The sequence below is a fragment of the Pseudomonas sp. NFACC56-3 genome (assembly GCF_900100025.1).
Taxonomy (GTDB): domain Bacteria; phylum Pseudomonadota; class Gammaproteobacteria; order Pseudomonadales; family Pseudomonadaceae; genus Aquipseudomonas; species Aquipseudomonas fluorescens_AA.
In genome coordinates this window covers 1-114,120 of sequence record NZ_FMTK01000014.1, presented here as the reverse complement: position 1 = coordinate 114,120, position 114,120 = coordinate 1, and the positions used below count along the sequence as shown (strand labels likewise).

Here is a 114,120-nt window from a genome sequence, read left to right as displayed (position 1 = left end):
ACGGCCGGATGCGATACATCCAGGTACGCCGCGCTTCGCTGCGGGCCATGGTGAACGCCGTGCCAGAGAACAACTCGGCGTAGAGACCGTACGGGGCTTTCTGCGGAGAGTTCTGGCCGATGGGCAAGGCGCCGGGCAAGGCTTCGCTGGCAAATTCGTTGCCAAAGCCTGACTGGTAAGCCAGGTCCGACGCTGTGGAATCGAGGTTCATGGAGCCTCCTGGGACTGCGGCCTGTCACTCAACGGAGTGGTTGAGGCGCACCGGGTTATTTTTATCGTAATTCAATTACGCATAACGTAATTTGCTCGACGACGACCGTCAAGCTATAAAGACGCCCATTCGCCTCTGGACCCTGCGCCTCCATGGAAACCCCGCTCAGCAACGGTAAACAGAAAGTCCGCTCGGCCGAAGTCGGCACCGACATTCTCAAGGCCCTGGCCGAACTCTCCCCCTCCACGTCACTGTCGCGCCTGGCCGAGCACGTGCAGATGCCGGCGAGCAAGGTCCATCGCTACTTGCAGGCCTTGATCGCCAGCGGGTTCGCCGAGCAGAACGCCGCCACCAACCACTACGGCCTGGGCCGCGAAGCCCTGCGCGTGGGCCTGGCCGCGTTGAACGGCATGGACGTGCTGCAAGTGGCCGCCCTGCCCCTGGCCGAACTGCGCGATGACTTGAACGAAACCTGCTTCCTGGCGGTGTGGGGCAACCATGGCGCGACCGTGGTGCGTATCGAACCCGCCGTGCGGGCCGTGACCGTGGTGACGCAACTGGGCTCGGTGTTGCCGCTGCTCAGTTCGTCCACGGGGCTGGTGTTCAGCGCTTATCTGCCAGCGCGCGAGACGATCGGCCTGCGCGAGCAGGAAGTGCAAGGCACCGAGCACCACGCCCTGGCCGATGATCGTGCCTATGCCAGCCTGTGCGAGCAGATTCGCAGCCGTGGCCTGCACCATGTGCATGGCTTGCTGATGCCGGGCGTGGACGCCTTGTCCGCCCCGGTCTTCAATGCGGTCGGCGAGGTCAAGGCCGTGATGACCATCGTCGGCCCGACCTCGCTGTTCCACGCCGACGAAAATGGCCCGGCGGCGCAACGACTGTTGGCGGCGACCCGGGCCGTGAGTTGGCGGATGGGGTATGAGGCCGGTCCAGGCTCAGCCCAGGAAATCCGGGACAATCTTGATCACTAGATCATTGAGATGCGGGGTGATCAGTTGCGGATGGAGGTGGCGCTCTTCGCCGCTGAAGCCGACGGTATAAATGCCTTGCTGGCTGCCCTTCGAATGGAAGGGAATCACGTCGTTCTTGAAATGACCCAATAGATACTCAACCAGCCGCTCGGAAGACAACACCATGCGCCTGCCGAGGCCATGGTCAATAAAACTGGTCACGTACACACCCTCTGGATAGATGTTGGGCGCATGAACTTTCAAGGCGCCGTGCACATCCTCGGCGGCCAATGGCCTGAGGGAACGCGGGGATAAATCGATTGCAGGTTTCTCCATCAAACTTGCAACGACGTCTATGACGATTTTTTCAAATGCGATCAAGTCCAGCGTCTTTATCCGATCTTCGGCAGCAAAGGAATAACGCCTGTTGAACACATTACTGATTCCTTGCGTATAGGTGGGCAGGCTTTGCTTTTCAACCCAGGCCAGCGTTTCCTCGAACAACGTTCGGGAAGTTGCTGTTTCGAGCTTGGGGAAGTCCACCAACGTGTTCACATAGGCGGTGAATGGGTTGACATCCAATGGCTCCAGGTAATGATCCAATAGCACCTGCACGGCAAAATCCACACGCGTGTTTTTCAGTGCTTGAAGTCTTTCGGAGTGAGAAGAAAACAACGGGGTATTCATAAGACATCCTTGTCATTTCATAAGCTCGAACTTCCTGTTCGAGCTGTTATGGGGTGTGCGCCTGATGCAGCAACATGGCATCCGGTCAACTGAAGCGGCAACTTGAGACTTGAACTTCAGCCAGGCCGTTATACACAGGCCAGCGCCCGACTGTAAAAAAGGCAAGTGTAAGCGTGCGTGAAGTTTCGAATCATTGCAGCTAACCCATCACCCCCATGCCCTTGGCTTTTGCCACCGCCTGGGTACGTCGCTGCACACCCAACTTGCTGTGGATGCGACGCGCATGGGTTTTCACCGTGTGCAACGAGATGAACAACTGTTCGGCAATCTGTTGGTTTGAATGCCCTTGGGCAATCAGCTCCAGGACCTCCAGCTCGCGATGACTGAGCAACGTCTCCTCGGCGGTGACGGGCGACTCGGCCTGTTCTGCCGATTGCCCCCAGCGCAACAACTCGGGCTGGCGCAAGCGCAGTTCGCACAACGCTTGCTGGGCCCGCCAGCACGCGACTCGCTTGAGCCCCTCTTGCAGCAGTGACCGGGCCTGGGCACGATCGCCGGACAACCAGACGACCTCGGTCAGCACCAGGTGCAGTTCGGTTTCCAAACTGTGCATTTCAGCGTGCTGCGCCTGGGCGATCATGGCCTGCAGGCGCGCCTGTGGCGCCTGTGCCCGCTGCAAGTAGACCTCGGCCAGCACCAGCAGGTATTCAAGTCGCGCAATCAGCTCCAGGGTCGCGGGAGGCGCGTGCTTGGCCTGGGGTCCGCGAAAATGCCGCAAGACGCGGGTCAAGGCTTCATGGGCCAGTTCCGCCCGCCCCTGTTGCAACCAGAACTGGCAGCTGGTTTGCAACAACACGCCACGGTAAACGGTGTCGGGGATGTGCCGCTGCTGCATGATCCGCTCGGCATCGCGCAGGTGCATGAAGGCCTCGCCGTAGTCGCCCTGGTTGGCAGCCAGGCAGGCCTTGCCGAGAAAGCCATAGAGCACCTGTTTGTCCTGGCTGTGCAGGCCCGTTTCCAAGCCCGTTTGAAAGTGCTCGGCGGCCCGTTCCTCAAACCCCATGCGCAACGCCAGGCGCCCGCGCCGCAAGGCAATCCGTCCCAACAACGCTGAAAAGTCCTGGCCCGGTTTATCCAGCAGTGCCTGGACGGCGGCCAGCAAATGATCGGCCCGATGCGGCGCGCCGCGTTGCTCCAGGACCTGGGCGTGGTCCAGTTCCAGCAATCCTTCAAAGACCAGCGAACCCTGCGCTCGCGCCAGGCATAACGCCTGGCGGTTGATCCATTGCGCCGAGGCCAGTTCGCCAGCCAGCAGCGCCTGCTGCGTCAGCCCCCCCAGGCACAGCACCCGTTGGGACCAGGCCTCGGGCTCCAGGCTGGCCTGGGCCTGGAGGAAATGTTCGCGCGCCGGTTCGCCATCGCCCGAGAGGTGCAGCAACCAGCCGCGCAAGACCAGCCACCTGGCCAGCACCTGCCGCTGCCGACAGGCCGAAGGTTGCGGCAGGAACCTGGCCAGTTGCTCAATGCACGTCGACGCTTCATCGAAGCGTCCGGCGAACAACAGCGCAGCGGTGACCAGCCCCACCGACTGCGGCGTATCAAGGGTCAGCGCTTCGCCTTGTTGATCGTGCAAGCTCAGCAACAGCACCACGTTACGGCGCTGCAAGACGTGCTCGAAATTCAAATGCTGCAAGAAACTGACGGCGGTCTCGAACTCCTCGGCCAACATGGCTTGCTCGAACGCCATTTGCCAGTCCTGCTCGGCGGCAAACCACTGGCAGGCCCGGCGGTGCCAGGAGCGCCCCTGGGACCAGGGCTCTTCACGCACCAACCGGGCCAGGGCCGGGAAGATCTGCAACCAATCCGAGGTCTGCTCCCACGGCTCGATGAAGCACCCCAACGCCAGCAACAACGGCAGGCATTGGGCGCCCACCGTGTCGCCGAACAAGTGCTCGCACAGCCGGGCATTGAACCGCGGCAGATGCGCCAGCACGCGCCAGGCCTGTGCCAGGTCCGGGGTCAGCGTGCTGAACAGTTCGTACTCCAGGTAGTCGAGCAAGGTCCCCGGCCGCCCCGGTGTCGCATGACTGCGCGCCCATTCGCAACGCTCGAGCAGGGTGATGCGCACCCCGGCACACCAGCCACCATTGCGCTGAATCACCTCGCGAGCCGTGCGGGCAGCCTGGGGGCCGGGCAGATGGCGAAGCAGTGGCTGGATATCATCAGGGGTGAAGAACAACGCCTGCGGGTCAAACTCGTGCAGTTCGTCATCAAGCAACAGTCGCGGCCAGTTGCAGTGGGGGCGGCGGCGGCCATTCAACCACAGGTGCAATGCCGGGCTGCTGGTGTTCAACAAACGGTCGAGCAGTTGGTCCAGCTCGGGGTTCGGCACCCGGCAATAGTCGTCCAGGAATAACCAGGTGGGTGTTTGCAAACGCGCCAGGTGGGCCAACAAACCCGTTTCATCCAGCACCGGCAGCCCGAGGGTCTGCGCCAGGCGCTCGCACATTTGCACCGCGCTCAACGCCGCGCCCCCCAAGGGCAACCAATGCAGCCGACAGTCGCTGGGAGCCTGCAGGAAACACTCGGCGAACAATGCACTCTTGCCGCTGCCCGCCGGCGCGCAGAGCAGTTTGACCCGCGCCTCGGAAGCCAGCAGCGGCTCGCTCAGGGACCGCCGCGGCAGATGTGTCGAGGACAGGCGAGGCAGCAATCCTGGACGGTCCGGACACGGGGTCATGGCGGTCATGTGGGTGATCCTGTTTATTGTTATCTCACCACCCTAGCCCTGTGTCGCCGACCTTTGGAGAAGTATTCAGCGCGCTGATTGGCGCCCATAAAAAAACGACCGGCAGGTTTGCTGCCGGTCGTCATGTCGGGTTCAAATCAGACTCGGTCCCGTGGCGAGGGAGCTTGCTCCCGCTGGGTTGCGCAGCAGCCCCAAAACGGTCCACTCAATGCACCTGATACATCGAGCCATCTGGTTTCAGGGCCGCTGCGCGCCCCAGCGGGAGCAAGCTCCCTCGCCACAGATGCGGTGTCCGTCCGAAGGGTTATCGAACCCCGGTCGAGCGCAGCGCCGCCGGCGTGTAGTCGGCTGCCCGGGCTTCGAAGCCGTACTCGTAGCTGTGTTTCTCTTCGTTCTTCATCCCCAGCGCGATGTAGCGGCCGGCGATGATGTCGTAGAGCGCCTCCAGGGTGTAGCCCGGGTTCTGATGGTCGTAGTAGAACTGGGCATGACCTTCGGCCACCCGCCACAGTTGACCGCGACCGTCGTAGTGGTCCACCAGCGCGGCCTGCCAGCTGTCCTCGTCGAAGTACATGTGGCGTTTGGCGTAGATGTGCCGCTCGCTGGGCTTGACCGTCCCGACCACTTCCCAGACCCGGTGCAGTTCATAGCGGGTCAGGTCCTGGTTGATGTGGCCGGCCTTGATCACGTCGTCGTACTTGAGGCTGGGCGAGTCGAGCTTGTAGCTGTTGTACGGGATGTACATTTCCTTCTTGCCGATCAGTTTCCAGTCGTAGCGGTCCGGCGCGCCGGAAAACAGGTCGAAGTTGTCGGAGGTGCGCAACCCGTCGGCGGCGGTGCCCGGGCCGTCGTAGGCCACTTGCGGGGCACGACGCACACGGCGCTGGCCGGCGTTGTAGATCCAGGCCAGGCGTGGCTCCTTCACTTGGTCCAGGGTTTCGTGCACCAACAGCACATTACCGGCCAGGCGTGCCGGGGCGGTGACCTCCTGCTTGAAATAGGTCAGCACGTTACTGGCCTTTTCCGGGTCGGCATCCTTGATCAGGAACGGCACGGCGATTTCTTCTTCGAAGCGGATCGGCGTGAAACTGCCATTGGTCTGTGGCGTGGCCTGAGTAATGATGCGTCGCAGGTTGCCACCGTGATAACGGGTGATGTGGTTCCATATGACTTCCACGCCGTTCTTGGGGATCGGGAAGGCGTAGTAGCGATTGCCGGTGAAGTTGGACAAGCCGTTACCGTCGTTGATGGACGTCACGTTGAGCGCACTGCGCTTGGCCGACTCGTAGATTTCCGGCGGCAGGGAAACGCTGCGATGGGTCGGATAGACCGGGATCTTGTAGGTCTCCGGGTAGCGCTTGAACATCGCCACCTGCCCTTCGGACAGCTTGTCCTTGTACTTGTCCACCGTCGCGGCGGTGATGGTGAACAGTGGTTTTTCATTGGCGAACGGGTCGGCCAAAAAGCCCTTGCTGTCCACGGCCCCGGCGTTTTTCGCAATACCACCGGTCCAGGCCGGGATCGAGCCATCGGCGTTACCCGCCTTTTCCGCACCAATGGGGGTGAGACTGGTGCCCAGCTTGTTCGCTTCCTCCGGCGAAACCGCCGCCATCACGTTCGCCGCCAGCAGGCTCAAGGCCAGGGCACCGCATTGCAGGATCATCTTGCGCATTGGGTTTTCCTTGTCAGCCAGATCAGAAGTTCACGCCGAAGCTCAACGCGAGGAAATCGCGGTCTTCGAGAACGTTGTAATCGCCGCCAAAAAAGTCGGTGTAGCTCAAGCTGGCGGTGTAGGTGTTGCGGTAATCGGCATCGACACCAACGCTGATGGCCTTGGCGCCTTCGTTGAACAGACCGTTGGGGCCATAGCCGGCCACGTCGTGGGACCAGGACACGTTGGGCTTGAAGTTCACCCCGCCGATCACGTTGGAGTAATCGAGGATCGCCCGGGCGCGATAACCCCAGGACGTCGAGGTGACGAAACCATCGGTGTCGCCCTGGAAGCCGTATTGGCCATAGACCGAGTCACGGCCATAACGCAGCTTGTCCTTGGACTCCAGGCCACCGACGTGCACCACCGCCGCTTCGCCAACCACGGTCAGGCGATCAGCCCCCAGCACCTGATCGAAGAAGTGCGTCAGGGTGCTCTGGACCTGGGTCACTTCCTTGCGCCGGTAACCGGTGTTGTCGGCACCCGGTGCGGTCGCGATAGGCGATGCCGCGCCACCGGCAATCGGGTTGACCAGGGCCAGGGTCAGGTCGTTGGTATTGACCTGCACCGGCGCGTTGGGACGGTAGCTGATTTCCCCGGTCCAGGCGGTGCCGGTGGGCAACGTCGTGGAGAAACTGGCGCCGTACAGGCGGATGTCTTCCGGGTATTCAAGGTAGTACCCACCACGGCCCAGCATCACGCTTTGCGCCAGACCCGCACCGCTGCCAGGGGCCAAGCCGTTGGCGATCGCGACCATTCCCGGCAACGCCGCCAGCGTCGAACGCCCCGCCGTGGTGGTCCCGACGGTAGGTGTACGGCTGTGGTAATTCATGAAGTACAGGCCGTACTCGGTGTCATCGCCGAGCCAGCGCAACGCCGTGCCCCACTGGCCGGAGTCGCGGGCGTCGCGGTCGCCGCCACGGGGAATGATCACCCCTTCCCTGGACACCTGGATCTCCTGGCCAAATGCCCGGGTCAAGGGCACGAACGGCGCAATCGCCGGGCTGCCCACGGTGTAGCCACTGGTGCAACCATCGGCCACCACGTCGTTGCCGAAGAACGTGCCGCAGTTATCCACCACGGTCTGATCCCACTCCAACTGGTAGAAACCTTCGATGGTGAGCTTGTCGGTCAGGCCCTGGGAGGCGAACAGCATGTTCACCGGGATCAGGCCTTCCTTGATCTCCGCACCGGGGCGACGGAACGCGGACACGTCCACCGGGTTGATGCTGTTGATGGAGTTGCCGATGAAGGTGCTTTCCCCCCAGCTGACCACCTGCTTGCCGGCGCGCACGGTGCCTGGCAAATCGGCGATGGAATAGTTGTGGTAGACGAAGGCATCGAGAATCTGTGCCCCTGAGGACTTGGCGCCTTCCTTGCGATTGCTGTCGCTGATGTCCTTGAACTCGCGGCCCTCATCCTTGAGCTCGAAGTCGTACCAGTACTTGCCACGCACGAACACACCGGTATCGCCGTACTTGAGCTCGAGGTCGTGCAGGCCCTTGAAGATTTTGGAAAAGGTTTCGCCTTTCTTGAAATTCAGCCGTCCGTCATCACCGGTGGAGGATTGGCCCCGCCCGCCGTTGACCGTGCCGACCAGGTCTTTGTCCGCATCGCGCATGCCCCAGCTCGCGCCCACGGACAGCGACGAATCGAACTGACCCTCGATCTCGCCAATGTTGAATGAAACGGCCTGCGCCTGGGCAGAGCAACCCAAGGCCACCGCGACGGCCAGCGCCTGCGGTTTGAAGATGGCGCGCATTGTTATTGTTGTCATGCGTCTTCCCCGGTGAGTGACAGAGGCTTCACCCTACTGCCGCACGCCATGGGCGATAAGCGCACCAAGGAGGTATTCGCGCTGTACCTCAAAAGGATTACAGCCCCTGCGGGACGGGCGTTTGCGCGCCCCATGAACGGACTGGATGATGGGCCATCAGCGCCACGCATATTCCTGCCCCACCTGCGACTGTTACGCGCCCTGCAACGGTGCATGTCCGGATCCGGGCTGTTTCCCGTCGGGCTCGATCTCTATGCTGGCCGGGCTTGCAGGGCAACGGGCCTGCAGGCGCAAGTCGCCACGGCATCCTTCCCGCCTGGCGCACCGTCATTCGGATGGATTGGCGCATCGGTCCATCATCCCGTGTTTATCGACGTTGGTTTGTAGCTCCTTTGCAACGTCACGCTTAGGCCGCTGCTTTTTGCAGCGGCCTTTTTTATGTGCGGTTATTTCCGAGTTAAAACGTCTTGTTCCTACGTTGCAGTAGGAAATCCCCGCCGCGCGCTTTGCCTGGATGTTGAGCCATGCGGGATAGCTCTGTGCCCTATCGAGACCACCGCGAGCCTGGCGACCCGGGTGAACAATATTGTCCATGAGCACGCTTGCCGCGCCTGGCGGCAACCGGCCCGGGCAGTGGGATTTAGATAGCGTGGCGTTGCAGATTCGCCATCATTTCCTTCAACGCTTCAAGGTTGTCGTTCGGGTGCACCGCGTCCTCGAAGTCGCAGATCTGCTGCCAATGGGCGGCGACGTCTTCGGGCGAAAACCCTTTGCGCGGGTCGAAGCCCGCACCCAGGCTGCGTTCCCAGCGCACCTTGCCCATCCAACCGCCGCCCACTTCGAACAAGCCGGAGGTTTCCTGGCAGGCCTCACTGGCCAGGTACACCACCAGCGGGCTGACGAGTTCGGGCTTGAGTTGTTCGAACACCTGCGGCGGGATCAGGCCTTCGGTCATGCGGGTGCCGCCAGTGGGGGCGATGGCATTGACCAGGATGTTGTTCTTGCGGCCTTCGATGGCCAGGGTTCGCGTCAGGCCATAAAGGCCGAGCTTGGCCATGCCGTAGTTGGATTGGCCGAAGTTGCCGTAGATGCCCGAGGTGGACGCGGTGAAGATCACCCGCCCGTAGTTTTGCTCACGCAGGTGCGGCCATGCGGCCCGGGTCACCTTGTAGGCACCCTCGACGTGGACGCGGTAGACCAGGTCCCAATCGGCGTCGTCCATTTTGTGGAATGTCTTGTCCCGCAGGATCCCGGCATTGTTGACCACCACATCGACGCGACCGAACGCATCGAGCGCGTTTTGTACCAGCTTGTCGCCATCGGTGACCGAGTCGTGGTTGGCCTCGGCGATGCCGCCTGCCTCGCGGATTTCGGCGACCACCCGATCCGCTGCCGAGGCATTGGCCCCTTCCCCTTGCGCCGAGCCGCCAAGATCGTTGACCAGCACTTTCGCGCCTTGTCTGGCGAACAGCAACGCATGGGCGCGTCCCAGGCCACCGCCGGCTCCCGTGACGATCACGACTTTATCTTCGAAGCGCACAGACTCACTCATGGCAGAACTCCAGCAGGCGGATAGGACAATGACCACGAGTGTCCGGCACCCGTCGGCCGGTCACAATCAACACGATTGCCAGTGAATGGTGGCCGATAAGGCGGGGGGATGATGCAGGCCCGAGCCACGGCGGCGCATTCGATTTTCCGGCTGGCAGGAGGACCGCTATCGCGAGCTAGCTCGCTCCCACAAGGGATTTGCAGTGGAACGCAATCTTGTAAACGCCCGAAAGCTGTGGGAGCGGGCTTGCTCGCGAAAGCGGTCTTCCAGTCAGAATGGATGTTGGCTGTGCTGGCGCCTTCGCGAGCAAGCCCGCTCCCACACAGGTTCGCTTCTCAATGCCAAGTCGTCAGGTACAGGCCATTTGTCTGCGCGGCGCGGCGATGGCTTCGCGAAACGCCAGGTAATGCTTGAGCACCTGCACCGGTGCCTCGGTGTGCGGGTAATGACCGATGTCGGGCAACAACACCGTGTCCGGGTTCGGGATCAGGGCCTCGTAGCGCGCCACCATGTGTTCACCGGAAATCGGATCGACTGCGCCGTCGATCACCCGCAATGGCACTTCGCCGCGCTGCATCGCCAGTACCCAGCGATCACGCTGCACACGACGTTCGGGAATATAGCCGATGAGTTTGTGCATGATCCGCGGACCGTGATGAGCCGCCACCAGGCTCCAGAAGTCATCCAGTTCGCTTTCGGTAGGGCCGGTCCTGGGGCCGAAAATCTGCCGAAAGTTGCAGGCCAGGCTTTCCCGGGAGAACATCCGCCCCAGCAGCCAGCCCAGGGGGCTCAACAAGAGTTTCTGGGCCCATACCGGGCGGTGGGTTTCGGGGAACAGGCCGCCATTGAGAAAGACACAACTCTCAAGGTGGATGCGTGCTTCGTAATGCCGAGCGAGCAGTTCCTGGGCCACGCTGTCACCGTAATCGTGGGCCAGCACATGCACCGCCCCCTTCACATTCAGGTGCGCCAGCAAGGCCTGTTGCAGATCGGCTTGCTCCAGCAGGCTGTAGACGTGATCCATCGGTTTGGCGGAATCGCCGAAACCGAGCATGTCGCACGCGATCACCCGGTAGCGTTGCGCCAAGGGTTGCCACAGGTAATGCCAATCCCAACTGGCGGTGGGAAAACCATGGATCAACAGCAGCGGCTCGCCCTGGCCCGCCACCCAATAACGGATGGCGTGGCCACGGAACAGGAAAGTCTGGCTGCGCTGGCGCCAAATACGCAGGGGAATCTGGGCCAAGGCCATCAGCTTCTGTACCCGGTGTCTTGTTGATCGAGCTTACGCAGCAACGCCGGCCAGGCCAACGCGCCGCCCATGCCTTGGGCGCTTTTGGTCACTCCGGCGATCATGGCGCGGGCGCCGGCCAGAATCTGCGGCTCGATGGCAATCAATTCAGCCCCACCGTTCTGAGCCAGGACCTGGATGTCACAGGCTCGTTGAAAGGTGAACATCATCAGGAAGGTATCGGCGACGGTGCCGCCGCATGTCAGCAAGCCATGGTTGTGCAGCATCAGGAAATTGCTTTCGCCCAGGTCGGCCTGCAGGCGTGCCTTTTCTTCGTGGTTCAAAGCCACCCCCTCGTAAGCGTGATAGGCCAGGCTCGACAGCACGAACAGTGCTTGCTGGCTGATCGGCAACACGCCTTGCTTCTGCGCCGATACCGCGACACCGGCGGCGGTGTGAGTATGCAGCACACAAGCCACATCATGGCGCACCTCATGCACCGCGCTGTGGATGGTGTACCCGGCCGGATTGATCTCGTAGGGGCTGTCCATCAACTTGTTGCCGGCCTGGTCAACCTTGACCAGGCTCGAAGCGGTGACTTCATGGAACATCAACCCGAACGGGTTGATCAAAAAATCCTCGGTGCCAGGGACCTTCGCTGAAATATGGGTGAAGATCAGGTCATCCCAGCCATGCAGCGCGACAAGCCGATAACAGGCGGCAAGGTCCACCCGGGTTTGCCATTCGGCCGCACTGACCTGTTCCTTGATACTGAGTGTCGTTTGGACGGGCGCTACGCTCACGGTTCTTACCTCTGGTTTCTTGTTATAGGAGTCTTGTCATCAAAACGTCGAACACAAGAAAATTCAGTCTAGTCAGGTCTTCCAGAGGCGGTAGTTGCATTGGCAGCCAGCTTACTGGCCAAACGAGTCAGCGCATCCGCTTCAAAGCCGCAACGTCTCGATCAACTCAGCTAGCCATGGCTCGGCGTCAGTTTCCGGCGTGACGCTTTCGCTGGCATCCAGACGCAGCATCGGCAGCAGCTCGCGAACGCCCAGTTCGGCGAACAGTTCGCGCATCTGCTCGCCACCGGCGCAGAAGGTATCCCCGTAGCTGGCGTCGCCCAGGCCAATCACCGCGCCAGGCAAGCCGCGAAAGAACCCTGGCAATTGATCGCGGATGGTCGAATACAACGGCATCAGACTGTCTGGCAGCTCGCCCATGCCGGTCGTAGAGGTCACCGCCAGCAAGGCTTCTGGCGCGAATGCCTGGACATCCGCCAGGGTCGCACGAGGGTCGTGCCAGGCGTCGAAGCCCGCGTCGCGAAGCAGTTTGGCGGCGTGCCGGGCGACTTCTTCGGCGGTGCCATACACTGAGCCGGAAAGAATGGCGACTTTCATCAATCTGATCCTGATCCTGAAAAAAGAGCCGGGATAGTAACAGTTGCACCCACAAGGCTGCGAATGGCTCTCAACGGCAGTAATGGCCAGTAGACAGCCTTGCGATTTCTTCTAAAATGCCGATTCAACACGGATGTTCAAAAGGGCTCCTCCAATGATCAACGCTCAATTGATGCAATTGGTCATCAATGCTTCCAACGACGGGATTGTCATCGCCGAAAAAGAAGGCGAAGACAATATCCTGATCTACGTAAACCCGGCTTTCGAACGCTTGACCGGCTATGACCGCGACGAAATCCTTTACCAGGATTGCCGGTTCCTGCAGTCGGGTGATCGCGACCAACCGTCCCTGGAGACGATTCGCCAAGCCTTGCGGGAGGGCGGCGCCTGTCGAGAGGTGCTGCGCAACTACCGCAAGGACGGCACACCGTTCTGGAATGAGCTGTCATTGTCCACGGTAAAAAACCAGGCTGACGGGTATACCTATTTCGTCGGTGTGCAAAAAGACGTCACGACCCAGGTCAAGGCTCAACAACGCGTCGCCCAGCTGGAAAAGGAGCTGGCCGAAGCCCGGGAAACGATTGCCCGGCTTGAAGCGACGAATGGTGCAAACAAAACCACGAATTAATGGTCAGTCACTACAATCACCAGTGAAAATGTAAATTCTCATTTAGAGTCGACCATGCAGCGCGATGCCCTCCTGACGCAGGATGAACTGGATTTCATCCGGACCATGCAACACAACCCGCAGTTGAACGAGCGGGACGTCACGTCGAGCTTGCTGGTCAACGGTGGGTCGCAGATCCGTGACTTGTTGACGCGCCTGGCGGCGAATGAGCAGGTCACCCTGCAAGCCAATTTCGAAAACCAGCAAATGACGTTTCCATTGCACCTGGTGGAAGACGAATTCCATGCGATGCACCTGCGCCTGGGTGTGCCGAGCATCTACGAAGACGGACCGAAGATACGCCCGTGGCGCCTGACGCTCGACGAGCCGGTGGCGCTGGAAAATATCAAGGGCCAGCCGGGACCACTCTGGGTCCACGAAGTGTCCTGCAAGGGCGTATTGCTGGAAAACCGCGGCCGGACCAAGCCACCGAAGCAGTTTGCCTTGTGGTTCAGCCCCTCAGGCTACGAAAGAATTTCGTTGCGTGGTGGCTTTGAACGGGAAACCGATCGAGGTTTGCTGGCCTATCACCTGAACCAGAATGACCAGGACGAGACCGAGCGCCTGCGCCAGTACATCCTGCAACAGCATCGCCTGACCCATCCCTCCATGCACCTCTAGGTGTCGAGGTTGCCTGCCAGAAATTGACGCAGGCGCTGACGCATCACTACACCTTCGTTACCCAGGCAACCGATCGACGAGCCCGCCAGGCTTTCCTGCCCCAGATCGGATGCCTCACCGGCCAGCATCAACGGACAATCCAGGCTCATCGCCAATTTGCCCAGGCGCTTGGGCAAGTCCGGGACCGGCGCATGATTGGAAACCAGCACCAAGGCCAGCGGCTGGATCTTCTGGCACACCAAGACCAGTTCGTTGAAGGGCACGCCGATCGACAGCGCCCTGACGCCCACGTCCGCGCTGGACAGGAACAGCGCCGTGACCAGCAATTCCAGCTCACGGCACTGGCCGGCCAGGGCGCAGACCAGGACCCGCGGCGACCGGCCTTCGCGCTTGAACAAAAGCCGCTGGATGATGCGCGAACGCAGGAACCCGTCGAAAAACACCCATTCACTGATTTGCCCGAATTCTGGCTGGCGATACAGCATTTGTCGCCAAAGCGGCATCAGGATGTCCTGGAAGACGACCGGCACGGTGTAGGTGGAAAAGACCTGCCCGTAGACGCGATCCAATTCCACATCGTCAAAGTTGCCAACCGCGTTCGCCACCTGTTGCTGCCACCGGGCGTGATCAGCCTTGACCAGGTCGGATGAAAGCAGCGTGGAGACCGGTTGCACCGCCTCGGTCTTGGCCAGGATCTTGCCCACTTTGCTGACGGCCACGCCGCGCTCGATCCACGCCAGGATGCTGCGAACCTTCTCGACATCGCTCAACGAGTACAGGCGATGCCCGCTTTCGGTGCGGGTGGGCTGGATCAAACCGTAGCGCCGCTCCCATGCGCGCAGGGTCACAGGATTCACGCCGGTCATGCGCGCGACTTCGCGAATGGGGAACAGGTCTTCCCTTTTCAAGGCTGATGCCTGGAAAATAAAGCTATCCTCTGTGATTACGCTCATTTTGGCGGACAATTCCGGCTGGAAAATTGGATCCTATCTTCTCCTTCAAGTCACGTCATGACAAGGACAACGTATTCAGGAGTGCGGTTTTGTTGTTTTACCCGCCATCAGGAATAATCCTTGCCTGTTTTTTGGCGACCAGACGCAACCCACCACCCCGGGGGCGTCCCCCGCAAACCTCCTATCCGGAGCGTTGCGCCTGTCTTAAGGAGATACATAATGTCGACCTCCCCCGTCACGTTGATGGTGGCCCGCCGCGTCGCCAATGGACGCTATCAGGATCTGATCGCCTGGTTGCGCGAAGGCGAACAATTGGCCACCGATTTCCCTGGTTACCTGGGGTCCGGCGTGCTCGCGCCACCGCCCCAGGACAATGAATTCCAGATCATTTTCCGTTTTGCCGACGAACAGACGCTGCACGCCTGGGAACACTCCGCCTCGCGCACGGCCTGGCTGGGACGCGGCAGCGATCTGTTTGCCCATCCCTCCGAACATCGGGTGCGTGGCATCGATGGCTGGTTCGGCTCGGTCGGCCAGCGTCCCCCACGCTGGAAACAGGCCGTGGCCATCTGGCTTGCGTTCTTTCCCGTGTCGCTGTTGTTCAATTTCCTGCTGGGACCGCTGCTGGGCGAACTGGGCCTGTTGAGCCGCGTGCTCATCAGCACCGTCATCCTGACACCGCTGATGGTCTACCTGTTTATCCCGATGTCGACCCATCTGCTGGCGAACTGGCTCAACGGCGCGCCGCAGCGGGCGGTGCCGGCTACACGCAATCATTGATGCCACCTGCCTCGACAGTCACCCTGTGGGAGCGAGCTTGCTCGCGATGACGGCCTGACCTTCAATATCCTCATTGACTGTCGCACCGCTATCGCGAGCAAGCTCGCTCCCACAGTGGGCAACTGGTCGCGACCGGATTGACCTTTGTACATAGGACGCGCCCCGCGTCGCTGTTATAGTTTTGCTCTTGCCGTGAACCGAGCCGCCCCATGTCCAGCCCCCCCGCTCCGATCCTGATCACTGGTGCAGCCCAGCGCGTCGGCCTGCATTGCGCCCGGCGCTTGCTGGAGGAGGGGCAACCGGTGATCGCGACCTATCGCACCGAGCGCCCCGGCGTGCAAACGTTACGGGACCTGGGGGCGGTGGTACTGTTCGCCGACTTCTCCAGCGAAACGGGGATCCAGGCCTTTATCGAACAACTCAAGCAGCACACCGACCAGCTGCGGGCCATCGTGCACAACGCCTCGGCCTGGATGACCGAGGCGCCCGGCAGCGAAGCAGCGGCCTTCAGCGCCATGTTCGGCGTGCACATGCTCGCGCCTTACCTGATCAACCTGCATTGCGCCGAGTTGCTGCGGCGTTCAACGCCAGCGGATATCGTGCATATCAGCGATGACGTGACCCGCAAGGGCAGCGCCCGACATATCGCCTATTGCGCCACCAAGGCCGGCCTGGAAAGCCTGACCCTGTCGTTCGCGGCCAAGTTCGCCCCGGCGATCAAGGTCAACGGCATCGCCCCGGCCCTGCTACTGTTCAACCCCGAAGACGACGCGGCTTACCGCGCCAAGGCCCTGGCCAAGTCCGCACTGGGTATCGAACCCGGCAGCGAAGTGATCTACCAGAGCCTGCGTTATCTGCTGGACAACCCTTATGTCACCGGCACGACCCTGACCGTTAACGGCGGGCGACACGTCAAATAGCCTTGTTTCGAGGATGCACCATGACGCTATCCCTGCCCCAGAACTACCGCGAGATCCTCATCGGCCTGGGGGAAAACCCCGAGCGCGAGGGTTTGCTCGATACCCCGATGCGTGCCGCCAAGGCCATGCAGTACCTTTGCCATGGCTATGAACAAAGCGTCGAGCAGATCGTCAACGGCGCGCTGTTTGCCTCTGACAGCGATGAAATGGTGATCGTCGCCGACATCGAACTCTATTCCCTGTGCGAACATCACCTGTTGCCCTTCATCGGCAAGGCCCATGTGGCTTATATTCCTACCGGCAAGGTCCTGGGGCTGTCGAAGATCGCCCGGTTGGTGGACATGTTCGCCCGCCGCCTGCAGATCCAGGAGAACCTGACCCGGCAAATCGCTGACGCGGTGCAGCAGGTCACCCAGGCCGCTGGCGTGGCGGTGGTGATCGAGGCCCAGCACATGTGCATGATGATGCGCGGTGTCGAAAAACAGAACTCGACCATGAACACCTCGGTGATGCTCGGCGCCTTTCGCGACTCCAGCACCACGCGCCAGGAGTTCCTGCAATTGATTCGACGGAGCAAGTAAATGCCACAACTTCAGCCAGCCATGGCACGCATCAAGGTCAAGGACCTGCGCCTGCGCACCTTCATTGGCATCAACGAGGATGAAATCCTCAACAAGCAGGATGTGTTGATCAACCTGACCATCCTCTATGCCGCCCAGGAGGCAGTGCGCGACAACGACATCGACCACGCGCTGAACTACCGCACCATCACCAAGGCGATCATCGCCCACGTGGAAGGCAACCGCTTCGCCCTGCTCGAACGCCTGACCCAGGAATTGCTCGACCTGGTCATGGCCAACGAGTCGGTGCTGTACGCCGAAGTCGAAGTCGACAAGCCCCACGCCTTGCGATTCGCCGAATCAGTGTCGATTACGCTCGCAGCAAGTCGGGCCACTTCGTAGCAGCTGCAAGCCTCAAGCTGTAAACTTCAAGCCTGACCACCGCAAATCCACTCTTGCAGCTTGAAGCTTGCCCCTTGAAGCTGCCTCGCAGAGACCTCCATGAACGACCAACAACGCCTCGAACTCGAAGCCGCCGCTTTCCGTCGGCTGGTTGCCCACCTGGACAGCCGCAAGGATGTGCAGAACATCGACCTGATGAACCTCGCCGGTTTCTGCCGCAACTGCCTGTCCAAGTGGTACAAGGCCGCCGCCGACGAGCGCCAGGTCGAGGTCAGCCTCGACGACGCCCGCGAAGTGGTCTACGGCATGCCGTACGCCGAATGGAAAGCCCAATACCAGAAAGAAGCCAGCGCCGAACAACAGGCGGCGTTCGCCAAAGGAAAACCCGATGCCTGATCTCAATACCCTGCGTAGCTGCCTCAAGAGCGGCGAACATGCCTTCGCCGACACCCTGGCCTTTATCGCCGCCGGCTACGATTACCAGCCCCGGGCCTTCAATAACGGCGGCGTGCAAAACGCCGCCGGGCAGAACGAAGGTTCGTGCAAGACCCTGGGCCTGGCGCTGCTTGAAGGCTTGAGCGATGAAGAAGCGTTGTTGGCGTTTGGCGAGCACTATCGTTCGGTACTGGCCACCCCCGAAGGCAGTGATCACGGCAATATCCGGGCGCTGATGGTCCATGGGCTGGCAGGTGTGACGTTCGAGGCACCGCCGCTGCAACGGCGCTGATCGATTCTTCTTGTGTGGCGAGGCCCGCTTTTGTGGCGAGGGAGCTTGCTCCCGCTGGGCTGCGCAGCAGCCCCAGGCAGTCAAACTCAATTTGCCTGGCACACCGGGTTGCCAGGTTTCGGGGCCGCTTCGCGCCCCAGCGGGAGCAAGCTCCCTCGCCACAGGTTCAGTCCAAGTGAGCGGCGCCTCACCACATCCCGACTTTTAAGATTGACCCGGCAACTTTATTTCGTTTGCCGGGCCCCTCTGCTCGCGGCTTAGATAACGGAAATTTCTCCTTCGTCCGGGCCGTCATCCATGAGCAGCGAAACCATCAGCCAATCGATCTCCACCGTGCATCCCGTCAGCCTCAGCCACGGCAGGAACGCCGAGGTCTGGGACACCGACGGCAAACGCTACATCGACTTTGTCGGGGGCATTGGTGTGTTGAACCTCGGCCATTGTCATCCGCGCATTGTCGAGGCGATCCGCGAACAGGCGACGCGGCTGACTCACTACGCATTCAACGCCGCCCCTCACGCTCCCTACATTGAATTGATGGAACGCCTGGCGGCGTTTGTTCCGGTGGATTACCCGGTCAGCGGCATGCTCACCAACAGCGGCGCCGAGGCGGCGGAGAACGCCTTGAAGATCGTGCGGGGCGCCACGGGCCGTACCGCCGTGATCGCGTTTGACGGTGCCTTTCATGGCCGCACCCTGGCGACCCTCAACCTCAACGGCAAGGTCGCGCCTTACAAACAGAAAGTCGGTGTCCTGCCCGGGCCGGTGTATCACCTGCCGTACCCCAGCCAGGACAACGGCGTCACCTGCGCCGAAGCCTTGAAGGCCATGGAGCGGCTGTTCAGCGTCGAGATCGATGTGAATGACGTGGCCTGTTTCATTGTCGAACCGGTGCAGGGCGAAGCCGGCTTCCTGGCGATGGACGTGCCCTTCGCCCAGGCCCTGCGGCAGTTCTGTGATGACAAGGGCATTGTGCTGATCATCGATGAGATCCAGTCCGGCTTCGGCCGCACCGGCCAGCGCTTTGCCTTCTCCCGATTGGGCATCGAACCGGACCTGATCCTGCTAGGCAAAAGCATTGCCGGCGGCGTGCCCCTCGGTGCGGTGGTGGGACGTAAGGCGCTGCTGGACAACCTGCCCAAGGGTGGCCTGGGCGGCACCTACTCGGGTAACCCCATCGCCTGCGCCGCCGCACTGGCGACTCTGGACGAAATGACCGACGCCAACCTGCACGCCTGGGGCGTGCAACAGGAAGAGGCGATCGTCAGCCGCTACGAATCCTGGCGCAGCCGCGGGCTAAGCCCTTACCTGGGCCGCCTGACCGGCATCGGCGCCATGCGCGGCATCGAGCTGAGCCACGCCGACGGCACCCCGGCTTCGGCACAATTGACGCAACTGCTGGCCCTGGCACGGGAATCGGGCCTGCTGCTGATGCCCAGTGGCAAATCGCGACACATCGTGCGGCTGCTGGCGCCATTGACGACCGAACCGGCAGTGCTGGAAGAAGGGCTGGATATTCTGGAGGCGTGCCTGGCGAAGCTGGCCTGAGTATTGTCATCTGACGGCACTAGAAACCCTGTGGGAGCGAGCTTGCTCGCGATAGCTTCACGTCTGCCGACATCGATGTTGATCGATACACCGCCATCGCGAGCAAGCTCGCTCCCACAAGGGTTCACCGCCAGGTATTCGGGCATAAAAAAACCGGCCGAAGCCGGTTTTTTTATGCCCGATGAATCAGAACGAAGCGTTCTGCAGGCCATCCAGGTAACGCTCGGTATCCAGGGCTGCCATGCAACCGGCACCGGCCGAGGTGATCGCCTGGCGGTAGACGTGGTCGGCCACGTCGCCAGCCGCGAAGATACCTTCGACACTGGTGGCGGTGGCGTTGCCGTCACGGCCGCCCTTGACCACCAGGTAGCCGTCCTTGAGCTCCAGCTGGCCTTCGAACAGCGAGGTGTTCGGCGTGTGGCCGATGGCGATGAAGACGCCGTCGACCTTGATCTCGTCAAAGCTGCCGTCGTTGTTCTTCAGGCGGGCACCGGTCACGCCCATGTTGTCGCCCAGCACTTCGTCCAGGGTCGCGTTGAGCTTGAGGATGATCTTGCCTTCGGCGACGCGGGCGTTGAGCTTGTCGATCAGGATTTTCTCGGCGCGGAAGGTTTCGCGACGGTGGATCAGGGTGACCGTGCTGGCGATGTTGGCCAGGTACAGCGCTTCCTCGACCGCGGTGTTGCCGCCACCGACCACCGCCACTGGCTTGTTGCGGTAGAAGAAACCGTCGCAGGTGGCGCAAGCCGACACACCTTTGCCCATGAAGGCTTCTTCCGACGGCAGGCCCAGGTAACGCGCGCTGGCACCGGTGGCGATGATCAGGGCATCGCAGGTGTAGGTCGCGCTGTCACCGGTCAGGGTGTACGGCTTGGCGGCGAAGTCCACGGCATTGATGTGGTCGAAAACGATCTCGGTCTCGAAGCGCTCGGCGTGTTCCTTCATGCGCTCCATCAAGGCCGGGCCGGTCAGGCCGTGGACATCGCCCGGCCAGTTGTCGACTTCGGTGGTGGTGGTCAATTGACCGCCGGCCTGCATGCCGGTGATCAGCAGCGGCTTGAGGTTGGCACGGGCCGCATAAACCGCAGCGCTGTAACCGGCAGGGCCGGAACCAAGGATAATCACTCGCGAATGACGCACTTCAGACATGACCTGCTCCTGTTGACCGGACCTTGCGGGCCGGAACGCCGGGTGAGCGGCGTGAATAAAAAAGGACCGTTGACGCACTTGGGGAAGGCTTGGGTTCGACAGTCCTGGAAAAGAATGGGTGCAGCGTATCGAGGGAGCGAAGATTAAGGAAATACGGTTTAACAATCCAGCTCATAGGTGAGCTCTATCCCCTGCGCCCCTTTTAATAGGCGCATTCGCTGTAATAAAGGTTGTTACGCGCCATGTCGCCGCTTTCCCGCGCAGGGTAAAGCCGGTAAGGTCGGCGCGTTCACCTTCGCTCGGAGTCATTTATGCCCGCCCCCGTCCTGTCCGGCCCGCAATATTTGCGAGAAGGCCTCACGCTGGTCCTGAGCCCGGGCCTGCGTCTGTTCGTACTCTTGCCCCTGGCGATCAACCTGGTGCTGTTCGTCGGATTGATTTACCTGGCCGGCCATCAATTCAGCCTGTGGGTCGATACGCTGATGCCGTCGCTGCCAGAGTGGCTGAGTTTCCTCAGCTATGTGCTCTGGCCACTGTTCGTGGTGCTCGTCGTGCTGATGGTGTTCTTTACCTTCACCATGCTCGCCAACATCATCGCCGCGCCGTTCAACGGTTTTCTCGCGGAAAAAGTCGAAGTGGTCATCCGTGGCACCGACGACTTCCCGGCCTTCAGCTGGGCCGAATTGATTGCCATGATCCCCCGGACCCTCGGTCGGGAAGCGCGCAAGCTCGGCTATTTCCTGCCCCGTGCCCTGGGGTTGTTCGTGCTGTCGTTCATCCCCGTGGTCAATCTGGTGGCGGCACCGCTGTGGCTGCTGTTCGGCGTGTGGATGATGGCGATCCAGTACATCGACTACCCGGCGGACAACCACAAGCTGGGCTGGAACGAAATGCTCGCCTGGCTGCGGGAAAAACGCTGGCAGAGCCTGGGTTTTGGCGGCAGCGTGTACCTGGTGCTGCTGATCCCGGTGGTGAACATCCTGATGATGCCGGCGGCGGTGGCCGGGGCGACCTTGTTCTGGGTGCGCGAGCAAGGCGCCGAGACCGCTTTGGCCCGTCAGGGCTGAGCCGTCACAAATCCATCATCCTGGCGTCACAATGACGAAATGACCCCGGTCGACACTGGGGTCATGACCACACCCCTGCACATTACCCTGATCACCGAAACCTTCCCGCCGGAAATCAATGGCGTGGCCAATACCTTGGGCCGCCTGTACGACGGCTTGCGCGCCCGCGGGCATCAGGTCGAGTTGATACGGCCTCGCCAGGCCGGCGACTTACGCCAGGCCAGTGACGAGCAGTTGCTGCTGTGCCGGGGCTGGCCGTTGCCGGGTTATCCGGGTTTGCAGTGGGGCCAGGCGTCGATGCACAAGCTGCTCAGGCGCTGGAAACGGCATCGTCCGGACGTGCTCTACATCGCCACGGAAGGGCCGCTGGGTTTGTCGGCGCTGCGGGCGGCACGGCGCCTGGGCATCTCGGTGGTCAGTGGTTTCCACACCAATTTCCAGCAATACACCCAACAGTACGGCCTCGGGCTGTTGAGTCGCGTGCTCACCCATTACCTGCGCTGGTTTCACAACCGCTCCAGCCTGACCCTGGTGCCCAGTCTCAGCCAGCGCCTGGAACTGGAACGACGGCATTTCGAGCGCGTGGCGTTGTTGTCCCGTGGCGTGGACAGCCAACTGTTCCATCCGGTCAAGCGCTCGCCGAGCCTGCGCGAAGCGTGGGGCCTGGGCGACGACGACATCGCCGTGCTCCATGTCGGACGCCTGGCACCGGAAAAAAACCTGGGGCTGCTCAAGCGCAGTTTCGAGACGCTGTGCAGCGCTTTTGCGGGGCGACGGATGAAACTGGTGGTGGTCGGTGACGGCCCGCAGCGGTCCGAGCTGGAACAGGCATTACCCGAGGCGATCTTTTGCGGCTCGCAACGCGGTGAGGCGCTGGCCAGCCACTATGCGTCCGGGGATGTGTTTGTCTTTCCGAGCCTGACCGAAACCTTCGGCAACGTGGTGTTGGAGGCGCTGGCGTCCGGGCTGGGTGTGGTGGCCTACGACCAGGCTGCGGCTGCGCAACACATTCGCCACGGCTATAACGGCGTGCTGGCGATGCCGGGGGATGAAGAGGCGTTCTGCGATGCCGCCCGTTGGCTGCTGGAGGAGCGCGAGACCTTGCGTTGCGTGCGGCTCAATGCTCGCCAGCATGCCAGTCGCCAGGGTTGGGCGGCGGTGATCGAGCAATTTGAAGCGCAACTGCGAGGGGTTTGCGTGGGTGAGCAGGTGATGCCTGTTGCGCCGACTGTGCGCTGATTGTTCGGTGATGTTCAGGCCGCCATCGCGAGCAAGCTCGCTCCCACAAGGGATCTCGGTCTCACACAAGATGTGTCCACTGAAGATCCAATGTGGGAGCGAGCTTGCTCGCGATGGCGTCAGATCGGGCGCCGCTTAAACCAGCGTCATCAAGGCTTCGCGACTGAACGGCAAGATTTCCTGCTCCCGCCCTTCACGGACTTTTTGCGCCCAGTCCGGATCCACCAACAGCGCACGCCCCACCGCCACCAGGTCGAACTCATCGTTGTTCAAGCGCTCCAGCAGCTTTTCCAGACTGGCCGGTTGCGCGACTTTGTCGGTGTTGACCATGAACTGCAGGAACTCGCCATCCAGGCCGACGCTGCCGACGGTGATGGTGGGCTTGCCGGTGAGCTTGCGGGTCCAGCCGGCCAGGTTCAGCTCGGAGCCTTCGAACTCCGGCTCCCAGAAGCGCCGTGTCGAGCAGTGGAAAATGTCGACGCCCGCCTCGGACAACGGCTTGAGGAATTCGCCCAAGGCTTCGGGGGTCTGCACCAGGCGCGCGGCGTAATCCTGCTGCTTCCATTGGGAAAAGCGCAAAATGATCGGGAAACCCTCGCCTACCGCCGCCCGGACGGCACGGATCAATTCGATCGCGAAGCGCGAGCGGTTGGCCAGGCTACCGCCATAACCGTCAGTGCGCTGGTTGCTGCCTTCCCAGAAGAACTGGTCCACCAGGTAGCCATGGGCGCCGTGGATTTCCACCCCGTCCATGCCGATGCTCTGGGCGTCTTTCGCCGCCTGGGCAAACGCAGCGATAACCTCGTCGATATCGGCCTGGGTCATGCCGTGGACCACCACCTGGCCGTCCTTGAGTTTTTCGCTCGGACCATAGCCGGGCACGCTGGCGTCCGGCTCGGTGCCGATGCGTCGCACACTGCCCACGTGCCACAGCTGCGGAACGATCTTGCCGCCTTCGGCATGCACCGCATCGACCACCTGCTTCCAACCGGCCAGCGCGGCGTCGCCGTAGAAATGCGGCACATTCGGATAACCATTGGACGCCTTATGCCCGACCGTCGTGCCCTCGGTGATGATCAGGCCGACCCCGGCCGCCGCGCGGCGACGGTAGTACTCGACCACCTTGGCGTTCGGCACGCCGCCCGGAGAAAAGGAACGGGTCATCGGCGCCATCACCACCCGGGTTGGCAACTCGAACGCGCCGAGGCGGAAGGGTTTGAACAAGGCTTTTGCAGGCATGGGGCACTCCACGGGACGAAGTCACAGGTCGGATATGACGACGATAATATGGAGCATGGAAGGCGCTGGGTAGCACTATTGATTTGAATGATTAAGGATCAGAAGAAAGCGCAGAGGGGGGGCTCAACCAGAACCCCCGTGGCGAGGGAGGACATCATCATGGCTGCAATGTCTTGAGAATCAACCCAGCGCTTTTTCGATCGCCTGGATCACCGTGGGGTCATCCGGCGCCGTACGCGGCGAGAAGCGCGCCAGCACCCGGCCGTCCTTGCCGAGCAGGAATTTTTCGAAGTTCCAGGTAATGTCCCCGGGAAACTCGGCACCCTCGCCCGCCAGCAGGCGGTACAACTGATGACGGTCAGGGCCGTTCACGTCCAGCTTGCCGGACAGCGGGAACGTCACGCCGTAGTTGAGGCTGCAGAATTCCTGGATCTCCTGCTCGGTCCCCGGCTCTTGCCCGGCGAACTGATTGCAGGGCAGGCCCAGCACGCTGAACCCCTTGTCCTTGTATTGCTGATAAAGATTTTCCAGCGCCGCGTACTGAGGCGTCAGGCCACATTTGGAGGCGACGTTGACCACCAGCACGACTTGCCCCTTGAACGGCGCCAGAGCAAGCTCCTGACCATCCAGGGCTTTGAGTTTAAGGTCGTGGAAAGCACTCATACGAACTCCAGGTTTGCGGATCTTTTCGAAACAGCCATGGGTGATGCTAACAGCAAGCGACTAAAAAGGCGCCATAGGGCGCCTCTCCAGTCAACTTGAGCGTAGCGCACAAATCAATGGTGATGACCACCTTCGCCATGGACGTGACCATGGGCGATCTCTTCCTGGCTGGCATCACGGATGTCGACGATCTTGACCTTGAAGTTCAAGCGCTGGCCGGCCAACGGGTGGTTGCCGTCAACGGTGACGTCATCGCCTTCCAAGTCGCGGATGGTGACGATCTGCATCTGGCCATCGGGCGCCGAGGCGTGGAACTGCATGCCCACTTCCAGCTCATCCACGCCTTCGAACATGCTGCGGCTCAGGGTGCTGACCAGTTCGGCGGAGTATTCACCGTAAGCGTCTTCCGGCTCGACGGCAACGTTCAGGTCGTCACCGACTGCTTTACCTTCCAGGGCTTTTTCCAGGCCCGGGATGATGTTGCCTGCGCCATGCAGGTAGACCAGCGGAGCGCCGCCGGCAGAGCTGTCGATGACCTCACCAGCGTCGTTGGTCAGGGTATAGTCAATGGAGACAGCCTTATTGGCGGCGATCAGCATGGGGCGAGACCTTTTGCATAAGAATGAAGAACGGACAAGTCTAAACAAGGATTTGCCCGAAAGCGAACGGAACCCGGACAAACGGGCCTGCTCGAACAGACCGACGGTCACCGGTTTCCATCAGGATGAGGACGGGCACTGGGTGGCCGAGCTGTCCTGCGGCCATACCCAGCACTTGCGCCACCAGCCCCCCTGGCAGTCCCGCGCCTGGGTGCTGGACCCTGTGCAACGTATTGAAAAAATAGGCCAGCCCTTTGCTTGCGGCTGGTGCGCTCAAGGCCCGGTTAGCGATAACCTTGGCGACTGAATTGTGGGTAGACGGCCAGTCATAGGCCGCGCCATTGCCATGCTCCTTTAGAGAATCCGCATGCAAACTTTTTTTATCGCACCCACCGATTTTGGTGTGGGCCTGACCTCCATCAGCCTCGGGCTGGTGCGTACCCTCGAACGGGCCGGGCTGAAAGTCGGCTTTTTCAAACCCATTGCCCAGCCGCATCCCGGCGACACCGGGCCGGAGCGTTCCACCGAGCTGGTGGCCCGCACCCATGGCCTCAAGCCGCCGCAACCCCTGGGCCTGGCGCACGTCGAGCGCATGCTCGGCGACGGCCAGCTCGATGAACTGCTGGAAGAAATCATCACCCTTTACCAGCAAGCGGCCATCGGCAAGGACGTGCTGGTCGTCGAAGGCATGGTCCCGACCCGCAATGCCAGCTACGCCGCCCGGGTCAACCTGCACCTGGCCAAGAGCCTCGACGCCGAGGTCATCCTGGTGTCGGCACCGGAGAACGAAGTGCTGACCGAGCTTTCCGGGCGGGTGGAGTTGCAGGCGCAGCTGTTCGGAGGGCCGAAGGATCCGAAAGTCCTCGGGGTGATCCTGAACAAGGTGCGCACCGAGGAAAGCATGGAGGCGTTTTCCGCACGCCTCAAGGAGCACTCGCCCTTGCTGCGCAGCGGCGATTTCCGCCTGCTCGGTTGCATCCCGTTTCGCCCCGAACTCAATGCACCACGCACCCGCGACGTGGCCGACCTGATGGGCGCCCAAGTGCTCAATGCCGGCGACTACGAAACCCGGCGCATGAGCAACATCATCATTTGCGCCCGCACCATGCGCAACACGGTGGAACTGCTCAAGCCCGGCGTGCTGGTGGTGACCCCCGGCGATCGCGACGACATCATCCTCGCCGTGAGCCTGGCGGCGATCAACGGCGTGCCACTGGCCGGCCTGCTGCTGACCAGCGACACCCTGCCCGACCCACGCATCATGGACCTGTGCCGCGGCGCCTTGCAGGCAGGGTTACCGGTGCTGTCGGTGAGCACCGGCTCCTATGATACCGCCAACCTGCTTAACGGCCTGAACAAGGAAATTCCCATCGATGACCGCGAACGTGCGGAGATCATCACCGATTTCGTCGCCAGCCACCTGGACGCCAAATGGCTGCACCAGCGCTGCGGCACACCGCGGGAAATGCGCTTGTCGCCGGCGGTGTTCCGCTATCAGTTGATCCAGCGCGCCCAAGCCGCCAACAAACGCATCGTGCTGCCCGAAGGCAGCGAACCGCTGACTGTGCAGGCTGCCGCCATTTGCCAAGCCCGGGGCATTGCCCGCTGCGTGTTGCTGGCAAAACCGGCCGACGTCGAAGCGGTGGCCCGCGCCCAAGGCATCGAGTTGCCGCCGGGACTGGAGATTCTCGACCCGGATTCGATTCGCGAACGTTATGTCGAACCGATGGTGAGGCTGCGCAAGAGCAAGAGCCTGAACGCGCCGATGGCCGAGCAGCAACTGGAAGACACCGTGGTCATCGGCACCATGATGCTGGCCCTGGATGAAGTGGACGGGCTGGTATCCGGGGTCATCCACTCCACCGCCAACACCATCCGTCCGGCGTTGCAACTGATCAAGACGGCGCCGGGTTGCTCCCTGGTGTCCTCGGTGTTTTTCATGCTCTTCCCCGAAGAAGTGCTGGTCTACGGCGACTGCGTGATGAACCCGCACCCCAGCGCTGCGGAACTGGCGGAAATCGCCCTGCAAAGCGCCGACTCGGCCGCCGCGTTCGGCATCGTGCCGCGGGTGGCGATGCTCAGTTATTCCAGCGGCGAGTCGGCCAGTGGTGAAGAAGTGGAAAAAGTCCGTGAAGCCACCCTGCTGGCCCACGAAGCCCAGCATGGCCTGCTGATCGACGGTCCGCTGCAATACGACGCCGCCGCCAACGAAGCCGTGGCACGGCAATTGGCGCCTAACAGCCAGGTGGCCGGCCGGGCGACGGTGTTCATCTTCCCCGACCTCAACACCGGCAACACCACCCACAAGGCCGTACAGCGCAGCGCCGATTGCGTCAGCCTCGGGCCGATGCTGCAAGGCCTGCGCAAACCGGTGAACGACTTGCCCCGCGGCGCCCAGGTCGACGACATCGTGTACACCATCGCCCTGACCGCGATCCAAGCCGCCAACCGACCTCTGGATATTTAAATGCTGGACTTCCTGCCTCCCCCTTTGCGCGGCGTCATTGCCTCGCTGCTGTTGGCGCTGAACACCATCGCCTGCTGTACGCCGCTGTTCATCGTGGCAATTTTCAAGCTGTTGCTGCCCTTCCCCACCGCCCAGCGCTTCACCGACTGGTTGATGGGCCATATCCACGAGGCCTGGATCAGCAACAACAAGGCCTGGATGAACCTGCTGCGCCGTACCCGCTGGCACCTCAGTGGCCTGGAGGGCCTGGACTACCAGCATTCGTACCTGATCACCAGCAACCACCAGAGCTGGGTCGACATCATGGTGTTGCAGTACGTGCTGAACCGGCGCATCCGGCCATTGAAGTTCTTTCTCAAGCAGGAGCTGATCTGGGTGCCGGTGATCGGCCTGGCCTGGTGGGCCTTGGGCTTTCCGTTCATGAAGCGCTACTCCAAGGCGTACCTGGAAAAACACCCGGAAAAGAAAGGCAAGGACCTGGAAACCACTCGCAAGACTTGCGCGAAGTTTCGCAACAACCCCGTGGGCATTTTCAACTTCGTCGAAGGCACGCGTTTCACCGACAGCAAGCATGCCCAGCAGCAGTCACCGTTTCGTTACCTGCTCAAGCCCAAGGCTGGTGGCATCGCGTTCGTGCTCGATGCCATGGGTGAACAACTGGAATCGATCATCAACGTGACCATCCATTATCCCGGCGGGCGTCCGGGGTACTGGGATTTGCTCTGCGGCAACGTTGGGGAAGTGGTGGTGCATTTCCAGGAACTGAAGATCCCGCCGCAGTTCATCGGCAGGAACTACGACCAGGACGGCGTGTATCGCCTGGAGTTCCAAGGCTGGATCAACCAGCTGTGGCAGGACAAGGATGCGTTGCTGGAGCAGATGCACCGCGAATACCCAGACCACCGTTAATCCCTGTGGGAGCGGGCTTGCCCGCGAAAGCGGTGGATCAGCCCATGGAGATGTTGGATGTTCCACCGTCTTCGCGGGCAAGCCCGCTCCCACAGTTGATCGAATTACCCTGAGGAAATGAAAAAGCCCGCGGATGATCACTCATCCGCGGGCTTTTTATTTACAGCGGCGCTCCTTAGATCGCCCCACGCTTGCGCAGCAGATCCAGCACCTGCTTGACACTCTCTTCCAGGGTCAGCGCCTGGGTGTCGATGACCAGGTCGGCATCCAGCGGCACGTCATACGGGAAGGACTCGCCCGGGATGTTGTCGCCGGCGGCGGCATACAGCCCTTGCGGATCACGCTGGGCACATACCGTTGGCGAGGCCTGGACGTAGACCGTCAGCAGACGCTCACGTCCGATCAGGTCCTTGGCCTGCTCACGCCCTTCGGCACTCGGCGCAACGAACGCGGCGAGGGTCAGCAGGCCGGCTTCGTTGAACTGACGAGCGACATGCGCCGCACGGCGCCAGTTCTCGGTCCGCCCGGCACGATCCTGGGGCAGGCCCTTGTTCAGGTCATGGCGCAGGTTCTGGCCATCGAGGACAAAGACCGCACGACCCGAGTCGAACAACTTGCGCTCGACCGCATAGGCCAGCGTGCTTTTACCCGCGCCCGACAAGCCACTGAACAAGACCGTGGCCGGTTGCTGGCCGAAGCGCTGGGCGCGTTCTTCCACCGACACATGGGCCTGTTTGCCGTGGTGCGTGCTGCTGCCGTGGGTCAGCGGCTGGGCGACGATCATACCGGCGCCGACCGTGCCGTTGGTCAGGCGATCGATGACGATGAAGGCGCCGGTGGTGCGGTTGCTTTCGTAACCGTCCAGGGCGATCGGCGCATCCAGGGCGATCTTCACCTTGCCGATTTCGTTGAGCTGCAGCGCGCTGGCCGGGCCCTCTTCAAGGGTGTTCACATCCACCTTGTTGACGATGCTGGCAATGGAGCCCGGCACGTAGCTGGTGGCGCGCTTGATGTCGTATTTCTTGCCCGGCAGCATCGGCTCTTCAGCCATCCACACCAGCATCGCTTCGAAGCTGTCGGTGACCGGCGGGACGTTGTCGGCATGCACCAACAGGTCGCCACGGGAGATGTCGATCTCGTCTTCCATGGTCAGCGTGACCGCCTGGCCTGGACCGGCATGCTCCAGCTCGCCTTCGAAGGTGACGATGGATTTCACGCGGCTGCTCTTGCCCGACGGCAGCACCACCACTTCGTCGCCCTTGTGCACGATGCCGCTGGCGAGGGTGCCGGCGAAACCGCGGAAGTTCAGGTTCGGACGGTTGACGTACTGCACCGGGAAACGCAGGTCGGTGAAGTTGCGGTCGCCCGCCACTTCCACGGTCTCGAGGATTTCCATCAGCGACTGACCGGTGTACCACGGCGAACGCTCGGACTTGTTCACCACGTTGTCGCCCTTGAGGGCGGACATCGGCACGAAGTGCATGCTGGTGGGCTTCATCTTCAAGCCTTCGGCGAACTTCAGGTAGTCGGCCTTGATCGACTCGAACACGCCCTGGTCGAAGTCCTTGAGGTCCATCTTGTTGATGGCCACGACGATGTGCTTGATGCCCAGCAACGAGGCGATGAAGCTGTGGCGACGGGTCTGGGTCTGCACGCCGTAGCGGGCGTCCACCAGGATGATCGCCAGGTCACAGGTGGAGGCACCGGTGGCCATGTTGCGGGTGTACTGCTCATGGCCGGGGGTATCGGCGATGATGAACTTGCGCTTGGCGGTGGAGAAGTAGCGGTAGGCGACATCGATGGTGATGCCCTGCTCGCGCTCGGCCTGCAGGCCGTCGACCAGCAACGCCAGGTCGATATCGTCCCCGGTGGTGCCGACTTTCTTCGAATCGCGGGTGATGGCTTCCAGGTGATCTTCGTAGATCATCTTGGAGTCGTGCAGCAGGCGCCCGATCAGGGTGCTCTTGCCGTCGTCGACGTTACCGCAGGTCAGGAAGCGCAGCAGCTCTTTACGCTCGTGCTGGCCCAGGTAGGCGAGGATGTCCTCGCTGATCAAATCAGATTGGTGCGACATGACAACCCCTTAGAAATAACCCTGACGTTTCTTATCTTCCATCGAGCCTGCGCCATCGTGGTCGATGACCCGGCCCTGGCGCTCGGAAGTTCGCGTCAGGAGCATTTCCTGAATGATGTCCGTCAGGCTCTCGGCCTCGGACTCCACCGCGCCCGTCAACGGGTAGCAGCCAAGGGTACGGAAACGCACTTTCTTCTTGACGATACGGGCTTTCTCTTCGTCAGACAGGTGCTCGAGGATGCGCTCGTCGTCGATCATGATCAGCGTGCCGTTCTTCTCGATCACCTCGCGCTCGGCGGCGAAGTACAGCGGCACGATCGGGATACCTTCGAGGTAGATGTACTGCCAGATGTCCAGCTCGGTCCAGTTCGACAGCGGGAATACGCGGATCGACTCGCCTTTGTTGACCTTGCCGTTGTAGACGTTCCACAGTTCCGGACGCTGGTTCTTCGGGTCCCAGCGGTGCTTGCTGTCACGGAACGAGTACACGCGCTCCTTGGCGCGGGATTTCTCTTCATCGCGACGGGCACCGCCGAACGCGGCGTCGAAACCATATTTGTCCAAGGCCTGCTTGAGGCCTTCGGTCTTCATGATGTCGGTGTGCTTGGCACTGCCGTGGGTGAACGGGTTGATGCCCTGCGCCACGCCGTCCGGGTTCACATGGGTGATCAGGTCCAGGCCCAGTTCCTCGACCATGCGGTCGCGGAACTTGTACATTTCCTGGAATTTCCAGCGGGTGTCGACGTGCATCACCGGAAACGGCAGCTTGCCCGGGAAGAACGCCTTGCGTGCCAGGTGCAGCATCACGGCGGAGTCTTTACCGATGGAGTACAGCATCACCGGGTTATCGAACTCGGCGGCCACCTCGCGGATGATGTGGATGCTTTCCGCCTCCAGCTGTTTCAGATGCGTCAGTTTGTCGACCATGGCTACTCACGAAAACTTTCTTATGAACGGCCAGCGGGCCGTGTTCGAGCGGGGAATCCTAGCACAGCGACCTCTTCTAATCAGGGCGCCAACTAGATCGAAACAGCATATGGATATGCCTGGGGGTTCGGGTATTGCACCGACCTTTGTGGGAGCGGGCTTGCTCGCGAATGCGGTGGTTCAGTTGCATAACTGTTGACTGACCCACCGCATTCGCGAGCAAGCCCGCTCCCACAGGTTCGGTTACCGTCAGATGGGATTCGGGCAATCGATGAAGATGTGCTCCAGGGCAAACCGTCGCGCCAGGTAGTCACCCAGTGCCTGGACACCGTAGCGTTCGGTCGCATGATGCCCGGCGGCGATGAAGCTGATGCCGTTTTCCCGCGCGCTGTGGAAGGTCTGTTCCGACGCCTCGCCACTGAGGTACAGGTCGACCCCGGCCAGCACCGCCTGATCGATATAACCCTGGCCGCCACCGGTGCACCAGCCGACCCGGCGGATCATCTGCCCGCCCTCGATCAGCAAGGGCTCGCGCCCCAGGGCATCCTGGACCTTGCGTGCGAAATCCCGCGCCGTCATTGGTTCGGACAGGGAACCGACCAGACCGACAATCTTGGGGTTATCCGGGTCCAGTGGGCCCTCGACGGTGATGTCCAACTGGCGGGCCAGTTGCACGTTATTGCCCACCTCGGGGTGCAGGTCCAGGGGCAAGTGATAGGCCAGCAGGCTGATGTCATGCTTGAGCAATGTCTTGAGGCGACGCTGTTTCATGCCGGTGATGCAAGGGTTCTCGCCCTTCCAGAAATAACCGTGATGCACCAGCACCAGGTCGGCCTCGGCCTCGACGGCGGCATCGAGCAGCGCCTGGCTGGCGGTGACACCGCTGACGATGCGCATCACCTGGGGCGCGCCTTCGACCTGCAGGCCGTTGGGGCAATAATCGGCAATCCGGCTGCTGGCCAGGTAACGGTCCGCTTCTTCAACCAGGGTGTTCAGGGCTACGGCCATAAAAGACTCCTAAATATCCCGTTCAGAGGCGCGCGCGGCCTCGTATAATGCGCGACATTATGGGCGGTCTCATACCGCCTGCAACCTTTGTAGGACGTGCTTAATGCTCAAGGCGCTGCGTTTTTCCGGCTGGCCGCTGTTGGCCGGCGTGCTTGTCGCTCTACTGATTATCCAGCGCTACCCGGAATGGGTCGGCCTGCCGAGCCTCGACGTCAACCTGCAGCAGGCGCCGCAAACCAAGGCGGTGCAGCAGGGGCCGGTGTCCTATGCCGACGCCGTGACCATCGCCGCGCCGGCCGTGGTGAACCTGTACACCACCAAGGTCATCAACAAACCCAGCCATCCGCTGTTCGAAGACCCGCAATTCCGGCGCTTCTTCGGCGACAACTCGCCCAAGCAGAAACGCATGGAGTCGAGCCTGGGGTCGGGCGTGATCATGAGCCCGGAAGGCTACATCCTGACCAACAACCACGTCACCAGCGGTGCCGACCAGATCGTGGTGGCCCTCAAGGACGGCCGTGAAACCCTGGCCCGGGTGATCGGCAGCGACCCGGAAACCGACCTCGCGGTGCTGAAGATCGACCTCAAGAACCTGCCGGCCATCACCATCGGTCGCTCCGACAGCATCCGCATCGGTGACGTCGCCCTGGCCATCGGCAACCCGTTCGGCGTCGGCCAGACCGTGACCATGGGCATCATCAGCGCCACCGGGCGCAATCAGTTGGGCCTGAACAACTACGAGGATTTCATCCAGACCGACGCCGCGATCAACCCCGGCAACTCCGGCGGCGCGCTGGTGGATGCCAACGGCAACCTCACCGGGATCAACACGGCGATCTTTTCCAAGTCCGGCGGCAGCCAGGGCATCGGTTTCGCCATTCCGGTGAAGCTGGCGATGGAGGTGATGAAGTCGATCATCGAACACGGCCAGGTGATCCGTGGCTGGCTGGGCATTGAAGTCCAGCCGCTGACCCAGGAACTGGCGGAGTCCTTCGGCTTGTCCGGGCGGCCCGGCATCGTGGTGGCGGGGATTTTCCGCGACGGTCCGGCGCAGAAGGCCGGCCTGCAACTGGGCGATGTGATCCTGAGCATCGATGGTGAACCGGCCGGCGATGGCCGCCGCTCGATGAACCAGGTGGCGCGGATCAAGCCCACCGACAAGGTGACGATCCAGGTCATGCGCAACGGCAAGGAGCTCAAGCTCACCGCTGAAATCGGCCTGCGCCCACCGCCAGCGCCGATGGTGCTCAAGGAAGAGCAGTAGCTGCGGAGCATATCCTGTGGCCTGGCAAAACCCTGTGGCGAGGGGATGTATCCCCGCTGGGTTGCGCAGCAACCCCAAAATCAGACACCGCGGTCCATCGGATGAACCGCACCAACTGGTCTACGGCTGCTGCGCAGCCGAACGGGGATAAATCCCCTCGCCACAAAGATTCCTACCTGCAACTCCAATGTGATCCCTCCTGGCAAACCTATCCAGATTCCACTTGAAAATACAGATAGCATAAATTCTCATTGGTAGTGTTATATTGTTTCAATAGTAAAAATTGGAACAACATAACATGTCATCCCTAAAACGGATTTCAGCGGCCAGCCTCGCCCTCGGCCTACTGGGCGATCCGGCCTACGCCGAGGAAATCCAGCCTCTGGAACTGGACGCCATCACCGTGACGTCCGACTACGAATCCGCCACCGGACCTGTCACGGGTTACCGCGCCACCCGCTCGGCCAGCGCCACCAAAACCGACACCGCCCTGCGCGACATCCCGCAATCGATCAGCGTGATTCCCGCCAGCGTGCTCAAGGACCTGGGCAGCACCAGCGTCGAGCGGGCCTTGGAATATGCCGGCGGCGTGTCGAAGCAGAACAACTTCGGCGGCCTGACGCTCTACGAATACAGTGTGCGCGGCTTCACCACTTCGGAGTTCTACAAGGACGGCTTCAGCGCCAACCGCGGTTATCCGAGCACGCCGGACACCGCGAACATCGAACGCATCGAAGTGCTCAAGGGCCCAGCCGCCAGCCTGTATGGCCGGGGCGATCCCGGCGGTACGGTGAACATTGTCACCAAGAAACCTCAGCCCGAAGCCTTCACCACCTTGCAAACCAGCGCCGGCAGCTGGGACCACTACCGCACCGCACTGGACGTCAACACGCCACTGGATACCGAAGGCAACCTGTTATCGCGGGTCAACCTGGCGGTCGAGGACAACCACAGCTTTCGCGATCACGTCGACAGCAAGCGTGTTTTCGTCGCGCCTTCCATCAGTTGGCAGTTGAACCCCGACACGCGGTTGCGGGTGGAAAGCGAAATCGTGCGCCACAGCTCGACGTTCGACCGTGGCATCGTCGCCCCGAACAATCGCTGGAGCGGCGTTTCCCGTTCGACCTTTCTGGGCGAACCCAACGACGGCGACATCGACAATCACAACAACATGCTCCAGGCCGCCCTCGAACATCAGCTCAACGACACCTGGCAATTGCGCCTGGCCAGCCACTACAAACAAGGTGAACTCTGGGGCTTCGCCTCCGAAGCGCGCCCGCTGAACGCCGACGGCCGCACGGTGAATCGCCGCTACCGCGAGCGCGACAACAATTGGCACGACAGCATCACCCAGCTCGAATTGCGCGGCCTGTTCGACCTCGGCCCCTGGCAGCACGAACTGCTGGTGGGCAGCGAATACGAGGACTACCGCAAGAACGAACGCGTGACCACCATCGGTGGCAGCCCCTACCCCATCGACATCTATCAGCCGATCTACGGCCAGCCGAAACCCAATGGTGCCCGGACCGGCACAGACTTCTTCGAACATGTGCAAAGCCGCGCACTGAACCTGCAGGACCAGATCGTCTTCACCGACAAGCTGCGGGGCATGCTCGGCGTGCGTTATGAGCATTTCGAGCAGAGCATCGACGACCACACCCGCAGCAACACCAGCCGCCAGCGCCACGACACCCTGACGCAGCGGGTCGGCCTGCTGTATCAACTGACGCCCGAAGTCGGGCTGTTCGCCAACGCCTCCACCTCGTTCAAGCCCAACAACGGCCTGGACGCCAGCGGCAAGACTTTCGATCCCGAGGAAGGGGTCGGCTATGAAGTGGGGATCAAGAGCGAACTGTTCGACGATCGCCTGAGCACCACCCTGGCGGCCTTCCATATAGAGAAGGAAAACGTCCTGAGCCCCGTCGCCGGGACCGACTTCAGTCGCGCCATCGGCAAGGCCCGCAGCCAGGGCATCGACCTGCAAGTGACTGGGCAGGTGACCGACGCCGTGCGCGTGATCGGCGCCTATGCCTACATCGATGCCGAAGTGACCCGGGGCGACCGGGACAATCCCACCGGCAGCCGGATCCTCGGCGTCGCCAAACACAGCGGCAGCGTGCTGGGGGTCTACGAATTCCAGGACGGGCACCTGCGCGGTTCGGACCTCGGCGCGGCGTTCACGTATGTCGGCGATCGCTCGGGCGAAGCCGGCAAGGATTTCGAATTGCCGGCCTACCACACCGTGGACCTGCTGGCCCATTACAAGGCCAGCGACGACGTCACCGTGGGCCTGAACCTGAACAACGTCTTCGACGAAAAGTACTACGAACGCGCCTACAGCAACTACTGGGTCACCCCCGGCGAGCCGCGCAACTTCACCGTCAGCCTCACCCTCGCTCTGTAAAAGGAAAAACGCCATGAAACACCCCAAGACCTTCGCCCTGCTCGGCCTGCTCCTGGCCACACAGGCCTCGGCCCATGGCCTGTGGACCGAACAGCGTCGCGGCAACATCGAAGTGATCTATGGCCACGGCGCCGAAGACAATGCCTTCAAGGCGCAGAAAATCAGCGGTGCCTGGGCTTATGACCTGGGCGGCAAGATGATTCCGGTCACCGTAGAGCGCCTGCCGGACCACGCCCGCCTGCAACCGCTCAAGCCGCCAGCGGTGCTGGCCGTGGCGCTGGACAACGGCATGTGGTCCCAGACGGCCGACAAGAAGTGGATCAACGAAGGCCGCAGCAAAGTGCCCGGGGCGATCGAATCGACCCATACGTTCAAATACAGCCTGGCGATCTATGAACCGGGGGCGAAACTGCCGACGCTTGCACCGATCAAGTTCGTGATCCTGCCGGAAGTCGACCCGCTGACCGTTGGCCCGGGCCAGTCATTGCCGGTACGGGTGCTGCTGGACGGCAAACCGGCGGCTGGCGTGAAACTGGTGGGCGACTACCGCAGCGCGCCGAACACCGTATCGACTGAAACCGACGCAGAAGGCCGGGCCAAGGTGCTGGTGCGCAACGAAGGCCTGAATGTGATCGCGGCGCAGATGGAAATAGCGCTCAAGGACAACAAGGACGTGGCCACCCGCGGCGTGTTCACCTCGCTGACCTTCCTGGGCGAACCGCATCACGAGTAGGTTGATTGACACGACGCCATCGCGAGCAAGCTCGCTCCCACAGTGGGTTACTGGGGTGTTCACAAAAAATGTGTTCACCGCCTAACCCCTGTGGGAGCGAGCTTGCTCGCGATGAGGCCGGCACAATCACCGCAAAGCTCAAGCCGGGGTCAAGCACTCCGGCCCATTGAGCTTCGGATCATTGACCATATTGGCCAATACCCGCTCACGCAGTGGCGCCGGCTCGCTTGCCAGCAGCCCTTGCAAAGCATGCAGCGGTGTCTGCGGGTCGAGCCACAGGCGCTGGCCTTCTTCATCCAGGATCAGCGGCCGGCGTTGGCCGGCCGCTGGCTGGGTGATGACCGCCGTGCTCAGCCATACCTGTTCCTGCACCGGATACGCTTCCCAGATCGCAGCAAAAAACAGCGACGAGCCCTCCCCTGGCGTCAGCCAGTACGGACGCTTGCGCGTACCGCCGCGCCATTCATAAAAGCCGTTGGCCGGCAGCAGGCAGCGGCGCAGGCGCAAGGCCTCGCGAAACATCGGCTGCTCGGCCACGGTTTCGGCCCGGGCATGGGCCGGGGTGCGGGACAGGTCGGTCAGCCACGGCGGCGTCAGGCCCCAGCGCGCCCGAGCCAGCTCGCGCTGGCCCTCGGCGCCGGCCCGCAGTATCAGCACCGAATCGTTGGGCGAAATATTCCACTGGGCCTTCTGATCGGCGGGAAAACCGGGCAGGGCCGCAAAGGTGGGGTTCCAGCGAAACAGGGCATAACGTCCACACATGGGGCAACACGACTCTTGATCGAACGAACGACCGCCAGCCTAACAGACCAGCGTGCCGGGGTAGCTGTCCGGTTCATCGCCGGGCAGCGGCAGCGCGGCATTGTACGCGGCGATCAACTCACGGGCGTATTGCGCCTGCTCGTCCTCCACCGCCAGCCCCAGCAGGCCCTGCATGGGCAACTCCCCCGCGCCGCCCAGCAAATCGCGCCCCACCAGATGCGCCGTGATGCCTTCGCTCGCAAGCATCCCTTGCAACAACTCGCCTTCCATCAGGTTTTCCAGTTCGTAGATTCGCTGCATGGGCGCCCCATCATTCGTTTTCGCTGAAGACTTCCAGATGCCATTCCTCGCCATGGACCTGCAGCACAAAGGTGATCGGTCGACAGCACACCTGACAGTCCTCGATGTAGGTCTGGTCGCCGCCGGACAAGTCCACAGTTGTCTCCACATTCTCCCCGCAATAGGGACAATCATAATGAGCCTGCTCCAGCATCGCGGTCTCCCAAGTGACTTGTGCGTATAATCGCCGGTCTATTTGCAGGGCTATTTTCGTCTGGCTTATCTTCCAGGCCATGCCCCGTCGTTTTTTCGATCGAACCTTTACTTACCCTAGCCGTTTCCAACAAGAGAGCATGATGGGCGAATTCGATGCCATCCGACCTTACGACGACAGCGAAGTCCCAGCGGTGCTGGCACGGCTGCTCGGCGACAAGGCGTTTCTAGATATCCTCACCCACTTCCGCTTCCCACGCCTGGCCGGCGCCTTCGGCTGGATGCTCAAACCCCTTATAGCGCAAAGATTGCGCCGTGAGTTCGCCGGTGTGACGTCGGTCGCCACTTTGCAGGACAAGGTGGAGTTCTACGTCGACCACACCATCGAGCGCGCCACCGATGGCGTGACCTACACCGGCGTGGAGCAATTCAAGTCCGGCAGCGCGTACCTGTTCATCGCCAACCACCGCGATATCGTGATGGACCCGGCCTTCGTCAACTACGCCGTGTACCACGCCGGCCTGCCGACGCCGCGCATCGCCATTGGCGACAACCTGCTGCAAAAGCCTTTTGTCAGCGACCTGATGCGCCTGAACAAGAGCTTCATCGTGCACCGCTCCATCACCGGACGGCGGGAAAAAATGGCGGCGTATCAGTTGTTGTCGGCGTACATCAATCACTCGATCCGCAACGACTGCGCCTCGATCTGGATCGCCCAGGCCGAAGGGCGGGCCAAGGACGGTGACGACCGGACCGAATCGGCGATCCTCAAGATGTTCCACATGAGCCGCAAGGACGAACCGTTCGGCGAGGTGATCCAGTCGCTGAACCTCACGCCGGTGTCGATCAGCTATGAATACGACCCGTGCGACCAGGCCAAGGCCCGCGAGTTGTACATCCGCGCCACCACCGGCACCTACACCAAGGCACCGGGCGAGGACGACGTGAGCATCGCCAAGGGCATCACCGGCTACAAGGGCCGGGTCCACGTGAACTTCGCCGCGCCCATCACCGAGCTGTTCGAGGACACCAAGCAATTGGCCCTGGAAATGGACCGGCAGATTCTCGGCGGCTATCGCCTGTTCCCGGTGCATTACCTGGCTTACGCCCAATGGGCCGACGCCGACCCGCAGTTGCAGGTGCCGACGGCGGCCGAGGTGTTTGGTGCCGATGAACTGGCCAAGGCCCAGGAAGAATGGCAGCGCCGGCTGGACGCTTGCCCGCCGGAACACCGGCCGTTCCTGGTGCTGCAATATGCGACACCGGTGCGTAATCAGTATCGGGTCAAGGCGGGGTTGGCGCTTTAAGCGATGGACACGGGTTTCCTGTGGCGAGGGAGCTTGCTCCCGCTCGATTGCGCAGCAATCGCAAAACGGGCTTGCGGTTAGTCAGAACCTTGGGGTTGACCGTTCAAGAGGGGGCTGCTTCGCAGCCCAGCGGGAGCAAGCTCCCTCGCCACAAAAGCACGTTTGCCTGGCGGCCCTCGCTTGCGCTGCTAGCGCCCTCGCCACGGCTACGCAGTCAGAACTGCGTACTGATCCACGACACCAGCAACGCCAGCGCCAGGCAGCCAAAGCCGAACCGATAGAAAAACCGGTTCATGCGCTGGGTGGCCAGGTCCAGCAAGGCTTCGAAGCGCTCCTCGCCATTGCCATCGCCATTGCGTGCTTGCAGGCAGGCTCGCGCCCGTTGTTCACGGCGACGCGTCGCGTGCAGTACCCAGCCGCCCGGGCAGGCAAACAGCAACGCGAGCAGGTTGATCAGTTTGGCGGGGTGGGCGGCGAACAACGAAAACAGATGCAGCGACATCACGAACCTCAAGCGAAAAACGGACAGGGCAGACACGCCCATGGCCTACGAACAGGGCGCGGATTCTACCGAAAGCCTGCCGCCCTGCACCGTTTTTTCCGACCAGTAACGAACGGCTGGGATAATAGCCTGGTGAATTCGTGGCGAGGGAGCTTGCTCCCGCTGGACTGCGCAGCAGTCCCAAAAAAAGCTTGCACGATTAACCTGACACACCGAGACGCTAGTCGGGGGCTGCTGCGCAGCCCAGCGGGAGCAAGCTTCCTCGCCACAGGCTTTGCAATCAAGCCTTGGGGTTAATTTCCCCCGTCACGGTTTCGTCATCTGATTAGGCCACTCTGTCGCCCTTCAAACCCGCACGGAACCCGTCATGCTGCACGCCGAAAACCAGGATCGCCTCTATCTCATCAGCCCAAGCGACGAACAACAGAACCTCGTCGGCAGCCTGTCCTTCAACGTGCAGGACCGCCATTGGCTGGTGTACTGCGCCCTCGGCGGCCATCAACATGCCGACCTGCCTGAGACAGACCTGCTGACCGGGATCAGCGTGCTGGAATTCTATTCCCAGGCCGCCTAAAAACTGAGGGAGCGAGCTTGCTCGCGATGGCTGAGTGTCAGCCATCTCGATGTTGGCTGATCCACCGCTATCGCGAGCATGCTCGCTCCCACAGGGGTTACAGGACTTGATGCTTACTCAGCCAGCACCTGGCCAATGGTCGGGTCCTTGAACAGCCGGGTCAGGGCATCGCTCAACACGTCGCTGACCAGCTTGGTGTTGGTGTCCTGGTTAGGCGCCATGCCGAAACGCTGGTCCAGGGACGCCCCGTAACGCCCACTGTAGCGGCGGTTGGCGTTCTGCACGTCGGAGCGGAAGGTCGCGCCGATGGTGGCTTCGGTCACGTACATGCCTTCCTTGGGCGACTGGTACTTGAGCTCGGCCAGGGTCACGGTCAGTTGCGGTGCATTCAAGGCATTGGCGGTCGGCGTGAAGCCCAGCAAACGCACCGCCGCTTCAGCCTGGGCCTGCAGCTTGGGCAGGATCTGCGCACCCTGCACCGTGATCACGCTGGTTTCCGGGTACAGCCCACCACGGGTGCCGAGCGTCGGCGACGGACGACCGTCCACGACCCGCACCACCACTGGCTGGCCACGCCCCACGGGCGCCAGTTGGGCATTGAGCTTGGGCTCCGGGTTAAGTTGTTGCGGGCTGTGGGCGCAGCCGACGAGGGTCAGACTGGTCACGGCGATCAAACCGAACAACAGGCGTTGCAACATGCTCTTCTCTCCAGAATCGGGCACAAACAGGCCGGCAGTATAGCGGTGCGCCATCGCCGTGAACTAGCGCCTTGCGATGAATACTGAAATGTCTGACACAGGCCGTGATTGCCGGTTCCTGTCACCCCATTGTCACGGTCCTTACACCGGCATGTCATGGCCCGCTGTCAGGCTTGCTCCAAGCTCCCTGACCCGGTATCCGCTCATGCGCTTCCTCATTTCCCTGTTCACCCCGCGTCCCCATCACCGCAGCTTCGCCCTGCTCGATCGCAACGGCCGTTGCCAGGCCTTCAAGCAGTGCAGCCTGCAACCCATGGGCGAGGGCTGGGTGGAAATCGACGAAATCCGCCTCAACTGGTTGCACCAGCCATTGCCCGCCAGCGCCCGCGTACAACCGCTTCGTGCCCGCGCACGCAACCGGCAACTGTTGACCATCTGACCGGACGGCTAATAAAAGTCATTAAACACGACCATTTCCCTGCGTTTCTTCGATACAATCTCCCCCCGATTATAAGGACGTCTCCTGATCGGGCCTCGCAACACCGCTGATGCGCTGGTATTGGCACCCCGCACCGCCCACAGAGAGCCGCCCACACAGATCGAGTGAAGCTGGCGCGCTTGCTGTTCTCCAGGCAAATCACCACTTTTCGCGAATCTGCAGAGCTGTCATTACGCTCGGTCACTGAGCTGTCTGCCTGTTTTGCCTGTCATGTACTACATGGGGGCAACCAAACCGGGCACGGTGCCAGGCTGGGACAGCCCTTTTTTGAGGTTCACGTCTTCAAAAGAGCGTGAAAAAACGGGTTTTCACAACTTCACGAGAGTGTGGCGAGCAAATGAAGAGTTTTGCGTCTGAACAAGCACCATTAGCGTCTGGAACAGCCCAACGACACAGGACCGGATATCGCTCAAGAACTGGCGCCTGAAGCCTGTCCGCTACGGATTTGGTTGCACGAACGGATGTCTCGGCCATAAGTCGAATTGCCCGCCCGGCGCTTAAATGAGTTCATGTGACTCTTGAAGCCAGGCTGCATGCATCCGCAGTAGGTGCGAAAAATTGCGAAGATTCGGACATGGCGATCCTGGCCATGGATAACTGGGGCTCAACTGACCTGCCCCGCCACTCCTGGCCGCTATGCCGACAATTTGGTGCTGCAGATTTTGGAGACGCGTTAAATGGCGCATAACGAAGCAGTCGATGTAGTTCTGGTAGGGGCCGGCATCATGAGTGCCACCCTGGCCGTGCTGCTCAAGGAGCTCGACCCCGCGATCTCGCTGGAAGTCGTCGAGCTGATGGACTCCGGTGCCGCGGAGAGTTCCAACCCGTGGAACAACGCCGGTACCGGTCACGCCGGGCTGTGTGAGCTCAACTACACACCCCAGGCGGCCGACGGCACGGTCGACATCAAGAAAGCCGTGCACATCAACACCCAGTTCGAAGTGTCGAAGCAGTTCTGGACGTACCTGACCCGCAAAGGCACGTTCGGCTCCTCCAAGTCCTTCATCGCCCCGGTGCCACACCTGAGTTTCGTACAGGGTGAGAAAGGCGTGGCGTTCCTGAAGAAGCGCTTCGAGCTGATGCGCCAGCATCACGCCTTCGCCGACATGGAATACACCGAAGACAAAGGCCAGATGGCCGAGTGGATGCCGTTGATGATGCCTGGCCGGCCGGACGATGAAGTCATCGCCGCCACCCGCGTCATGAACGGGACCGACGTCAACTTCGGCGCCCTGACCAATCAGTTGCTCAAGCACCTGACCAGCGCCCCGGACACCCAGGTCAAATACTGCAAGCGCGTCACCGGTCTCAAGCGCAACGGCAGCGGCTGGACCGTGAGCATCAAGGACGTCAATTCCGGCAGCACCCGCGAAGTCGACGCCAAGTTCGTGTTCCTCGGTGCCGGCGGCGCGGCCTTGCCGCTGCTGCAAGCCTCGGGCATCGAGGAAAGCAAGGGCTTCGGTGGCTTCCCGGTCAGCGGCCAGTGGCTGCGTTGCGACAACCCGGAAGTGGTCAAGCACCATCAGGCCAAGGTCTACAGCCAGGCCGCCGTGGGCTCGCCGCCAATGTCGGTGCCACACTTGGACACCCGCGTGGTCGACGGCAAGAAATCCCTGCTGTTCGGGCCATACGCCGGTTTCACCACCAAGTTCCTCAAGCACGGTTCGATCATGGACCTGCCGCTGTCGGTACGCGCCGGCAACATCGGCCCGATGCTGGCCGTGGCCCGGGACAACATGGACCTGACCAAGTACCTGATCAGCGAAGTCATGCAGTCCATGGAGCAGCGCCTGGAATCCCTGCGTCGCTTCTACCCCGAGGCGAAAGCCGAAGACTGGCGCCTGGAAGTGGCCGGCCAGCGGGTGCAGATCATCAAGAAAGACCCGAAGAAAGGTGGCGTCCTGCAGTTCGGTACCGAACTGGTGGCGGCCAAGGACGGCACCCTCGCCGCCCTGCTTGGCGCATCGCCGGGTGCTTCGGTGACCGTATCGATCATGCTGGAACTGATCGAGCGCTGCTTCCCGGACAAGGCCAAGGGCGAGTGGGCTGGCAAGCTCGCAGAGATATTCCCGGCCCGGGAAAAAGTGTTGGAAGCCGACGCGGCGCTGTATCGCAAGATCAACGCGCAGAACAACATTGCGCTGGAGTTGGTTGAAGACAGCAAGGCTCAAAGTTACGCCTGACGCCTTGCCACTCATATAAAAAGCCTCCCGTGCAGACGGGAGGCTTTTTTATTTCCTCGGTGTTAGTTCATGCTGAATTTGATGCGTGTTCCACCGTGACTGACATAGTCGTCATCATCTTCAACATAAAACAATTCCGCGACACAGAAACCCGCCGGTTCCGCCTTGACCCAGCGATGATAAGGCATTGCCTCTTTATCATTGCCCGGTGCCCTTGGGACATGTCCAAAGCTGAAATGACAGGTTCGGCTGCCTTGCCTATAGCTGAAGGCCTCTCGCTCGGCGCGCGACTGGGGCAGGTAGTAGGTTAATTCCTGGCTCTCGCCCGGGTTTATCACAAAGCTGTGGCCTGCATTGGCCGGATTCTGCGTCCAGGTAAAATCGCTGCCGGGAACAATGACGGCGGCGGTTGCGTTATAGACTTCGACATTGACAATTTCATCCCGCGCACTGGAAGCTGAACTTGCCAGACACGCCGCCAGGGACAACAACACCCCGGCGATGCACTTCTTTTGATCTTCCATGATGAATACAACTCCATTTAAACGATGACATCAAAGCCACTTGGCTTCGACGCAAAAGTAATGGAAATTCAAACAAAACAAAACAGCCCGAATAGTGACATAACCTTTCGGAGCAACTTGCAGAAGAAGAATTAGTTGCATCGCCCCGAACGATTCAACGCTCCGAAGAGCGTTGACAGGGGTTCAATTCAGCGGCGCGCCTTGTTGATCAATTCGATGTATTCCTCGGCATTGCGCTGGTCCTGGATCAGCGCAACGAAATCGTTGCCGTGCTCATCCTTGCCGTCGAGGTCATGGCCGGCCTCGACGAAGAACGTCAGGAAACGCTCGAAATCATCGACCCGCAGGCCACGGTAGGCCTTGATCAGTTTGTGCAACGACGGCGAAGTGGCATCGACCGGTTCGAAATTGAGGAACAGCTTGATCTGCTCGTCGCCAATCTCGTCGCCAATCACTTGTTTCTTGTCTTTACGCATTGCCGGCTCCAACTCGCACATTTCACGGGGGGCGGGCAGTTTACCCCCGGCAGGCCTCGGGGCTCAACGCGGGCGTTCGATGCCGGTGTGCAGGTCGGCCCAGATATGGCCGTTGGCGTAGGTGAGGAACTGCACGTAGACCGTGTTGTTGCGCAACAGATCGATGACCACCCGGTACTGGGCCTGTGGATAAGACAGAGTCAGGGTCTTGCTCGCCTCGTCGAAGACCGGTTTCTTCAAGCTTTTGCTTTCGCCGTCGAAGTTGAGGATCACCTGGCTGATGGTCGCCCCCTTGTTCAAGGACTTGCCCTTGAGACGAACCAGCAAGGGCGAAGTGACCGGGATCGGTTGCTGGTTGGACTGGCGCTGGTTCCCCAGCACCACCGAATACTCGGTCACTTGCAGCAACTGCTGCTGTTCGGGCTGTTCCTGGCGCACCACCAGGTCATCCGGCGGCAGGAACTGGCTGTGCATCGGCGCGGCCACGGCCGTCAAGGGCAGGCTGGCGATCAGCAGTGAAGTGGCGCAGCGGCGGATCGATACACGCATGACAACCTCCAGAATCTTGACCGGGCACTCTAGCATGAGCACGAACAGTAAAAATAAGCGATCCGGATCAATACATTCGGACAGCGGGCGCGGCATACTCAAAGAGGCCACCAGCGTCGATCTCACTGGCGCCTGCCTTTGTGGCGAGGGAGCTTGCTCCCGCTGGGTGGCGCAACCGCCCCAGGATATTGCGAGCGCTACGCACTCGAGCGGGAGCAAGCTCCCTCGCCACGGCCAGTGCCTGCCCCCCCTTGCGAGGAGTATTCATGGCTTTCTCCGCCCCACCGCTATTCGCCGCCTGGCGCCAGGCCTGGCGTGCCGGCTACACCCTGGAACGCCTGCGCGGCGATCTGGTGGCCGGGCTGACCGTCGGCATTATCGCCATCCCCCTGGCCATGGCCCTGGCGATTGCCGTCGGCGTGCCGCCGCAGAACGGCCTGTACACGGTGTTGGTGGCGGCACCGCTGATCGCCCTCACCGGCGGCTCGCGTTTCAACGTGAGCGGCCCGACAGCGGCGTTCGTGGTGATCCTGCTGCCCATCACCCAACAATACGGCCTGGGCGGCCTGCTGCTGTGCACCATGCTCGCCGGCCTGATCCTGATCGCCCTGGGCCTGTTACGCGCCGGCCGCTTGATCCAGTACATTCCCTATCCGGTCATCCTCGGCTTCACTGCGGGCATCGGCGTGGTCATCGCCACGTTGCAACTGAAGGATCTGCTGGGGCTGACCACCGCAGGCCATGCCAGACACTACATCGAACAGCTGGGCGAATTGATCGTGGCGCTGCCCGGCGCCCGTCTCGGCGATGGGGTCATCGGGGCCGTGTGCCTGGCGGTGCTGATTGCCTGGCCGCGCTGGGTGCCACGGGTGCCCGGACATCTGGTGGCGTTGCTGGTGGGCACGTTGCTGGGGCTGGCGATGGAGCATGGCGGATGGCCGATCGCGACGCTGGGCGAACGTTTCAGCTATGTCGTCGATGGCATCGCTCATCCGGGCATCCCGCCCTTCCTACCCAGCTTCGACTGGCCCTGGAACCTGCCGGACAGCCAGGGTCATCCGTTGATCCTGTCCTATGACCTGATCCGCCAATTGCTGGCACCCGCCTTTGCCATCGCCATGCTCGGTGCCATCGAATCACTGTTGTGCGCGGTGGTGGCGGACGGCATGACCGGCAGCAAGCACGATCCCAATGCCGAGCTGATGGGCCAGGGCCTGGGCAACCTGGTGGCGCCGCTGTTCGGTGGCATCACCGCCACCGCCGCCATTGCCCGCAGCGCTACCAATGTGCGCAGCGGTGCCTTTTCACCGCTGGCCGCGATCATCCACAGCCTCGTGGTGCTGGTGGCGATTGTGCTGCTGGCGCCGCTGTTCAGTTACTTGCCGATGGCCGCACTGGCCGCGCTACTGGTGATGGTCGCCTGGAACATGAGCGAAGCCGGGCATGTGCTACACACCCTGCGCATCGCCCCGCGCAGCGACGTGCTGGTGCTGCTGACCTGCCTGGGCCTGACGGTGCTGTTCGACATGGTCCTGGCCGTCGCCGTCGGCCTGCTGCTGGCCGCCGGGCTGTTCATCAAGCGCATGAGCGAATTGACCGACAGCGCCGAGTTGCCGCGCCATTTTCACCAGGCCCTGCTGGACATGCCCGAGCACGTTCGCTGCTACGCCATTCGTGGACCGTTGTTCTTTGGCGCGGCGGAAAAAGCCTTGGATGTGTTGCGCCGGTTCGACCCGGGCGTTCGGGTGGTGGTCGTGGAAATGAGTGCCGTGCCCATGCTGGACATGACGGCGCTGGCTGCGTTTGAAAATATCCTGAAGGATTACCGCAAGCACGGCATCGGCCTGATCCTGGTGGCGACCGCGCCCAGGGTGCGCCTGAAACTGCGCCGCGCCGGCATTCATCGCGAACAGCGGCAATTGGCGTATGTGCAGACCCTGGAGCAGGCGCGGGTCAAGAGCGAGCAATGGTTGGCCGGCGGCAGCACCGCTCATCCAAGACTTGCTTGAACTGTGGCGAGGGAGCTTGCTCCCGCTGGGCTGCGCAGCAGCCCCAATTGCAGGTGGGTGCTACGCACCCAAACGGGAGCAAGCTCCCTCGCCACAAAACCTCCGCTGCCGGTGATTCGGTGCTCAGTCGAACTGAGCACGCATCCAGGCCTGGTACTCGGCCACGCCCGCCTCGCCTTCACGGGGCGCCCAGTGAGCCAGTTCGCCCTCGCCCACGGGCCGGTAGGGACCGGCCTTGCATTCGAACATCAGGCTGTCGGCTTCCAGCACCACCAACCCGTGATACACGCCAGAGGGCAGGTCGACACCGAGGCAATCGCCACCGGCCTGCAGGATGCGCTTGTCCACCACCGCACCGGCCTCGTCGAAAATCAACACCCCCAACCGCCCCTTGAGCACCAGCAAGGTTTCCGCCTTATCGGCGCTCAGGTGGCGGTGCGGCGGGATGTAGGTGCAAGGCTGCAAGCCAACCGCCATGCGGTGGCACGGCTCATCCATCTCATGGAAGTTATGGTGCTGTCGTCCGCGAGGACTGGCCGCGGCTTTCTCGGCCAACTCATCGAACAACGCTTGGTCCAGAAAACTTGAGCGAGTCATCGATTACATCCCCTTGACGGCGAAAATGCCATTGGCGTTGCGCCAGTAACCTTTGTAGTCCATGCCATAGCCGAAAATGTAGCGGTCGATACACGGCAGGCCGACGAAATCGGCTTTCAAGTCCGGCCGCGCCTTGCGGTCGTGGTCCTTGTCGATCAGCACGGCGGTGTGCACGGCGCGGGCGCCAGCGTGTTTGCAGAAGTCGATGATCGCGCCCAGGGTGTGACCTTCGTCGAGGATGTCGTCGATGATCAGCACGTCGCGGTCGATGAACGAGACTTCCGGCTTGGCTTTCCAGAACAGGTCGCCACCGCTGGTTTCGTTGCGATAACGCGTCGCGTGCAGGTAGGACGCTTCCAGGGGGAAGTTCAGATAGGTCAGCAGTTTGCCGGAGAAAATCAGCCCGCCGTTCATGACGCAGAACACCACCGGATTGGCATCGGCCAGTTGCTCGTTGATTTGCGCACCGACACGGGCGATGGCCGCTTCGACTTCGGCTTCGGTGTACAGGCAGTCAGCCTCTCGCATGATTTGACGGATATGCTCGAGATCAGCGGACATGGCGCTCTCCAGGGGTGGCAGGGTTCGGAAAAGCCGGCAAAGGTACGCATCCCGCCCGGCCAGATCAAGCGTTTGTGGACTAACGTTCTGTATTGTCTATAGGACAACACCCTCGGATAGATTAATCTAGGCCGGTTTTTTTGCCCGCCGCCGGAGCCTTCCCCATGCCCATCCTCGAGATCCGCCATCCGCTGATCAGACACAAACTCGGCCTGATGCGCCGCGCCGATATCAGCACGAAGAACTTCCGTGAACTGGCCCAGGAAGTCGGTGCCCTGCTCACCTACGAAGCCACCAAGGACCTGCCGCTGGAGTCCTACGAAATCGATGGCTGGGCCGGTACGGTCCAGGTCGAGAAAATCGCCGGCAAGAAAATCACCGTGGTGCCGATCCTGCGCGCCGGCATCGGCATGCTCGAAGGCGTACTGAGCCTGATCCCGGGGGCCAAGGTCAGCGCCGTGGGCGTGGCTCGCAACGAGCAGACCCTGCAAGCCCACACCTATCTGGAAAAACTGGTGCCGGAAATCGACGAGCGCCTGGCGATGATCATCGACCCGATGCTCGCCACCGGCAGCTCCATGGTCGCCACCATCGACCTGTTGAAAAAGGCCGGTTGCCGGGACATCCGCGCCATGGTGCTGGTCGCCGCTCCCGAAGGCATCAAGGCCGTGCAGGACGCCCACCCGGATGTGACCATCTACACCGCGTCCATCGACCAGAAACTCAACGAGCATGGCTACATCATCCCGGGCCTGGGCGATGCCGGCGACAAGATCTTCGGCACCAAGCAGAAGGACGCTTGAGCATGCAGGATGAGTTCAACGATCCGCTCTGGCGCCAGATCCTGTCCGGCGCGCAGATGCTGTTCGTGGCCTTCGGCGCGCTGGTATTGATGCCGCTGATCACCGGGCTGGACCCTAACGTGGCGCTGTTCACCGCCGGCCTGGGAACGATCCTGTTCCAGCTCGTCACCGGGCGCCAGGTACCGGTGTTCCTGGCCTCGAGCTTTGCCTTCATCACCCCGATCATCCTCGCCAAGGGCCAGTTCGGCCTGGCCGCGACCATGGGTGGGGTGATGGCGGCGGGTTTCGTCTACACCTTCCTGGGCCTGGCGGTGAAGATCAAGGGCACCGGGTTCATCGACCGACTGCTGCCGCCAGTGGTCATCGGTCCGGTGATCATTTCCATCGGCCTGGCCATGGCGCCGATTGCCGCCAACATGGCAATGGGCAAGGCCGGCGACGGCACCGAGCTGATTCATTATCAGACCGCGATGATGATCTCGATGCCGGCCCTGCTCACCACCCTGATCGTGGCGGTGTTCGGCAAGGGCATTTTCCGCCTGGTGCCGATCATTTCCGGCGTGCTGGTGGGCTTTGCCATGGCGTTTTTCTTCGGGGTCGTGGACACCGCGAAAATCGCCGCCGCCCCCTGGTTCGCCCTGCCAGCCTTCACCGCACCGGAGTTCAATTGGCAGGCGATCCTGTTCATCGTGCCGGTCGCCCTGGCGCCGGCCATCGAACACATCGGCGGCGTGATTGCCGTGGGCAGCGTGACCGGTCGCGACTACCTGAAGAAACCCGGCCTGCACCGCACCCTGCTCGGTGACGGCATTGCCACCACCGCCGCCGGCCTGTTCGGTGGCCCGCCCAACACCACCTACGCCGAAGTGACTGGCGCGGTGATGCTGACCAAGAACTACAACCCGAAGATCATGACCTGGGCGGCGATCTTTGCCATCAGCCTGGCGTTCATCAGCAAGTTCGGCGCGCTGCTGCAAAGCATCCCGGTGCCGGTGATGGGCGGGATCCTGTGCCTGTTGTTCGGTTCGATTGCGGCGGTGGGCATGAACACGCTGATCCGCCACAAGATCGACCTGGGCGAGGCGCGCAACCTGGTGATCGTTTCGGTGACGCTGGTGTTCGGCATCGGCGGCGTGCTGGTGGGCACCGGCACCGGCCCGGACGACTTCGGCCTCAAAGGCATCGCGTTGTGCGCGGTGGTGGCGATCGCGCTGAACCTGCTGCTGCCGGGCAATGACGGCTGGAAGCAGAAGAAGGCGGATGAGCCGCTGATCTGACTCAAGCTTGAAGGCTTTGTTGTCAGCCTGATAGCCATCGCGAGCAAGCTCGCTCCCACAGTGGATCTTGAGTGGTCACAACATTTGTGTACACCGCAGATTCCATGTGGGAGCGAGCTTGCTCGCGATGAGGCCCTTGAACCTCACAACGCTATCGGAGCCCGTTCGCAGAGAGTACTCAACGCCTGTGCCCACTGCGGCTCATCATTGAGGCAAGGCACCAGCACCAACTCCTCCCCCCCTGCCGCGCGGAATTGCTCGCGCCCGCGATCGCCGATTTCCTCCAGGGTTTCAATGCAGTCGGCCACGAACGCCGGGCACATCACCAGCACTTTCTTCACGCCGCTTTTGGCCAGCTCCTCCAGGCGCGCCTCGGTGTAGGGCTCGATCCACTTGGCACGCCCCAAGCGCGACTGGAACGACACCGACCATTTGCCATCTGCCAGCCCCATGCGTTGGGCAAACAGTTCGGCAGTGCGGATGCATTGCGCGCGGTAACAGGTCGCCATGACCTCCGGCGGCGCATTCTTGCAGCAGTCGGCATCCTTGAAGCAATGAAATCCCGTCGGGTCGAGCTTGGTCAGGTGCCGTTCCGGCAAGCCGTGGAAACTCAACAACAGATGATCGTGTTCCTGCATCAGGTACGGCTTGGCGCTGGTCACCAGGGCGTCGAGGTATTCGGGCTGATCGTAGAACGGTTGGAGGATCGAAAACTGCACATTGAGTTTCTTTTCCCGCACGACCCGCTTGGCCTCCTCGATCACTGTGGTCACGGTGCTGTCGGCGAACTGCGGATACAACGGCGCCAACGTGATCTTCTTGTGCCCCTGACTCGCCAGCCGCACCAGCGCCGACTCAATGGACGGCTCGCCATAACGCATCGCCAGTTCCACCGGGCCCTGGGCCCATTGTGCGGTCATGGCCTGTTGCAGCCGGCGACTGAGCACCACCAACGGCGACCCCTCTTCCCACCAGATCGAGGCGTAGGCGTGGGCCGACTGCTCGGGGCGCTTGATCAGGATCAGCGACACCAGCAAGCGCCGCACCGGCCATGGCAGGTCGATGACATACGGGTCCATCAGGAATTGATTGAGGTAGCGGCGCACATCGGCCACCGAGGTGGAGGCAGGCGAACCCAGATTCACCAGAAGCAACGCGTGATCGGTCATGCAACGTCCTATTTCAAAGGCGGCTGGACAAGTCTTCCAGGGCCGCAGGCAAATCAGTGAACCGGAATGTGTAACCCGCCGCCTGCAATCGGGCCGGCGTGGCGCGCTGGCCGCCGAGCAACAGCAAGGACAATTCCCCCAGCGCGACCTTCAGCGCAAGCTCCGGCATTGGCACCACGGCCGGCCGATGCAATACACGCCCCAGGGCCTTGGCAAAATCGCGGTTGCGCACCGGGTTCGGCGCGCACGCATTATAAGGACCGCTGGCATCGGTGCGGTGCAGAAGAAAATCAATCAGGGCGATTTGATCGTCGATGTGAACCCACGGCATCCACTGCCGACCATTGCCGATACGCCCGCCCAGGGCGAGCTTGAATGGCAACAGCAGCCGCGACAAAAAGCCGCCCTCGGCGGACAGGACCAGACCGGTACGCACCAGCACCACGCGCAGGCCCAAGGCCTCGGCCCGTTGCGCGGTTTCTTCCCAGGCGATGCACAACTGGCTGGCGAAATCTTCACTCACCGGTCCCGATTCCTCGGTCAATTCACGCTCGCCACCGTCGCCGTACCAGCCCACCGCGGAACCGGAAATCAGCACCTGCGGTTTCTGCTCGCAACGCTCCAGCCACGCCAGCAAGACTTCCGTCAACGTGACACGACTGCTCCACAACAACATCTTGCGTTTGTGGCTCCAGGGGCGGTCGGCGATGGGGGCGCCGGCGAGGTTGACCACCGCGTCCACCGGCTCATGGATTTCGTCGAGCCTCGCCACGCCACGCACCGATGTCCCGCAGATTTTCGCCACTTCTTCGGGTCGGCGACTCCATACCGTCAGGCGATGCCCCTGCTGCAACCAGAGGCGGCAGAGCTGACGTCCGATCAAACCAGTACCGCCGGTCAGCAATATGTGCATGAGATGTTCCTCGCATCGCGTTTTACCCGGCCCATTAGTCTATTTTTATAGGCAGGGATTTTTCGTATCGGACAGGGTCTGTGTTTAACAATAGGACAAGCTGTCCAAACGCGAACGGTAAAACTTATACCAAAAACCCAAATTGTACAGGTTTAAACGACGGCGTAGTCTGTACAGAAAGGTAAACGAGGCCCTCATGACTGTACCTATCGCGATCATCGGCACCGGCATCGCCGGACTTTCAGCCGCCCAGGCCCTGACGGAGGCCGGGCATAACGTTCAACTCTTCGATAAAAGCCACGGCAGTGGCGGACGCATGTCGAGCAAGCGCAGCGACGCCGGCGCACTGGACATGGGCGCGCAGTATTTCACTGCCCGCGATCGCCGCTTTGTCACAGAGGTCCAGCGCTGGCAAGCCAACGGCTGGGCCGCGGAATGGAACCCGCAGCTCTACAACTTCCAGAATGGGCAACTGAGCCCATCGCCGGACGAACAGACTCGCTGGGTCGGCACCCCGCGCATGAGCGCCATCACCCGCGCCTTGCTCGACAAACTGCAGGTGCAGTTTTCCTGCCGGATCACCGAGGTGTATCGCGGCCAGGAGCATTGGCATCTGCAGGACGCGGAAGGTTTCACCCATGGCCCCTTCGGCCACGTGGTGATCGCCACGCCCGCGCCCCAGGCCACCGCCTTGCTGGCGGCCGTACCGAAGCTGGCCGCCGTGGCCGCCGGCGTGAAGATGGACCCGACCTGGGCTGTGGCCCTGGCCTTCGAAGCACCGCTGGATACGTCCATGGAAGGCTGCTTCGTACAGGACAGCCCCCTGGACTGGCTGGCGCGCAACCGCAGCAAACCGGGACGCGACAGCAAGCTCGACACCTGGGTACTGCACGCCACCAGCGACTGGAGCCGGCAGCACATCGACCTGTCCAAGGAAGCGGTGATCGAACACCTGCACGGTGCATTCGCCGAACTGCTGCACAGCGCGATGCCCGCACCAAGCTTCAGCGTGGCCCATCGTTGGCTCTATGCCCGCCCCGCCGGCAGCCATGAATGGGGCGCCCTGGCCGATGCCGACCTGGGGCTGTACGTGTGTGGTGACTGGTGCCTGTCCGGCCGGGTCGAAGGTGCATGGCTCAGCGGCCAGGAGGCTGCACGCCGCCTGCATGCAAGCCTGCAGTAGATCGCGTCCCCCCCATTCCATCGCTCTTCGCTGCTGTCGAAAGAGACAGCAGCCTGCCCGCGGCACCCACTGACATCGCCCAGCCCCTCTATGAATCCGGTTGACTTGTGTACATAGGGGCCTATGATGAAAATATTGTACATAAATATAAATTTGTACAAGATTAGCCATCAGAGGTCGCCCATGCCCAGCGCAGCCATCGCCAAACCCAGAATCGCCATCAGCGCCTGCCTGATGGGTGACGAAGTTCGCTTCAACGGCGGGCACAAGCAATCGCTGTTGTGCAGCCGCACCCTCATCGATTACTTCGATTTCGTGCCGGTGTGTCCCGAAGTCGCCATCGGCCTGGGCATTCCCCGGGAGCCGATTCGCCTGGTGGGCAATCCTGAACACCCCGAGGCGCTCGGTACGGTGAATCGCGACCTCAACGTGACCCGGCCATTGGCCGACTATGGGCAGCAGATGGCCGGGGAACTGGATGACCTCTGCGGCTACATCTTCATGCAGAAATCGCCATCCTGCGGACTGGAGCGGGTCAAGGTCTATGACCACAACGGTGTTCCCCAGGAGGGCGGCGGGCGCGGTATCTATGCCCAGGCCTTTTGCGAACGTCACCCCGATCTGCCGGTGGAGGAAGACGGTCGCCTCAACGACCCGGTCCTGCGGGAGAACTTCCTGACCCGGGTGTTTGCCTATGCCGCCTGGCAATCCTTGCGCCGCCAGGGCCTGACCCGGCGCGACCTGATCGAATTCCACTCGCGCTACAAATACCTGCTCATGGCTCACAACCCCGAGCAGTACAAGGCCCTGGGCAAATTGCTGGGCGACATGGGCAAGGCCGATCCCAATGAACTGGGTCCACGCTATTTCAGTGCCTTGATGGCCGCTTTGAAGAAATGCGCCACCCGCCGCACCCACACCAATGTGCTGCAACACCTGAGCGGTTACCTCAAGCGCGCCATCGACGCCGACGACAAGCAGGAGGTACAGCACCTCATCGGGCAGTACCGCCTCGGCATCGTGCCCCTGGTGGTGCCGCTGACGTTGCTCAAGCATCACCTGCGCCAGCACCCCGACCCTTACCTGGCGCAGCAGGTCTACCTGCAACCGCACCCGGAAAACCTCAGTTTGCGAAACGCCATTTGATGAACAACGATCCCGATTCCAGCGCCCGCGAAGACCTGGGGGCCGACTTTGCCAAGGCCTTGGCGCAAGGCTGGCTGCCCATACGCGAAGTCGCCCGGCAGACCGGTGTCAACGCCGTCACGTTGCGGGCCTGGGAGCGCCGGTACGGCCTGATCGTGCCGCACCGCACGCCCAAGGGACATCGACTGTTCAATGCCGACCACGTGCAACGGATCCGCAGCATCCTCACTTGGATCGATCGTGGCGTCGCGGTGAGCAAGATCAAGCCGTTGCTGGACACACCGCCGCTGTCTACAGCACCCACGCCGCCACCGGAGAACGATTGGCAGCGTCAGCGCAACACCCTGGCGCTGGCGGTGACGCAACTGGCCGAGCGTCAGATCGATGACCTGATCAACCAAGCGATGGCGCTGTATCCGCCCTGGACCGTGTGCGAGCAATTGCTCTTGCCGTTGCTGGCCGAGCTGCACTCGCGCTGGCAAGGCCAGTTTGGCGCGCAACTGGAACGGGTCTTCCTGTACTCGTGGCTGCGCAGCAAGTTTGGCAGCCGGATCTACCACAACAACCGTCAGTTGCGCGGTGCGCCACTGTTGCTGGTCAATCATTCGGACTTGCCCCAGGAACCGCACCTGTGGCTCACCGCCTGGCTGGCCAGCAGCGCCGATTGCCCGGTGGAGGTGTTCGACAGCCCGCTACCGGCAGGCGAACTGGCCCTGGCGGTCGAACGCCTCAAGGCTCGCGGCGTCCTGTTGTATTCCAGTCACGCCATCAATCTGTCCCAACTGCCCAGGCTGCTGGGTGGAATCGATTGCCCGATCATCATTGCCGGCCCGGCCGCGTCGATCCACCACGCCCGGTTATCCACAGGCGTTTCGATGATTGACCTGTCCTGGGCCGAAGACCCGCTATCGGCTCACCGCGAACTGAGCCGCAGAGAACTCCTTTAGATGGAAAACAGCCTGCAACTGATCTGGCTGCGCAGCGACTTGCGCCTGCACGACAACACCGCCCTCGCGGCGGCCGCAGCCCAAGGGCCCTGCGTGGCGGTGTACCTGACCAGCCCCGAACAATGGCGTGCCCATGACGACGCAGCGTGCAAGATCGATTTCTGGCTGCGCAACCTCGGCGTATTGAGCGCGGCCCTGGATGAATTGAACATCCCGCTCTTGATTCGCGAGGCAACGCATTGGCACCAGGCGCCGCACGTGCTGCTCAAGCTATGTCGCGAACTGAACGTTGGGGCCGTGCATGTCAACGAAGAGTACGGCCTGAATGAAACGCAACGCGACAGCGAAGTCGCCCGTGCATTGAATGATCAGGGCATCGAGCTTCACCGTCACCTCGATCAACTGTTGTTCAGGCCTGGCAGCGTACTGACCAAGAGCGGCAATTATTTCCAGGTGTTCAGTCAGTTCCGCAAGGTCTGCTACAACCGTCTGCATGTTTCGCTGCCGAGCCTGGTCGCCACACCGCGCCAGCAGGCCCGCACCGGCATTGCCCGCGATCCGGTGCCGACGCAGGTCGCTGGATTCGCCCCGCCCAGCGAAGCACTGCGCGCCCTCTGGCCCGCCGGTGAAACCGAAGCTCGACGGCGCCTGGACAGTTTTGTCGACCAGCACCTCGACGATTACCAGCACGAGCGGGACTTCCCGGCCCGGCCCGGCACCAGCCAGCTCTCGGCCTACCTGGTAGCCGGGGTGGTGTCGCCACGTCAGTGCCTGCATGCCGCGCTGCAAGCCAACCGGGGTGAATTCGAGAGTGGAAGCACCGGCGCCGTGACCTGGATCAATGAATTGCTCTGGCGCGAGTTCTATAAACACATTCTCGTGGGTTATCCACGCGTGTCGCGCCACTGCGCGTTCCGCCCGGAAACCGAAGCGCTGGCATGGCGCAAGGCCCCCACCGAACTGGAGGCATGGAAACAGGCACGCACCGGCCTGCCGATTATCGATGCGGCCATGCGCCAATTGCTGGAAACCGGCTGGATGCACAACCGTTTGCGGATGGTGGTCGCCATGTTCCTGACCAAGAACCTGTTGATCGATTGGCGTGAAGGCGAGCGTTTTTTCATGCAGCACCTGATCGACGGCGACCTGGCCGCCAATAACGGTGGCTGGCAGTGGAGCGCCTCCACCGGTACCGACTCGGCGCCTTGGTTCCGCATCTTCAACCCTTTGAGCCAGTCGGAAAAATTTGACCGCGAGGGCCTGTTCATCAAGTACTGGTTACCTGAACTGAACGATCTGGACAGGCAACAGGTCCATAGCCCAAACACCCATGGCGGCTTGTTTGGCGCAGTGGATTATCCGGCACCGATCGTCGATTTGCGCGAGTCCAGGGCCCGTGCGCTGGCGGCGTTCAGAAACCTGCCGACGCGACAGGACTCAGCCGTTGAAGGGATGAGCGATTAGCGAACATAAAAATTGCCAGGCCGCGGGATGCAATATTTACCCGATAACATATAGTCGTACTAATCGTACGAACTCTACTGAAAGTCGTGTATCAGCAGTCAGGCAATCGAAAGGAGTGCGGAATGGGTTTAAGACTGCCCCGGCGTTATTGGCTCACCGGGGCCGGCAATGGAATCGGCGCTTCGTTGGCTGAAGCGATACTTGAGACAGGTGCATACTTGGCCGTCAGTTCACACTCGCCCCGCTCGTGCGAAACCCTTTCGGTACGTTATCCAGGACAAGTGCTGACCGTGCCCGGCAATTTGACCGATAGCCAGACCGTGCGCGAGATCGGTGAACAGATCACCCGACAATGGGGCGCCCTGGATCAGGTGATCCTCAATGCTGGAACGACTGAGTACGTTGACCAACAGCATACTGACCACACATTGATCGAGCATATCGTGCGCAGTAACCTGCTGGCCGCCAGTTTCTGCATCGAAGTGGCCATGCCCTTGTTGCGCGCCGGGACCCAACCTCATCTGGTGGGTATCGCCAGCCCGGCGACTTATCTGCCGCCCTCGAACAGCGAAGCGGGTGGAGGCGGGATGCGCCATCTGTTCGAATCGACTCGAGCAGAGCTGGCGTCTGCGGGCGTTGATGTGACCTGGGTGCACCCTGGCTACGACGATCCATCGCTGGGGGCCGACGACTGTTTACCATTCCCGGCCCACTGGTCGCCAGAAGAAGCGGCGCGGCATGTGCTGAAGCACTTGGTGGAACGCCCCCGGGAAGTCGCGCTTCCCATCGCGTCCATGAGCGCCCTGTGGCCCTTGCCTTCATCCACCGAAACCCTGCCGGCCGACATCGACTCATGCCAGGCAAAAAACGGCTATCCGATCAAGGGACAACCCTGAGCCGCCGATTGCCTTACACTGCGCGCCATGAAAACCATCCCCCTCCATGAAATGCCGGCACCGGCCGTCACCTGCTCGACATGCGCGGCGTGCTGCTGCCAGTTGGAGGTGATGCTGATCACCGACACCGGGGTCCCGGAGCGTTTTATCGACACGGACGACTGGGGTGGGGAAGTGATGCTGCGACTCGACGACGGCTGGTGCGCGGCCCTGGATCGCGACAGCATGATGTGCACCATCTACGAAAAGCGCCCGCTGATCTGCCGCGAGTTCGAGATGGGCGCGCCGGAATGCCTGGAAGAGCGCCAGGGCATTGCGACGGCGTATCGGTAGGCGAAAAAACCTGTGGGAGCGAGCTTGCTCGCGATAGCGGTAAGTCAGACAACTTCAGGGTGGCTGGTCTATCGCTATCGCGAGCAAGCTCGCTCCCACAATTGTTCAGGTGTTACAGCGGCATCGTGTAGTGCAGCGCGTAGCTTTCCACACCGTCGTTGGTCGACTTGATACCTGCGTTGGAGTAGTGAGTGGCGCGAATGCCCACTTCATGTCCACCATTGAAGCGCAAGCCGAAACCGATGCGGTCCTCGAACTGGAAGGCCGTGCCCAACTTGTTGGTTTCCACCTCGGTGTTGGCAAACAGCGCAACACCTACCCCCGCCTCAATGTAAGGCTTCACGTTCTGGCCGGAAAACTCATACACAAAGACCGGCGAGAACGACAGGCTATGGTTGCTGGACGTCTCGTCCCCTTCCCAGTAGGTATAGGCACCGCTCCAGTAGCCGGTCAGGCGACCGACATCGCTCTGCCACCAACTCTTGTCCCAGTCGAACTGCATGCCCAGGCGATAGGTCATGGTCGAGTCACTAGTTTGGCCAACCCCAAACTCCACACCCGCCGCCTGAGCGGTGTAAGTGTGCCCCAGCAATGCAGCCGCAAACGCGGCAAAGCAGAATAAGCGCTTCATTAGAACATCCTTTGCGAACAGACTTAGTTAGTTTAGTTACAAACAGACAAAGCTATAGAAATCCGCGGTAAAACAGAAGTTCAGCCCGTTTCACACAATTTTCACGTTTTTCTTACAGTTCGAAGCTTCGCACAACGCCAGACGAATGCCATAGCAGCGGTAGGATTTTTCTCAAATGTATGGGGTCTGCGCTAGTCCAGAATTGCGTTTCATGGGGCGCCCCCTCTGCCAGCCACCCACGTTCGGCCAACAGGCGCTGAAGTTGCCGGGCCACGGCGGCGCCGGTGTCGATCAGGCTGATGTGCCTTGGGATCATGTCCTTGAGCAAAGGCTTGAGGAATGGATAGTGGGTGCAGCCCAGGATCAGCGTATCGCAGCCGGCTGCAAGCAACGGCTCGACGTAGTGTTGCAGCAGTTGATGCAGGGCCTGGCTGTGCAAGTCCCCCGCTTCGATCAACTCGACCAGGCCCGGGCACGGCTGGGTGATGACGCGCACATCGGTGGCGAAACGGTCGAGCAAGGCGGCGAATTTGGCGCTCTGCAAGGTGCCGGTGGTCGCCAGCACCCCGACGATACCGCTGCGGGTTGCGGCGGCCGCCGGTTTGACCGCCGGTTCCATGCCGACGATCGGCCAGCGGGGAAAATCGCGCCGTAGATCGGCGACCGCGGCCACCGTAGCGGTGTTGCAGGCGACCACCAACGCCTTGGCGCCCTGACTGAAGAGAAAGTCGGCAATGATCGCGCAACGTTGTCGGATGTATTCCGGGCTCTTCTCGCCGTAGGGAATGTGCCCACAGTCAGCCACGTACAGCAGCGACTCATCGGGCAGCAACTGACGGATCTCCCCCAGCACCGACAGCCCGCCGACTCCCGAGTCCAGCACGCCCACCGGTGCGTCATTCATGCGAGCCACCACAGACACTGCACCCCGGGTCGCGCTTGACCCGCAATTCGCGGAAACGCGTGCCCAGGGCGTCGATCAGCAATAGCCGTCCCACCAGCGGCTCGCCGAAACCGACCAGCAGCTTCAAGGCTTCAAGGGCTTGCAGACTGCCCACCAACCCCACCAGCGGCCCGATCACACCGGCTTCGCTACAGGTTAGCTCGGCTTCGCTGCCATGGCCGTAGAGGCAGTGGTAGCAAGGGCTTTCGGGGCGACGCGGGTCGAACACCGACAACTGCCCTTCCAGGCGAATCGCCGCGCCGCTGACCAGCGGCTTACCCGCCGCGACACAGGCCGCGTTCACCGCTTCGCGGGTCGAGAAATTGTCCGAGCAGTCGAGCACCACATCCACCGCCGCGACCGCAGCGGCCAAGCTGTCTTCGTCCATGGCGGCCCGGTGAGGCACCAACCGAACCTCGGGGTTGATCGCCCCCAGGCGCCGCATCGCCGAATCGACCTTGCTCAGGCCGACGCTGTCGGTGTCGTGAATGACCTGGCGTTGCAGGTTGGTCAGGTCGACGCTGTCGAAATCCGCCAGGTGCATCTCACCCACGCCAGCGGCGGCCAGGTACAACGCCACTGGAGCGCCGAGCCCGCCGAGGCCGATGATCAACACGCGGCTTTGCTTGAGACGCAATTGGCCATCGATGTCGACGTGCTGCAACAGAATCTGCCGGCTGTAGCGCAACAGCTCCTGATCGTTCAGCACGGCAGGCACCCCAGGCTGATGCGCTCATGGCCCCCCAGGTCCTTGCGGCTGTGGACCTCGACAAACCCCTGGGCACCCAACAAATCGCGCACCGCCTCGGCCTGATCGTAACCATGCTCGAGCATCAGCCAGCCCCCCGGTTCGAGGTGCGCTGGCGTCTGGGCCACGATCTGGCGCAGATCATCGAGCCCGTCCGGCCCGGCCACCAAGGCACTGGCCGGCTCGAAACGCACGTCGCCCTCGGCCAGGTGCGGATCGCTGGCCGCGATGTACGGCGGGTTGCTGATGATCAACTGGAAACGCTCGCCCTCCAAGGCGCTGAACCAGTGGCTGCTCAACACCGTGACATTGCGCAGGGCCAGGCGCTGGCGATTGCGTTCGGCCAGGGCCACGGCCTCCAGCACCCGGTCGACCGCCGTGACGCTCCAGGCCGCACGCTCACTGGCCAATGCCAGGGCAATCGCGCCGCTGCCGGTGCCCAGGTCCAGGACCCGGGCCGGTGTCGCGGGCAGCAAGGCCAGTGCGGTTTCCACCAGCAGTTCGGTGTCGGGACGCGGGATCAGCGTATGGGGCGCGACTTCCAAGTCGAGTTTCCAGAAACCCTGTTGCCCAAGGATGTAGGCCACCGGCTCGCCGGAGCGACGGCGACGCAGGTATTCGGAGAACAGCAGCGCCGCCTCGCTGGGCACGATCCGCTCGGGCCAGGTGTGCAGGAAGCTGCGGGACTTGCCCAGGGCAGCGGCCAGCAACAACTCGACATCCAGCCGTGGCGTGGGCGAATCCGGCAGCTCGGCGGCGCGTAACAGACTGGCGATGATGGTCATTTATTCACCTGTGCTTACTCGCCAATCGCCGCCAACTGGTCGGCCTGGTATTCGGCCAGCAACGGCTCGATGACCGCATCGACACCGCCGGCCAGGATCTCGTCCAGGGAATACAGGGTCAGGTTGACGCGATGGTCGGTGACCCGGCCCTGGGCGAAGTTGTAGGTACGGATCCGTTCGGAACGATCGCCCGAGCCCACCAGCAATTTGCGTTCGCTGGCGATGGCGTTGGCAGCGGCGCTGGTCTGCTGGTCGTTGAGCTTGGCCGACAACCAGGCCATGGCCCGCGCACGGTTCTTGTGCTGGGAACGCTCTTCCTGGCACTCGACCACGATGCCCGAGGGCAAGTGGGTGATGCGGATCGCCGAGTCGGTCTTGTTGACGTGCTGGCCGCCCGCGCCCGAAGAACGGTACGTGTCGATCCGCAGGTCAGCCGGGTTGATCTCGATGGCTTCCTGCTCGTCCGGCTCGGGCAATATCGCCACGGTGCAGGCCGAGGTGTGGATGCGCCCCTGGGATTCGGTGGCCGGCACGCGCTGCACGCGGTGGGCGCCGGATTCGAACTTGAGCTTGCCGTAGACATTGTCGCCTTCGACCCGGGCGATGACTTCTTTATAGCCGCCGTGCTCGCCTTCGTTCTCCGACAGGATCTCCACGCGCCAACCGCGACGCTCGGCATAACGCGAATACATGCGGAACAGGTCGCCGGAAAAAATCGCCGCCTCGTCGCCGCCAGTGCCGGCACGGATCTCGAGGAACACGTTGCGCCCATCATTCGGGTCCTTGGGCAGCAGCATGCGTTGCAGGTTGCTTTCCAGTTCGAGCAACTGCTCCTTGGCTTCGCGCACTTCCTCCACGGCCATTTCGCGCATGTCCGGGTCGCTGTCCTTGAGCAGCGCCTGGGCGCCTTCGAGGTCGCCCTGCACTTTAAGCAGCTGTTTATAGGTGGCGACAATCGGCTCGACTTCCGCGTATTCCTTGGAATAGGTGCGGAATTTGTTCTGGTCGGCAATGACTTCGCCATCGCCCAGCAAGGCGGTCAATTCTTCGAAACGGTCCTGGAGGATGTCCAGTTTGTTGAGCAGCGACGCTTTCATTGCGGTTTTTTATCCGAAAAGCTATCCGGTGAGCCCTCACCGAGGGCAAAGAGTTCCTGGGCCATGGCCAGCGCATCGAGGCGGCCTTCGGCAGTCAGCTTCTTGAGCTGGACACTGGGGGCGTGGAGCAACTTGTTGGTCAGGCCGCGGGCCAGTTGCACCAGCACCTCTTCGGCACTGCCACCGTTGGCCAGCAGGCGCTGGGCCTTTTGCAGCTCCTCGTCGCGCAGGCGTTCGCTCTGTTGACGATACGCCTTGAGCACATCCACCGCCGCCAGCTCGCGCAGGCGCACCATGAAGTCCTCGGCGCCGACGCTGACCATCTCTTCCGCCGCCTGGGCCGCGCCCTGCCGGCTCTTGAGGTTCTCGGCCACCACCTCGTGCAGGTCGTCGACGCTATAGAGGTAAACATCGTCCAGCTCGCCGACTTCCGGCTCGATGTCCCGGGGAACGGCGATGTCCACCATGAAAATCGGCTTGTGCTTGCGCAGCTTCAGGGCGCTTTCCACGGCGCCCTTGCCGAGGATCGGCAACTGGCTGGCGGTGGAACTGATGACGATGTCGCTGTGCACCAGTTCGGCGGGAATGTCCGACAGCAGCACCGCATGGGCACCAAACTGTTCGGCCAGGGTGCTGGCCCGCTCCAGGGTCCGGTTGGCGACGACAATGCGTTTCACCCCCAGGTCGTGGAGATGGCGAGCGACCAGGGTGATGGTCTCGCCAGCGCCGATCAGCAGCGCCTGGCTGCGTTGCAAATCACTGAAAATCTGTTTCGCCAGGCTGACGGCGGCGAACGCCACGGACACCGGATTCTCGCCGATGGCGGTGTCGGTGCGCACCTGCTTGGCGGCATTGAAGGTGGCCTGGAACAAGCGCCCCAGCAGCGGGCCGACGGTGCCGGCCTCGCGGGCCACGGCGTAGGCCGATTTCATCTGGCCGAGAATCTGCGGCTCGCCCAGCACCAGCGAGTCGAGCCCCGAGGCGACGCGCATCATGTGACGAACGGCCGCATCGTCTTCATGCACATAGGCACTGGCGCGCAGCTCTTCAAGGCTCAGGTTGTGATATTCGGCCAGCCAGCGCAGCACCGAATCGGCCGAAACGTGATCCTGTTCTATATAAAGCTCACTGCGATTGCAGGTGGAGAGGATCGCAGCTTCGCGGCTGTCGGTGAGCCGGCAGAGCTGCTGCAGGGCCTCAACCAGCTGCTCAGGCGTAAAGGCCACGCGCTCGCGGACGTCTACTGAAGCAGTCTTGTGGTTAATACCGAGTGCAAGGAAGGCCATTCAAGGTCGCTGATGGTGACGTGAAGCCGGTAATTGTCCTACTTCGTCAGATTCAGAACAACCACTCGATCTCTATCGCCCTGCCCTGGGGTTGTAAATCGACGGGGCGGTTATGTTTGACCCAAGGCTTGTGTCATGATGATCCGACCGCAGGTTAGTCGTCCTCTTCCTATATGAATAGATCTTCCGCGTTGCTCCTCGCCCTTGCCTTGCTCAGCGGCTGCCAGTCCATGGCCCCCGTTTCGACGGACGGTACGCCGCCAGTCGAAGACAGCGTGCAGGCCCCTGAAAAACCCAAGGTCTATGGCTCGTTCAGCGAAGAAACCATCTTCAGCCTGTTGAGCGCCGAACTGGCAGGCCAGCGCAATCGCTTCGACATTGCGCTGGACAACTACGTGACCCAGGCCATCAATACCCAGGACCCGGGCATCTCCGAACGGGCATTTCGCATTGCCGAATACCTGGGCGCCGACCAGCCCGCGCTGGATACCGCGCTGATCTGGGCCAGGAATGCCCCCGATGACCTGGAAGCGCAGCGCGCCGCCGCCGTGCAACTGGCCCGGGCCGGGCGCTACGACGACTCCATGGTCTATATGGAGAAAGTCCTGCTGGGCAAGGGCGACACCCATTTCGACTTCCTGGCACTGTCCGCCGCCGATACCGACCAGGAAACCCGCAACGGCCTGATGAAAAGCTTCGATCGCCTGTTGCAGCGCCACCCGAATAACGGCCAGCTGATTTTCGGCAAGGCCCTGCTGCTGCAACAGGATGGCGACACCCAGGGCGCCCTCACCCTGCTGGAAGACAACCCGCCGGAGGCCGGCGAAGTGGCGCCGATCCTGCTGCGTGCCCGCCTGCTGCAAGGCTTGAACCGCGGCGACGAAGCCTTGCCGCTGCTGGAAAAAAGCATCAAGAAATACCCGGACGACAAACGCCTGCGCCTCACCTACGCCCGCATGCTGGTGGAAAACAACCGCATGGACGACGCCAAGGTGGAGTTCTCCAGCCTGGTCCAGCAATACCCGGAAGACGATGAGCTGCGCTATTCCCTGGCGCTGGTCTGCCTGGAAGCCAAGGCTTGGGAAGAGGCCAAGGGTTATCTGGAAGACCTGATCGCCCGGGAAAGCCATGTCGACTCGGCCCATTTGAACCTGGGTCGCATCGCCGAGGAACGCAACGACCCCGAGAGCGCACTGATCGAGTACGCCCAGGTTGGCCCGGGCAACGACTATCTGCCGGCGCAGTTGCGCCAGGCCGATATCCTGATGGGCAACGGCAAGACCGCCGAGGCCCAGAGCCGCCTCGCCGTACAGCGCGACTCCCAGCCGGACTACGGCATCCAGTTGTACCTGATCGAAGCCGAAACCCTGTCGGCCAACAATCAGGGCGACAAGGCCTGGAACGTACTGCAGCAAGCCTTGAAGCAGTACCCGGACGATCTGAACCTGTTGTATACCCGCGCCATGCTGGCGGAAAAACGCAATGACCTGGCCCAGATGGAAAAAGACCTGCGCCTGATCATCCAGCGTGACCCGGACAACGCCATGGCCCTCAATGCCCTGGGCTACACCTTGTCGGATCGCACCACCCGCTATGACGAAGCCAAGTTGCTGATCGAACAGGCCCACCAGATCAATCCGGAAGACCCGGCGGTACTCGACAGCCTTGGCTGGGTGAATTTCCGCCTGGGCAATCTCGACGAAGCCGAACGCCTGTTGCGCCAGGCCCTGGAGCGCTTTCCCGACCAGGAAGTCGCCGCTCACCTGGGCGAGGTCCTATGGGCCAACGGCAAACAACGCGAAGCCCGGCAGATCTGGAGCCGATTCCTCAAGGATCAGCCTGACAGCCCTATCTTGCGCAGCACCATCAAACGCCTGACCGGATCCGAGACTCTTTAAGATTATGTTTTTGCGCCATTTCATCGTTTTCAGCTTCATTGCCTTGCTCGCCGGTTGCGCGGGCTTCGGCGCCCGTGAATCCGTCCAGGGCCAGGGCAACCAGGCCCAGTGGCGCGAGCACAAGCAACAACTGAGCGGCCTCGACGGCTGGCAGATCGACGGCAAGATCGGCATCCGCGCCCCGAAAGACTCGGGCAGCGGCACGCTGTTCTGGCTGCAACGCCAGGACTACTACGACATCCGCCTGTCGGGCCCACTGGGTCGCGGCGCGGCCCGCCTGACTGGCCGGCCGGGCCAGGTTTCCCTGGAAGTCGCCAATCAGGGACGCTACGAAGCCCCCACCCCCGAAGCGCTGCTGGAAGAACAGCTGGGCTGGAAACTGCCGGTCTCCCACCTGACCTGGTGGGTTCGCGGGCTGCCGGCACCGGACAGTAAAAGTCGCCTGACCCTCGACGCCGACAGTCGCCTGTCCAACCTGGAACAGGATGACTGGCAGATCGAATACCTCAGCTATGCCCAGCAGAACGGCTACTGGCTGCCCGAACGCATCAAGTTGCACGGCAGCAACCTCGACGTCACGCTGGTGATCAAACAATGGCAGCCGCGCAAGCTGGGGCAATGAGATGACCGCTGCACGCCTGACCCTGCCCTCCCCGGCCAAGCTCAACCTGATGCTGCACATCCTCGGCCGCCGTCCGGACGGCTACCACGAGTTGCAGACGATCTTCCAGTTCCTGGACTACGGCGACGAGATCACCTTCGCCGTGCGCGACGACGGCGTGATTCATCTGCACACCGAGTTCGAAGGCGTGCCCCACGACAGCAACCTGATCGTCAAGGCCGCGAAACAACTCCAGGCGCAATCCGGTTGCAGGCTGGGCATCGATATCTGGATCGAAAAAATCCTGCCCATGGGCGGCGGCATCGGTGGCGGCAGCTCGAATGCGGCGACGACTTTATTGGGCCTCAACCATTTGTGGCAGCTTGGCTGGGAGATCGATCGCCTGGCTGCCCTGGGCCTGACGCTGGGCGCCGACGTGCCGGTTTTCGTGCGTGGCCACGCCGCTTTCGCCGAGGGCGTCGGGGAAAAACTCACCCCAGTGGAACCCGAGGAACCCTGGTACTTGGTGCTGGTGCCGCAAGTATCTGTAAGTACAGCAGAAATTTTTTCAGATCCACTGTTGACACGTAACTCTCCTCCCATTAAAGTGCGCCCCGTTCCCAAGGGAAACAGTCGAAATGACTGCTTACCGGTGGTAGCAAGGCGTTATCCAGATGTTCGTAACGCTTTGAATTTGTTAGGTAAATTTACCGAAGCAAAACTCACCGGAACTGGAAGTTGTGTGTTTGGGGGCTTCCCAAGCAAAGCTGAAGCTGATAAAGTCTCGGCCCTTCTTACAGAGACCCTTACAGGGTTTGTAGCAAAAGGAAGCAACGTTTCGATGTTGCATCGCAAGCTGCAGGACCTGCTCTAAAAGGAATCGAGTGCTGGGCACTCGCAGCAACAGATACAGGGGCGTCGCCAAGCGGTAAGGCAGCAGGTTTTGATCCTGCCATGCGTTGGTTCGAATCCAGCCGCCCCTGCCATTTTCCTATACTCATCCAGGTATACCCTCAGCCTTCAGGTACTGCGCGTGTCCAAGATGATGGTCTTTACGGGGAACGCCAACCCCGATCTGGCTCGACGTGTCGTACGTCAGCTGCATATCCCTCTCGGTGACATTTCTGTCGGTAAATTTTCCGACGGCGAAATCACTGCCGAGATCAATGAAAACGTTCGCGGTAAAGACGTCTTCATTATTCAGCCGACTTGCGCTCCGACCAACGATAACCTGATGGAACTCGTCGTGATGGCTGATGCCTTCCGCCGTTCCTCGGCTACTCGTATCACTGCTGTTATTCCTTACTTTGGTTATGCCCGTCAGGATCGCCGTCCGCGTTCCGCACGCGTGGCCATCAGCGCGAAAGTCGTGGCTGATATGCTCACCGTAGTCGGCATCGACCGTGTCCTCACGGTTGATCTGCATGCCGACCAGATTCAGGGTTTCTTCGATATTCCCGTGGATAACATCTACGGCTCCCCCGTCCTGGTGGATGATATCGAAGATCAGCGCTTCGAAAACCTGATGATCGTGTCCCCGGACATTGGCGGCGTCGTGCGTGCACGGGCTGTTGCCAAATCCTTGGGCGTAGATCTGGGTATCATCGACAAACGCCGTGAGAAAGCCAATCACTCCGAAGTGATGCATATCATCGGCGACGTCGAAGGGCGTACCTGTATCCTGGTCGATGACATGGTCGATACCGCCGGCACCCTGTGCCACGCGGCCAAGGCCCTGAAAGAGCATGGCGCTGCCAAGGTCTTTGCCTACTGCACACACCCTGTGCTGTCCGGTCGGGCAATCGAGAACATTGAAAATTCCGTGCTGGACGAGCTGGTGGTGACCAACACCATTCCGCTGTCCGCTGCAGCACAAGCCTGTGCGCGTATCCGTCAACTGGATATCGCACCGGTGGTTGCCGAAGCGGTTCGCCGCATCAGCAATGAAGAATCGATCAGCGCGATGTTCCGCTAAGGGCCCTGCCCTTTCCAGGACACCTCGTTGACGAAAAGCGCCCCGCCCCGACATCACCTGTCGGGGCGGGGCTTTTTTGCCCATACCGTGCCTGACGCTGGTCGCAAACGTCACTCGGTCATGGCTATTTTGGAGATACAACATGAACGATTTTACTCTGAATGCTGAAGTGCGTTCCGACCTGGGGAAAGGTGCGAGCCGCCGCCTGCGTCGTCTCGCAAGCCTGGTTCCAGCTGTAGTCTACGGTGGCGACAAAGCCCCTGAGTCCATCAGCATGCTGGCCAAAGAAGTTGCCAAACTGCTCGAAAACGAAGCGGCCTACAGCCACATCATCGAGCTGAACGTTGGCGGCACCAAGCAAAACGTCGTGATCAAAGCCCTGCAGCGTCACCCGGCCAAAGGCCACGTGATGCACGCTGACTTCGTACGCGTAGTCGCTGGCCAGAAACTGACCGCTATCGTGCCTGTACACTTCGTTGGCGAAGCTGCTCCGATCAAGAAAGGCGGCGAAGTTTCCCACGTTGTTTCGGAAATCGAAGTGACTTGCCTGCCGAAAGACCTGCCTGAATTCATCGAAGTCGACCTGGCTGACGCCGAAGTCGGCACGATCATTCACCTGTCCGACCTCAAGGCTCCTAAAGGCGTTGAGTTTGTTGCTCTGGCACACGGCGATGACAAGGCTGTTGCCAACGTCCACGCTCCACGTGTTGCTCCAGAAGCCACAGAAGAAGGCGCTGCAGAGTAATTTCACTCTGTCGCCGGAGTGACCGGAAACATCGCGGACTGGAACGTAGCGAGACAGCGGGCGAGAACGCGAAGTTTACTCAACGGTAAATCCGCCATTTTCGTCCACTGTCGCAACACCGCCTGATTGCGACATCGTTATCCACACTCCAGGTAGGGCCCCTATCGTGACTGCCATTAAACTGATCGTTGGCCTGGGAAATCCAGGCGCTGAATACGAACAGACCCGGCATAACGCAGGGGCCCTTTTTGTTGAGCGCATCGCGCACGCACAAGGCGTCAGCCTGGCGGTCGATCGCAAGTATTTCGGCCTGACCGGGCGCTTCTCGCATCAGGGTCAGGATGTTCGCCTGTTGATTCCCACCACCTACATGAACCGCAGCGGCCAGGCCGTGGCGGCATTGGCCGGTTTCTTTCGCATCAAGCCTGAAGAAATCCTGGTGGCCCACGACGAACTCGACCTGCCTCCGGGCGTTGCCAAGCTCAAGCAAGGCGGCGGCCATGGCGGTCACAACGGGTTGCGCGACATCATCGCGCAACTGGGTAATCAGAATACCTTTCACCGCCTGCGGCTTGGCATCGGCCACCCGGGCGTTGCCAGTATGGTTTCTAACTTTGTCCTGGGTCGTGCGCCTCGCGCCGAACAGGAAAAACTCGATGCCAGCATCGACTTTGCCCTCGGCGTGCTGCCGGATATTCTCGCCGGTGAATGGAACCGCGCGATGAAAAACCTGCACAGCCAGAAGGCCTGACACTTATCCGAGGGGAAACACCATGGGATTCAATTGCGGCATCGTCGGCCTGCCTAACGTCGGCAAGTCCACCCTGTTCAACGCCCTGACCAAATCCGGTATCGCGGCCGAGAACTTCCCCTTCTGCACCATCGAGCCGAACAGCGGCATCGTGCCGATGCCCGATCCGCGCCTGGAAGCCTTGGCGGCTATCGTCAACCCCAAGCGCATCCTGCCGACCACCATGGAATTCGTCGACATCGCAGGCCTGGTGGCTGGCGCGTCGAAAGGCGAAGGCCTGGGCAACAAGTTTTTGGCCAACATCCGTGAAACCGATGCCATCGCCCACGTGGTGCGCTGCTTCGAAGACGAGAACGTGATTCACGTCTCCAACAGCGTCGACCCCAAGCGCGATATCGAAATCATCGACCTGGAACTGATTTTCGCCGACCTCGACAGCTGCGAAAAACAACTGCAGAAAGTTGCCCGCAACGCCAAGGGCGGTGACAAGGACGCGGTTGTGCAGAAGGGCCTGCTGGAGCAGTTGATCGCCCACTTCACCGAAGGCAAGCCTGCGCGCAGCCTGATGAAGAACATGAGCACCGACGAGAAGCTGGTGATCAAGGGCTTCCACCTGTTGACCACCAAACCGGTCATGTACATCGCCAACGTCGCTGAAGACGGTTTCGAGAACAACCCGCACCTGGACGTGGTCAAGGCCATTGCCGAAGAAGAAGGCGCCATGGTCGTTCCGGTCTGCAACAAGATCGAAGCGGAAATCGCCGAGCTGGACGACGGTGAAGAGAAAGACATGTTCCTCGAGGCCCTGGGCCTGGAAGAGCCTGGCCTGAACCGCGTGATCCGCGCCGGCTACGAGATGCTCCACCTGCAGACCTACTTCACCGCCGGTGTCGAAGAAGTGCGCGCCTGGACCGTCCGCGTGGGTGCCACCGCACCGCAAGCCGCCGGTGTGATCCACACTGACTTCGAAAAAGGCTTCATTCGTGCCGAAGTCATCGCCTACTCGGATTTCATCCAGTACAAGGGCGAAGCGGGCGCCAAGGAAGCGGGTAAATGGCGTCTGGAAGGCAAGGAATACATCGTCAAGGATGGCGACGTGATGCACTTCCGCTTTAACGTCTGACCCGCCACGCCGCTTCCACGCAGCATTCGAAAAGCCCCGTTATCGCCCCGCGATGCGGGGCTTTTGCGTTGGAGCATCTCATTGCAACCCGGAACCGTCCGATATCAATCCGCCGCCCGCCTCCCCCTGGGCTTCGTTTGCTTGAATAGCTGTCCTGCCCAAATAACGTGTAACGGTCCATTCGCAGGCGTGCTCAAATGACCAGCCGCCGGTTTGCCGTCCCATGAGTTTGTGTCACAGGCAGCGGGTTATTCATCCGTGTTACATGATAAAGGAAGCATCATGGCCAACCCCTACCGCGAACTGTTCTCCACCCCGGGCGCCATCGGGCTAGTGATGACGAGCGCCATTGCCCGTCTGCCACAGGCAATGATCGGCATTGGCCTCATCACCATGTTGGTGCAACAGACAGGACTTTATTGGCTGGCAGGCGCGGTCGCCGGTACTTATACCCTGGCGACTGCGCTTATCGGTCCGCAAGTATCGAAACTTGTCGACCGGCGGGGGCAACGCCGGGTTCTGCCCCCTCTGGCGGCCTTCAGCACCAGTATGCTGCTCGCGCTGATCATTGCCGTGTACATGAGCGCTCCGGTCCCACTACTGTTTATCCTCGCGGCATTGGCGGGCACGATGCCAAGCATGCCCGCCATGATAAGGGCACGCTGGATACAACTTTTCCGTGGCAAGCCACAGCTACATACAGCCTTTTCCCTGGATACCGTTATAACTGAACTGGCCTTTGTCATCGGCCCACCACTTGCCATTGGTTTGAGCATCAGTTTTTTTGCCCAAGCCGGGCCCCTTGCTGCGGTCTTTTTGTTGATGGTCGGCGTGACGGCGTTTCTCATGCAGCGGCAGACGGAACCGAAGGTGGTCGTGGGCACAGCGAGGAGCACAGGCTCGACCTTGCTTATCCGCGGCGTTCCTACCATCGTTCTGGCACTGTTGGCGATGGGCGTCATTGGAGGATCCGTTGACGTGGCGGTTGTCGCCTTCGCCAACGCACAGGGCTGGCCGGCGTCTGCCAGCTTCATCCTGGCAACCTATGCCCTCGGTTCACTGATCGCGGGCCTGACGTTCGGCGCCTTGAGGGCTTCCATACCGATTGATCAGCAGTTTTTAATCGGGTCGCTGGTAACGGCAGTCACTGCTGTGTTGCCCATTCTTTCACCGGACGTCTATGTCCTTTCCGGCATGTTATTTTTGGCAGGCATGTCGTTTGCGCCAACGATGGTCATCATCATGAATCTCGGTACGATGATTGTTCCGCCTTCCAGGATCACCGAAGGGTTTACGTGGATGTCGACCGGCGTCAGCATCGGCGTAGCGCTCGGCGGCGTATTGGCGGGTTTGGTCATCGACGCCTGTGGCGCGCAGGCAGGGTTCGGCGTCGCGATTGTCGCGGGCCTGGCCATGGTGCTGATAGTGCTTTCAGGGCTACGTACACTGCGCACTTCGTCCGCAACTGGTCACGAAATCACCTTCCAGTGATGTGCATTGCTGGACTTGATGCTTGCCTCGATTTCCAGAATCCATTCAGTGTGACCACCACTCGGTGCCTCGCCAGGGCTCGGCATGCCCTCACTCCGGCATTTATGTAACTGAACCACCGGCATCGCGAGCAAGCTCGCTCCCACATGGACTCGCGGGTGTTCACAGCATCTGTATACGACACAAGAACCTGTGGGAGCGAGCTTGCTCGCGATGACGTCAGCACAACCAACATCACCGCAAACTGATCCTCCGCGATCGCGAGCAGGCTCGCTCCCACAGAAGGAACGCGTTCGCTCTAAGCCAGGGCCACCTCGCTTTGGTTTTTGACCTGGGGCTCCCCGTTATCACGCTGGCCGAACGCAGGCATTATGGAATGGGCATCCCGGCATGGATGCCGGGATAGCCGTGGCATTACTCCACAATCCGACTAGAACAGATAGCCTATGTAAACCGCGACGCCACCACCGGCCTGCAGGCCAGCGTTCATGCCGGCCATGACCACCGCCCCCTTGGCCGACTTCGCCAGCCGCTGGTTGACCAGGGTGGAAGCGATGAGCGAGGTCGCCGGGTTGGAACTCAGTGCCATCGACAACGCCAGCAACTTGGGATCGAGCCCGAACAACAGCGCCGTGGCCGAACCGCCGATTCCCAGGCCCACCCCGACTTCGGTGTACATGCAAGGCCCGGTGATGTCGTCACTGGTCAGGTCGCGAGCGACCAAGGCATCGCTGACAAACACCTTGCCGGTGCTGGGAAAGGCCTCCGCCGCCCCCGCTGCCGACACGCCCTTGCCCTTGATCTGGATATTGATCTTGCCGAAACGCGGCAGCCGCGCACCAAATCCGGCACCTACTCCGACGCCGCCGTAGCGGTAGCTGACGTCCTCGCCCTGGGGCGAACGCAGGATGATCGAACCACCACTGCCCGCCACCATGACCACGGTCAGGCCGCCGCCGCTGGCGGTCTGATACTGCCAGCGACTTTCATTGACCGGGATCGGGATGTTGTAGCTCATACGTTAAAGTCCTTTATGTGAATGAACCGCACCGCGACCGCGCTGACGGATAGCTTTTGCCAGACCGACAAGCGTGAACACCAGACCGATAAGGCCCAGGACCCCGGAAGTGCCCCACAGCGCGGCCGAGTCATCGACGATGGCGCTGTTGGCCGGCTGCTCGGGCAGGTAATACACCCGCACCGGCTGCCCCTGCTGATAGCCGAAGATGAAGCCGCCCTGGGGGTAGGAGATGTTTTCACCACTGCTCGTGGTGAAGGCGATCTCAGGATGCGAACCTCCGGCATTCAAGTGGCTGACGATGCCATCGGCGGTCTGTGCGCGGTCGAGAAACTCGCGTCGCTCAAGCGTGAGATTGATGGCAATGCTCAACAAGCCGATACCAATCAGGGCAAACAGCAGGCCCAGCAATATCTTCCCGATGTGTGATGGGGTGTCGTTGGCCATGGCTTGTCTCAGTGTTCGTCCATGAAAAGGGCCGTCAGGATAGCAAGAAGCGGCGCGATGCCGCACCTTCCGAAAATCATTCCCGCAATCGTACGATGCCAGGAGAGGCCTCTCAGTGGCGAGTGGTGATAAACACCCTGATCGACTACCATGCCGACCGCCGGTTCCCCAACGGGACTAATAGGGAATCCGAGATGCCTCGCACGGCATCAAACGGAACTGCCCCCGCAACTGTAGGTGCTGAGCCTGCTCCTCAATGGCCACTGGGATCGCCCCGGGAAGGTTGGAGCCAGGCCATGACGCATCAGTCAGGAGACCTGCCGGCCAAGTCAATCACTAACCGGCGGGGTGTCCGGGAAGAGCATCCTTGCGTTGCGCGTCACTGGGCCGATCGGCACTTCAGTGCTTTAGCGACAGCGTTCGATGATGTGTTTTCCAGTCCGTCCCCTGCTCCGTGTACGGTCAACTGGAGTTTGCATCATGCTGCTGCCCCGCCTTGCCCCCCTCGTCATAGCCCTGGGTCTGCCGAGCCTCGCCCACGCGGCCCCGACTCACTATCCCCTGACCCTGGAGAACTGCGGCAGCACGCTGACCTTTGAACAACCACCCAGTCGCGCCGTGACCATCGGCCAGGCCGGCACTGAAATGCTCTATGCCCTGGGGTTGAGCGACAAGGTGGTCGGTACTTCGCTCTGGTTCAACGATGTGCAGATGAAGTACAAGGCGCAGAACGACAAGATCGAACGCCTGGCCGATAACGAGCCGAGCTTCGAGGCGGTGATCGGCAAACGTCCACAGCTGGTGGCGGTGGAGCTGGAATGGATGGTCGGACCGCAAGGCGTGGTCGGCACCCGCCAGCAGTTTCACGAACTGAAGATCCCCACCTACCTGATGCCCTCCGATTGCGAGGCCAAGGATAATCTGGTCGGTGCGGATGGCACGCGGCTGGAGGCGTTTCGCATCGACAGCATCTACAAGAGCATCAGCCAGTTGGCTGAAATCTTCGACGTACAAGAGCGTGGCCAGCAGTTGAACGCCCAACTCAAGGCCAGCCTGGCGAAGTCTATCGCCACGGTGCAGGCCAAGGATCTGAAGCAGACGAGCGCGCTGTTCTGGTTCTCCAGCGCCAGCCTGGATATCGATCCCTATGTGGCTGGGCACAAAGGCGTTCCTGACTTCATGCTCAGTACCCTGGGCGTGCGCAACGTGGTTGAATCCGATGAGGAATGGCCAACCGTCGGCTGGGAAACCATCGCCAAGGCCAACCCGACCTTCCTGGTCATTGCCCGCATGGATCGCCGACGTTTTCCGGCGGATGACCATGAAAAGAAGCTGCAATTCCTGCGCAGTGACCCGGTGACCCGCAATATGGACGCGGTGAAAAACAACCGCATCATCATTCTCGATGCGATGGCCATGCAAGCGAGCATCAGAATGTTCGACGGCCTGGAAACCCTGGCGACGGCCATCAGCGGCTACGACCTGCCGAAATGACTTCGACGCTGATTCGAACGTTGCTGGCGTTGGTGACGCTGCTCCTGGCAGTGATTGCCGGTGTGGCCATCGGTGAAACGAGTATCGAGCCGAGTGTGGTGTTCCAGGTGCTGGCCAACAAACTGTGGGCCGCAGGTTATGCCCTCGACCCGATAGACGAAGGCATCGTCTGGAACTACCGGCTGACCCGGGCGCTGGTGGCGGCGGCCTGCGGTGCTGGCCTGGCGACCTGCGGGGTGATCTTGCAATCGCTGTTGCGCAACCCGTTGGCCGATCCTTACCTGCTCGGCATCTCCGCCGGCGCCTCGACAGGCGCGGTACTGGTGGCACTGCTGGGCATTGGGGCGGGACTGGTTTCGTTGTCGGCCGGGGCCTTCGCCGGGGCCGTTGCGGCGTTCGCCGTGGTCGTTTTGCTGGCCCGTGCCAGCCGCTCACCCGCTGGCACCGGGCAGATCATCCTGGCCGGCATTGCCGGCTCGCAGTTGTTCAATGCGCTCACTGCGTTTCTGATTACCAAGTCCGCCAGTTCCGAACAAGCGCGCGGCATCATGTTCTGGTTGCTGGGAAATCTCAGTGGGGTCCGTTGGCCGTCGGTGTGGCTGTCGGTGCCCGTGGCATTGATCGGTCTCGCGGTGTGCCTGTGGCACCGGCGGGCGCTGGATGCCTTTACCTTTGGCGCCGATTCGGCCGCCTCCCTCGGCATTCCGGTACGCCGGGTGCAATTTCTGCTGATCAGCTGCGCGGCACTGGTGACAGCGGTGATGGTGTCGATCGTTGGCTCCATCGGTTTCGTCGGGTTGGTCATTCCCCATGCCGTGCGTTTGTTGCTGGGGACCCGGCATGCGCGCCTGTTGCCGGCGAGTGCACTGGGTGGTGCGGTGTTTCTGATCGCCGCCGATGTCTTCTCTCGAACGCTGATCAAAGGCCAAGTCATCCCGGTCGGCGTCATCACTGCGCTGGTGGGCGCTCCGGTGTTCGCGTTGATCCTGATCGGTCGGAGAAATGCCCGATGAATGCCGTCACCTCTGTCATCGGCGAATCCGTGCTGAGTTGTTCCGGCCTCGGGTTCCATGTGCGGGACGCCGAGTTGTTGCACGATATCCACTTGGACATCCGTCGGGGCGAAACCCTGGGCCTCGTCGGGCCCAACGGTTCGGGAAAATCCACACTGCTCAAACTGCTGGCGGGCGTGCGCGCCCCCAGCCGGGGCGACATTCAGCTCAACCACCAGCCCCTCAAGACGCTGGCACGGCGAACCGTCGCGCAGACCCTGGCCGTGGTTGAGCAACAGGCCGACACACTGGACGCGATCAGCGTGTTCGACGCCGTTGCCTTGGGCCGAACGCCCTGGTTATCGGCCTTGAGTCCGTGGTCAAACGAGGACGCTGCCATCGTCCAGCAGGCGCTGTGGGACGTCGATGCGACGCATTTGAGAAACCGCACCTGGCACAGTCTGTCCGGTGGTGAACGTCAACGTGTTCACATCGCTCGGGCCCTGGCCCAACGCCCACAGATTCTATTGCTGGACGAACCGACCAATCACTTGGATATCCAGCATCAGCTCGCCATTCTGAAAGTGGTGCAAGCGCTACCTGTCACGACGGTCATCGCCCTGCACGACCTGAACCAGGCGTTAACCTGTGATCGCCTGGCGGTACTGGAGCGGGGCCGGCTGGTGGCGCTAGGCAAACCTCTTGAGGTACTGACCCCGCAACGCTTGCAGGCTACGTTCGGCGTGCACGCCCATTACCTGATCGACCCTTTCGACGGCGCGCAGATCCTGCGATTTCGTTCCGTTTGACTGAGCCATGGGGTTCGGAAAAAACCGAACCCCATGCAAGTGCCGGGATTCAGCCAAGCGACGGGGCGAGCCCGGAAGATAAAACCGACGCATTGGCCCGCGCTGCGTGCAGTTTTTTGTAGCTGTCGATCAGGCGCAGGTGCCTGTCGAGGCCCTCCAGTTTCATGCTGGTCGGCGTCAAGCCATGGAAGCGCACGCTGCCATCCACCGAGCCGATCGCCGCATCCATTCGCTCGTTGCCAAACATCCGACGGAAATTGGCCTCGTAGTCTTCCAGTTCCAGGTCTTCGTCCAGCTTCATCTCCAGCACCACATTCACGGCCTTGTAGAACAACCCGCGCTCAACCGTGTTGTCGTTGTACTGCAAGAAGGTTTCCACCGCTTCCTTCGCCTCTTCGAACTGCTGCAAGGCCAGATAGATCAGCAGCTTCAACTCCAGGATCGTCAACTGGCCCCAAGCCGTGTTGTCATCGAACTCGATGCCGATCAAGGTGGTGATGTCGGTGTAGTCGTCCAGCTCGCTTTCCACCAGACGCTCGACCAGCGCTTGCAGTTCGTCTTCGTCCAGGCGATGCAGGTTCAGGATGTCGGCGCGGAAAAACAGCGCTTTGTTGGTGTTATCCCAGATCAGATCGTCCACGGGATAGATTTCCGAATAGCCCGGCACCAGGATACGGCACGCTTTCGCGCCGATATGCTCGTAGACCGCCATGTACACTTGCTTGCCCATGCCTTCCAGAATGCCGAACAAGGTCGCGGCCTCCTCGGCATTCGAGTTTTCACCCTGGCCGGAGAAGTCCCACTCCACGAATTCGTAATCTGACTTGGCACTGAAAAAGCGCCACGACACCACACCGCTGGAGTCGATGAAGTGCTCGACGAAGTTATTCGGCTCGGTCACCGCATGCCCCTCGAACGTCGGTTGGGGCAAGTCGTTGAGGCCTTCGAAACTGCGGCCCTGCAACAATTCGGTCAGGCTGCGTTCCAGCGCCACTTCCAGGCTCGGGTGTGCGCCGAACGAGGCAAACACACCGCCGGTACGCGGGTTCATCAACGTAACGCACATCACCGGGAATTCGCCCCCCAGGGAGGCATCCTTCACCAGGACGGGAAACCCCTGCTCTTCCAGCGCCTGGATACCGGCCATGATGCCCGGGTACTTCGCCAGCACGTTGGCCGGTACATCCGGCAGTGCGAATTCACCTTCGATGATCTCGCGTTTGACCGCGCGCTCGAAAATCTCCGACAGACACTGCACCTGAGCCTCGGCCAGCGTGTTACCGGCGCTCATGCCGTTGCTCAGGAACAGGTTTTCAATCAGGTTGGACGGAAAATACACCACCTCGCCGTCCGACTGGCGCACGTACGGCAGCGAGCAGATGCCGCGTTCCTCATTACCCGAGTTGGTGTCGATCAGGTGGGAGCCACGCAGCTCGCCGTCGCGGTTGTAGATGTTCAGGCAGTACGCGTCGAGGATTTCCGCTGGCAGCGCATCTTTACGGCCAGGCTTGAACCAGCGTTCGTCCGGGTAATGCACAAACGCCGCGTTGGCGATGTCTTCACCCCAGAACTGATCGTTGTAGAAAAAATTGCAGTTCAGTCGCTCGATGAACTCGCCCAACGCCGACGCCAGGGCGGCCTCTTTGGTCGCGCCCTTGCCATTGGTAAAACACATCGGCGAGTGAGCATCGCGAATATGCAGCGACCACACATTGGGCACGATATTGCGCCACGAAGCGATCTCGATCTTCATGCCCAGGGCCGCCAAAATACCCGACATATTGGCGATGGTCTGCTCCAGCGGCAGGTCCTTGCCAGCGATATAGGTACCCGCCTGGGAAACCGAATTGGGCATCAGCAACGCCTGGGCATCGGCGTCGAGGTTGTCCACCTCTTCAATGACAAACTCAGGCCCGGCTTGCACGACCTTCTTCACCGTGCAACGGTCGATGGAACGCAAAATGCCTTGGCGGTCCTTGTCGCTGATATCCGCCGGGAGCTCGACCTGGATCTTGAAGATCTGGTTGTAGCGATTTTCCGGATCGACAATATTGTTCTGCGACAGACGAATGTTATCGGTGGGAATATTGCGCGTCTGGCAGTACAGCTTCACAAAGTAAGCCGCGCACAACGCCGACGAAGCCAGAAAATAATCGAACGGCCCGGGGGCCGAGCCATCACCCTTGTAGCGGATAGGTTGATCGGCCACCACCGTAAAGTCATCAAACTTGGCTTCAAGTCGAAGGTTGTCGAGAAAGTTGACCTTGATTTCCATACGGGATTACCAGCATCACGAGCAAAAAATAGGCGGCCATTATCCGCTTTTTCAATCGGAAGTCTTGTGCTTTAGCCCACCCCTTTTGACCTTGAAACGTCCCAACACACCTTGCATCAGTGAGGCTCGCTCTGAAAGGTCCTTGGCCGCCACCGCGCATTCTTGGGAGTTGGACTGGTTTTTCTGCGTCACTTCATCGATCTGCTCCAAGCCGATGCTGGCCTGCTGCAAGCCCGAAGCCTGCTCGCTGGAGGCCTGGTAGATCAGCGAAACCAGGTTGGAAACCGCGCTGGTGCCGGTGACGATGTTTTTCAGCGATTCGGCGGTCCGGCCGGCGATGATCATGCCGCGCTGGGTCTTGCTCGATGAATCGGCGATCAATGCCGCCGTCTGCTGGGCGGCCTCGGCGCTGCGGGCGGCCAGGCTGCGGACTTCGTCGGCGACGACGGCAAAACCACGCCCCAGCTCACCCGCCCGGGCCGCTTCGATGGCCGCGTTCAGCGCCAACAGATTGGTTTGGGCGGCAATATTGTCGATGGTAGTGATGATCGCGGTGATGTCCTTGCCCGAGTTGTCGATTTCAGCCATCGCGGCAATCAGCTCGCTCATCAATTTATCGCTCTCCCCCGCGTCGGCCCGTGATGCCTGGGATTGCTCATCGGCTTTCTTGGCGTTGGCGGCGTTGTCCCGAGTCTGCGCAGCCATTTGCGTCATCACCGCGCTGATTTCGGTAATGGACGACGCGGAGTTGGACGCACCGTCGGACAACGACTGGCTCAGATCGGTGACCTGCGCCGAGCTGCCGGTAATCTGGGTGGCGCTGGTCTGGACCTCGGAAATCAGCTGGTTCAGGTTGCTGACCATCTTCTCCAGCGACTTGCCGAGGGTATCGTGGGGCGACGACAAGCGGACCTCCAGGTCCAGATCCCCTTCGGAAATACGCTCGGCCACCCTGACCTGCCGCTGTAGGCTTTCGGACATGTCATTGAGTGCGGCAGACAATTGCCCGACTTCATCCTCGGATTGCTGCACCAGGCGGCGCGAGAAATCGCCCAGGCTGATGTTGGCGGCCAACGCCGCGGCCTCGCGGATCGGCCCGACGATTTTCGCCGTGGCGAACCAGAGGGCGACCAACGCCAACAGGGAAATGCCCAGCCCTACCGACACTTGCCAGATGCTGTTGCTGATACTGCGCCCTTGCAACTCCTGCTCCAGGGTGATGGCCTGGGCCATGACCACGGCCTTGGGCAAGCGAATCAGCACCGCCCAGGGCTTGCCCGTGCGACCGAGGGCAATGGGCATCAACACTTCGATGTTCTGAGTTTGGGGATTGAGCAAGCCGTCACCCCGACCGCCCTGGATATCGCTGAGCACTTTTTCCCAAGACTCAGGCAACAAAGCCTTGATGGATTGCCCGATCAGGTCGGTGCGCTGGCTGTCCGCGACCACCAGGCCCTGGTTACTCAGGATCGAAACCGTGCCTTTGCCGCCATAGAGCTCGGCAGACATTTGCTCACTGAGTTTCTGGATAAAGCCGATATCGAAGTCAGCCCCGACCACACCGTAGAACTTGCCGTTGGCCACGATGGGCACCGACAGGGTGGTCAGCCAGACGTTCTTGCCCTGGACCACATAGGGAATGGGATCGAGCACGCTCTCCTTCAGGGTGTCGCGCGGGCCGCTGTACCAGCCGCCCTTGGGCACGCCGTTGGGATGACGATCCGGGGAGTCATACTCGACCAATGGCTGCACCGCGACATGACCGTCGGCGCTGCGAGTCCAGTAAGGCGTGAAGCGTCCCGTCAGGGGATTATTGCCATCGGTAGCATTACGGAACGTCGGATCCTGGCCGTCCAACGCATTGGGTTCCCAGCAGGAGTAGGTGCCGTTGAAGTCCGGATTATCCTTGAGGATGCTGAGCAACACGCTGTTGATCTGCTCACGCCCCAACGCCAAGGGACTTTGCGCGGCCTTGCTGGCGGCAAAGGTATTGGCCATGGTGCGGGCGGCGTCCAGGGCATTCTGCAGCTTGGCCTGGATGGCATTGGCACGGGACTCGGCCAGGTTCTGGATTTCCCGGATCGTTGACTGTTCAACCAGCGCCGAGACTTCGGAAGCGACGTATTGCTCATTGGTTCGAGCGGTAAAGAGCCCGTAGACCACCAGGCTGACGGATGAAACAAACAGGCAAATGCCTGCCGTGACACAAATGCGTGCCTGCAATGACTTGAACTTCATATCATCCCCTGCCTGATTCTATTGATTGCCAACGCTAAAGACGACGGTCTCTAACTTGTGCACGACGCGGCAAATAACAATCGATCACGGCTGTTTACGCTGCCCACAAGGCAATCGCCTTGAAAGGGCACGGCGATACAGCGCTTTTAAATATTTGAAACGTGGCAGGTTGGGGCGTAAATCCGCTCTATCCGCCTGATAAAGCAGCTAGAGGTATTCAAATCAAGAACCGAAGGCCTTAAGTGCCAGGGCAATAAGGGCGATAGGTGGAAAGAATGCGCGATCCCTGCTTTTCCAGTAACCCTGGGGTCACTCTTGAACAATTCGCAGAATCCATTCAGACCAATAACCACAGCCACAAATTACCACGGTCGACTCTTATACAAAATCGAACTTAGGCGTTATAGAAAACAGTACTTTGGTCGTAATTCAACACCGACGCACGAGGTGTCACGCCGGGCTATTGGATCCTGAAGAGGCGGGCGTCACCTGCCGTAGGAAGGCGCCGCCAATGGTACTGGCTGCGGGTTGGCGATCACCCAATGCACGGCCAATTCACAGAGACGATCAGTCTGCTCGCCGTCATCGTTGCCACCCCGCAAAACGGCAGCCAATGCCCGGGCTTGCGCGAGGTCGGCCTCAGGCAAGGGCACGGCGCTGCCCAGATGATCAACCAGAGCCACCAACATCGCTTTGAAATCGGCGTCCCAGTTGGCCGATCCGTTGTGGTGAATCTCTCGGGAGATACGGCCACTGATGCGGATCACCTCACCCTGCGCCGTCGCTGCGGCGCCAGAGGATGGCACCAGCAACTCCCACAATTGCTGATGCTGGTCTGGCCAGCCACTGGCCGTCACAACGATGGCGGCCTGACCGTCGTGAACCTTGCGAGAGGCAACGGGCACGACGTCGAAAAGGCGATAAAGACGGGTCAGGGCCGCGTCCGTTGCCTCGAGGTAGTCCGGGTTGAAAGAGGCCCGGTGAAACTCGAACTCACGGCCGATGCGCTGCACTTCAACGAGCATGCCCTCGTCGCGCTGCAGCCCTGCCGCCAACAGGGTCTGGGCGATTTTCGCGGTGGCCTCGATATCGGCGTTGCGGGTAGTGGCCAAGGCAATATGCAGGACACCGTGCCCCTGCCGGCTCTTGGCATCGACATTGGCGCCACGGCGGATCAGGGCCGCGATGGCCTCGGCATTGTGGCTGTTGGCCGCGGCATGCAACGGCGTGTAGCCCTGGTAATCCTGCGCCTCGATATCGGCGCCCAAATCCAGCAGCAGATCGATACCCCCGATCCAACTCGAACTGCGATGATGCAGGGGCGTTCGCTGGTAAGTGTCACGGGCGTTGATATCGGCGCCCTGCTCCACCAGCCAGCGGGCCAGTTCGTCGGGACAATTGTAGAAGCCCAGCGCGGTGCTCTTGCTGTAACCGCCAGTGGCTTCAAGCTCGCACGCATCGAACACGGCGACCAGCTCGGCAAACGAGGCCTGCTCCAGCAATTGACCGAAATCCTTCGGCAGTGTCTTGCGTTTACGCTTACCCATGGCGGCGGTCACCGTTCTGATCAAAAGATTTTTCAGCATAAAACTCGATATTCATTGGTAAACGGCCATCTGGATGCGGATCAGACTTTTTTAGTCCTCGGCAAGAAAATCGCCAGCACCCCGAGTAACGGCAAGAACGAGCACAACCAATACACGTACTCAATGCCACGAATGTCCGCCAGGTGCCCCAGCAGCGCGGCGCCAATCCCGCCGAAGCCGAACATCAGCCCGAAGAACACGCCGGCGATCATCCCGACATTGCCCGGCACCAGCTCCTGGGCGTACACGACGATGGCCGAGAACGCCGAAGCGAGGATGAAGCCGATGACCACGCTGAGAATGCTGGTCCACAGCAGATCGACGTGAGGCAGAATCAGGGTGAACGGTGCCACGCCGAGGATCGAGAACCAGATCACCGCCTTGCGCCCGATCCTGTCGCCAATCGGTCCGCCAAAAAAGGTCCCCGCCGCCACTGCGCCGAGGAACAGGAACAGGTACAACTGCGAAGAGGCCACCGACAGGTCGAACTTCTCGATCAGATAGAACGTGAAGTAGCTGGTAAAACTGGCCATGTAGAAGTACTTGGAAAACACCAGCAGCCCCAGCACCACCAGCGCACTCAAGACCCGGCCCTTGGATAGGCCATGGGTGGCCGCCTGGCCTTGCTTGAGCTTGAACAGGTTCAAGTGGTTGGCGTACCAGCGGCTGATGCGGTACAGCACGAACAGCGCAAACAGGGCGAACAACCCGAACCAGGCCACATTGCCCTGCCCGTAGGGAATGATGATCGCCGCCGCCAGCAGCGGGCCGAAGGCCGAGCCGGCGTTACCGCCCACCTGGAACGTCGATTGCGCCAGCCCGTAGCGCCCACCCGAAGCCAGTCGTGCCACCCGCGATGCTTCCGGGTGGAAGGTCGACGAGCCGATACCAATCAATGCCGCCGCCAATAGGATCAAGGCAAAACTGCCGACCATGGACATCATCACAATGCCGATCAACGTGCACACCGTCCCGGCCGGCAGCAGCCAGGGCTTGGGATGGCGATCCGTGTGATAGCCGACCCAGGGCTGTAACAAAGATGCGGTCAACTGGAACGTCAGGGTGATCAGGCCAACCTGGGTGAAGGTCAGGCCATAGCTGTCCTTGAGCATCGGATAGATCGAGGGCAGCACTGCCTGGATCAAATCGTTGATCAGGTGCGCCAGCGCCACGGCACCGATGATACGCATGACCAACGGGCTGCTTTGCGCCGGGGCGGCAACGGATGGGGTGGCGGCCTGGGTATTGCTGATAGCCATGGGAGTAACCATACGAGGGTGCACATGGGCAGGTGCGTCAATGTGCCATTTTTCGGTGCAACAAGGCTATCCCCTTAGCTTGCTATCGACCTTGAAAAATTCTCCCATTCCAAGGTGATAGCTCAACGCCATGGTCTGAATCTTGCCTTGTTAATGAGCTACGACGCGGCTCCTTACAAAGGAGACCGAGAATGGGAAGTTTCGCTACAGAGCTGGCCTACCAAGCCGATTTGGACGAACTTTCGAGGCCTTTTAAAAGGGCACCCGTTTTTGCACTGTGTAAAAACGCACAAAAACAGTGCATGGGTGTCCAGGGGAGTATGGGCATGCAGGCGTTTCTATCACCAGGAATCAGGTTATTGGGGCATTTCGGCTTCGCCCGCAAATTCCAATTGCTGTTCCTGCTTTTTATCCTGCCGCTCATGGGCAGCCTGTGGCTCATCGGCCAGGACTATCGCGACAAGCTCAGCCTGATTTCCGGAGAACGTGCCGGGGTTCGTCAATTGCTGGCCCTGGATAATCTCGACAACCTGCTCACCGCCCAGCGCAACCGCGCCGCCCGCTGGCGCGCCACGGAAACCAATCGCCAACCGACCCCGGCGACCATCGCCGCCATGGCGGCCTTCGATGCAGTGCAGCCGGCCCTCAACCAGGCCGCCAGTGACCTGGGCACCACCTTGCAAAGCGAAGGTGCCGAAGCCGACACGCTTGCCCGCTATCAGGCCCTGCAAACCAGCCTCAACGGTCTGGACTCCAAGAGCCTGGGCAGCGTGGGTTGGTGGCCGGACGGCTACGACCGTTTCACCGCGGCCCTCAGCGCCCTGCAAGCCTTGCGCGAACAAATGGTCATGGATAACCGCCTGACCCTCGCCTCCTGGCTGGAAACCTACCTGCTGACCCAGATTTCGACCCAGCAGACACCGGACCTGATCGAACGGGTCGGCCGCCTGGCCAGTGTTGGCCAGGCCTCCGTGGTGTCGGGCCAGTTCACGCTGCAGAGCCGCCTGCAACTGCGGGACCTGCGCAGCCGTATCGGTGACGCCCGGGATCAACTGGTCAAGACCGGATCATTGCTGGAAACCCGCCTGCCCGGTGATTTGCAAACCTGGGCCGGACAATTCCAAGGCAGCCTCAAGCACTTGGACACCGGCCTGAAAGTGCTGGATGACGGCGTGTTCGGCGGCTCCATCAACTTGAAGCCGGAAGACTTCGAAAAACACATGGACGCCCTCCTCACCGACCTGGCGACCCTGCGGCAAGAATCACTGGTGGCATTGGATACGCGGCTGGATCACTACCAAGGTTCGGCGATTCGCCAGTTCACCCTGGTAGCGACGGTGCTGGGCTGCCTGCTGCTGGCGGCGCTGTATCTTTTTGTGTGCCTGCAAGCGTCGATCCGGCGCAGCGCCAGCGGCATCACCCTGCTGGCCGAGGCCCTGCGCGACGGCAATCTCAGCCTGCAAGTGCCGGTGCAAGGGCGCGATGAGCTGGCGGCCATCAGCACCGCCCTCAACGTCGCCGTGGTGCAGTTGCGCAACAGCCTGCTGGGGGTGGACCACGAAACGTTGCAGTTGAGCAATGCCGTGCGCACCCTCAATACCCACTCCAGCGGCGCCCTGGGAGAAGTCGAGGCCCAGCAGATGCAGATCAGCCAGATCGCCGCCGCCGCGACGCAACTGGCCGCCACCTCCCAAGGCGTGGCCAAGAGTTGTGAACAGGCTTCCGACAGTGCCCAGCAGACCCGCCGCATCGCCACCGACAGCAGCCGTGACAGCCAGCGCACCACGGCGAGCATCCAGCAGCTCAACCAGCGACTCAACGAAACCGCCGCCGCACTAGGGCGAGTCAGCGAACAAGGGCAGCAGATCCAACTGGTGGTCGACACCATTCGTGGCGTGGCCGAGCAGACCAATCTTCTGGCCCTCAATGCCGCCATCGAAGCGGCTCGCGCCGGGGAACAGGGCCGTGGTTTCGCCGTGGTGGCCGATGAAGTGCGCAGCCTGTCGCAACGCACCCAGTCCTCCACGCAACAGATTGCCGGCACCGTCGACAGCCTGCGTGCCACGGTCAACGAAGCCGTCAGCCTGATGGAAGCCGCCTGCGGCCAGGCCCAGACCGATGCCGAAGCCGTCACCGGCCTGGGCGAACGGCTGGGCGAAATTGCCAGCGCCGTACAAAGTGTCACCGACACCCTGGCGCAAATCGCCACCGCCGTGGATGAACAAGCCAGCACCGCCGACGAGGTCAGCGGCAACATCCAGCAGGTCGACCAGGCAGCCATGCGCTTGCTCGAAGGCGCACGGGCCGTGAACGTGGCGGCGGACACCCTGAGCCAGGGAAGCAAGGCCTTGAGTGCCAACACGGGGAGATTTCAGCTCAGCTGACAAGGATTTGCGGCGGGGATTGTTAAGCGGTTGAAAGCGCAGAGAAATATTTCAGATTTACGCTTGACACATCTTCGTTACCGGCGAATAATGCGCGCCACTTGGCTACATAGCTCAGTTGGTTAGAGCATAGCATTCATAATGCTGGGGTCCGGGGTTCAAGTCCCTGTGTAGCCACCAAGTACCGATCCATAGATGTCTATAGCAGTCTATGAATCACCTCAAGAAGCCCGCCTAGTGCGGGCTTTCTTGTTTCTGGCTGTCCATCTCTATCTCCCCCTATCCTCCCCACCGTGTATACCCACATGCACCCAAGGCAAGTTGACGAAGCTGGTAGAGAAACGCCCGAAGATCTCCTCCAAGCTTGAGAAAGCACAACGGGAGCAACGCGGCGAAATCGAAAAAGCTCAAACCGCTGAACAACGTGCTGCCGACGCATACGCAGCAGCTTTGGCCGACGGTGACGACGCAGCCGAAGAGCGTGCCGAAAAGGCTCTCAAGCAAGCATCGGAAGCAATGACACAAGCCTCTCAAGGTAAACGTGGACTCAATATGCTGCTGGCTACGTTAACGTCCGAGATCGAGAAGTTGGATGTTGCGATCTCAGACGCGAAGCAGCGGCTAGCGGATTATCGTCAAGATCAGCTGAACGCTGCACGCCTACTCTGGGCAGAACGCTTGGACAAGGCGGCACAAGACTTTGCCAAAGTCGCCGCGCAGTTCACCGCGACAGAGAAAGCGCTCGGGCGTCGCTATATCAACTTGGAGGATCTCAACGTCCCTTTGCAGGCCCCAATGGGTCCCAAACACATCACCCATCGCAAAATCCTTGAAATGGCACAGGCACTGTCTATCGAGGAATTGCTGGTAGCGTGACCCGTACATATCACCGCTGAAGCGGTGACACTACAAAACCGGAGCCCCTAGGCGGAACACCAAACGTGTACCACTTAGCTTGTGTTCCGGTTTTTCATTTTCGGTGTTCCACCAGCGAAACCCTTGTAAACCGAGGCTTCCAGCTCAAGTGGAACACATGGAACACGCGGAACACCCAATTCCAGCTATCTGAAAGCCCCCGTGCCCCATTCCAAGCGGTGGCCTTCAGCGGAGGAGTACGCGCCACCACCACGAAGTTGCGCGTCTTTTTTTGGCTCGCTCGTGATCCAGATCATCCGCTCTGACCTAGTAAGCGACTTCAGGCCAACTGGCGAAGCCTGGAATCATGGGTCCTCCCTAGGGGGCCGCCCCCTACACGGGTTATCAGACTCGCAGGTTTCCTCTAGCTGAAATTAAATTAGGAGTGTCCGTCTTTATTAAATAAAAATATCATTCCACAAATCAGCAACCACATGACGAATGGCATTTAAAAAAATAAAATTAAGGAAGCTGATAGCCTTTATATGCAATAGCAGCCAAAACTTTCGTAGGCAACTTTTTTCTACCAACCTCAGAAATCAAAAAAACGTTTTTCCGAGCACGAGAGCATATAACATAGATTAGCTTTTTAGCACTTATCAGTTTTTGCGGATCGGCCCAATGGGGAACCATATCCTCTAACAGCGCAAACGATATTACATTATCAAACTCAGCTCCTTTTACTCCATGTATTGTTGAAACTGTTATGCCTGAGCGAGGTCTGAACGCTCGTTTAAAATTCTCAACGTCTTCGATCAGAAGCAGTCCATCCGACTTCGCCTTTTCAATTCTCCGCCGAGCAGTATCAAAAAAAGATTTATAGTGATTATCCAAATCCGGATAGTCAACTAACGAATCGATCCCAAACAAAGACATAAACCAGGAGAAATATCCCTCAAGGTACTTCATCCCATTTTTTTCATCAATACAGACTTGATTCGACATCTTAAGTAGCAGCTTATTGGAAAAGGCGCAACTTACTCCTACCTCCCGTAAACCTTGAATGACTTCGCCCGCCCACCTCATTCTCCTTAAATACATATCGGGTGCGGGCTCAGACAAACAAATTCGGCTAAGTTTGTACCAGAAATTATCTAATTCACGGCCAAATGGAACCATGCCAGGCCCGTCAAAATTGTAATCTGGAAGTTTACTCATCAGTCGCCTTGTCATATGCGCTAACGCGGGCCACTGAGGTCCGATTACACATATTTCGTTCTGGGCGATGCCTTGCACATCAATACTATATTTAATAAGTCTAACGATCTCATCCTCTAATAGTTGCACCGACGTTTCTCTGTCATGACTAATGAGACTATCGTAGTCTTTAAAGTCACCATCAGCAGTCATAACGTTTGGAAAAATCTGAAATCTAGAGAAGTAATCAATTATCTTCCTTGAAGACCTATAATTTTGCGTCAAAGACAATTGATCTATTGTCAGTCGGGATCGCGCTTTAAATTCATGAAAATCTATGGCATAGCCACCCAAACTACTAAATATTGCTTGATTAGGATCACCTACAATAAACGCTCGCGTGCGATCAGGAACAGCAGAGAATATCGAACAAAGAATGGAATACTGAATCCCCTTGGTATCCTGATACTCATCAAGCAAAACGATCTGAAAAATATTGGACAAGTTAATTGCGATACAGGGGAATCTTTCAATCAATCTATTTGCAAAAAAAAGCATGAGCTCAAAATCAATCTTTCTCTCCTTACCGAGTAGCGCAAAATACTCTTTTAAAACAGCCTTAACATTATCGTGTTTTTCAGGATCCGAGCATAACGGAGCTACTTTGCCATTCGCGAAATGGTAGTTACAGTCGAGTGGCTTTATTTTAGGCTCTACGTACTTACGGCAGAGCTCTTCGAATATTTTCTCAGAGTCGGGTTGATTAATTACAGTAAACCCCGACTCAAGCCTTCTCTCATAAATAGCGTAAGGACGAAGTATCCACTCCATACAAAAAGAATGTATTGTTCCGATCCATAGTTGTTCTGTAGGTATCCCTAGTAGTTCAACCCGCTCCAGAATCTCATCAGCAGCGCGATGCGTATAGGTAATGGCGATAACAAATTTTCGATGACCTTTAAGACCGGAAAGCTCTGTAGCGATTTTATAGGTAAGGGTCTTAGTTTTTCCGCTACCTGGACATGCAGTGAGAAAGACACTTCCTTTGTGTTGAACGGCTTTTATTTGACTATCGTTAAGTCCAGACTCGCTAAGATCCATTTCAAGCTCCTATCACAGCAACAGAAACCGGATCCTCAACGAGTACTATCTCAAGCGCCGACATGAGATCTGTAAAATCCACATCCCCGTCCTCATAAGCCTTAATAAGACTCTGTGATTCGCTAGCGGAGTCAAAGTGATCTTCAAAGTACGATTCGGTGACGAGTGTATTAAGCCTGTATTTCAGAATCTTTATAGCAGTAGAGGGTGCAAGACTGTCACAAGCATCAAGCACCGCATTCAAGATATACTTAGGAATATTAGTTATTCGAGAAACCCTATCGGCTAGAAGAATGGCAAACCAACCTTTACCAACATGATTCGCCATTTTCAGTATTCGCCTTCCGGCAACCCCAACCTGTACGCTTTCAAGTTCTTTTCCTGAAGTAATGCGGTGAGCTTCGCCCAGATATACATCTTTAAGGGTACCGCTTACTTCAAAACTGTTATCCGCCATCAAAAAATCCACCTCAAAAGTATGACTCGCATAATACACCTGCAGATACTGGTTGTACTGGCAATAACTTTCAAGCTTGATCTTTCTGGCCTTACCCTTCAACTCCGAGCCACGCATTTTCTTTTTAAATGATTTCTCGGCCTTTGAGTCCGAAATTAAAGCTCTCGTATCGGATATCGCTGCATCCATATCAGTGATAATACTACATCTGCGTCGAACCCTAGCTTTATGAAATATACAAGCAATATTCTCAAAGCCAGTGCTGCGAATGTTAATCAAGCTAATTCCAAGCTCATCCAAACTCACCCCAAGAACTTTTTTCACCAGCACCGGAATTAAGAACTCTTCAGCGTCTCCTTCAATTAGAATTGCAGCTCTCGCGAATAGGAGGCTACTCCTAGTAGCATCCAAATACCTTTGAAGATGACGTATTTCATCAGCGTGAAGCCCCATAGAAGGTTGATAAGATTCGCACCTCAACCCATTGCGTGCCAGAATATTCACACTTTCAATATTACTCACCTCAGACACATGAGTAGAATGAGTCGAATATATAATTTGAGTATTTTCGTAGCTGATATTTTCAAAGAGTGTTTTTTGAATATGGGTGTGTATATGGGCTTCTGGCTCCTCAATAATCAAAAAATTTCCAGCAGCATCTCTTTGATTTTGATATTTAAACTCAAGCAACTTCAGGGTCAGATAGATAAGATTTGCGCCCCCTAAGCTAAGCTCAGAAATGTCACCCGAATAGTCTTCATCGGTCTCACCAACGAAGAGCTTTAGCGACTGCAGCAATTTTTCTGGCTCGGTAGGAAGATCCGACTTGATATGCAAGCTAGCAGGCGAATAAGCATCACCAGCGGTTTCTCTGATAGTTTTACGAATATCGTGCCGAACATCTTGTACATCTTGTAGACTTTCAATATCACCATTCAGCTTATGGACTGCCTGAGTTATTCCATTATATTTATCCTTATCTATCTCTTGACTCTTATTTGTCAACAGATTTAAAAGTGGATTTTGCCGATTACCATTAAAGTCAGAAACTACATCCCTGAGGGCTTTTACGAATGTAAATGATATCTCTCTTGATACGGAAAGCTGATGTGGGATTTTGAAACCAATCAACTTAGACTCACCACGTGGGAATTTCACTGACTTAAAGTCACCTACAACCTCCCGATAATTGACAGGATTAGTTAAATCGACATTACTTCTTCCAGTAAACACCGTTTCATAATCATCTATAGTTATTTCATTCTGGAGACGTTTTAATCCTTCAGAATCATTCAAAGCAAGATCTGCAAGCTTTGCTCTTATATGCTGCCGAGGACGAAATATTAAATTGTAGGTTGCTTTCTTCTGAACATCACCAGTCAGTACCGCCCCGTGATGGACGAACAACGATTGTACCGACTCATCGCTACTTATATTATCAAACTCTAGACTAATTATTATCCAATGCCCTTTCCATGAGGAGACCCGCCGAAAAAAGTCACCTTCGGAAAGTTCATGAGCTGCCCTGTAAATATTTGAGTCCAAAAGCAATCTCATTGCTCGGAATAGATTACTTTTTCCTGAGCCATTCTCCCCTATGACTGTATTCACACCAGGACGAAATAGAAACCTAGCACTCCTAAAATTCCTATAGTTCACAAGGGACACTTTGGAAAGGTGCATTCGGCAGTCCTTAGCATGGCACGATGGTGATTCAACAGTATCAAATAGCTAGGTAGTTTGCATATAGTCAGAAGAAATCCGCCCCACATATGCATAGGTAGAACGTTCGACCAAACCCACTGACAGAGGGAGAGCGCGCCATATGACTATCAACAATTTCGCATCCAGCCTGAAAAATACCTTTAAATACAGATAGTTAGCCAGCAACCGTGTTCGTCGCTCGGGGAAAGAAGAAGCAAGCACAAATCTCAAGCTTCAAATGTCTCCGATAGACGCAGCTTGAGAGGTATGCCCTGCTTCTCCGACAGGTACGCAAAAATATGCAGGCCTCAATCAGTTCCAAGATCGAACGCCAATATCGAGATAGTGACTTTCCTTCCTTTATCTTGAGGCAAAGAAAAAACATACCTATCACTAGTTTCGTCCAAGCTAAACGGCCCACTCAAATAACAAGAATGTTTTTTTTATCAACGCTCTCATTTTCTCAACTATCTTAGTGAAACTCGCGCTTCTATTAAACATCACAATAGCCGTTTTAGTGTCACGCCAGGTTAGATACCCCAACAACTGATCGACTGTAGCTAAAAAACGCTTATCACCACCCCAGATCTTGAACTCAGCAACAAAGAGATTTCCCTCCGCGTGGCGTATAAGTAAATCTGTTTTTCCTTGATAATTGAATGCCTCTCCCGTGGCAGTTCCGAAATGGGCATTCAAGGGTACTAAAAATAAATCTCTGAGTGACTCTTCATCAAGCTGTCGTGTACGAGTTGAGCTTTGCTCGATACTTCGACCTGCGCCCCGAACAAGACTAAGTATCGTCTCATACTGCTTCAAATCGAGCGCTGGATCAGGGGCGACCGCCGGAGTCATCGGGGGTAACTGAGGTACAACCTTTTGCTTCACTGTAGGAGCTATATAACTACGTGCATCTCCCTCCTTTTCTTTAAGGCGAATTCCCATGCCCGAAAGCTTCGAGGCATTTTCCTTTTGCGCAAGGAGCTTGCTGCGGCGTGCATCGATCTCAGCTCTCACCGAATTTTCCAATTGCTGCTGGAAGCCTACCCACTGACGACGATGTGATTCTAAATATTTTTCAATCGAAGCTAGGGTCGAATCTAACTCAGCCTTTACCGCTTCCGGCGTTAGTGAACGATCCGAGATGGTAAAGGCTAGGTGCTGCTTGCGAACCTGCGCTCTCGGAGGTGACATGTCGAATGGGTTGGGACGCAGTTTAAAGATATCCGCCTCCCCCACGAAAGGGACTTCAAAATCGTAAGCTTCACCAGGCACTAGCCTGACCTGCTTATCCCAATGATCGTAGATCTCGACTTGACGTTCATGCTGAGACGCCACGATTTCGTCACGAAGGAGAGTAGGTATCTCAACGTCGTACTTTTCCACAAAGTAAGTAACCAGTGCGTCAGGATCAGTCTCAAGTAAACGGCGTTCAGGCAGCTTGCTTGCTTCAACACAAGCGCCGTTGATTTGGGCCGTCATGGATTTCGATGCGTCCCCATCACAAAAAAGATAATCTCTCACTTCCCTACGATTCATCAGTGCGCCCTGCAGTATGGTCAAATTGCCATCGAAGCTAATCGTGATCTGGCTCACAATCAACGTCGAGTACAAAAGAAGCACTGTGGGCTATGTATCCCCAGGTGCATCCCTAATGTCGAAACTCGACTGAAACCCTTGTAGAATATGATTGAAGCGAGTCTCCCTCGGATCTTAAAGAAAGACCTTGAATTCAAGGTCTTTTTTCGTCAGCAGGAAAGTTGTTTTTCCCGGCTAACGCAGATCCCACCCCATCCCCAGCCGCTTTTGTGGCGAAGGAATTTATCCCGCTGGGCAGCGAAGCGACCCCAATGACCAAACCTCTGGCAAGGAAGAATCTGTGGCCAGTAAGAACCCGTGGCGAGGGAGCTTGCTCCCGTCTGAGCGCAAAGCGCTCACGAAAATGTCACAGCCTCCACCGATGCTCCGCCTTGCTACGCCTAATTGATCCACCGCCTCTCCTCACACGCTGACAAAGGATGTAGAACTGGATTGAGCAAAGAGTATCTACAGAGATGGCACAGCACATCCGAGGGGCGCTGGACATACTGGATGGGAATGCAGGTTTCATCACCCTTGCCCTCACCTCACTGTCGGCAGAAGGTCGGGCAAAGAAGTGACTACCAGGCAGAATGGCAACGCACCACCATCACTGGTGCTGCTTACCTTGCGGAGATACCACGATATCAGTAGGCAGAAGCATACGGCGTGTATGCCTATATGTATGCCTAACTGAAAAACAATATAAAAATATATTCAAATACAGTAAGTTATGGCATCAGCTCAAATGACTGTGTACCACCAAGTACTAAAAACGGCCTATCGAAAGATAGGCCGTTTTTTTATGCCTCGGGAAAAGCAGCTGCCATACCAGCGCCTTCAGGGGTTTCCCCTCTTGTGCCGAGCCCATGGTGGATTTGCACCACACGCCTCGCATCGCTACAGTCGATCTCCATACCCGAGCCCACGGATGGAGCGACACGTGCTTACAGATCTGAAACCGAACGTCCATCGCCTGTCAGCCGTTTCGTTGCTGGCTGTCGCTCTAACACTCGCGGCCTGTAAGGCGCCCCCCTCCTCCACAGCGACACCGGCCTTGCCCGCCCCGCCGGAGGTCGCCTCCGGTTTCCGTACCGATCTGCAGACCCGCTACGCCGACAAGCACATGGCCGCTGCGGCCAATCCTTTGGCGGCCGAGGCCGGGCGGGAGATGTTGCGGCGCGGCGGCTCGGCCATCGACGCGGCCATCGCGATGCAGGCCGTGCTGACCCTGGTGGAGCCGCAATCCTCCGGCCTCGGTGGCGGTGCGTTCATTGTGCTGTGGGATGGCAAGGCCGTGCGCACCTACGACGGTCGCGAAACGGCACCGGCGGGTGCCACCGAAAGACTTTTCCTGCAAGCCGACGGCAAACCCATGCCGTTTACCGCCGCCCAGATCGGCGGTCGCTCCGTGGGTACACCGGGGGTGTTGCGCGGGCTGGAATTGGCCCATCGCAAACATGGCCGTCTCAAATGGGCGACGCTGTTCGAACCAGCCATCACGCTGGCGGAACAAGGCTTTGCGATTTCCCCCCGCCTGCACACGTTGATCGCTACCGATCCTTCCTTGCCGGGTTCGCCAGACATGGCCGCCTACTTTCTCAACGCCGATGGCAGCCCGAAGGCGGTTGGCACGGTGCTGAAGAATCCAGCCTTGGCCGGCGTGCTCAAGCGCATCGCCAGCGAAGGCCCCGATGCGCTGTACAAAGGCCCGATCGCCGAGGAAATCGTCGCCAAGGTACAAAACCACGCCAACCCCGGCAGTCTTTCCCTCAATGATCTCCAAGGCTACACCGCACGGGAGCGGCCAGCGTTGTGCACCGACTACAAGCGCTGGCAAGTCTGCGGCATGCCACCACCGTCTTCGGGCGGGGTTGCCGTGGCGCAGATCCTCGGGACGTTGCAGGCCCTGGAACAGCGCGACAGCCACACAGCCCTCGCACCCTTGAAACCGGTCAAGACCGCCAAGCCCGTCGGCATTGAACCCACCCCCGAAGCGGTGCACCTGATCGCCGAAGCCGAGCGCCTGGCCTATGCTGACCGCGCCCAATACATTGCAGACCCGAATTTTGTCGCCGTGCCACTCAAAGGCCTGGTCGATGCCGGCTACCTGGCCAGCCGCGCCAGCCTGATCGGCCCTCGTAGCATGGGCGTCGCCAAACCCGGCACACCACCGGGCATCCAGGTGGCCTACGCCCCGGACCGTTCACCCCTGCGTATTTCCACCTCGCAAGTGGTGGCCGTGGATGACCAGGGGGGCGCCGTGTCCATGACCACGACCGTGGAGTCGGCATTCGGCTCACACTTGATGGTCCAGGGCTTCATGCTCAACAACCAGATGACCGATTTCTCGTTCATTCCCGAAGAGAATGGACAAAAAGTCGCCAACCGCGTCGAACCGGGCAAACGCCCACGCTCGTCCATGGCTCCGACGCTGATCTTCGATCGTCGGGGGGAATTGGTGGCTGCTGTCGGCTCCCCCGGCGGCTCTCAGATCATCGAATACGTCGCCAAGTCCATGATTGGCCTGCTGGATTGGGACCTCGACCCGCAAACCGCCATCAACCTCCCCAACTTCGGCAGCCGCAACGGCCCTACCGAACTGGAGCGGGGCCAATTCAGCCCGGCACTGATCCAGGCGCTGAAAGACAAAGGCCATGAGGTGAGCGAGATCGACATGAACAGCGGCACCCAGGCGATTGTCCGGGTGCGTGATGCCCAAGGGAAAACCTCGTTGGCCGGCGGTGCGGACCCAAGGCGTGAGGGTCAAGCACTGGGCGACTGATCGCCCTCGCCCTGGGGCTGATAGACCAGCAGATCCGCAGGCTGACAGTGCAGATAGCTGCAAATGGCTTCGAGGGTCGCCAGGCGTATGCCCTTGACCTTTCCTTGCTTCAACAAGGAAAGGTTGGCTTCAGTAATGCCGATTGCAGCAGCAAGGTCCTTGGATTTGACCTTGCGCAGGGCCAGCATCACATCGAGTTGAATAACGATGGGCATGGGAATCTCAAACGAATGTTCTGTTTTCTGAATCGACTTCACTGGCCTGGGACAGTATCCGGGCAATGATCGCAATACAGGCGGCAAGAAATAAAGCGACGAAAGACGGCGCGGTAATACTGAAGGTCAGCAATCGCTGGCCGACCGGCGCATTGATCGTCACCAGCAGGCTGAGAAACGGCTCGCAGATGAAATCCAGCAGCACCCACAACGCCACTGCGCGCCCCACATTGCCCAGGTAAACCGCTGCCGCGGTGGAAAAGTATTGCCCTTGGGCGTAGTGCTTGAAGAGCCTGCGCAAATGGGTGAGCCCGACCGCCAGGGCCAGCAAGGGAATGCTCGTCAACAGTCCCCCACCCAGGCATTGCCACCCCGTCAAGCGCATCGCCTCTTCAGGCAAGCTCGACAGCTGCCGCTCGGTCAGGGCAAAGCCCAGGCCGTATCGGGAGGCCGCTTCAGGGTACAGCCAGGCCACGGCGTTGACGACCATCATCGCGACCATGAAAACAAGAGTGACGGCTGCCATCCGCTGGCTGTACAGGGCAAGACGATTCGAGTGCATGTGAGGCTCCAATAGAATAAGGGAGCCCAAAACATAGCCATGAAATTATCGCAAAACAATAATTAATATGTAAAAAACAATAATAATCTCTACGTGGACAGCTGATTGGCAAACTGGCTCACGGCATCGACCACCTTCTTCGCCCCGTCCTGGATCTCGACGATCACCGTCCCCGCCTCGGCGGCCAGGGCCAGGCCATGTTCGGCCTGGTGCTGGCCGTCGGTCATCAGCGCCACCGCGTTGCGGGCCATGTCCTGGTTCTGGCGGACCACGCCGACGATTTCCTCGGTCGCCTGGCTGGTACGCGATGCCAGTTGGCGCACCTCATCGGCCACCACCGCAAAGCCCCGTCCTTGCTCGCCGGCCCGGGCCGCTTCGATGGCGGCGTTGAGCGCCAGCAGGTTGGTCTGTTCGGCGATGCCGCTGATGGTCTTGACGATGGTACCGATCACCTGGGATTGCTCGTTCAACGCCTCGATGCCTTCGCCAGCGGTTTGCATGTGCCGGGCCAGGTCGCGCATCACGTCCACGGCCTGGGTCACCACAGTCGTGCCGCGCTGGGCGCTGTTGTCGGTCTGCAACGAGGTGCTGTAAGCAATGCTGGCCGCTTCGGCGACGGCTTTTTCCTGGTTGACCTGGTCCGTGATGTTGGTGGCGAACTTGACCACTTTGTACAGTCGCTCGTTGGCATCGAGCACCGGGTTGTAGGAGGCTTCCAGCCAGACCTCGCGGCCGTTGCTGTCGATGCGCTTGAAGCGCCCGGCCACGAACTCGCCACTGTTCAGGCGCTTCCAGAATTGTTGGTAGTCCGCGCTGTTGTACTCCTCGGGCTCACAAAACATGCGGTGATGCTTGCCCTTGATCTGCGCCAGGTTATAGCCCATGGCATTGAGGAAGCGATCGTTGGCCGTCAGCACGTGACCGCCCAGATCGAACTCGATCACCGCCGTTGAACGCACCAACGCACCGATGAGGTTTTCATGTTCACGGGAACCCTCGATGGTGCGGGTCAGGTCATTGGCATACATCGAAAAAAAGCGGATCCGCCCGTCGGCATTCCGGACAGGCTGGAGGATCGAACGCAGCCAGGCTTCCTGGCCATTGCCCCGCAGCAGGCGCACGGCACCGGAGAAGTGTTCGCCGCGGGTCAGCGCCGACTTGAAGCGAATCTGGAATTCATTGGATTTCAAATACGCGGGCACCAACTCATCCACAGGCCGGCCGATCAGGTCCTGGCCCTTGTAGCGCATCTCGTCGAGGAAATTCTGATTGACCGATTGAATCCTTCCATCGGCATCCAGGGTGAGACCAAGCATTTCACGGTCCAGGCTTTCCTTGACTTGCACAAGGCTGGACAGTTCTTGGCGAAGAGCCAGTAGCTCCTGCTTCAGGCGGTTGTTGAACATGGGCAGCTCCAGGAACAGCAGAAGAATTAATAGGCTGTTCCCTTGCCATCGGCCCATTATTTTTTTTCTAAAGAGCGCCGCAAGCCCATTGAAAATATTCCCCGGTGACCTCGAACCCGATAAACCTCCCATGGTCACTGGATTGTTCTACTGTTGCCCTGACCTTTGAAGCCTTGCCGCCATCAATAACCCATAACCATAAAAACGAGGTAATTGTCCGTGACCACTGATATCGAAGACAGCCGTTCCGCCCGCTTCGCCTTGCGCTGTTCCAGTTTCGCCGAGCGCTGGTTTCCCGACTCCTGGGTCTTCGCCGCACTGGCGGTGCTGGTGGTCGCCGTGGCGACGCAATTCATCGGCGCCACGCCCACGGCGGCGGCCATGGCATTTGGCGACGGCTTCTGGAGCCTGATCCCGTTTACGATGCAAATGGCCTTCGTGGTGATTGGCGGTTACGTGGTCGCCAGCTCGCCGCCCGCCGTCAAGTTGATCGATCGCCTGGCGCGTATTCCGACCAACGGCCGCTCCGCGGTGGCGTGGGTGGCACTGATTTCCATGGTCGCGTCGTTGCTCAACTGGGGCCTGTCGTTGGTGTTTGGCGGCTTGCTGGTGCGCGCCCTCGCCCGCCGCACCGACCTGAAGATGGATTATCGCGCCGCCGGTGCCGCCGCCTACCTGGGCCTGGGCGCGGTGTGGGCGCTGGGGTTGTCTTCGTCGGCGGCGCAGCTGCAGGCCAACCCGGCCAGCCTGCCGCCTTCGATCCTGTCGATTACCGGCGTCATTCCGTTCACCCAGACGATTTTCCTCTGGCAGTCGGGCGTGATGCTGCTGGCGCTGATCGTGATCTCGTTGATGGTCGCCTACGCCACCGCTCCCGGCCCCAACAGCGCCCGTGACGCCGCCGCTTGCGGGATCGACCCGAGTTTCAGCATGCCGGCGTTGCAGCCCCGTACCCGGCCGGGAGAATGGCTGGAGCACAGTCCGCTGCTGACCATCGCCCTGGTACTGCTGGCCGCCGGCTGGCTGTTCCATGAGTTTTCGACCAAGCCTGCGATCAGTGCCATTTCCGGCCTCAACACCTATAACTTCCTGTTCATCATGCTGGGCGCCTTGCTGCACTGGCGGCCGCGCAGCTTCCTCGACGCCGTGGCCCGCGCAGTGCCGACCACCACGGGCGTGTTGATCCAGTTCCCGTTGTACGGCTCGATCGCCGCGCTGTTGACCACGGTCAAGGGCAGCGATACCCAGACCCTGGCCCACCATATCTCGACCTTTTTCGTCCAGATCGCCTCCCATGACACCTACGCCTTGCTGATGGGCGTCTATTCCGCGGTGCTGGGCTTTTTCATTCCTTCCGGCGGCGGCAAGTGGATCATCGAAGCGCCCTACGTCATGCAAGTGGCCAACGACCTGAACTATCACCTGGGCTGGGCCGTGCAGATCTACAACGCCGCCGAAGCGCTGCCCAACCTCATCAACCCGTTCTACATGTTGCCGTTGTTGGGGGTGTTGGGGCTGAAGGCGAGGGACTTGATCGGCTTTTCCTTCGTGCAGTTGCTGGTGCATACACCCCTGGTGCTGGCGCTGCTGTGGGCGCTGGGGACGACATTGAGTTATTTGCCGCCAGTGATGCCATAAAGCCATAAAAAAGGGCCGATATTTCCATCGGCCCACTTCTTCTTCGGCTCGGTCTGTTTCAGTATGGATACGCCCTGCTTTTGAGGGTCCCTCACGCTGAAAAGGATCTGAGCATGTTCAAACTCGCAGCACTTCCTCTTGCCGCCCTTACCCTGAGCGCCACCGTCCACGCCGCCGACGTTACCAAGATCGACGTACAGCTGGGCAGCACCGAGCGCGTCACCCGCCTCTTTGCCTACCCCAACAACTGCAACGTCATTTGCTTTCGCGACTGGACCCTGGAGCAGACCGTCGAGCATTACCTGACCCAAAGTGTGCAGCGCGACGGCTACGACACCGCCAAGGTCCAGGTCAACATCGACAACGATAAGGTCTATGCCAGCATCGACGGCGTGCCCAAGAGCTACGGCCAACCGCTGAAGGCGCTGCTCGACGCCGGGGACCTGGCGTACAACGGTGCCTCGAAACTCAACAGCGACAAGAAATGGTCCTACAACTGGTACCTGTTCCTGCCGCTGGGCATGGCCCTGGAAAACCGCAAGAGTGTCGAATTGCTGCACTTCCCGCCGGACTACTCCCTGACCCAGGCCCAGGATTACCTGGAGTCGGCGACCACTGATCGCTGGGCCACGCTGCTGACTGTCAACGGCATTGCCGCTGAACAGACACCGGCCTACCAGACCATCATCGACATCGCGCCCATCGCAGCGCCGTCCAATGCTGGCAGCACATTGGAGGGGCTCTACAGCTACTTCAACGATTACCAGACCACCATGGTCACACAGATCACCCAAACCGCCAGCGGCTCCGCATTGCCGATGGTGGCCTTCGGAGCGCCCGTTCGGAACTGGATCAAGACTCAGTACGGCCAGACTGTGGGCGTGCTCGGCCTGGCGACCATCACGCCGACCGCGGGGGTCAAGGTCCCGGTCCTGGGCTCCAACCACCCGAGCTATATCTGGTATGCCGCTGACAAGGAAAACTACGACGGTGACGAAGCCAAGGCCGATGCCGCCGGCTTGAAAGTCATGGGCCAGGACCTGAGCGCCGCCTGCTGGCAAGCCGGCATGGGCAGCAAGCCGGGCACCGACCCGAGCACCCAATTGAACCAGTGCACGCAGACCTGGCAGGTCACGCAAAAGGAAAAGACCTGTGAGTTGTTCTATACCTCGGTGCGCAAACTGAGCGAGGCAGATGCAGCGAAAAAATGCGAAACGCCCGCGATCAAGTCGCAACTTCCGCAACTTAAAGTGCCCATGCCACTGCCTGCCGAGGCGGTGTAAACCTTGAGGCGCCTTCCCGCGTCAGTTTGCATTGACACGGGAAGCGCCTTTGGCTCCTGTCAGACTCGACAGTAGATACATTTCTACGGCACTGGCCTCGTCAGTGTCACCGCGACTGACGAGCCGGCGTCAGGGCGCGTCCACCGGACGCAGCCGATACTGCGGCGGCAATTGCTCGAAGCCGCTGATCGTGGTGTCCAGGCTCTTCCAGCGTCCGTCCTTGATGCCGTAGATGCAGCCATGAATCGACAATTTCTGCCCCCGGTGCCAGGCGTTCTGCACGATGCTGGTATGGCCGACGTTGGCCACCTGCTGGATCACGTTGAGTTCGCACAGGCGGTCGACCCGTTCTTCTTCGGTCGGCAACTGGCCCAACGCCTCGCGATGCTCGTAATACAGGTCGCGAATCGAGCGCAGCCAGCCGTCGATCAAGCCCAGTTGGCGGTCCTGCATCGAGGCACGCACGCCGCCACAGCCATAATGGCCGGTGACCAGGATGTGCTTGACCTTGAGCACGTCCACCGCGTACTGGATCACCGACAGGCAGTTGAGGTCGGTGTGCAGCACCACGTTGGCCACGTTGCGGTGCACGAACAGATCGCCCGGCAGCATGCCGACGATCTCGTTGGCCGGCACCCGCGCATCGGAACAGCCGATCCACAGATACTCCGGGGTTTGCTGACGAGCCAGCTTGGCGAAAAAGTCAGGATCCTCCTGCTTGATCGCATCGGCCCAGCGCGCGTTGTTATCAATCAGATCTTGTAATTCGTTCATGCTGTCTAGCCTCGATAGAGAGTGCGCAACTGTGACAGACGACCGCCGGTCGAGGTCACGTCGGCGATGCATTGGAATTCCTGGCTGCGCTGTCGGTCGACACCAGTAAGGCCCACAGTAGGAGGAATTGCCATGAATGATTCACGACGCCCTTTCGATGCGACGCAACCGGAACCCATCGACGACAATGAAGATCGCATGGGCTCGATGCATGAGTTGGAGTTCGACGACGAGCAGCCCAGCGCGAAAATCGGCGACGAATTGCCGCAAGACGAACGCGAACAGCTGATGCCGCGTGAACGCGTGCGTGAAGCGGGCATGACAGGCGCCTCGACGGACGATCACCAACCGACCGACGACGACATGAGCCCGGAAACCCTCATCCACGAAGACGGCGCCCGGGATGCCTTCGAGGCCGGCGACGACGAACAGGCCGACTGGGACCTGAGCATCGTGAACGAAAATGACATTGGTGGCGGTGACGGGCTGGACGAAGCGGAAATGGCCGATATCGATCCGTTGGATGGCAAGCGTTGACCAGAACGGGCCGAATCCCCCTGTGGGAGCGGGCTTGCTCGCGAAAGCGGTGAATCAGTTTGCATCCATCTTGAATGTACCGCCGCCTTCGCGAGCAAGCCCGCTCCCACATTTATGCGCTGGCCTCAAGCTTGCTCGCGATAGCAGTAGACCAGTTCAATCCACCAAGGTACACGCCATGACCACCGCATCCTCGCGCCCACCCACCGCCGGGTAGTAATCCCGGCGCCGCCCCACTTCGTTGAAGCCATAGCGCTCATACAAGCGGAACGCCGTGCGGTTGCTGTCGCGCACTTCCAGGAAGCATTCCCGGGCCTCGGCCTTGTAGGCAATCGACATCAGGTGTTCCAACAGGCGCAACCCCAGGCCACGGCCCTGGTTTTCCGGCTTGACGGTAATGTTGAGCAGGTGCGCCTCATCCAGGATGATCTGCACCACGCCATGGCCCACTTGCTGCTGGCCTTCGAACATCAGCCAGATCTGGTATTTGCCCAGCCCGTCGAGAAATATCCCGCGGGTCCAGGGGTGGCTGTAGGCCGCGTATTCGATTTTCAGCACAGCGTCGAGGTCCGCCTCGGTCATCGGGCGGAACGATACAGCGTCACTCATTCGATTCTTTCCAGCGCGCCATCAGCCGGCGCATGGCTTGCCAGACATCAGCCTTGCGCTGTGGCGTTTCCATTAACAGTTCCAGCCCGGGCAACGCCCAGGCCGAGCCCAGGCCTTCGACCTGCAGTTCGCGATTGAACGCTTCGGCATCCGCCTCGCCGGCAAATTTCACCGCCGGCAGGCCGATCAACCACAGGCACACGCAGGGCTCGTCTTCGAGCCGCGCCGAAACGAAGCCCTGGACGAAATCCCGTGCCGCTTCCGGCCCCTGGTCCAGGGTGCCGCGTGACAACAACGGCCAACGCACCGGCTCGCCGATGATTTGCGGGCTGTCCGGCAGACCGGCGGCGCGCAGCATGTCCTTGAGCAGCAAGTAGGCCGGATCGCGGCTTTGGAACGGCTCGCCCGTGGGCAACTCCACCAACAGCAGGCAACGCCCGGCCCGCAGCAGTTGCAGGGCGAAACGCGGCGGGGCGACGTAGGCAGCCTTGGGCGGCGCCTCGACCACCTCCTCCACCGGCTTGGCATTGGTGCGGGTCGAGGCCAGGCTCGGGCGCGGCACTTCGATTTTTGGCCGCTCGGGAGCCGGCGCTGGCGGCTCGACGACTGTCTTGGCCACAGGCGCCGTCACGGCCGGCGCGATGTACTCGGGCTCGGGCGCTTCCAACAGCTCGGGCCGCGACGGGGCGGCGAACGGCAATTCGGTGCGCGGCAGCCAGTTGACCACCTGCATGGCGGTCAGATAGGCGCGGCGACGGGACTCGATAAGCAAGGGTCGGCCACTTGTGGATAACGGAAAGTGGAAGCGATTCTACCGCCCTTCGACGCGGATCGCTTCCCTGTTGGAGCAATTGTTGATCGATAGAGAACGACAGTCCGTCCAAGGGGTGAATCGCAACCGGCTCGATGCAGTACAATCGCCGCTTTTAATTGCCAACCCGACGGCCATTGCGATGATCGAACCCAAGCGCGTCTTGCGCGCCCTCGCTGAACACTGGGCATTGCTGGAACCTTTGTGCGAGCACTTCGACCAGGGCACCCTGAGCCTCAACGAATTGCGTTCACAGCTGGCCGCCCAACAACTGGACAGCACGCCCCAGGACATCACCAACCTGCTGGACGTGTGGATCCGCCTGGACATCCTCGTACCGGTGGCGAAAAGCCCGAACCGTTTCGAGCTCAACGCCCAGATCCATGATTTTCTCGCCTACCTGCGCCGCGAACACCGCCTGGGCCTGTGCCTGGAAATCGAAGCCTACCTGCGCCACCTCGAGCGCCTGGCCGGTTACATCCAGGACGCCTTCGACATTCGCGACGGCAACGACCTGGCCCGCCAGTTGCGCCTGCTGGACATGCGCGTGCGCGACGTCCTCAAGAAACTCGCCAACGACGAACAGGCCCTGGTGGCCGTGGCCGAACGGGCCAAGACCAGCGATCGGCAGATCCCGCTGCGTCAACGCTACGCCGAAGTGTTGGCGACCTGGGACGAATACGTCGAGCCGATGATCCAATTGGTGAACGCCGACGGCGCCTTCGAGCAAGGCGTGCGCAAGGTCGAGAACGTGCTGTTGCGCATGCTCACCGAACAGCAGCGCCTCGGGCACCTGGTGGACGACGACATGTTGCTGCGCACCCACGCGCGCATCCTCGAGATGCAGACCAGCGCCCAGCTAACCCTGCGCCATGCCCGCGAACTGCTCCTGCCATTGCGCGAAGAGGCCCGCCGCCACAACGCCGTGACCCGTGGCGCCGCACTGGCCCTGGCCGCCATTCGCCGCAAAGGCATCGACGCCGTGCCGCAAGCGGCCATGCCGCTGTTCACCCGGCCGCAAAGCACCTTCCTGGGCAGTGCCAGCCAGGTCGAAGCCTATGTCTATGCCCTGGCCCGTTTCGAACCGAAACCGGCGCGTTTCCCCAAGTCCCACAAGACCCACAAGGGTGGCGAAGCACCGCGCGCGCCACGCACCGTGCGCGAGATGGTCGAGCGTTGCGAAGACGCCCTGCCGATGCCGGACCTGATGACCTGGCTGCTGGAACAGGAACCGGACGGCGCCACCGACGAATTGCTGTACTGGTTCTCGCGCCTGTCGCGGGAAAAACGCTTCAAGCGCGAGCGCCTGGAACGCCGCGACTACCACACTCACGAGCATCAGGTCAGCCTGCGCTCCTTCGCCCTGCTCTCGGCCGGCGACACCGCCGCCGAGGATTCTGCGAGCATCCCCCATGCATCTTGATCTATCCGAACTGTCCCAGCTGGCGCCGATCTTCCGCGAGCTGTTCAAGGGTTACCACGTCAGCCGCCGCGACCCGGAGCTGTACGCCCAACTGTCGAACTTCCAGGACCAGTACCGCACGCTGTTCAAGGCCCTGGGCTTCGAGCTGGTGTGCGACACCCGTGGCTTCTACTACTTCGTGCCGGACCTGGCCGCCGCGGCGGTGAACAAGACCGCCCAGCGCCTGGCCCTGTTCACCTTCATCCTGGTCGAGCACCTGGCCGACCAGGGCCGCGACCCGATCGCCGTGCTCGACGGTGGCAGCCTGGGCCGCGACGAGCTGCCTTCGCTGCTGGAGAAATACCGCGACCTGTTCATCCAGGCCGAAGTGCAGACCCAGGAAGAGCTGGAAGAAAAAATCATGCGTCGCATGACTCAACTGGGTTTTGCCAGCGAAGAAAACGGCGTGTATCGCTTCCTGCCGCCGATGCACCGCTTCCTCGACGTCTGCCTGTCGGTCCAGCAGGACCGCGACCTGGCCGCCAGCCTGCACAGCGTGCTGCCGCTGCCGGCACCGGTGCTGATCGACGAAGACAGCGACGAAAAACTGCTGCAGACCGATGATCCGCTGGACCTCAGCGAATTCGAAGGTGAAAGCGAAGAAGAGGCCCTGGCCCGCGCCATTGCCGAAGAACAGGAGACCGACGCATGAGCAAGGAACGCTACGGCATCCGCCGCTTTGCCCTTTTGAACACCGCCGGCTACAGCCTTGGCTTGTTCCCGCTGGAAGAACCGCTGTCGGTTTATGGCGCGAACAACCTGGGTAAATCCGCCTCGATCAACGCCTTGCAGTTCCCGATCCTGGCCCGCATGTCGGACATGAGCTTCGGCAAGTACAGCCTGGAGCAATCCCGGCGCTTCTACTTTGCCTCGGACACCAGCTACATCCTGGTGGAAGTCGCCTTGCCCCACGGCCCACACGTGATTGGCGTGGTCGGTCGCGGCCCCGGCGGCGGTTTCGGGCACCAGTTCTTTGCCTATGCCGGCAAACTGGACCTGGCCCACTATCAGAAAAATGACACCTGCCTGCGGCAGAAAGAGCTGTTCACCAACCTGGAGCGCGAAGGCCTGAAAGCCTACGAGCTCAAGCCGGATGAACTGCGACGCTTGCTGGTGGGTGGTCACACCTCGATCCCGCTGGACCTGACGCTGATCCCGCTGCGCTCCACCAGTGAGCAAAGCCTCAAGACCTTCCGCGCCCTGTTCATCAACCTGCTGCACATGCGTGAAATCACCGCGGCCAAGCTCAAGCAATTGTTCCTCGATGCGTTCGAGCACAGCCTGCGTTCCGGCAGCGTGGACTACATCGCCGCGTGCGAAGAAGCCTTCCGCGACGTACGCCGCATGGAGCAGGACTACAACTCCCTCGTGGCCGCCGGCCCGCTGGTGGAGGCCTTGGCCAATGGCGTGAAGCAGCGCGATATCCTGCGCGGCAAACTGCATCGCCTCTCGCCATTGCTCGACTCGTTGCTCGGCACCTGGTCGGACTACGCCAGTGCGCGCAAGGAAGAACTGACCATCCAGGCCGAACACTACCGCAACGAACAGGATTCGTTGCAGAACGACCAGCGCGGCGGCACTCAGGAACTGATGCGCCTGGAACGGGAAATCAGCGGCATCCAGCGCTGGCTCGGCGAGCTGTCGGTGCTCAAGCATCGCTTTGCCCTGGTGGATGACGTCAAGGTCCTGGAACAGCAACTACTCGCGGCCAAGGACGCCCACGACGAACTGGCCGGTGCCCTGGCCCAGTCCCGGCAGTTCAGCGCCGAAGACCTGGAAGAGCGCCTGCGGGACCTGGAAAAACGCCTGAAGTCGGTCAAGCAGCAACTCGATCACGCCGACAACAACAGCTACGCCCGCCTGCGCGAAGAATTCTCGCAGCAGGATGTCGAACGCCTGATGCGCTTGTTCAACAGCGCCCTGTTCAGCCTGCCCCTGGGCGAACACGGCATCGCGCTGGACGAGAACGGCGAGTGGGTCAAATCCATGGAACTGATCCTCGACGGCTTCAAGGGCGAGCGCTTCGAAGTGCCGGGGCTGTCCATCGACCTGTCCCACATCGAGCCGCCCGCCCTGCAAGCCCTGGCCGACCGTGCCGCGCTGCGAGACCAGAAAGAGCGTCTGGAAAAAGAACTCAAGCAGCTCAAGACCCAACAAGCCGTGGCCGCCGACCGCGCCGCGAGCAAGACCCAGACCGAGGCGCTGTACCAGCAGGTACTGGATGCGCAAAAAGCCCTGGAAGACTTCCGTCGCAGCCAGACCCTGAGCGCCGAGGAAGGCGAGAAGCTCGAGCAACTGGCACAGATGGAAGCCGCCCAGGACGAACTCAAGCGCTCCAGCGATGCTTTCACCGAACGCGTCCAGCAATTGTCCGCCAAGTTGCAACTGGTGGGCCGGCAGATCGCCGACATGGAAGCCAAGCAACGCACCCTCGACGACGCCCTGCGCCGTCGTCAACTGCTCCCGGCGGACCTGCCGTTCGGCACGCCGTTCATGGACCCGGTCGACGACTCCATGGACAACCTGCTGCCGCTGCTCAACGACTACCAGGACAGCTGGCAAGGGCTGCTGCGCGTCGATGGCCAGATCGAAGCCTTGTATGCCCAGGTGCGCCTCAAGGGCGTGGCCAAGTTCGACAGCGAAGATGACATGGAACGGCGCCTGCAACTGCTGATCAACGCCTATGCCCACCGCACCGACGAAGCCCTGACCCTGGGCAAGGCGCGCCGTGCGGCCGTGACCGACATCGCCCGGACCCTGCGCAACATCCGCAGCGACTACGACAGCCTCGAGCACCAACTGGCGCTGTTCAACCGCGAGATCAACAAGCGTCAGGTGTCCAACCTGCAGAGCTTCCGCATCGTCCTGGCGCCGAACAAGGAAGCGCTCAAGCACATCGACCAGATCATCCACAGCGCCGGTCAGTACGAGGAAGGCGAGACGCTGTCGGTGTTCGACCTCAGCCAGAGCGCCGAGCAGGACAACAAGAACGAAGAAGCCAAGGAATACCTGGCGCGGCTGGTGGCGGCGAATCACAACCAGCTCGGCCTCAAGGACCTGTTCGAACTGGCGTTCGAGATCACCAAGGTCAACGGCCAGCCCGTGATCCACACCGACATCGACGGCGCGGCATCCAACGGCACCACCATGACCATCAAGGCGCTGACCAACATGTACTTGTTGCTGCACCTGATGGACCGCGAACAGGCCGGTCGCGTGCGCCTGCCTTACTACCTGGACGAAGCGGCGGACATCGACGAGAAAAACCAGGCGGCACTGCTGGAAACCAGCCTGCAACTGGGCTTCGTGCCGATCCTCGCCAGTGTGAAACCGCAAGTCTGCGCCAGTGTCGCCATCGACCTGGAAGGCGGCAGCGGTCCGAACGGCATCTACATCGACGAAGCGGACTGGAAATACATCCGTCGTCACGATGCAGTGAAGGCCACGATGAATGTGCAGGCCGATGAGCCGGAGCTGGATCCGGTGTGAAGTGAATAGCCGGGCATGAAAAAGGCCGCGTTCCAAATGGACCGCGGCCTTTTTCATTGCGCCGGTTTTGAGTCTTCAGTGCAACGGATGGCCTCATCGCGAGCAAGCTCGCTCCCACATTGGACTGCTTCTGGATGAACCATCCTGCATCCCTGTGGGCGCGAGCTTGCTCGCGATAGCGCCACAACTACTTGCCAAGACTGATCTTCGGCGCCCAGGTCAGCCATTCGTCTTCGAACTTATCGAACAACGGGAAGGTCTGCTCCGCTCGGGCCGGATTGCCCATTCGTTCACCGTCCGGCGTTGCGAACGCAATACCGCCCTGGAGCAGCGTTTCAAGCGACTCGGTTCGCACCGTCGCGCCCTTGAACAGACCGAAATCCAAACCGAAGCCACTGCTGTTCCAGAAGCGTGTGCCGCTGCGCACCAGTGGCGCATATTTGGGCTCGATCAGGATATGGATCAACACCCGGTCCGCCGTCTGGCCCAGTTCATAACCGGTGACCTTGCCCACCGTGATCTCGCGATAGGTGACCGGCACGCCGATCTTCAGCGAACCACGGCGGGCCGCACTCAGCACCAGGCTCAGACCCGCTTCGGGTACAGCGCTTTGCGGTGGGTTGGCCAAGGCCACGAAGCTTTTTTGTGGCCCGAGATTTTTCGCCGAAGGCTGCACTTCAATGTATTGGCCTGTGACCAGCGTCTCCAGGTTGGAGGTCTTCATCAACCCCAACTCAGGCTTGACCACCCAGAACTGAGACCCGACCCGGGCGATACGCTCCGGCACTTCGGTGATGCGCGCAGTGAGCAACACCGATTGCATGTCGGCGCTGAGATCGACCTCTTCGATCTTGCCCACATCCAGCCCTTTGAAACGGATCGGCGTACCGCTGCGCAAGCCATCGGCGCGGTCGACCTTGATCGTCACGACCGTGCCCTTCTGCTGTGCGGCTTCGCGATCTGCATGCAAACGAAAACGCGGGATGCGCCTTTTCAACGGCACGTTCGGTTCCGGCGTTTCGAAGGCGATCCCGCCGGCCATCAGGCTTTGCAGGGACTCGCTCTTGACCTGTATCCCGCCGGTCAAGCCGCCCGTGAGGGTAACGCCGCTGGCGTTCCAGAATCGCGTCGAACCGTTGACCAGGCCTTCATATTCCTTCTCGATATGCACGCCGATGATCAGTTGTTTTTTCTTGCGGGAAAACTGGTAGCTCTGCACCGATCCGACCTTGACCTGCTTATAGAGAATCGGGCTACCGACCTCCAGCGATCCGAGGTTCTCCGTCAACAGGACCAGATGCAGTCCTGGTGAACGCAGGTCCAACGGCGGCGCCTTCGCCCTGGCTTCGAATTCGCGTTGCGGCGCTCCGCCTTTATCGCCTGGACGTATGGCAATGTAATTACCCTTGACCAGCGCTTCCAGGCCGGTGATACCTGCCAGGGAGATCGATGGCTTGACGACCCAGAACTGTGTGCCGGTGACTAGGTAATCTTCGGCCAAGGGGTCCAGGGTCAGTTCAGCCGTCGCGCTGGCCAGGTCCGGATCGACCTTGAGGTTCTTCAGGCTGCCGACCTGGATGCCTTTGTACATCACCGGCGTACGCCCGGCCTGCAATCCCTCGAAGTCGCTGAGTTTGACTTTCACCCGGATTCCCGCAGCGGCCGCATCAAAGTCTTCGTAGAGACGAAACGGCAGGCTCGGATCCGTTGGAGGACTGTCCTTGCGGCTTTCCGGTGTGGCGAATGCAATACCGCCGGCCACGATGCTGGCCAGGGACTCGCTGCGCACTTTCACACCCGACAGGTTGGCATCGATGCTGATGCCGCTGGCGTTCCAGAAACGCGTGTGTTTACGAACCAGACTGGCATAGGTCGGCTCGATGAAGACTTTGACCTCGACTTTGCTCTGGTCCTCGGACAGCAGGTAACTTTTCACCTGGCCGACCTGGATCTGCTTGTAGAACACCGGGCTGCCGCGGTTCAGCGAACCCAGCCGGTCAGCCTTGAGGGTCAGGTGCAAACCCGGCTTGGCGTCCGACAGCGGCGGCTCTTCGGCCAGGGCCTTGAACTTGCGCGCCGACTCGCCTTCACCCGGACTGATCGCCACGTAGTTACCCGAAACCAGGGTCTCCAGGCCTGTGATCCCGGCCAGGCTCACGCTCGGTTTGACCAGCCAGAAACGTGTGCCGGTCTTGAGATACTGCTCGACGTCCTTGTTCATCTCGACCGTCGCGACCACGCCCTTGGAACTGCCTTCGTCATCGAGTTTGAGCGCCGTCACTTTACCGACCGTCATCCCTTTGTAGACGACTTCGGTCTTGTTGACCTGGATGCCTTCACCACTCTCAAAGCGCACAGTGATCTCGATTCCGGTCTCGTTATAAGCCCGCCAGCCGAGCCAGCCACCGATGATCAATGCGATCAGCGGCAAGACCCAGATGGCTGACCAGTTCGAAGCCGGTCGGGTTTTAGCGGTAGGCAAATCAGTCATGGTCGTTATCCGACTCCGTGTTATCCCAAATCAGTCGGGGATCGAAGGTTACTGCGGCAATCATCGTCAAAATCACTACGCTGGCGAAAGCAATCGCGCCAAGACCGGCTTCGACACTGGCGAGTCGCCCAAAATTCACCACCGCCACCAGAATGGCGATCACGAAAATATCCAGCATCGACCAACGACCAATGAACTCGATGAAACGGTACATAAGAATGCGTTGTCGTGCCGACATGGGCTGGTGCCGCTGCACGGAAAACAATAACAACGCGATACCCACCAGCTTGAAGGTCGGCACAAGGATACTGGCGATGAACACCACGGCGGCGATAGGAATCATGCCGTGGTGAACCAACTCGATGACGCCGGCCATGATGGTGCTCGGGGCGCCCTGGCCCAGTGAGTTGATGGTCATGATTGGCAGCATATTGGCCGGGATATAAAGAATCGCGGCCGTGATCAACAATGCCCAGGTTCGCATCAAGCTGTTCGGGCGACGGGGATGGATCAGCGCGCCGCAGCGAGTACAGGTTTGTTTGTCGGCTTCAGCGTCCTGCCGATTCAACTCATGGCATTCCGTACAAACCAGAATGCCGGCATCAATCGCCCGCATGGGCATCTTCTCCTGATAACGCCTGCCAGATCTGATGCGGTGACATCACCACCTCCAGCCAGACCTGGACCAGCAACAAACTGATGAAACACACCAAGCCAAGGCCTACGGTGATGGCCGCCATGTCTGCCAACTTGACGATGGCCACCAGCACGCCCATGAGGTAAACCTCGAGCATTCCCCAGTCGCGGAGATGGTGATAAATGCGGTACAGCAACAAACCGTAGCTACGGCCAACGTCCAGGCGAATGGTCAGCAGCACAGCCAACTGACAAAGCAACTTGAGTAACGGAATGCCCATGCTGCACAGGAACACGACTACCGAGACGCCTTGCATGCCGGTATCGAACAGACCCACTACCCCACTCCAGACGGTGTCCTGGGAGGACTGCCCAAGCAGATTGAGTTGCATGATGGGTAAGAAGTTGGCCGGCACATATAACAGCAGGGCGGCGATCACCAACGCAAGACTGCGTTCGACTACATTGTGCCGGTGAGCATAAAGCTCATAACCGCAGCGGGGGCACTCGGCTTTTTCGCCATGGGCCAGTTGGGGCTTGCGCATCAACAAGTCGCACTCATGACACGCAACCAAATCGCCCAGGGGGAAATCTGGCAACCTATCAGTGTCTGACGGATCGGGCATAAACAGCTCTGGCTCAGCGAAGGTGGGGCTATTCTAGTGCTCCAGCTCGAAAATAACTGTGCAAATTTATTACGAGCGCTCTCAGACTTTCCTGCGGGCAAAACAAAACCCCTACCTGCATCAGCAGATAGGGGTTTCGGAATTTAATCTTGACGATGACCTACTCTCACATGGGGAAACCCCACACTACCATCGGCGATGCATCGTTTCACTTCTGAGTTCGGGATGGGATCAGGTGGTTCCAATGCTCTATGGTCGTCAAGAAATTCGGTAGCC

The 114,120-nt window shown here is 60.2% G+C and carries 104 protein-coding genes, 2 tRNA genes, 1 rRNA gene, 3 pseudogenes and 1 riboswitch (1 of these 111 only partly in view); of the genes and pseudogenes, 53 read left to right on the top strand and 57 right to left on the bottom strand.

The window, feature by feature from the left end; all coding sequences use genetic code 11:
- Positions 1–211: the 5' end (the start) of a homogentisate 1,2-dioxygenase gene (gene hmgA / locus BLO80_RS19105; RefSeq protein WP_092329461.1), read on the bottom strand. It extends 1,094 nt beyond the left edge of the window; the window shows 211 of its 1,305 coding nt (coding positions 1–211); its start codon is at positions 209–211; its stop codon lies beyond the left edge, outside the window.
- A 152-nt stretch (positions 212–363) separates the two neighbouring features.
- Between hmgA and BLO80_RS19100 the strand changes: the two genes are divergently transcribed.
- Positions 364–1,185, top strand: a complete 822-nt coding sequence (locus BLO80_RS19100; RefSeq protein ID WP_092329459.1) for an IclR family transcriptional regulator — start codon at positions 364–366, stop codon at positions 1,183–1,185.
- On the opposite strand, the gene BLO80_RS19095 is transcribed toward BLO80_RS19100, so the two are convergent.
- The 9 genes from BLO80_RS19095 to BLO80_RS19060 form a co-directional block, all read right to left on the bottom strand.
- On the bottom strand, positions 1,150–1,851 hold the full coding sequence (locus BLO80_RS19095) for a hypothetical protein (protein WP_092329456.1): 702 nt from the start codon (positions 1,849–1,851) through the stop codon (positions 1,150–1,152). The genes BLO80_RS19100 and BLO80_RS19095 overlap by 36 nt on opposite strands.
- Before the next feature lie 199 nt (positions 1,852–2,050).
- Positions 2,051–4,600, bottom strand: a complete 2,550-nt coding sequence (locus BLO80_RS19090; RefSeq protein WP_092329454.1) for a helix-turn-helix transcriptional regulator — start codon at positions 4,598–4,600, stop codon at positions 2,051–2,053.
- Positions 4,601–4,904: 304 nt separating this feature from the next.
- A complete protein-coding gene (locus BLO80_RS19085; RefSeq protein WP_092329451.1) occupies positions 4,905–6,272 on the bottom strand; it encodes a DUF1329 domain-containing protein in 1,368 nt (455 codons plus the stop codon).
- 22 nt (positions 6,273–6,294) lie between these two features.
- Positions 6,295–8,088: a DUF1302 domain-containing protein gene (locus BLO80_RS19080; protein WP_092329449.1), complete on the bottom strand. Its 1,794-nt coding sequence runs from the start codon at positions 8,086–8,088 to the stop codon at positions 6,295–6,297.
- Between the two features lie 327 nt (positions 8,089–8,415).
- Positions 8,416–8,682 carry a hypothetical protein gene (locus BLO80_RS29460; protein WP_139197050.1) on the bottom strand — a complete coding sequence of 89 codons (267 nt, stop codon included), beginning with the start codon at positions 8,680–8,682 and terminating at the stop codon, positions 8,416–8,418.
- A 46-nt stretch (positions 8,683–8,728) separates the two neighbouring features.
- Positions 8,729–9,640, bottom strand: a complete 912-nt coding sequence (locus BLO80_RS19075) for an SDR family oxidoreductase (protein ID WP_092202585.1) — start codon at positions 9,638–9,640, stop codon at positions 8,729–8,731.
- Between the two features lie 349 nt (positions 9,641–9,989).
- Entirely contained in the window at positions 9,990–10,892 is a 903-nt protein-coding gene (locus BLO80_RS19070) for an alpha/beta fold hydrolase (protein WP_092329446.1), read from the bottom strand.
- A complete protein-coding gene (locus BLO80_RS19065) occupies positions 10,892–11,674 on the bottom strand; it encodes a class II aldolase/adducin family protein (RefSeq protein ID WP_092329444.1) in 783 nt (260 codons plus the stop codon). The genes BLO80_RS19070 and BLO80_RS19065 overlap by 1 nt, the downstream gene beginning before the upstream one ends.
- A gap of 141 nt (positions 11,675–11,815) precedes the next feature.
- Positions 11,816–12,271, bottom strand: a complete 456-nt coding sequence (locus BLO80_RS19060) for a flavodoxin (protein ID WP_092329441.1) — start codon at positions 12,269–12,271, stop codon at positions 11,816–11,818.
- Positions 12,272–12,425: 154 nt separating this feature from the next.
- Here BLO80_RS19060 and BLO80_RS19055 point away from each other — a divergent pair, with 154 nt between their 5' ends.
- On the top strand, positions 12,426–12,899 hold the full coding sequence (locus BLO80_RS19055) for a PAS domain-containing protein (RefSeq protein ID WP_092329438.1): 474 nt from the start codon (positions 12,426–12,428) through the stop codon (positions 12,897–12,899).
- Positions 12,900–12,953: 54 nt separating this feature from the next.
- Positions 12,954–13,559 (top strand): hypothetical protein, encoded by a 606-nt coding sequence (locus tag BLO80_RS19050; protein ID WP_092329435.1) that lies wholly within the window; start codon positions 12,954–12,956, stop codon positions 13,557–13,559.
- Here BLO80_RS19050 and BLO80_RS19045 read toward each other — a convergent pair.
- Complete coding sequence (locus BLO80_RS19045) at positions 13,556–14,512, bottom strand: MerR family transcriptional regulator (RefSeq protein WP_092329527.1); 957 nt, start codon at positions 14,510–14,512, stop codon at positions 13,556–13,558. The genes BLO80_RS19050 and BLO80_RS19045 overlap by 4 nt on opposite strands.
- A 219-nt stretch (positions 14,513–14,731) precedes the next feature.
- Here BLO80_RS19045 and BLO80_RS19040 point away from each other — a divergent pair, with 219 nt between their 5' ends.
- The 7 genes from BLO80_RS19040 to BLO80_RS19010 all read left to right on the top strand — a co-directional run bounded on the left by BLO80_RS19040 (position 14,732) and on the right by BLO80_RS19010 (position 19,449).
- On the top strand, positions 14,732–15,292 hold the full coding sequence (locus BLO80_RS19040) for an antibiotic biosynthesis monooxygenase (RefSeq protein ID WP_092329433.1): 561 nt from the start codon (positions 14,732–14,734) through the stop codon (positions 15,290–15,292).
- A gap of 209 nt (positions 15,293–15,501) precedes the next feature.
- Positions 15,502–16,212 (top strand): dihydromonapterin reductase, encoded by a 711-nt coding sequence (folM, locus tag BLO80_RS19035; protein ID WP_092329429.1) that lies wholly within the window; start codon positions 15,502–15,504, stop codon positions 16,210–16,212.
- A 20-nt stretch (positions 16,213–16,232) separates the two neighbouring features.
- Positions 16,233–16,793, top strand: a complete 561-nt coding sequence (folE, locus tag BLO80_RS19030) for a GTP cyclohydrolase I FolE (protein WP_092329426.1) — start codon at positions 16,233–16,235, stop codon at positions 16,791–16,793.
- Positions 16,794–17,174 (top strand): dihydroneopterin triphosphate 2'-epimerase, encoded by a 381-nt coding sequence (gene folX, locus BLO80_RS19025; RefSeq protein ID WP_025211888.1) that lies wholly within the window; start codon positions 16,794–16,796, stop codon positions 17,172–17,174.
- A gap of 99 nt (positions 17,175–17,273) precedes the next feature.
- On the top strand, positions 17,274–17,570 hold the full coding sequence (locus BLO80_RS19020; protein ID WP_003205454.1) for a DUF1244 domain-containing protein: 297 nt from the start codon (positions 17,274–17,276) through the stop codon (positions 17,568–17,570).
- Positions 17,563–17,901 (top strand): HopJ type III effector protein, encoded by a 339-nt coding sequence (locus BLO80_RS19015; RefSeq protein ID WP_092329424.1) that lies wholly within the window; start codon positions 17,563–17,565, stop codon positions 17,899–17,901. Before BLO80_RS19020 ends, BLO80_RS19015 begins: the two co-directional genes overlap by 8 nt.
- A 297-nt stretch (positions 17,902–18,198) precedes the next feature.
- Complete coding sequence (locus tag BLO80_RS19010; protein ID WP_092329421.1) at positions 18,199–19,449, top strand: 2-aminoadipate transaminase; 1,251 nt, start codon at positions 18,199–18,201, stop codon at positions 19,447–19,449.
- A gap of 186 nt (positions 19,450–19,635) precedes the next feature.
- On the opposite strand, the gene trxB is transcribed toward BLO80_RS19010, so the two are convergent.
- Entirely contained in the window at positions 19,636–20,598 is a 963-nt protein-coding gene (gene trxB / locus BLO80_RS19005) for a thioredoxin-disulfide reductase (RefSeq protein WP_003205459.1), read from the bottom strand.
- 311 nt (positions 20,599–20,909) lie between these two features.
- On the opposite strand from trxB, the gene cysZ reads away from it, so the two are divergent.
- Both cysZ and BLO80_RS18995 read left to right on the top strand, forming a co-directional pair.
- Positions 20,910–21,665, top strand: coding sequence for a sulfate transporter CysZ (gene cysZ / locus BLO80_RS19000; protein WP_092329418.1), 756 nt, complete (start codon positions 20,910–20,912; stop codon positions 21,663–21,665).
- A 39-nt stretch (positions 21,666–21,704) separates the two neighbouring features.
- Positions 21,705–22,904 (top strand): glycosyltransferase family 4 protein, encoded by a 1,200-nt coding sequence (locus tag BLO80_RS18995; RefSeq protein WP_092329416.1) that lies wholly within the window; start codon positions 21,705–21,707, stop codon positions 22,902–22,904.
- A 135-nt stretch (positions 22,905–23,039) separates the two neighbouring features.
- Here the strand turns inward: BLO80_RS18995 and BLO80_RS18990 are convergent, their stop codons facing one another.
- The 3 genes from BLO80_RS18990 to BLO80_RS18980 all read right to left on the bottom strand — a co-directional run bounded on the left by BLO80_RS18990 (position 23,040) and on the right by BLO80_RS18980 (position 25,405).
- A complete protein-coding gene (locus BLO80_RS18990) occupies positions 23,040–24,143 on the bottom strand; it encodes an NADH:flavin oxidoreductase (protein ID WP_092329413.1) in 1,104 nt (367 codons plus the stop codon).
- A gap of 180 nt (positions 24,144–24,323) precedes the next feature.
- Complete coding sequence (locus BLO80_RS18985; protein ID WP_092329411.1) at positions 24,324–24,806, bottom strand: glutathione peroxidase; 483 nt, start codon at positions 24,804–24,806, stop codon at positions 24,324–24,326.
- 113 nt (positions 24,807–24,919) lie between these two features.
- The gene (locus BLO80_RS18980) at positions 24,920–25,405 is read right to left on the bottom strand and encodes an FKBP-type peptidyl-prolyl cis-trans isomerase (RefSeq protein WP_060740684.1); all 486 of its coding nucleotides are present in this window, start codon (positions 25,403–25,405) and stop codon (positions 24,920–24,922) included.
- Here BLO80_RS18980 and BLO80_RS18975 point away from each other — a divergent pair.
- Genes BLO80_RS18975 through BLO80_RS18965 form a run of 3 tightly spaced genes read left to right on the top strand, consistent with a single transcriptional unit; the run spans position 25,374 to position 28,781 of the window.
- Entirely contained in the window at positions 25,374–25,712 is a 339-nt protein-coding gene (locus BLO80_RS18975) for a DUF3565 domain-containing protein (protein WP_092329408.1), read from the top strand. The two genes, BLO80_RS18980 and BLO80_RS18975, sit on opposite strands and share 32 nt — an antisense overlap.
- A 60-nt stretch (positions 25,713–25,772) precedes the next feature.
- A complete protein-coding gene (gene pta / locus BLO80_RS18970) occupies positions 25,773–27,872 on the top strand; it encodes a phosphate acetyltransferase (protein ID WP_092329406.1) in 2,100 nt (699 codons plus the stop codon).
- Entirely contained in the window at positions 27,873–28,781 is a 909-nt protein-coding gene (locus tag BLO80_RS18965; RefSeq protein ID WP_092329403.1) for an acyltransferase, read from the top strand. It abuts the gene before it with no gap.
- Between the two features lie 175 nt (positions 28,782–28,956).
- On the opposite strand, the gene cysN is transcribed toward BLO80_RS18965, so the two are convergent.
- The 3 genes from cysN to BLO80_RS18950 all read right to left on the bottom strand — a co-directional run bounded on the left by cysN (position 28,957) and on the right by BLO80_RS18950 (position 32,790).
- On the bottom strand, positions 28,957–30,855 hold the full coding sequence (cysN, locus tag BLO80_RS18960) for a sulfate adenylyltransferase subunit CysN (protein WP_092329401.1): 1,899 nt from the start codon (positions 30,853–30,855) through the stop codon (positions 28,957–28,959).
- A 9-nt stretch (positions 30,856–30,864) separates the two neighbouring features.
- Positions 30,865–31,782, bottom strand: a complete 918-nt coding sequence (gene cysD, locus BLO80_RS18955) for a sulfate adenylyltransferase subunit CysD (RefSeq protein WP_092329398.1) — start codon at positions 31,780–31,782, stop codon at positions 30,865–30,867.
- A gap of 249 nt (positions 31,783–32,031) precedes the next feature.
- A complete protein-coding gene (locus BLO80_RS18950) occupies positions 32,032–32,790 on the bottom strand; it encodes a Nif3-like dinuclear metal center hexameric protein (RefSeq protein ID WP_092202549.1) in 759 nt (252 codons plus the stop codon).
- 103 nt (positions 32,791–32,893) lie between these two features.
- Here BLO80_RS18950 and algW point away from each other — a divergent pair, with 103 nt between their 5' ends.
- The 3 genes from algW to BLO80_RS18935 all read left to right on the top strand — a co-directional run bounded on the left by algW (position 32,894) and on the right by BLO80_RS18935 (position 37,191).
- Positions 32,894–34,054: a Do family serine endopeptidase AlgW gene (gene algW / locus BLO80_RS18945; protein WP_092202547.1), complete on the top strand. Its 1,161-nt coding sequence runs from the start codon at positions 32,894–32,896 to the stop codon at positions 34,052–34,054.
- A gap of 298 nt (positions 34,055–34,352) precedes the next feature.
- Positions 34,353–36,458 carry a TonB-dependent siderophore receptor gene (locus BLO80_RS18940; RefSeq protein WP_092329396.1) on the top strand — a complete coding sequence of 702 codons (2,106 nt, stop codon included), beginning with the start codon at positions 34,353–34,355 and terminating at the stop codon, positions 36,456–36,458.
- A gap of 13 nt (positions 36,459–36,471) precedes the next feature.
- Positions 36,472–37,191, top strand: a complete 720-nt coding sequence (locus BLO80_RS18935; RefSeq protein WP_092329393.1) for a DUF4198 domain-containing protein — start codon at positions 36,472–36,474, stop codon at positions 37,189–37,191.
- 138 nt (positions 37,192–37,329) lie between these two features.
- On the opposite strand, the gene BLO80_RS18930 is transcribed toward BLO80_RS18935, so the two are convergent.
- Genes BLO80_RS18930 through BLO80_RS18920 form a run of 3 tightly spaced genes read right to left on the bottom strand, consistent with a single transcriptional unit; the run spans position 37,330 to position 38,446 of the window.
- On the bottom strand, positions 37,330–37,953 hold the full coding sequence (locus BLO80_RS18930; RefSeq protein WP_072409381.1) for an SOS response-associated peptidase: 624 nt from the start codon (positions 37,951–37,953) through the stop codon (positions 37,330–37,332).
- A gap of 39 nt (positions 37,954–37,992) precedes the next feature.
- Complete coding sequence (locus tag BLO80_RS18925; RefSeq protein ID WP_092202539.1) at positions 37,993–38,253, bottom strand: putative signal transducing protein; 261 nt, start codon at positions 38,251–38,253, stop codon at positions 37,993–37,995.
- A 10-nt stretch (positions 38,254–38,263) separates the two neighbouring features.
- Entirely contained in the window at positions 38,264–38,446 is a 183-nt protein-coding gene (locus BLO80_RS18920; protein WP_072409377.1) for a CPXCG motif-containing cysteine-rich protein, read from the bottom strand.
- A gap of 139 nt (positions 38,447–38,585) precedes the next feature.
- On the opposite strand from BLO80_RS18920, the gene BLO80_RS18915 reads away from it, so the two are divergent.
- Positions 38,586–39,752, top strand: a complete 1,167-nt coding sequence (locus BLO80_RS18915; RefSeq protein ID WP_060740673.1) for a 1-acyl-sn-glycerol-3-phosphate acyltransferase — start codon at positions 38,586–38,588, stop codon at positions 39,750–39,752.
- Between the two features lie 214 nt (positions 39,753–39,966).
- Here the strand turns inward: BLO80_RS18915 and BLO80_RS18910 are convergent, their stop codons facing one another.
- The gene (locus tag BLO80_RS18910) at positions 39,967–40,254 is read right to left on the bottom strand and encodes a hypothetical protein (RefSeq protein ID WP_092329390.1); all 288 of its coding nucleotides are present in this window, start codon (positions 40,252–40,254) and stop codon (positions 39,967–39,969) included.
- A gap of 367 nt (positions 40,255–40,621) precedes the next feature.
- Between BLO80_RS18910 and BLO80_RS18905 the strand changes: the two genes are divergently transcribed.
- A complete protein-coding gene (locus BLO80_RS18905; protein WP_046063543.1) occupies positions 40,622–40,828 on the top strand; it encodes a hypothetical protein in 207 nt (68 codons plus the stop codon).
- 113 nt (positions 40,829–40,941) lie between these two features.
- Here the strand turns inward: BLO80_RS18905 and BLO80_RS18900 are convergent, their stop codons facing one another.
- The gene (locus tag BLO80_RS18900) at positions 40,942–41,526 is read right to left on the bottom strand and encodes a YajG family lipoprotein (protein WP_003205489.1); all 585 of its coding nucleotides are present in this window, start codon (positions 41,524–41,526) and stop codon (positions 40,942–40,944) included.
- Positions 41,527–41,731: 205 nt separating this feature from the next.
- On the opposite strand from BLO80_RS18900, the gene BLO80_RS18895 reads away from it, so the two are divergent.
- Together BLO80_RS18895 and mqo are read left to right on the top strand one after the other, a co-directional pair.
- Positions 41,732–41,965, top strand: a complete 234-nt coding sequence (locus BLO80_RS18895; RefSeq protein ID WP_014340171.1) for a hypothetical protein — start codon at positions 41,732–41,734, stop codon at positions 41,963–41,965.
- Positions 41,966–42,702: 737 nt separating this feature from the next.
- Positions 42,703–44,208 carry a malate dehydrogenase (quinone) gene (gene mqo / locus BLO80_RS18890; RefSeq protein ID WP_092329388.1) on the top strand — a complete coding sequence of 502 codons (1,506 nt, stop codon included), beginning with the start codon at positions 42,703–42,705 and terminating at the stop codon, positions 44,206–44,208.
- A gap of 62 nt (positions 44,209–44,270) precedes the next feature.
- Here mqo and BLO80_RS18885 read toward each other — a convergent pair whose 3' ends face one another.
- The 3 genes from BLO80_RS18885 to BLO80_RS18875 form a co-directional block, all read right to left on the bottom strand.
- Positions 44,271–44,732 (bottom strand): hypothetical protein, encoded by a 462-nt coding sequence (locus BLO80_RS18885; protein ID WP_092329385.1) that lies wholly within the window; start codon positions 44,730–44,732, stop codon positions 44,271–44,273.
- Between the two features lie 188 nt (positions 44,733–44,920).
- Complete coding sequence (locus BLO80_RS18880) at positions 44,921–45,208, bottom strand: PA4642 family protein (RefSeq protein WP_060740669.1); 288 nt, start codon at positions 45,206–45,208, stop codon at positions 44,921–44,923.
- Between the two features lie 63 nt (positions 45,209–45,271).
- The gene (locus BLO80_RS18875) at positions 45,272–45,757 is read right to left on the bottom strand and encodes a hypothetical protein (protein ID WP_092329382.1); all 486 of its coding nucleotides are present in this window, start codon (positions 45,755–45,757) and stop codon (positions 45,272–45,274) included.
- A 266-nt stretch (positions 45,758–46,023) separates the two neighbouring features.
- On the opposite strand from BLO80_RS18875, the gene dauA reads away from it, so the two are divergent.
- Positions 46,024–47,766, top strand: coding sequence for a C4-dicarboxylic acid transporter DauA (gene dauA, locus BLO80_RS18865; RefSeq protein WP_092329377.1), 1,743 nt, complete (start codon positions 46,024–46,026; stop codon positions 47,764–47,766).
- A gap of 123 nt (positions 47,767–47,889) precedes the next feature.
- Here the strand turns inward: dauA and BLO80_RS18860 are convergent, their stop codons facing one another.
- Both BLO80_RS18860 and BLO80_RS18855 read right to left on the bottom strand, forming a co-directional pair.
- Positions 47,890–48,363, bottom strand: coding sequence for a WbuC family cupin fold metalloprotein (locus tag BLO80_RS18860; protein ID WP_092329375.1), 474 nt, complete (start codon positions 48,361–48,363; stop codon positions 47,890–47,892).
- A gap of 3 nt (positions 48,364–48,366) precedes the next feature.
- Positions 48,367–48,924, bottom strand: coding sequence for a hypoxanthine-guanine phosphoribosyltransferase (locus BLO80_RS18855; protein WP_053125250.1), 558 nt, complete (start codon positions 48,922–48,924; stop codon positions 48,367–48,369).
- A gap of 164 nt (positions 48,925–49,088) precedes the next feature.
- Between BLO80_RS18855 and upp the strand changes: the two genes are divergently transcribed.
- Both upp and BLO80_RS18845 read left to right on the top strand, forming a co-directional pair.
- Complete coding sequence (upp, locus tag BLO80_RS18850; protein ID WP_003185330.1) at positions 49,089–49,727, top strand: uracil phosphoribosyltransferase; 639 nt, start codon at positions 49,089–49,091, stop codon at positions 49,725–49,727.
- A 2-nt stretch (positions 49,728–49,729) separates the two neighbouring features.
- Positions 49,730–51,004 carry a uracil-xanthine permease family protein gene (locus BLO80_RS18845; RefSeq protein ID WP_092329372.1) on the top strand — a complete coding sequence of 425 codons (1,275 nt, stop codon included), beginning with the start codon at positions 49,730–49,732 and terminating at the stop codon, positions 51,002–51,004.
- 143 nt (positions 51,005–51,147) lie between these two features.
- Here the strand turns inward: BLO80_RS18845 and hemH are convergent, their stop codons facing one another.
- A complete protein-coding gene (hemH, locus tag BLO80_RS18840) occupies positions 51,148–52,173 on the bottom strand; it encodes a ferrochelatase (protein WP_092329370.1) in 1,026 nt (341 codons plus the stop codon).
- 13 nt (positions 52,174–52,186) lie between these two features.
- On the bottom strand, positions 52,187–53,086 hold the full coding sequence (locus BLO80_RS18835) for a TIGR01777 family oxidoreductase (protein WP_092329366.1): 900 nt from the start codon (positions 53,084–53,086) through the stop codon (positions 52,187–52,189).
- A gap of 196 nt (positions 53,087–53,282) precedes the next feature.
- On the opposite strand from BLO80_RS18835, the gene BLO80_RS18830 reads away from it, so the two are divergent.
- The 6 genes from BLO80_RS18830 to BLO80_RS18805 all read left to right on the top strand — a co-directional run bounded on the left by BLO80_RS18830 (position 53,283) and on the right by BLO80_RS18805 (position 59,055).
- Entirely contained in the window at positions 53,283–54,269 is a 987-nt protein-coding gene (locus BLO80_RS18830; protein ID WP_092329364.1) for an NAD(P)/FAD-dependent oxidoreductase, read from the top strand.
- Between the two features lie 183 nt (positions 54,270–54,452).
- Positions 54,453–55,415, top strand: a complete 963-nt coding sequence (locus BLO80_RS18825) for a YbgA family protein (RefSeq protein ID WP_092329361.1) — start codon at positions 54,453–54,455, stop codon at positions 55,413–55,415.
- Positions 55,415–56,362 carry a MerR family transcriptional regulator gene (locus BLO80_RS18820; protein ID WP_092329359.1) on the top strand — a complete coding sequence of 316 codons (948 nt, stop codon included), beginning with the start codon at positions 55,415–55,417 and terminating at the stop codon, positions 56,360–56,362. The genes BLO80_RS18825 and BLO80_RS18820 overlap by 1 nt, the downstream gene beginning before the upstream one ends.
- Before the next feature lie 12 nt (positions 56,363–56,374).
- Complete coding sequence (gene phrB, locus BLO80_RS18815; protein ID WP_092329525.1) at positions 56,375–57,826, top strand: deoxyribodipyrimidine photo-lyase; 1,452 nt, start codon at positions 56,375–56,377, stop codon at positions 57,824–57,826.
- Between the two features lie 122 nt (positions 57,827–57,948).
- Entirely contained in the window at positions 57,949–58,722 is a 774-nt protein-coding gene (locus BLO80_RS18810) for an SDR family NAD(P)-dependent oxidoreductase (protein ID WP_092329356.1), read from the top strand.
- A 27-nt stretch (positions 58,723–58,749) separates the two neighbouring features.
- A complete protein-coding gene (locus BLO80_RS18805; RefSeq protein ID WP_092329354.1) occupies positions 58,750–59,055 on the top strand; it encodes a YkgJ family cysteine cluster protein in 306 nt (101 codons plus the stop codon).
- Between the two features lie 112 nt (positions 59,056–59,167).
- On the opposite strand, the gene BLO80_RS18800 is transcribed toward BLO80_RS18805, so the two are convergent.
- The 6 genes from BLO80_RS18800 to hemA all read right to left on the bottom strand — a co-directional run bounded on the left by BLO80_RS18800 (position 59,168) and on the right by hemA (position 64,545).
- Positions 59,168–59,686: an acyloxyacyl hydrolase gene (locus BLO80_RS18800; protein WP_092329351.1), complete on the bottom strand. Its 519-nt coding sequence runs from the start codon at positions 59,684–59,686 to the stop codon at positions 59,168–59,170.
- Positions 59,687–59,798: 112 nt separating this feature from the next.
- Positions 59,799–60,590 carry a glutamate racemase gene (murI, locus tag BLO80_RS18795; protein ID WP_092329349.1) on the bottom strand — a complete coding sequence of 264 codons (792 nt, stop codon included), beginning with the start codon at positions 60,588–60,590 and terminating at the stop codon, positions 59,799–59,801.
- Entirely contained in the window at positions 60,583–61,338 is a 756-nt protein-coding gene (locus BLO80_RS18790; protein WP_060743134.1) for a molybdopterin-synthase adenylyltransferase MoeB, read from the bottom strand. Before BLO80_RS18790 ends, murI begins: the two co-directional genes overlap by 8 nt.
- On the bottom strand, positions 61,332–62,162 hold the full coding sequence (prmC, locus tag BLO80_RS18785; protein ID WP_092329347.1) for a peptide chain release factor N(5)-glutamine methyltransferase: 831 nt from the start codon (positions 62,160–62,162) through the stop codon (positions 61,332–61,334). The genes BLO80_RS18790 and prmC overlap by 7 nt, the downstream gene beginning before the upstream one ends.
- Positions 62,163–62,176: 14 nt before the next feature.
- Positions 62,177–63,259: a peptide chain release factor 1 gene (gene prfA, locus BLO80_RS18780; RefSeq protein WP_092329345.1), complete on the bottom strand. Its 1,083-nt coding sequence runs from the start codon at positions 63,257–63,259 to the stop codon at positions 62,177–62,179.
- Complete coding sequence (gene hemA / locus BLO80_RS18775; RefSeq protein WP_092202501.1) at positions 63,256–64,545, bottom strand: glutamyl-tRNA reductase; 1,290 nt, start codon at positions 64,543–64,545, stop codon at positions 63,256–63,258. The genes prfA and hemA overlap by 4 nt, the downstream gene beginning before the upstream one ends.
- Positions 64,546–64,718: 173 nt before the next feature.
- On the opposite strand from hemA, the gene BLO80_RS18770 reads away from it, so the two are divergent.
- From BLO80_RS18770 to BLO80_RS18730, 9 genes are all read left to right on the top strand, one after another.
- On the top strand, positions 64,719–66,443 hold the full coding sequence (locus BLO80_RS18770; protein WP_092329342.1) for a tetratricopeptide repeat protein: 1,725 nt from the start codon (positions 64,719–64,721) through the stop codon (positions 66,441–66,443).
- A 4-nt stretch (positions 66,444–66,447) separates the two neighbouring features.
- A complete protein-coding gene (gene lolB, locus BLO80_RS18765; protein WP_030138578.1) occupies positions 66,448–67,065 on the top strand; it encodes a lipoprotein insertase outer membrane protein LolB in 618 nt (205 codons plus the stop codon).
- Position 67,066: 1 nt separating this feature from the next.
- Positions 67,067–67,918 carry a 4-(cytidine 5'-diphospho)-2-C-methyl-D-erythritol kinase gene (ispE, locus tag BLO80_RS18760; RefSeq protein WP_092329340.1) on the top strand — a complete coding sequence of 284 codons (852 nt, stop codon included), beginning with the start codon at positions 67,067–67,069 and terminating at the stop codon, positions 67,916–67,918.
- A gap of 37 nt (positions 67,919–67,955) precedes the next feature.
- A tRNA-Gln gene (locus BLO80_RS18755) sits at positions 67,956–68,030 on the top strand.
- 47 nt (positions 68,031–68,077) lie between these two features.
- Positions 68,078–69,019: a ribose-phosphate pyrophosphokinase gene (locus BLO80_RS18750; RefSeq protein ID WP_003171603.1), complete on the top strand. Its 942-nt coding sequence runs from the start codon at positions 68,078–68,080 to the stop codon at positions 69,017–69,019.
- Positions 69,020–69,161: 142 nt separating this feature from the next.
- Positions 69,162–69,764 (top strand): 50S ribosomal protein L25/general stress protein Ctc, encoded by a 603-nt coding sequence (locus BLO80_RS18745; RefSeq protein ID WP_092329337.1) that lies wholly within the window; start codon positions 69,162–69,164, stop codon positions 69,762–69,764.
- 166 nt (positions 69,765–69,930) lie between these two features.
- A complete protein-coding gene (gene pth, locus BLO80_RS18740) occupies positions 69,931–70,515 on the top strand; it encodes an aminoacyl-tRNA hydrolase (protein ID WP_045155087.1) in 585 nt (194 codons plus the stop codon).
- 22 nt (positions 70,516–70,537) lie between these two features.
- Complete coding sequence (gene ychF, locus BLO80_RS18735) at positions 70,538–71,638, top strand: redox-regulated ATPase YchF (RefSeq protein ID WP_060740647.1); 1,101 nt, start codon at positions 70,538–70,540, stop codon at positions 71,636–71,638.
- A 282-nt stretch (positions 71,639–71,920) separates the two neighbouring features.
- Positions 71,921–73,129, top strand: coding sequence for an MFS transporter (locus BLO80_RS18730; RefSeq protein ID WP_092329335.1), 1,209 nt, complete (start codon positions 71,921–71,923; stop codon positions 73,127–73,129).
- A 430-nt stretch (positions 73,130–73,559) separates the two neighbouring features.
- On the opposite strand, the gene BLO80_RS18725 is transcribed toward BLO80_RS18730, so the two are convergent.
- Together BLO80_RS18725 and BLO80_RS18720 are read right to left on the bottom strand one after the other, a co-directional pair.
- The gene (locus BLO80_RS18725) at positions 73,560–74,147 is read right to left on the bottom strand and encodes a hypothetical protein (protein WP_092329332.1); all 588 of its coding nucleotides are present in this window, start codon (positions 74,145–74,147) and stop codon (positions 73,560–73,562) included.
- 3 nt (positions 74,148–74,150) lie between these two features.
- The gene (locus tag BLO80_RS18720; protein ID WP_092329329.1) at positions 74,151–74,594 is read right to left on the bottom strand and encodes a DUF3592 domain-containing protein; all 444 of its coding nucleotides are present in this window, start codon (positions 74,592–74,594) and stop codon (positions 74,151–74,153) included.
- A gap of 144 nt (positions 74,595–74,738) precedes the next feature.
- A riboswitch (cobalamin riboswitch) is annotated at positions 74,739–74,934 on the top strand.
- A 140-nt stretch (positions 74,935–75,074) separates the two neighbouring features.
- On the opposite strand from BLO80_RS18720, the gene BLO80_RS18715 reads away from it, so the two are divergent.
- The 3 genes from BLO80_RS18715 to BLO80_RS18705 are packed head-to-tail and all read left to right on the top strand — an operon-like array spanning position 75,075 to position 77,889.
- Positions 75,075–76,088, top strand: a complete 1,014-nt coding sequence (locus BLO80_RS18715) for an ABC transporter substrate-binding protein (protein WP_092329327.1) — start codon at positions 75,075–75,077, stop codon at positions 76,086–76,088.
- Positions 76,085–77,101: a FecCD family ABC transporter permease gene (locus BLO80_RS18710; protein WP_092329324.1), complete on the top strand. Its 1,017-nt coding sequence runs from the start codon at positions 76,085–76,087 to the stop codon at positions 77,099–77,101. Before BLO80_RS18715 ends, BLO80_RS18710 begins: the two co-directional genes overlap by 4 nt.
- On the top strand, positions 77,098–77,889 hold the full coding sequence (locus tag BLO80_RS18705) for an ABC transporter ATP-binding protein (RefSeq protein WP_092329322.1): 792 nt from the start codon (positions 77,098–77,100) through the stop codon (positions 77,887–77,889). Before BLO80_RS18710 ends, BLO80_RS18705 begins: the two co-directional genes overlap by 4 nt.
- A gap of 49 nt (positions 77,890–77,938) precedes the next feature.
- On the opposite strand, the gene BLO80_RS18700 is transcribed toward BLO80_RS18705, so the two are convergent.
- The 5 genes and pseudogenes from BLO80_RS18700 to BLO80_RS18685 all read right to left on the bottom strand — a co-directional run bounded on the left by BLO80_RS18700 (position 77,939) and on the right by BLO80_RS18685 (position 85,247).
- Entirely contained in the window at positions 77,939–80,164 is a 2,226-nt protein-coding gene (locus BLO80_RS18700) for an OsmC domain/YcaO domain-containing protein (RefSeq protein ID WP_092329319.1), read from the bottom strand.
- A gap of 51 nt (positions 80,165–80,215) precedes the next feature.
- Positions 80,216–81,028: a methyl-accepting chemotaxis protein gene (locus tag BLO80_RS30710; RefSeq protein WP_371914584.1), complete on the bottom strand. Its 813-nt coding sequence runs from the start codon at positions 81,026–81,028 to the stop codon at positions 80,216–80,218.
- A gap of 111 nt (positions 81,029–81,139) precedes the next feature.
- Positions 81,140–82,162 (bottom strand): annotated as a pseudogene (locus tag BLO80_RS30705) (HAMP domain-containing protein); the annotation flags it as partial.
- Between the two features lie 725 nt (positions 82,163–82,887).
- Positions 82,888–83,949, bottom strand: coding sequence for an ankyrin repeat domain-containing protein (locus BLO80_RS18690; protein ID WP_092329522.1), 1,062 nt, complete (start codon positions 83,947–83,949; stop codon positions 82,888–82,890).
- Positions 83,950–84,029: 80 nt separating this feature from the next.
- Entirely contained in the window at positions 84,030–85,247 is a 1,218-nt protein-coding gene (locus BLO80_RS18685; RefSeq protein WP_060740638.1) for an MFS transporter, read from the bottom strand.
- A gap of 326 nt (positions 85,248–85,573) precedes the next feature.
- Here BLO80_RS18685 and BLO80_RS18680 point away from each other — a divergent pair, with 326 nt between their 5' ends.
- From BLO80_RS18680 to BLO80_RS18670, 3 genes are all read left to right on the top strand, one after another.
- Positions 85,574–87,631, top strand: coding sequence for a methyl-accepting chemotaxis protein (locus BLO80_RS18680; RefSeq protein ID WP_092329314.1), 2,058 nt, complete (start codon positions 85,574–85,576; stop codon positions 87,629–87,631).
- Positions 87,632–87,734: 103 nt separating this feature from the next.
- Positions 87,735–87,811: transfer RNA gene (locus tag BLO80_RS18675), tRNA-Met, on the top strand.
- A 141-nt stretch (positions 87,812–87,952) separates the two neighbouring features.
- Positions 87,953–88,507, top strand: a complete 555-nt coding sequence (locus BLO80_RS18670) for a hypothetical protein (RefSeq protein WP_175459520.1) — start codon at positions 87,953–87,955, stop codon at positions 88,505–88,507.
- Between the two features lie 501 nt (positions 88,508–89,008).
- Here BLO80_RS18670 and BLO80_RS18665 read toward each other — a convergent pair.
- The 3 genes from BLO80_RS18665 to BLO80_RS18655 form a co-directional block, all read right to left on the bottom strand.
- Positions 89,009–90,784, bottom strand: a complete 1,776-nt coding sequence (locus BLO80_RS18665) for a UvrD-helicase domain-containing protein (RefSeq protein WP_092329309.1) — start codon at positions 90,782–90,784, stop codon at positions 89,009–89,011.
- A gap of 1 nt (position 90,785) precedes the next feature.
- On the bottom strand, positions 90,786–92,924 hold the full coding sequence (locus tag BLO80_RS18660; RefSeq protein ID WP_092329306.1) for an ATP-dependent nuclease: 2,139 nt from the start codon (positions 92,922–92,924) through the stop codon (positions 90,786–90,788).
- Between the two features lie 429 nt (positions 92,925–93,353).
- The gene (locus tag BLO80_RS18655) at positions 93,354–94,538 is read right to left on the bottom strand and encodes a hypothetical protein (RefSeq protein ID WP_139197044.1); all 1,185 of its coding nucleotides are present in this window, start codon (positions 94,536–94,538) and stop codon (positions 93,354–93,356) included.
- Between the two features lie 913 nt (positions 94,539–95,451).
- On the opposite strand from BLO80_RS18655, the gene ggt reads away from it, so the two are divergent.
- The gene (ggt, locus tag BLO80_RS18650) at positions 95,452–97,305 is read left to right on the top strand and encodes a gamma-glutamyltransferase (protein WP_092329301.1); all 1,854 of its coding nucleotides are present in this window, start codon (positions 95,452–95,454) and stop codon (positions 97,303–97,305) included.
- On the opposite strand, the gene BLO80_RS18645 is transcribed toward ggt, so the two are convergent.
- The 4 genes and pseudogenes from BLO80_RS18645 to BLO80_RS30695 form a co-directional block, all read right to left on the bottom strand.
- Positions 97,287–97,520 (bottom strand): helix-turn-helix domain-containing protein, encoded by a 234-nt coding sequence (locus tag BLO80_RS18645; protein ID WP_060740620.1) that lies wholly within the window; start codon positions 97,518–97,520, stop codon positions 97,287–97,289. The genes ggt and BLO80_RS18645 overlap by 19 nt on opposite strands.
- Before the next feature lie 7 nt (positions 97,521–97,527).
- Positions 97,528–98,082, bottom strand: coding sequence for a DUF2975 domain-containing protein (locus BLO80_RS18640; RefSeq protein WP_092329299.1), 555 nt, complete (start codon positions 98,080–98,082; stop codon positions 97,528–97,530).
- Positions 98,083–98,171: 89 nt separating this feature from the next.
- A pseudogene (locus BLO80_RS30700) lies at positions 98,172–98,603 on the bottom strand (methyl-accepting chemotaxis protein); the annotation flags it as partial.
- 108 nt (positions 98,604–98,711) lie between these two features.
- Positions 98,712–99,398, bottom strand: a pseudogene (locus tag BLO80_RS30695) (PAS domain-containing protein); the annotation flags it as partial.
- A gap of 309 nt (positions 99,399–99,707) precedes the next feature.
- On the opposite strand from BLO80_RS30695, the gene BLO80_RS18630 reads away from it, so the two are divergent.
- Positions 99,708–101,126, top strand: coding sequence for a short-chain fatty acid transporter (locus BLO80_RS18630; protein ID WP_092329294.1), 1,419 nt, complete (start codon positions 99,708–99,710; stop codon positions 101,124–101,126).
- A gap of 113 nt (positions 101,127–101,239) precedes the next feature.
- The gene (locus tag BLO80_RS18625) at positions 101,240–102,409 is read left to right on the top strand and encodes a hypothetical protein (protein WP_092329291.1); all 1,170 of its coding nucleotides are present in this window, start codon (positions 101,240–101,242) and stop codon (positions 102,407–102,409) included.
- 129 nt (positions 102,410–102,538) lie between these two features.
- On the opposite strand, the gene can is transcribed toward BLO80_RS18625, so the two are convergent.
- Entirely contained in the window at positions 102,539–103,183 is a 645-nt protein-coding gene (gene can, locus BLO80_RS18620) for a carbonate dehydratase (protein WP_092329289.1), read from the bottom strand.
- Positions 103,184–103,315: 132 nt separating this feature from the next.
- Between can and BLO80_RS18615 the strand changes: the two genes are divergently transcribed.
- Positions 103,316–103,720, top strand: a complete 405-nt coding sequence (locus BLO80_RS18615; RefSeq protein ID WP_092329286.1) for a serine kinase/phosphatase — start codon at positions 103,316–103,318, stop codon at positions 103,718–103,720.
- A 156-nt stretch (positions 103,721–103,876) separates the two neighbouring features.
- On the opposite strand, the gene rimI is transcribed toward BLO80_RS18615, so the two are convergent.
- Positions 103,877–104,329, bottom strand: a complete 453-nt coding sequence (gene rimI, locus BLO80_RS18610) for a ribosomal protein S18-alanine N-acetyltransferase (protein WP_047229376.1) — start codon at positions 104,327–104,329, stop codon at positions 103,877–103,879.
- Positions 104,322–105,101, bottom strand: a complete 780-nt coding sequence (locus BLO80_RS18605; protein ID WP_092329284.1) for an energy transducer TonB — start codon at positions 105,099–105,101, stop codon at positions 104,322–104,324. The genes rimI and BLO80_RS18605 overlap by 8 nt, the downstream gene beginning before the upstream one ends.
- A 181-nt stretch (positions 105,102–105,282) precedes the next feature.
- On the opposite strand from BLO80_RS18605, the gene mksB reads away from it, so the two are divergent.
- The 3 genes from mksB to mksF are packed head-to-tail and all read left to right on the top strand — an operon-like array spanning position 105,283 to position 110,091.
- A complete protein-coding gene (mksB, locus tag BLO80_RS18600) occupies positions 105,283–106,563 on the top strand; it encodes an Mks condensin complex protein MksB (protein ID WP_060743131.1) in 1,281 nt (426 codons plus the stop codon).
- Positions 106,553–107,254, top strand: coding sequence for an Mks condensin complex protein MksE (gene mksE / locus BLO80_RS18595; protein ID WP_092329281.1), 702 nt, complete (start codon positions 106,553–106,555; stop codon positions 107,252–107,254). The genes mksB and mksE overlap by 11 nt, the downstream gene beginning before the upstream one ends.
- Positions 107,251–110,091: an Mks condensin complex protein MksF gene (mksF, locus tag BLO80_RS18590; protein WP_092329279.1), complete on the top strand. Its 2,841-nt coding sequence runs from the start codon at positions 107,251–107,253 to the stop codon at positions 110,089–110,091. The genes mksE and mksF overlap by 4 nt, the downstream gene beginning before the upstream one ends.
- 187 nt (positions 110,092–110,278) lie before the next feature.
- Here mksF and BLO80_RS18585 read toward each other — a convergent pair whose 3' ends face one another.
- The 4 genes from BLO80_RS18585 to rrf form a co-directional block, all read right to left on the bottom strand.
- The gene (locus tag BLO80_RS18585) at positions 110,279–112,582 is read right to left on the bottom strand and encodes a PqiB family protein (RefSeq protein WP_092329276.1); all 2,304 of its coding nucleotides are present in this window, start codon (positions 112,580–112,582) and stop codon (positions 110,279–110,281) included.
- Positions 112,575–113,198, bottom strand: a complete 624-nt coding sequence (locus BLO80_RS18580) for a paraquat-inducible protein A (RefSeq protein ID WP_092329273.1) — start codon at positions 113,196–113,198, stop codon at positions 112,575–112,577. Before BLO80_RS18580 ends, BLO80_RS18585 begins: the two co-directional genes overlap by 8 nt.
- Entirely contained in the window at positions 113,185–113,844 is a 660-nt protein-coding gene (locus tag BLO80_RS18575) for a paraquat-inducible protein A (protein ID WP_092329271.1), read from the bottom strand. The genes BLO80_RS18580 and BLO80_RS18575 overlap by 14 nt, the downstream gene beginning before the upstream one ends.
- A 147-nt stretch (positions 113,845–113,991) precedes the next feature.
- Positions 113,992–114,107 (bottom strand): 5S ribosomal RNA (rrf, locus tag BLO80_RS18570).
- Between the last annotated feature and the right edge of the window lie 13 nt (positions 114,108–114,120).

Excerpts from the sequence above, each read along its gene's own strand:
- BLO80_RS19100 (WP_092329459.1), top strand. The coding sequence starts at position 364 with ATGGAAACCCCGCTCAGCAACGGTAAACAGAAAGTCCGCTCGGCCGAA.
- BLO80_RS19095 (WP_092329456.1), bottom strand. The coding sequence starts at position 1,851 with ATGAATACCCCGTTGTTTTCTTCTCACTCCGAAAGACTTCAAGCACTG.
- BLO80_RS19090 (WP_092329454.1), bottom strand. The coding sequence starts at position 4,600 with ATGACCGCCATGACCCCGTGTCCGGACCGTCCAGGATTGCTGCCTCGC.
- BLO80_RS19085 (WP_092329451.1), bottom strand. The coding sequence starts at position 6,272 with ATGCGCAAGATGATCCTGCAATGCGGTGCCCTGGCCTTGAGCCTGCTG.
- BLO80_RS19080 (WP_092329449.1), bottom strand. The coding sequence starts at position 8,088 with ATGACAACAATAACAATGCGCGCCATCTTCAAACCGCAGGCGCTGGCC.
- BLO80_RS29460 (WP_139197050.1), bottom strand. The coding sequence starts at position 8,682 with ATGGACAATATTGTTCACCCGGGTCGCCAGGCTCGCGGTGGTCTCGAT.
- BLO80_RS19075 (WP_092202585.1), bottom strand. The coding sequence starts at position 9,640 with ATGAGTGAGTCTGTGCGCTTCGAAGATAAAGTCGTGATCGTCACGGGA.
- BLO80_RS19070 (WP_092329446.1), bottom strand. The coding sequence starts at position 10,892 with ATGGCCTTGGCCCAGATTCCCCTGCGTATTTGGCGCCAGCGCAGCCAG.
- BLO80_RS19060 (WP_092329441.1), bottom strand. The coding sequence starts at position 12,271 with ATGAAAGTCGCCATTCTTTCCGGCTCAGTGTATGGCACCGCCGAAGAA.
- BLO80_RS19055 (WP_092329438.1), top strand. The coding sequence starts at position 12,426 with ATGATCAACGCTCAATTGATGCAATTGGTCATCAATGCTTCCAACGAC.
- BLO80_RS19050 (WP_092329435.1), top strand. The coding sequence starts at position 12,954 with ATGCAGCGCGATGCCCTCCTGACGCAGGATGAACTGGATTTCATCCGG.
- BLO80_RS19045 (WP_092329527.1), bottom strand. The coding sequence starts at position 14,512 with ATGAGCGTAATCACAGAGGATAGCTTTATTTTCCAGGCATCAGCCTTG.
- BLO80_RS19040 (WP_092329433.1), top strand. The coding sequence starts at position 14,732 with ATGTCGACCTCCCCCGTCACGTTGATGGTGGCCCGCCGCGTCGCCAAT.
- folM (WP_092329429.1), top strand. The coding sequence starts at position 15,502 with ATGTCCAGCCCCCCCGCTCCGATCCTGATCACTGGTGCAGCCCAGCGC.
- folE (WP_092329426.1), top strand. The coding sequence starts at position 16,233 with ATGACGCTATCCCTGCCCCAGAACTACCGCGAGATCCTCATCGGCCTG.
- folX (WP_025211888.1), top strand. The coding sequence starts at position 16,794 with ATGCCACAACTTCAGCCAGCCATGGCACGCATCAAGGTCAAGGACCTG.
- BLO80_RS19020 (WP_003205454.1), top strand. The coding sequence starts at position 17,274 with ATGAACGACCAACAACGCCTCGAACTCGAAGCCGCCGCTTTCCGTCGG.
- BLO80_RS19015 (WP_092329424.1), top strand. The coding sequence starts at position 17,563 with ATGCCTGATCTCAATACCCTGCGTAGCTGCCTCAAGAGCGGCGAACAT.
- BLO80_RS19010 (WP_092329421.1), top strand. The coding sequence starts at position 18,199 with ATGAGCAGCGAAACCATCAGCCAATCGATCTCCACCGTGCATCCCGTC.
- trxB (WP_003205459.1), bottom strand. The coding sequence starts at position 20,598 with ATGTCTGAAGTGCGTCATTCGCGAGTGATTATCCTTGGTTCCGGCCCT.
- cysZ (WP_092329418.1), top strand. The coding sequence starts at position 20,910 with ATGCCCGCCCCCGTCCTGTCCGGCCCGCAATATTTGCGAGAAGGCCTC.
- BLO80_RS18995 (WP_092329416.1), top strand. The coding sequence starts at position 21,705 with ATGACCCCGGTCGACACTGGGGTCATGACCACACCCCTGCACATTACC.
- BLO80_RS18990 (WP_092329413.1), bottom strand. The coding sequence starts at position 24,143 with ATGCCTGCAAAAGCCTTGTTCAAACCCTTCCGCCTCGGCGCGTTCGAG.
- BLO80_RS18985 (WP_092329411.1), bottom strand. The coding sequence starts at position 24,806 with ATGAGTGCTTTCCACGACCTTAAACTCAAAGCCCTGGATGGTCAGGAG.
- BLO80_RS18975 (WP_092329408.1), top strand. The coding sequence starts at position 25,374 with ATGGAGACAGCCTTATTGGCGGCGATCAGCATGGGGCGAGACCTTTTG.
- BLO80_RS18980 (WP_060740684.1), bottom strand. The coding sequence starts at position 25,405 with ATGCTGATCGCCGCCAATAAGGCTGTCTCCATTGACTATACCCTGACC.
- pta (WP_092329406.1), top strand. The coding sequence starts at position 25,773 with ATGCAAACTTTTTTTATCGCACCCACCGATTTTGGTGTGGGCCTGACC.
- BLO80_RS18965 (WP_092329403.1), top strand. The coding sequence starts at position 27,873 with ATGCTGGACTTCCTGCCTCCCCCTTTGCGCGGCGTCATTGCCTCGCTG.
- cysN (WP_092329401.1), bottom strand. The coding sequence starts at position 30,855 with ATGTCGCACCAATCTGATTTGATCAGCGAGGACATCCTCGCCTACCTG.
- cysD (WP_092329398.1), bottom strand. The coding sequence starts at position 31,782 with ATGGTCGACAAACTGACGCATCTGAAACAGCTGGAGGCGGAAAGCATC.
- BLO80_RS18950 (WP_092202549.1), bottom strand. The coding sequence starts at position 32,790 with ATGGCCGTAGCCCTGAACACCCTGGTTGAAGAAGCGGACCGTTACCTG.
- algW (WP_092202547.1), top strand. The coding sequence starts at position 32,894 with ATGCTCAAGGCGCTGCGTTTTTCCGGCTGGCCGCTGTTGGCCGGCGTG.
- BLO80_RS18940 (WP_092329396.1), top strand. The coding sequence starts at position 34,353 with ATGTCATCCCTAAAACGGATTTCAGCGGCCAGCCTCGCCCTCGGCCTA.
- BLO80_RS18935 (WP_092329393.1), top strand. The coding sequence starts at position 36,472 with ATGAAACACCCCAAGACCTTCGCCCTGCTCGGCCTGCTCCTGGCCACA.
- BLO80_RS18930 (WP_072409381.1), bottom strand. The coding sequence starts at position 37,953 with ATGTGTGGACGTTATGCCCTGTTTCGCTGGAACCCCACCTTTGCGGCC.
- BLO80_RS18925 (WP_092202539.1), bottom strand. The coding sequence starts at position 38,253 with ATGCAGCGAATCTACGAACTGGAAAACCTGATGGAAGGCGAGTTGTTG.
- BLO80_RS18920 (WP_072409377.1), bottom strand. The coding sequence starts at position 38,446 with ATGCTGGAGCAGGCTCATTATGATTGTCCCTATTGCGGGGAGAATGTG.
- BLO80_RS18915 (WP_060740673.1), top strand. The coding sequence starts at position 38,586 with ATGATGGGCGAATTCGATGCCATCCGACCTTACGACGACAGCGAAGTC.
- BLO80_RS18910 (WP_092329390.1), bottom strand. The coding sequence starts at position 40,254 with ATGTCGCTGCATCTGTTTTCGTTGTTCGCCGCCCACCCCGCCAAACTG.
- BLO80_RS18905 (WP_046063543.1), top strand. The coding sequence starts at position 40,622 with ATGCTGCACGCCGAAAACCAGGATCGCCTCTATCTCATCAGCCCAAGC.
- BLO80_RS18900 (WP_003205489.1), bottom strand. The coding sequence starts at position 41,526 with ATGTTGCAACGCCTGTTGTTCGGTTTGATCGCCGTGACCAGTCTGACC.
- BLO80_RS18895 (WP_014340171.1), top strand. The coding sequence starts at position 41,732 with ATGCGCTTCCTCATTTCCCTGTTCACCCCGCGTCCCCATCACCGCAGC.
- mqo (WP_092329388.1), top strand. The coding sequence starts at position 42,703 with ATGGCGCATAACGAAGCAGTCGATGTAGTTCTGGTAGGGGCCGGCATC.
- BLO80_RS18885 (WP_092329385.1), bottom strand. The coding sequence starts at position 44,732 with ATGGAAGATCAAAAGAAGTGCATCGCCGGGGTGTTGTTGTCCCTGGCG.
- BLO80_RS18880 (WP_060740669.1), bottom strand. The coding sequence starts at position 45,208 with ATGCGTAAAGACAAGAAACAAGTGATTGGCGACGAGATTGGCGACGAG.
- BLO80_RS18875 (WP_092329382.1), bottom strand. The coding sequence starts at position 45,757 with ATGCGTGTATCGATCCGCCGCTGCGCCACTTCACTGCTGATCGCCAGC.
- dauA (WP_092329377.1), top strand. The coding sequence starts at position 46,024 with ATGGCTTTCTCCGCCCCACCGCTATTCGCCGCCTGGCGCCAGGCCTGG.
- BLO80_RS18860 (WP_092329375.1), bottom strand. The coding sequence starts at position 48,363 with ATGACTCGCTCAAGTTTTCTGGACCAAGCGTTGTTCGATGAGTTGGCC.
- BLO80_RS18855 (WP_053125250.1), bottom strand. The coding sequence starts at position 48,924 with ATGTCCGCTGATCTCGAGCATATCCGTCAAATCATGCGAGAGGCTGAC.
- upp (WP_003185330.1), top strand. The coding sequence starts at position 49,089 with ATGCCCATCCTCGAGATCCGCCATCCGCTGATCAGACACAAACTCGGC.
- BLO80_RS18845 (WP_092329372.1), top strand. The coding sequence starts at position 49,730 with ATGCAGGATGAGTTCAACGATCCGCTCTGGCGCCAGATCCTGTCCGGC.
- hemH (WP_092329370.1), bottom strand. The coding sequence starts at position 52,173 with ATGACCGATCACGCGTTGCTTCTGGTGAATCTGGGTTCGCCTGCCTCC.
- BLO80_RS18835 (WP_092329366.1), bottom strand. The coding sequence starts at position 53,086 with ATGCACATATTGCTGACCGGCGGTACTGGTTTGATCGGACGTCAGCTC.
- BLO80_RS18830 (WP_092329364.1), top strand. The coding sequence starts at position 53,283 with ATGACTGTACCTATCGCGATCATCGGCACCGGCATCGCCGGACTTTCA.
- BLO80_RS18825 (WP_092329361.1), top strand. The coding sequence starts at position 54,453 with ATGCCCAGCGCAGCCATCGCCAAACCCAGAATCGCCATCAGCGCCTGC.
- BLO80_RS18820 (WP_092329359.1), top strand. The coding sequence starts at position 55,415 with ATGAACAACGATCCCGATTCCAGCGCCCGCGAAGACCTGGGGGCCGAC.
- BLO80_RS18810 (WP_092329356.1), top strand. The coding sequence starts at position 57,949 with ATGGGTTTAAGACTGCCCCGGCGTTATTGGCTCACCGGGGCCGGCAAT.
- BLO80_RS18805 (WP_092329354.1), top strand. The coding sequence starts at position 58,750 with ATGAAAACCATCCCCCTCCATGAAATGCCGGCACCGGCCGTCACCTGC.
- BLO80_RS18800 (WP_092329351.1), bottom strand. The coding sequence starts at position 59,686 with ATGAAGCGCTTATTCTGCTTTGCCGCGTTTGCGGCTGCATTGCTGGGG.
- murI (WP_092329349.1), bottom strand. The coding sequence starts at position 60,590 with ATGAATGACGCACCGGTGGGCGTGCTGGACTCGGGAGTCGGCGGGCTG.
- prmC (WP_092329347.1), bottom strand. The coding sequence starts at position 62,162 with ATGACCATCATCGCCAGTCTGTTACGCGCCGCCGAGCTGCCGGATTCG.
- prfA (WP_092329345.1), bottom strand. The coding sequence starts at position 63,259 with ATGAAAGCGTCGCTGCTCAACAAACTGGACATCCTCCAGGACCGTTTC.
- hemA (WP_092202501.1), bottom strand. The coding sequence starts at position 64,545 with ATGGCCTTCCTTGCACTCGGTATTAACCACAAGACTGCTTCAGTAGAC.
- BLO80_RS18770 (WP_092329342.1), top strand. The coding sequence starts at position 64,719 with ATGAATAGATCTTCCGCGTTGCTCCTCGCCCTTGCCTTGCTCAGCGGC.
- lolB (WP_030138578.1), top strand. The coding sequence starts at position 66,448 with ATGTTTTTGCGCCATTTCATCGTTTTCAGCTTCATTGCCTTGCTCGCC.
- ispE (WP_092329340.1), top strand. The coding sequence starts at position 67,067 with ATGACCGCTGCACGCCTGACCCTGCCCTCCCCGGCCAAGCTCAACCTG.
- BLO80_RS18745 (WP_092329337.1), top strand. The coding sequence starts at position 69,162 with ATGAACGATTTTACTCTGAATGCTGAAGTGCGTTCCGACCTGGGGAAA.
- ychF (WP_060740647.1), top strand. The coding sequence starts at position 70,538 with ATGGGATTCAATTGCGGCATCGTCGGCCTGCCTAACGTCGGCAAGTCC.
- BLO80_RS18730 (WP_092329335.1), top strand. The coding sequence starts at position 71,921 with ATGGCCAACCCCTACCGCGAACTGTTCTCCACCCCGGGCGCCATCGGG.
- BLO80_RS18725 (WP_092329332.1), bottom strand. The coding sequence starts at position 74,147 with ATGAGCTACAACATCCCGATCCCGGTCAATGAAAGTCGCTGGCAGTAT.
- BLO80_RS18720 (WP_092329329.1), bottom strand. The coding sequence starts at position 74,594 with ATGGCCAACGACACCCCATCACACATCGGGAAGATATTGCTGGGCCTG.
- BLO80_RS18715 (WP_092329327.1), top strand. The coding sequence starts at position 75,075 with ATGCTGCTGCCCCGCCTTGCCCCCCTCGTCATAGCCCTGGGTCTGCCG.
- BLO80_RS18710 (WP_092329324.1), top strand. The coding sequence starts at position 76,085 with ATGACTTCGACGCTGATTCGAACGTTGCTGGCGTTGGTGACGCTGCTC.
- BLO80_RS18705 (WP_092329322.1), top strand. The coding sequence starts at position 77,098 with ATGAATGCCGTCACCTCTGTCATCGGCGAATCCGTGCTGAGTTGTTCC.
- BLO80_RS18700 (WP_092329319.1), bottom strand. The coding sequence starts at position 80,164 with ATGGAAATCAAGGTCAACTTTCTCGACAACCTTCGACTTGAAGCCAAG.
- BLO80_RS30710 (WP_371914584.1), bottom strand. The coding sequence starts at position 81,028 with ATGGTCAGCAACCTGAACCAGCTGATTTCCGAGGTCCAGACCAGCGCC.
- BLO80_RS18690 (WP_092329522.1), bottom strand. The coding sequence starts at position 83,949 with ATGGGTAAGCGTAAACGCAAGACACTGCCGAAGGATTTCGGTCAATTG.
- BLO80_RS18685 (WP_060740638.1), bottom strand. The coding sequence starts at position 85,247 with ATGGCTATCAGCAATACCCAGGCCGCCACCCCATCCGTTGCCGCCCCG.
- BLO80_RS18680 (WP_092329314.1), top strand. The coding sequence starts at position 85,574 with ATGCAGGCGTTTCTATCACCAGGAATCAGGTTATTGGGGCATTTCGGC.
- BLO80_RS18665 (WP_092329309.1), bottom strand. The coding sequence starts at position 90,784 with ATGGATCTTAGCGAGTCTGGACTTAACGATAGTCAAATAAAAGCCGTT.
- BLO80_RS18660 (WP_092329306.1), bottom strand. The coding sequence starts at position 92,924 with ATGCACCTTTCCAAAGTGTCCCTTGTGAACTATAGGAATTTTAGGAGT.
- ggt (WP_092329301.1), top strand. The coding sequence starts at position 95,452 with ATGGAGCGACACGTGCTTACAGATCTGAAACCGAACGTCCATCGCCTG.
- BLO80_RS18645 (WP_060740620.1), bottom strand. The coding sequence starts at position 97,520 with ATGCCCATCGTTATTCAACTCGATGTGATGCTGGCCCTGCGCAAGGTC.
- BLO80_RS18640 (WP_092329299.1), bottom strand. The coding sequence starts at position 98,082 with ATGCACTCGAATCGTCTTGCCCTGTACAGCCAGCGGATGGCAGCCGTC.
- BLO80_RS18625 (WP_092329291.1), top strand. The coding sequence starts at position 101,240 with ATGTTCAAACTCGCAGCACTTCCTCTTGCCGCCCTTACCCTGAGCGCC.
- can (WP_092329289.1), bottom strand. The coding sequence starts at position 103,183 with ATGAACGAATTACAAGATCTGATTGATAACAACGCGCGCTGGGCCGAT.
- BLO80_RS18615 (WP_092329286.1), top strand. The coding sequence starts at position 103,316 with ATGAATGATTCACGACGCCCTTTCGATGCGACGCAACCGGAACCCATC.
- rimI (WP_047229376.1), bottom strand. The coding sequence starts at position 104,329 with ATGAGTGACGCTGTATCGTTCCGCCCGATGACCGAGGCGGACCTCGAC.
- mksB (WP_060743131.1), top strand. The coding sequence starts at position 105,283 with ATGATCGAACCCAAGCGCGTCTTGCGCGCCCTCGCTGAACACTGGGCA.
- mksE (WP_092329281.1), top strand. The coding sequence starts at position 106,553 with ATGCATCTTGATCTATCCGAACTGTCCCAGCTGGCGCCGATCTTCCGC.
- mksF (WP_092329279.1), top strand. The coding sequence starts at position 107,251 with ATGAGCAAGGAACGCTACGGCATCCGCCGCTTTGCCCTTTTGAACACC.
- BLO80_RS18585 (WP_092329276.1), bottom strand. The coding sequence starts at position 112,582 with ATGACTGATTTGCCTACCGCTAAAACCCGACCGGCTTCGAACTGGTCA.
- BLO80_RS18580 (WP_092329273.1), bottom strand. The coding sequence starts at position 113,198 with ATGCGGGCGATTGATGCCGGCATTCTGGTTTGTACGGAATGCCATGAG.
- BLO80_RS18575 (WP_092329271.1), bottom strand. The coding sequence starts at position 113,844 with ATGCCCGATCCGTCAGACACTGATAGGTTGCCAGATTTCCCCCTGGGC.